Genomic DNA, 115,343 nt, shown 5'->3' with positions numbered 1-115,343 from the left:
CGGCCGCGAGGAAGATCTGGTACGTGGGGTAGCTCGGGTTTCCAAACATCAGGCCAACACTCCCTTGACGAACTGGTCGAGGCCGGCCGACCTCGAGCCCTTTGCTAGTACGAGGTCATTGGGGCCCAGCACCGCGCCGATGGTCGCGACGGCGGACTCCACGTCCGGGAACAGCTCGAGCCTGTCCTCCGAGAAGCCCATGGTGAGCGCGGCCTCGCGCATCTGTCGGGCGTCGTCCGTCCCCACGAGCACCAGAAGGTCGATCGGCTTCGCGGCGGCGTACGCGCCGATGTAGCCGTGCAGGCGCGCGGACTCGCTGCCAAGCTCGCCCACCTCGCCCAGGACGGCGACCCTCCTGCCGGCGCACTCCATGGAGCACAGCACGTCGAGCGCCGCGGCGATGGAGCTGGGACTCGCGTTGTACGAGTCGTCGATCATGCTGGGCTTGCCCGCGGTTCGGATGACCTCGAGCCTCATGCCGGTGCGCGGCATGTGCTCCATCGCGTCGGCCGCTGCGTCGCGGTCCACGCCCAGGCGGTCGCAGACGGCCATCGCGAGCAGGAAGTCCTGCACGACGGCCCTTCCGGGGACGTCCAGCGTCACTTCCCTCGACCATCCGTCGGCAAAGCCGAGCGAGAAGGACGGGCGCCCCTCCCCGTCAAGGCGAACGCCGGAAGCGCGGACGTCGTCCTTCTCGCCCGTGCCCACGTAGACGCACGCGACGCCGGCGGGAGCGGCGTACTCGCGCTCGATGAGCGGCGCGTAGTCGTTGTCGGACGTCATGGCGAGCATGGGGCTCACGCCGGACTGCGGCTCGGCGGTCGGGCGCATGCCGGAAACGATCTCCGCCTTCGCGCGGGCGATGTTCTCGCGCGAGCCCAGAAGCCCGATGTGGCTCGTGCCGACGTTCGTGATGAGCGACACGGTGGGGAGCGCGGCGGCCGCGAGCCTCGTGAGCTCGCCCTTGTGGTTCATGCCCATCTCGCACACCAACACCTCGTCCGCGCTGTCGGCGGAAAGGATGGTGAGGGGGAGCCCGATGAGGTTGTTGAAGTTGCCGGCGGTTGCGTGCACGCGGTAGCGTGTGGCGAGCGACGCCCTCAGCATGTCCTTCGTGGTGGTCTTGCCGACCGAGCCCGTGACGCCCACGACGACCCACTGCGGGTTCATGCGCCTCCAGGCCCCGGCCAGGCGCAGCATGAACTCCTCCGGGTCGTCGTCCTTGGCCCTCAGCACGGAGCAGCCGCGCTCGCGCGCGAGGGCGAGCAGCTCCTCGTCGGGCTCGCGCGTCATCACGACGGCGGCGGCGCCCGCCTCCACCGCGGCGGGGGCGAACCTGTTGCCGTCGACCCGCTCGCCCGCGAAGCACACGAAGCACATGCCGGCACCCACTGCGCGGGAGTCGGTCTGGACGCCCTCGACGACGCCGCCGGGAACCTCGAGCGCCACGTCCGCGCCGGTCGCGCGAACCATTTCGGAAACGGAGATCTTCACCATCGAACCACCTGTCACCTTCCCCGGCGCGGCTAGCCCGCGTCAGGCGTCACGCCCATGTCGGATAGGGCCTCACTCATGATTGTAGAGAAGAGCGGCGCCGCGGAGGACGTGGCCAGATACGGGGTGCCGTTCAGGCCAACGTACACGAGCACCTTCGGGTCGCTCGCGTTCGCGAACCCTATGAGCGAGCTCACGTACTTGAACGCCACGTACTTGCCCGAATCGTCCGCCTGCTCGCCCGTGCCGGTCTTGCCCGCCACGTCGTAGCCCTTGACCTGCGCCGCCTGCGCCGTGCCATCCTTCACGACCGTGCGCATCATGTCCGTCACCTCGTCCGCTGTCTTCTTGGACACGGAGCGGCCCTCGGTCTTCCACGCGACCTTCTTGCCGCCCCTGCTCACCAGGAAGTGCGGCGTCACGACCTTGCCGTCGTTCGCGATGGACCCGATGGCCTTCACCATCTGGTCCAGCGGTATGGCGAGGGACTGGCCAAACGACATGGAGCCCAGGCTGGCGCCGTCGTACTGGTTCAGCTGCTTGACGATGCCCTTCACCTCGCCCGGGTAGTCGATGCCGGTCTTCGAGCCGATCTTGAACTTCGCGATGCCGTTCGCGAACTTCTCCTCGCCTATCACGTCCTGCGCCACGAGCGCCATGCCGGCGTTCGAGGAGCGCCTCAGGATCTCCCTCAGCGACATGTTCATGGTCGCCGTGCGACCGTCGTCGTCACCCACGAGGTCGTCGCCCACCCTGACCTTGCCCGGCACCGAGAACGTCGAGCTCGGCGTGACGAGCCCGTTGTCAATGCCGATGGCCGCGGTCAGCACCTTGAAGATGGAGCCCGGCTCGTAGGAGGACGAGACCGGCTTCAGGTTCAGCGCGCCCTCCTTTATCTGCGAGGTGTCCGTGATGTTGAAGAGCGGGGTCGAGCACGCGGCGATAATCTCGCCGGACTTGGGGTCGGTCACCATGACCGATCCGGAGTCCGCCTTGTAGTCCTTCACGCCCTGGACGATGGTGTCCTCCGCAATCTTCTGGACGTCTATGTCGAGCGATATGACGATGTCCTTGCCGTTTCGGGCCTTCTTCACGACCTGGGAGTTGCCGCCGGCTATGGGCGTGCCTCCCGAGCCGGTCTCTACCATCATCTTCCCGTCCGTGCCCTCGAGCACGTCGTTGTAGTACAGCTCCAGGCCGCTCAGGCCGTTGCCGTCCGTGCCGACGATGCCGAGCACCTGCCCGCCCGTGGCGCCGTAGGGATAGACGCGCTTCACGTCGTCCAGGTAGTAGATGCCGCGGATCTTCTTCTTTTCGAGCCTCTTCTGCACGCTCTTGGCAACGTCGTCGTCCACCTGCCGCTTGATGTAGGTGAACGAGTTGTCGCCCATCAGCTTGTCGACGTAGTCCGTGTCCTCGCCGCCCAGCTCGTCCGCGAGCACGGACGCGGCCTCGGCGGGGTCGTTCACCTCCTGCGGGTTGCAGTAGATGGTCTTGCAGTCCTCGCTCGTAGCCAGGACGTTCCCGTTGCGGTCGTATATGGTGCCGCGCTTCGCGTGGATGGTTATCTCGTTCGTGCGCTGCGCCGTCGCCTTCGCGGACAGGTACTTCGCGTCCACCACCTGGAGGTAGATGAGCCTTCCCACCACGAGGAGCAGTATGGCGCCCAGGACGACGGACACTATCCTCACCATCTGGTCGTACGAGCTGTGCTGCGGGGCGCGTCCGCCGCGCACGGGGACGCCGCGACGCGAACGGGGAGCCTCGTCGTACGAGGCTCCCTTCACGTCGTACCGGCCTCTGCGGCCGTCTCTATTTCCATTCTGGTATCTCACGGATATGCAGTTTACGCCACGGAGTGCGAAAGCTAGCGCACATCCGAGGACTGCGCATCTTTTGCAGATGCCTGCTGCGCGTCGTCGGACGTCGCCTTCGCGGATGCGTCGGCGCCCTTGGCGGAGGCGTCCATCGACTCGGTGTCGGTCGACGGGACCATGCCGTAGTTCTGCGTCGCGATGGCGTTGATGCGCGAGCTGCTGCTGAGCACGGAGCGCTCGATCTTGAGGTCGCTGTTTGCGGACGCGGACGTCGAGATCTTCTCCTCCAGGGCGTTTGCCTGGGTGAGGTTGGAGACCGTGGCCGCGGTGAGCGCGACGCGGCAGATGCCGATGGCCGCGAACGCCAGCGCGCATGCTACGAAGAGCTTGAAGCGGGTCCAGAACGCGGCCGACACGCCGCTCCTGACGCGGGCGTCCAGGCCACCGCCGCGAACGACCTCGAACGGCGCGTGGCGCTCTACCTCGCGAGGCCGCTCGTATGCGTTTCCGTAGTAGCTGTATGCCTCGGAGCCCATCATGCCCATTTCCGTCCCCTTAGATGACCAAGGCCACCGCTCGCGGTGGCACTTGGCTGTTGTGCGTTGGTAGTTCGTTTAAGCTGCGTTCTGGTGCGAAATGCTTCGTTTGTGGTGCTATGGCAAACGGCCGCGGCCGTATGCGTCTATCTCATGCGCCCTCGCCGGTGGTGTCCAGACGGACGGCCACCCTCATGAGCGCGCTGCGAGCGCGGGGGTTCCGGCTCACCTCCCCCTCGCTTGCGACGAGGGGCTTCTTCGTGCTGACCCTGACTATCGGCACGTGCCCGCACACGCACACCGGAAGGTCCGGCGGGCATATGCAGCCCTGCGACATCTCCGCGAAGACGTGCTTCACGATCCTGTCCTCGAGCGAGTGGTACGAGATCACGCAGATCCTGCCGCCCGGGTTCGCCCACCTGATGGCGGCGCGAAGCCCCTGGTCCAGCACGTCGAGCTCGTGGTTCACCTCGATGCGCAGCGCCTGGAACGTCTTGCGGGCGGGATGCCCCCCGTGTCGGCGTCCCGCGGCGGGGATGCCGGCCTTGATGACGTCGACCAGCTGGAGCGTCGTCTCGATGGGCTCGCTCTTGCGCCTCAGGACGATCTGGCGGGCGATTCTGGACGCGTACTTCTCGTCCCCATAGACGCGGAAGATCCGGGCGAGGTCGGCTTCGTTGTAGGTGTTGATGACCTCTGCTGCGGTTAGGGTGTTGTTACCCGGATCCATGCGCATGTCAAGCGGGGCGTCCTCGTGGTACGAGAAGCCCCTCTCGGGGATGTCGAGCTGCGGGGAGGAGACTCCGATGTCGAACAGGAAGCAGTCGACGCCGGGCACCTCCGCCTTGACCAGAAGCTCGTCCAGGGAGCCGAAGTTCCCCTTCAGGAAGCGGTGCTCCGCCCCGGGGACCTCGTCCCCAAAGCGCCGCGCCGCGGCCTCGAGCGCCATGTCGTCCTGGTCGATCCCGATGGAGAGACCGCCGGGCTGGATGCGCCTGGCAAGCTCCACCGAGTGTCCGGCCCCTCCCAGGGTGCAGTCGCATACGACCTCGCCCGGCTTGGGGTCGAGCTGGGACAGGACCTCGTCCAGCATGACGGGAATGTGCCGATATTCATGTGTCAAGAGGTCCACCCCCTAGTCGTACATCAGGCTGTCGAGCTCGTCGATGCTCTCGTCGAGCTCCGCGATGGTCTTGTCGTAGTCCTCGGCGTCCCAGATCTCGAAGTGGTCCGTGTTGCCGACGACCGCCACCTCGCGCTTGATGTCGCACGAGGCCAGGGCCTCCGCGCCGAGCTTCCCCAGTGCCAGGCGCCCCGCGGAGTCCAGCTCGAGCGTCATCGTCTTCGCGTTCAGCAGAAAGCGCAGGCGCTCGTCCTTCTTGCTGCGAGGGTTGTAGCCGTTGGGAAAGTAGCTCTCGACCCATGCCTGGTGACCCTCGGGAGTGAAGCCAAGGATCTTGCCCCCGATGGGGATGAGGCAGACCTTCTCCCCAAACTCCTTGCGAAACGGTGCTGGAAGGGTAATGCGCTGCTTGGCATCCAGGTTGTGCTTGTAGGTGCCAGTCAGGTACATTCGCCCTCCCCTCTTGTTCCGCCGGGGCGTCCCCCTCGAAGGCGTGACAACTACTATAGCCCAAATGCCCCACCCCGCAACACTCGTCGACACCTTAAAACACCTGAGGTCAAAAATCGGGTCCGGGCGGCAATCTGACGGTCTTCGACCTCCCCCACATGTTGTGAGAACGGTCGTTCTGCAACACAAACGCCGAGGATGCGACTCCCCGGCGTTTTTTGCGGAATGTGATGGAATTGTGTTTTGGGGCCCTGACCTGCGCAAACGGGCGAGAAAAACGCGTTTTCCCAGTTGGGCGCGCCTGCGGCGCGACCCCGGCGGACGCCTGCGACCCCGCGAGCTGGTGGGAGGCCGTCCCACTGTGGGTGGGAGGCGTGGTGGGAGGTCGTCCCACAAGATGTGGAGCCAGGCACGGCGGCACGCTCTTCTCGCCTTGGTGGGAGGCCGTCCCACCGCGCGGCGCCGTCGCAGCCCCTACGAGCCCATGCGGGCGCGCGGGTGGGCCTCCAGATAGACCATGCGCACGTGCGTCAGGTCGATGTGGGTGTAGAGCTGCGTCGTCGAGATGCTCGCGTGCCCCAGGAGCTCCTGCACGGTCCTGAGGTCCATGCCGCCCTCCAGCATGTGCGTAGCATAGGTGTGTCGCAGGGTGTGGGGGTGCAGGCCCTCGATCCCCACGAGCCTTCCGTAGCGCTCCACCATGCGATGCACGGCCTGGCGCGTGATGCGGGTGCCGCGCTCGCTCAGGAACACGGCGTCGCCCGCCGCGCCGGAGGCCGAAAGGACGCCGCGCCACCTCTCCAGGTACGTGGCGAGCGCGCGCTTCGCCGTGCCCAAAAGCGGCACGAGGCGCTCCTTCGAGCCCTTGCCCATCACGCGCAGGACCTCCTCGTCCAGCATGACGTCGCGCACGTCGAGCCCGCACAGCTCTGACACGCGCAGGCCGCAGCCGTACAGCACCTCCAGCATCGCCTTGTCGCGATGGAACGCCGCCTGCGGGCGCGCGTCCAGACGTCCGCTTCTCAGCACGCGCGGCCTGGGTTCAAGCTCCGGGCGGAACGGCTCGTCCATGAGCGCGAACGCCTGCTCGTGCGTCAGCACCTCCGGCAGGCGCTCCGGGCGCCTGGGCAGCGGCAGGTTCGCGCTCGGGTGGTTGCGCGTGATCTGCTCGCCCACCATGAACTTGTGGAAGCCCTTGATGGCCGAGGCCGCCCTCTGGACGGAGGACGCGGCGAGGCCCGCATCGGTCAGCCCAGCCAGGTGGGCCTCGATGTCGGACCTCGTCACGTCCTCGGGGGACGCGATGCCGCGCTCCCCCAGAAATGCTATGTACCTCTTCAGGTCCCTGCCGTACGACTGGACGGTGTTCGCCGAGCTGCCCCGCTCCACGGCGAGGTAGCCCAGGTAGTCGTCAAGCGCGTCGGCAAGGTCCAACGGTTCCTCCCCGCTAGTCCACGGAGGACGTCACGTCGTGACGGTCGATCCCCTCGTGGGACGCGATGGAGGCGCGCACGAACTCGCGGAACAGGGGCGCCGGCTTCGTCGGGCGGCTCTTGAACTCCGGGTGGGCCTGGCTCGCGACGAACCACGGGTGCACGGACTCAGGCAGCTCCACCATCTCGACCAGGCGGTCGTCCGGCGACAGGCCCGAGATCACGAGGCCCGCGTCCTGCAGCTGCTGGCGGAACGCGTTGTTCACCTCGTAGCGGTGACGGTGGCGCTCGTACACGAGCTCGTCGCCGTACGCCTCGTACGCGAGCGAGTCACGCGCGACCTTGCACGGGTAGGCGCCCAGGCGCATGGTGCCGCCCTTGTCCGTCACGTCCTCCTGGTCCGGCATGAGGGCGATCACGGGGTACGGGGAGTCCGGCGCGAACTCGGCGGAGTTTGCGCCCGGCATGCCGGCGACGTTGCGCGCGAACTCGCTCACGGCAACCTGCAGGCCCAGGCAGATGCCCAGGTACGGGATCTTGTGCTCGCGGGCGTACTGCGCCGCGAGGATCTTGCCCTCCACGCCGCGCTGGCCAAAGCCACCGGGCACGAGGATGCCGTCGTAGCCGGCAAGGGTCGCGTCCACGTTCTCTTCGGTCAGCTCGCCGCCGGCGATGAGGTCGATCTTGAGCTTGTGGCCAAAGTGGACGCCGGAGTGGTGCAGCGCCTCGATGACGGAGAGGTAGGCGTCCGGGAGCTCGGTGTACTTGCCCACGACGCAGATCCTCGTGGTGTCCTCGAGCTTGTTGCACGCGTGCATGCGCGAGGTGAACGTGTCCCACTCGGTCATGTCGCCGTCGCGGACCTCGAGGCCCAGCTTCTCGAGGGCCTTCACGTCGAAGCCCTGCTCGGAGAGGTGGCGCGGCACGTCGTAGATGGACGGGCAGTCGGAGTTCTCGAACACGCAGTCCTCGTCCACGTCGCAGAAGTGGGCGATCTTCGCGCGGATGGGCGCCTCGACCTCGTGGTCGGAGCGGCACACGATGAAGTCGGGCTGCAGGCCCAGCGAGCGCATCTCCTTCACGGAGTGCTGCGTCGGCTTCGTCTTCACCTCGTGGGCCGCGGCGATGTACGGCACGAGGCTCACGTGGATCACCAGCGTGTTGCCCGCGCCCTTCTCCTTGCGGAACTCGCGGATGGCCTCGACGAACGGCTGCCCCTCGATGTCGCCGATGGTGCCACCGAGCTCCGTGATCACGATGTCGGCGCCGGTCTGCTCCTCGATGCGAAGGAAGCGCTCCTTGATGGCGTTCGTGACGTGCGGAATGACCTGCACGGTGCCGCCCAGGAAGTCCCCGGCGCGCTCGCGGCTGATGAGCGACTGGTAGATGGCGCCGGTGGTGAAGTTGGAGCCGCGCGTGAGGTTCTCGTCGATGAAGCGCTCGTAGTGGCCCAGGTCGAGGTCGGTCTCCTTGCCGTCCTCGGTCACGAAGACCTCGCCGTGCTGGAACGGGCTCATCGTGCCCGGGTCGACGTTCAGGTAGGGGTCGGCCTTCTGCATCATGACCTTGTAGCCACGCGCCTTGAGTAGCCTGCCGAGGGACGCGGCCGTGATGCCCTTTCCTAGTGAGGACACGACGCCGCCGGTTACGAAGATGTGCTTGGTCATGCTCAGACCTTCCCGTAAAAGTTTTCCTCTTTACGGGATTTCATCTTACAGCGAGTTCGTTACCGCTGGGGCTACGTTCGTTACAAATTCATGAACCCACGCAACCCCCACGTGCGCGAGGCCACCCGCACGGGAGCCTTCGCCCCCTCGGGCGCGCCGGGCGAGAAGGGCTAGGCCCCCCGGCCGCGGACCTCCTCGGCCTCGGCGAGCATCTGCCGCGCGTGGTCGAGCGACGCCTCGCTCTGGTCGCCGGAGAGCATGCGCGCGACCTCGCGCACGCGGTCCTCGCCCTCCACCTGGGACAGCGTCGTCCTCGGCACGTCCGTGCCCACCTTCGTCACCACGTAGTGGGCGTCCGCCATCACGGCGACCTGTGCCAGGTGCGTCACCACGATCACCTGGTGCGTCCGCGCGAGCCTCGCGAGCACCTGGGCCAGCGCCACGGCGGTGGCCCCGCCCACGCCGGCGTCCACCTCGTCGAACACGAGGGTCTCCGTCGAGTCCGCGTTGCCGAGCACCACCTTGCACGCCAGCATCACGCGGGATATCTCGCCGCCGGAGGCGATCTTGCGCAGCGGGCGCGCCGTGAGTCCCGCCGCCGGGCGGTACATGAGCTCCACCTTGCTCGGCCCCTGCGAGGACCACTGCGCGCGCGGGAGCCTCTCGCTTGCGACCTCGAGCTCGGCCGTGCCCATCTCCAGGAACGCCATCTGCTCCGTCACGGCCGCGGCCAGCCCGGGCGCGGCCTTCGCGCGCACCTGGTCCAGGGCGTCGGCCGCGGCGGCAAGGTCCTTCTCGGCCGCGTCGAGCGCCTCCTGGGCGCGCGCCACGCGCTCTCCCCCGTCGCGAGCGGCCTCGACCAGCTCGGCCGCCTTCTCGCGGCGCTCGAGCACGTCCTCCATGCGCGGCCCGTACGAGCGCAGCAGCCCCTGCAGCTGCGCCATGCGCTCCTGCAGGCGGTCGAGCGCCTCCGGGTCGAAGTCCACGCCGTCCTGGTACTCGCGCAGGCCGGCGGTCACGTCCTCGATGTCGATGAGCGAGCTCTCGAGCGTGTCCGCAAAGCTCCCCAGCGCGGGGTCGAACCTCGCGGCGTCTCGCAGGGTCCCCACTATTTCGGACAGCGCGTCCTCCACGCCGCCGTCCCCAACGATGCCCTCGCGCGCCTCGCCCGCCGCGCGCAGCAGCGCCTCGGCGTGCTCCGCCTTCGGCAGCGTCTCCTCAAGCTCCTCGTACTCGCCGGCCTTCGGCGCCACCTCGTCAATCTTGCGCAGGACGAAGGCGGCCTCCTCCACGCGGCCGTCCTCGGCGCGGCTCATCTCGCGTACGCGCTCCAGCTCGTCCGCGGCGTCCCGCGCGGCGCGCAGCGCACGCTGGTAGCGGCCCAGGGCGTCCGCGGCCGCGTCGCCGGCCCATGCGTCCAGAAGGTCCACGTGGGTCGCCACCTGCAGCAGCCTCTGGTGCTCGTGCTGGCCGCAGATGTCGATCGTCGCGCCCACGCCGCCCGCGAGCTCGCGCACGGACGCCATGCGGCCGTCCACCTCCACGCGACCGCGCCCCGTGGACTCCACCCTGCGACGCACCACGGTCCCGTCGGGGTCCCCGCCGCGCACGAACAGGCGGCCCTCTACCTCGAGACCGTCGGCCCCCTCGCGTATGGCCCCGGCGTCCGCGCGCTCCCCCATCAGCAGCTTGAGGGAGGACAGCAGCGCCGACTTGCCCGTGCCGGTCTCGCCGGTGAGCACGGTCAGCCCCGCGGCGGGCCTGATGGTCGCGTCCTCTATGAGCGCGACGTTCCTTACGCGAAGCTCGTCGATCATGTGCTAGTCCTTGTCCCTTCCGTAGAACACGCGCGAGACCGACTGGTAGAAGCTCTTCGAGCTGCGGTCCAGCAGGATGAGGTCGCCCGGGCCGCGGCGCACCGTCGCCCTCACGGGGCGCGCGCCCTCGGCCACGATCGGCTGGCCGTCCGCGAAGAACAGCCTCTCCGGGTCGCGCTCCGGGTTAATCTTCAGCTCGACCACGTCGGTGGACGACGTCAGGAACGCCCGCGCCAGGATCGTGTGCGGCGCCACCGGCACGCACACCATGCCCTTGAACTCCGGCGTAACGATCGGGCCGCCCGCAGCGAGCGCGTATCCCGTCGAGCCCGTCGCCGTCGCCACCACGAACCCGTCCCCGCGCAGCGTGTCCACGTGGTGCCCAGAGACCGCCACGTCGAACACGATCATGTCGCCCCGCACCCCGTGCGTGAGCGAGAGGTCGTTCAGCGCGAAGCGCCGCTTCGAGAAGATCGCGCCGTCCGGTGCCTTGAAGTCAACCGATATGTCCAAGGTCGCCCTGTGCGACGCGTGCATGCGATGCTCGAGCGCGTCGCCCACCGTCTCTATCACGTCGTCGGGGCCGGCGCAGGTCAAAAAGCCCAGGTGCCCGTACGATATGCCAACGAGGGGGATCTCGGAGTATCCCACGATCTTCGCGGCGCGCAGGAGCGTTCCGTCGCCGCCAAACGATACGGCCAGCCCCACGCCCGTCGTGTCGACCACCTTGTCTGGATACAGCTTCTTGTCGTGCGCCCACTGGACCTCGACGCCCTGCCCGTCAAGCCACTCCGCAAGCGAGCGAGCGCCCGCCACGGCATCCTTGCGAGCATAGTTCGGAATCAGAAGGACCTTCACCGACACCACTTCCAAGCCTTGCGGTCAGACACGTCTAGCAAAAAGTGTAGCACCCGCGCGCGAAACGTCTAACGTCGCGCGGACGCGCTAGCCCACGCGGGCGACCGCGCCGTCGCTCACGACGGCCTCGAGGTCCAAGCCGCAGGTCAGACGCCCCGTTGCGGTGCGGCCAAGCAGCAGGAACTCCCTGTTTCCCTTGTGGCCCCTGATGGGGCTCGGACACGCCGCGACGGGCCTGAGCCCCTCCTCGCAGAACGCTTGCGCCACGTCCGAGAGCGCCCTCAGGTGCACGGTGGGATCGCTCACGATGCCGCCGTCCCCCACCTCGTCTCGCTCCGCCTCGAACTGCGGCTTCACGAGCGTGAGGAACGCGGAGTCCTCCTCGCGCAACATCTCGACGACGGCGGGCAGCACCGTCCGGACGGACGTGAACGAGACGTCGCACACCGCAAGGTCGATGCCGTGCCGGTTCTCGTCGTCCGGCAGGTCCACCATGTTCGTCCGCTCGCGCAGCGTCACGCGCGGGTCCGTGCGCAGGCCCCAGTCGAACTGGGCGTACCCCACGTCCACGGCAAGGACGGACGCCGCGCCGCGCTTCAACAGGCAGTCCGTGAACCCCCCGGTGGAGCAGCCCACGTCCAGGCACGCCATTCCCCTCGGGTCGACCCCAAACGCGTCGAGCGCGCGCTCCAGCTTCAGCCCGCCCCTGCCTACGTAGGGAATCCGTCCCCTCACGTGCAGCTCTATCCCGGGCCTCACCTGCTCGCCCGGAAACTCCATCCTGCGGTCCGACGTGCTGACGTCGCCCGCGAGCACGGCGCGCATCGCCTCGTCCCTGGACGAGAAGAGCCCCTGCTCCACGAGCTCGGCGTCGAGCCTCCGCCTGCGGGCCACCTACGCGCCCTCGCCCTGCTGGCCGTCGGCGCCTTGCTCATGCGCGGCCTCGTCCTTCTCGCCCTGCCCGGCGTCCTTGTCGTTGGCCTCGGCGCGAAGCTTCGCCTCCTCCTCGGGGGTGAAGTTCGTCCTGTCGACCATGTCGACCGCCTTCGAGCCCAGGGCTATGGCCTCGTCGAACAGGTCGAGCGAGCGCTCGAGCGAGGTCTCCTTGTCGCGGACCTGGCTCACGATCTCGTCCAGCCTGTCGGTTATCTGGTCGAACGTCTTGTACGGGGCGGTGTCGGGCTTCGCCATCGCTACTCCTCGCCAAGCCCCTCGTCGGCAGCGTCGCCGGCGTCAGCGGCCTCGCCGTCGGCGTCGTCGGGCTCGTCCTCGGCGTCCTGCTCGGCGGCGCGCTCCGCCTCAAGCCTCTTCGCCTCGGCCAGGACGTCCTCGCCCTTGTCCATCTTTGAGGCGACGCGCCCGAGCACACCGTTGATGAACTTGGGCGACTCGTCGGAGCCGAACGCCTTCGCAAGCTCCACGGACTCGTCGATCGTGACGGCGATGGCCACCTCGTCCACCTCGAGCATCTCGTACAGCGCAAGGCGCAGGAGGTTGCGGTCCACGGACGGCATCCTCGAGACGCTCCAGTTGGAGGACGTCGCGGATATCACGGCGTCCAGCTCGTGGCGCATGTCGTCGGCACCGCGGGCGAGCATCTCGCCAAACGGGTCGAGGGGGCCTTGCGACAGGGCGTAGTCGCCCTCGAGCACCTCGTACACGGTGCGGTCGGTCGCCTCCGCCTGGAACAGAAGCTGCAGGGCCTGGGCGCGGGCGAGGGTGCGCCCGCCAAAGTGATGATGCTTGTTCGACACGGTAGTGGTTACTCCTTGGGAAAAACGAGGCTGTCGATGCACACGTCCACGGCGCCCACCTCGACGCCGATCTGCTCGCCGATCGCCTCCGCGACGGCGTCGCGCACGGCAGCGGCGAGCTTGGTGAACGGATATCCATAGAAGACCGCCAGGTGCACGGTCACCCTCAGGCTGCCGTCCACGACCTCGGACTCGACCGCCGCCTCCGGGGCGACGCTGCGGCTTGTGAAGACGGACACGAGGCTCGACGCGATGTCGTTGCCGCCCACGCGGGCGACGCCCTCGACCTTCTCGCACGCGGTGGTGACAATGGTCGAGACGACTCCCCTCGAGATGCCGATTCCGGCGACATAGAGCTCAGATTCGCTCATTTCCCATCCTTTCGCAGGTGCCGTGAGTGCCGGCACGATACACGACGTCCTTGCACAAGTATAGCCGCAACGGCCTGGGCGGGCGCGCGTTCGCATGCGGTAAAAAAGGCCCGCGACGCGCCTGTGCGCTGCCGCGGGCCAACGATCCGTCTGTGCGGGGCTAGACGCGCTGGACGAACTTGCCGTCGCGCGTGTCGACCTTGATGCGCTCGCCCTGGTTCAGGTACATGGGAACCTGGATGACGGCACCGGTCTCGATGGTGGCGGGCTTGGTGCCGCCCTGGACGGTGTCGCCCTTGAAGCCGGGGTCGGTCTCGGTGATCTCGACCTCGATGAAGGTGGGCGGCTGCACCGCGTACAGCACGTCGTTCGCGTACTGCAGCAGGCAGATGTCGTTCTCCTTCAGGAACTTGTCGTTGTCGCCGATGAGCTCGGCGTCGACGGGGATCTGCTCGAAGGTCTCGGTGTCCATGAACCAGTACGCGTTGCCGTCGTTGTAGAGGTACTGCATCTCGCGGGTGCGCATGTTCACGCTCTCGAACTTGGCAGACTGCTGGAAGTTCTCCTCGTTCACGCGGCCGGTGCGGATGTCGCGGTACTTGGTGCGGACGTAGGTGTTGCCCTTGCCCGGCTTGACGTGCTGCGCCTCGAGAATGACGCAGTCCTTGCCCTTGATGTTGACGCCCAGACCAACCTTGAGGTCGGTAATGCCCAGAGTTGCCACTGTTGCCTACTTTCTACGAACATATGCGCCCGCCATGCGAACGCAGGAATCACAACGGTACCCAACTATACCGCACGATTCGTCCCCACGCACGCATGGCGTCGCACTCCATAGAGACAACAGTTGCACCTGCGCGACCTCCCGCGGCGACCGCAGTCCTTGGTGGCGCGCTGCCGCGTGTGCTCCCCCGCGCAGTCCGCCGAGAGGGGCGTAGCGCGCCTCCGCGCCTACTTTCCCCGCTTGAATACCCCTCCGATCACGGACGGGATGCTCTTGACGCCCATCTTCGCGACCTGGAGGGCGTTCGGGGACCTGAGAAGCCTGTCCGCAGGGACGTGCTCGCGCACGGCGCGGAGCGTCGCCCTGTTGTCGCGGGTCGAGAACGTGAAGTGCCCGGCCTCCTTCGTGAAGATGGCGAAGCGCACGATGTTCCTCTTGCCGATGACCTCGGCCGAGACGTAGTCGACCTCCTCCCAGGGAATCTGGACGAAGTCCTCCTTGTTCTTCTCGTTGTAGAACTCGAAGGCCTTGTCGCCCACCATCACGTCGCCGTAGGTGGTGAAGCCCTGCAGGAACGTCGCCCTCGCCGTGTACTCGACGTTTGTGTTCATGGAGATAGCCATAGAATCAGACCCTTCGTGGCGGGAGGCGTCGCCTCCCCGGGCTACGGAAGAGGCCGCACCCCCGTGTGGCCAGCTGAGAACAGCTTAGGGGATGCGGCCCGAAGAGCAAAGTCTGCTTGCGACTGATCGCGAAGGAAACCCTTAGAGCAGGCCGATGACGCGGCCGAGGATGCCGACTGCGAACAGGCACAGGATGATGACGATCGGGGAGACCTTCTTCTTCAGGAGCTTGCAGATGAGCAGGGTCAGGCCGACGGCAGCAAGGCCCGGGATGAGCGAGTCGAGGTTCTGCTGGAGCGTGGTGACCTTGGTCGGGGTGAGAGAGAGCCCCTGGTTGAAGTACTGGTCGAACGCAGCCTGGATGCCCTTGTAGCCCGCGGGAAGCTTGTCCCAGTGGATGTAGGCCTTGGAGTCGAGCGCGACGTTGGAGACCACCGGCGCGAAGCTGATGGAGACCCAGCGCTGGACCAGCGCGCCGATGATGAACATGCCGAGGATGGAAGCGCCCTCGGTGACCCTACCGAGCAGGCCGCCGGACAGGTCCTTGGAGATGTCGGTTCCGACCTTGTAGCCGAACTCCTGCGAGTACCACAGGAAGGCAAGGCGGATGACGTTCCAGGCGATGAAGAACAGGAGCGGGCCGACGATGCTGCCGCCAAGGGCGAGCGATGCGCCGAGCGCGCCGAGAATCGGTCGAACCGTGAACCAGAACACGGGGTCGCCGACGCCTGCCAGAGGACCCATCATGCCGACCTTGACGCCCTGGATGGCCTGGTCATCGATCGGGGCGCCGTTGGCGCGCTCCTCCTCCATGGCGAGGGTGACGCCGATGACGGGAGCCGAGACGTACGGGTGGGTGTTGTAGAACTCCAGGTGACGCTTCAGGGCCGCAATCTGGTCTTCCTTCTTGGGATAGAGCTTCTTGATGGCCGGGATCATTGCGTAGCACCAGCCACCGTTCTGCATACGCTCGTAGTTCCAGGAGCCCTGCAGGTACTGGTGACGGTTGCAGACCGCGCGACGGTCGGCTACGGAGAGGCGAACCTCGCCGGGCTTGGCCTCAGTGTTCTTGATGTCTTCTGCCATTGTGTTCACTCCCCTTCCTACTCGTAGTCGTCCAGGATGTCACCGAGCGGGTCGCCGGATCCACCAGCCGCGCCGGCGCCCTGCTTAGCGAGCTCCTTGAGGCCGAGGTAGATGATGGCGAAGCAACCGCCGACGAGACCGAGGGCGATGAGCGTGAGTTCCTTCAGGGTAGCCATAACGAAGCCGAGGACGAAGAACGGCCAGGTCTCCTTGGTGGCCATCATGTTGATGACCATGGCGTAGCCGACGGAGGCGACCATGCCGCCGCCGACCGTCATGCCGCCGGAGAGCCATGCGGGCATGGCCTCGAGGACGGAGGTGACTGCCTGGGCGGGGATGAAGCAGAGGGCCGCAGCCGGGATGGCGATACGGGCGCCCTGCATGCAGATGGCGCCGATCTGGAGACGGTCGATTGCCGCGAAGTCGGCCTTCTCGGCAGCCGCGTCCATCGCGTGAACGATGGGGATGGCGAGCGTACGGCAGATCATGGTCAGGAACAGGCCTGCGACGGACAGGGCGGTTGCAGCACCGATTGCGGTGTTGATGGCCGCGGTGACGTTGGTGGTGCCGCCGTTGAGGGCGAGCATCAGGATGATGCCGGACGCAACGGACGCGAGTGCCGCGTCAGGGGCGACGGCTGCACCGATGTTAGCCCAGCCAAGGGCCATGAGCTGAAGGCTGCCGCCGAGGATGATGCCCTCGGTGGGGTGTCCGCACACGATGCCGATAAGGGTGCAGGCAACAATCGGCTGGTGGAACTCCCACTCGTCCAGGATGCCTTCCATGCCTGCCAGGAACGCCACGACGATGACAAGCACGATCGAAATAGGATTCATGAACTTCCTCCTTCTTCCTATCGAGGCCGTTAGGCCATGTTCTTCTCTTTGAGAAGAGCCCAGATGTCATCGACCTTGTCGCTCGGAACCTTCTGTACGGTGAAGTGCGTGCCGTTGTCACGGATCTTCTTCAGGCACTCCACGTCGGCCGCGTCACAGGCGATGGCCTGGTTGATGACGGTCTTGCCGGCAGAGCCTGCCATGGAGCCGATGCAGACCTCCGGGAACTTCACGCCCTGCTCCTCAGCCTCGAGCAGGTCCTGCGGGGTCTCGAACAGGACCATGGCCTTGGTCGCGCCGAAGCGGGGGTCCTTGTCGACCTGGACGAGCTTGCTGATGGGAATGACGTGGACGTGCACTCCTGGAGGCGCGGCCTGCGTGATCATGCTCTTGCGCAGCTCGTCGTGGGCGACGCCGTCCGAGACCACGAGGATGCGGTCCGGCTGGACCTGCTTCGTCCAGGCGGTCGCCACCTGGCCGTGCAGCAGACGGGTGTCGATGCGCACGTAGGCATACTTGATGTGACCATCGCCCAGCACGGTTCCCTCGGGAATCGCACCGGCCGCAACCGGGGCAGCCGCAGCAGCTGCGGGAGCCTCTGTGGCCGGCTGCAGCTCCTCCGGCTTCACCTTGACGCCGTCGCGCGCCTCGGTGAAAATCTCCTGCATCACAGCGACTGCGGTGTCGGCACCCATGCGGGAGCCGTACGCAGAGACGAGCATCGGCAGATTCAGGCCTGTAATGGCGACCCAATCGTCGTGCCCCTCTTCGCTGATGAGACGGGAGACCTGGTTGAAGGGAGTACCTCCCCACAGGTCGACCAGGAACAAGACGTGCTCCTGGTCGTCGAAAGTGGCGATCGCGTCAAGCAGCTTCTGGTGCATGTCGTCAGGGCCCATGTCAGGCGTCAGGACCACGGCCGCAACGTTTTCCTGCGGACCGAAGATCATGCTGCCCGATTCCATGATGCCCTCGGCGAACTTGCCGTGGCTGGCTAGGACAATACTGACCATCCAACTTCCTCCTTTTCGTCCACCCTGCTTCCTACAGAACCGATGTGAACGCGTGCAAGGCTTCACGTCTTCCTTACCATTTGCACACGATAGCTCCACATCGTTGATAAGTGTACACCTTGTGAATTGAAAACGCTTCCAGAAAAGGAAATTCTGGGTCACATTTTTTGCAACGTTTTGTGAAGAACGGTGTCTGCGATTGCCCGCCCATTTATAAAAGTAGCCCGGCCGGCGACGTCGTCGCCGGCCGGGCCGCCTGCTTCCCCGATGATCTCGGACAGATACGCGAGAAGGACGCGTCCTAGCAGTCGATGACCCTCAGGTCATGCGAGGAGCGCCCGAACGGCTTGTAGCCGTCCTCCGTGATGACGCCAGTGTCCTCGACGCGGATGCCGAACTTGCCGGGCAGGTAGATGCCGGGCTCGTCGGTCACGACGGAGCCGAGTGGGCACGGCTTGTCGTAGCCGCGGCTGAAGTTCGGGCGCTCGTGAATCTGCAGGCCGACGCCGTGGCCGAGGCCGTGCTTGAAGTAGTCGCCGTAGCCCGCGTCGCTGATGACCTTGACGGCGAGGTCCTGGATCTCCTTGCCGCGGATGCCGGGCTTGATCGCGGCGGCGCACGTCTCGTTCGTGAGGCGCACGATGTCGTACACCTTCTTCTGCTCCTCGCTCGGCTCGCCGAGGACGACGGTCCTCGTCATGTCCGCGTGGTAGTCGTGGTAGCCGGCGCCGTAGTCCATCACGATCATGTCGCCCTTCTGGACCTTGCGCTCCCCCGGCTGCGCGTGCGGGTTCGCGCCGTTCGGGCCGGACGCGATGATGCTGTCGAACGAGATGGCATCCGCGCCGTGGGTCAGCATGTATGTCTCGAGCTCGACCCTGATCTGCTGCTCGGTCATGCCAGGCTTGATGTACTCGCAGATGTGGTCGTAGGCGTCGTCCGTGATCTCCTGGGCGCGGCGAAGGAGCGCAAGCTCCTCCTCGTCCTTCACGACGCGAAGCCTCTCGGCGATGTCGTCATGCATGCGGGGGTTCAGGCAGTCGACGGATGCCTTGTTGCACTCGTTGCGGAACGCATCGAAGAACGCGAGGTCCATGGAGTCCTCGACGGCGACGACGCGGCTCTTCGTCTCGAGCACGCGCTGGGCGGCCCACCATGCGGGGCTCACGATGTCCATGTCCATCTTCCAGGGCGTGTCCCCGCCCAGGCGCTCGACGAACGTGTTGTAGTAGCGCGAGTCGGTGTGGAGCCACTGCCCGTCTGCCGTGACGAACGCGGTGTGCGCGACCTCGTCGTCGAACGTGCGCTCGGCCCCGGTCAGCCACCTCAGGTCGGGGTTGTTGCGAAGGATCACGGCATCGTAGCCGCGCTCCGCCATCATCTCTCGAAGACGCGCGACGCGTCCGGCGCATGCCTTGGCATCTGCCATGGGTAAGCCTCTTTCTCTTGTTGACCCTCAGTTCGCGCGCGAGGCCCTTCTCGCCCGCGCGCCCTACCGATGCTACTCCTTGGCGGGGGCGTGGGCGTCGCACCAGGCGGAAATGTTGTCCATCAACACGTCGTCCTCCACGACCGTCATCCGCAGGCGGCCGATGCCGTGGGGCAGGCACAGGTGGAAGCGGTTGGAGCGCGCGAAGCGGTCGCGCTTCATGGCGTCCGCGAGCGCCTTGGGGTCGACGTCGCCCGCGAACTCGCCGAGGTCGAACGTGTCGAGCAGCTCGTCCTGCATGAGGACGTCGTCCACGTCCATGAGCTCGAGGCTGCACGCGAGCCTCGCGGAGAAGCGCATGCCCTCCGCCAGGAGCGTCGACGCGGGGACGCATGCCCCGGCGACAGCCTCGAGGGAACGCGCGAACGTCTGGCCGTAGGCGAGCGAGTTCCTGATCGAGATCGACGTGGACGAGACGAGATGGCCCCGGGACTTGAGGGCGTCGACCGCGGCGGCGATCACGTCCGCGGGGTCGCCCGCCATCACGGTGTCCGCCTTGTTCCACAGCGCCTCGAACGCGTCCTCGTTCTCCGCGACGGCGGAGGCAACCATGAGGGCGCGCCCGAGCCTCGACGTCTCCGCATCCGCGGCGAGCTCCATGACGCCCGGGTCGCACAGCAGGTACTTCACGTATGTCGAGACGCCCGCGATGCGCGTGACGCCCGCGACGTCCAGGTCGCGCGGGGTCGTGGCGACCTCAACCATGCCGTCCAGGTCGCGCACCACGCACGCGAGGGGCACGCGCCCGCACCACATGGCCGTCGCGTGCGCGAGCATGGACAGCGTGTCGACGTCGCCGACGCCCAGCACCAGGTCGTCACAGGTGATGCCCGCGTTCGCGAACCCCTCGAGCGCTCGCGTGACCTCGCCCATCGTGCGCGCGGCGGGACCCGCCGGCGCCTCCATGCGGACGACCTCGAAGCCGCCGTCCGTCAGCTGGCGGCGGATGCGCTCCTCGAGCTCGGCGTCAGTACCCTCGCCCACGACGTATGCGCACAGGCGCGGCCTCCCGACGTTGCTCGCAAGGATCTTCCCCATCGTCTCCACGACGTCCGTGCCGTAGCGCACGTCGCACGAGCCGCCCGGGGCAGAGACCCAGTGGCGCGCGACGTCCTCGTATCTATCGGTCATAGTAGGCCCTTCTCCCATAGCAGCTGACCGGCCTCTGACGTCACCTGCTCAAACGACTTGTTCCTGATGTCGATCCTCAGGTCGGCCTCCCGCTCGTACAGGGGGCGCCGTACGCGGTACAGCCGGCGGGCGCAGTCCTCGTCCTTGAAGTCCGGCCTGATCTCCGGGTGCTGAATCTGCCTGAGGGAGTCCTCCACGTCCCCGTCCAGGAAGACGACGGTCCCCATGGCGTGCATGAGCTCGCAGCTGCGCGCGCCCTCCACGATGCCGCCGCCGCAGCTCACGAGAAGCGACTTCCTCCGGGCGAGCCCCTCGAGCGCCTGCGCCTCGAGCTCGCGGAAGCGCGCCTCGCCGGCGTCGCGGAAGATCTGGCACACCGTCTTTCCGGCCATGCGCTCGACCATGCGGTCCGTGTCCACGAAGTCCCGGTTGAAGAGCGCGCCGAGGTTGCGCGCGAGCGTGGACTTGCCGGCCCCTAGGAAGCCGACGAAGAATATGTGGTCGCAGCCCTCGTGGACCACGTAGCCGTTTTCCGAGTGTTTCATGCAGAGTTCCAACGCGCGAATCGATTTGACACATCGATTCTAGCATCTTGCGCGTGCGCCTCGGCGCGGGGGAAGGCCTAGTCCTTCGGCTTGAACGGGTCCTCGTGGAGCACGAGCCGCTCCCCCACGCGGAACAGGTGGGTGTACCACATGTCGCTGCGCGACAGCGGGCGCACGAGTATGGTGCGCACGCCGGCCAGGTTGCCGGCGGCGAGGTCCGTGAACACCTGGTCGCCCACGAGCACCGCCTGCTCGGCCGGGACGCCCGCGCGCGCGAGCGCCGCCCACACGGCGAACGGGGCCGGCTTCATGGCGTGGTGCACGCAGCCCATGCCCAGGCGCGCGGCGGACGCCTCGACGTCGCGACCGTGGAAGTTGTTCGATATCATGCACAGCGCCATGCCGGCATCGCGCGCACTTCTCGCCCAGGCGCAAATCCTCTGCGGGGGCTCCCACGTGTCGCGCGGGAAGCAGGTGTTGTCGCGGTCCAGCAGCACGCAGCGAATCCCCCACGAGCGCAGAAGCTCGAGGGGGATCTTGTCGACGCTGTCGAACTCGCGGTCTGGCCTTAGGATGGACATGCTAGCCCGCCTGGTCTGCCTTGGCCTTCTCGATGGCCTTCTGGTGGTCCTCGTAGGTGGTCGAGAACGTGTGGTTGGAGTAGTCGCCCTTCTCGATGATGAGGAAGTACAGGTAGTCCGTCTTGTCGGGCGAAAGCGCCGCCTTGATGGAGGCCAGGCTCGGCGTGCAGATGGGCGTGGGCGGAAGCCCCTTGTTGAGGTAGGTGTTGTACGGGCTCTGGGTCTTGAGGTCGTCCGCGGTCACCTCGCCGCCCGTGACGTAGCTCATGGTCGCGTCGCTCTGCAGCGGCATGCCGGCCTTCAGGCGATTGTAGAACACGCTCGCGACCTTGCCGCGGTCGTCCTCGCTTATGGCCTCGCGCTCGATGATGGACGCGAGCTTGATGATGTCGTAGTCGGACATCGTCACGCCGTACTGGCTCTTGATCGTGGCCTCGGCGCCCGCGAAGTCAAGCGACGCCACCTCGGACTGGTACTTGTCGAGCATCGCGGTGATCACGGTGTCGGCGGTCACGTCCTTCTCGCTGCCGAAGTCGTACTTCGTGGGGAACAGGAAGCCCTCGAGGGAGTCGTTCTGCGCGTTGGCGAGAAAGGCGTATCGCGCGGAGTAGTTCGACGCCTTTGCCTGCGCCAGGAAGTCCTTGTCAGGGATGCCGAGCGACTCGCTCACGACCTTTGCGGTCTTCTTCACGGTGAGTCCCTCCGCGACGGTCACGGTGCCCTTGTTCGAGTTGGGGCCCGTGACGAGCCTGCTCACCACCTCGGCCACGTCGCCTCCGGTCACGAAGACGTACGTGCCGCTCTTGAGCTTGGAGTCCGCCTCCTGGCGCTTCACCTCGGTCGCGAACGCCTCCTTGTCGGAAATCACGCCCGCGTCGTACAGCTTCTGCGCGATGACGGACCCGCCGGAGCCCTCGGGGATGTTCACGGTGACGGTCTTGCCGGCCTCGACGGTCTTGCCGGACTGGGCTCCGCCCAGAAGGCGCGGGACCACGACGAGGCCGATGGCGGCCACGACGGCGACCGCGGCGAGCACGAACGGCAGGAACCTCAGCCTGCCGCGCCTGCCCTGCGGCTCGGGCCGCCTGTGGCTGTGGCCGGAGCGTGCGCGCTGCGTCGTGCGCGCCGTGCGCGAGGACATGTGGCCGGAGCCGTTCGCGGACTGCATCCGCATGGCGCCGGTGCGCGATATGGGTTGGCGCCCGCCTGGGGCGGTAGCCTGGCGCGCGACCGGCCTCCCGCCCTGCGCAGACCTCTTTGCGTCGCGCCTTGCCTGCGGGCGCGCGGCGGCGCGCGTGCCCTGCCCGCCCTTGCGGGGGCCTTGCGCCGCGCGAGTGCCGTCGGCGTTCCCACGCGCGAAGTGGGCGCCCCTCCTGCCGGAGCCTTCGGACATCTGCGCTACCCCCTCTGGGCGTCAAGCCACGTCTGGAGGAAGAGCGACGCCGCGACCATGTCCACACGGCCGCGCATGCTCTTCTCGTTGTATCCCTCTTCCCTCAGGATACGCTTGGCCTCCTGCGACGACAGCCGCTCGTCCTCGAACTCCAGAGGAAGCCCGCAGGCCTCGGCGATCTGCCGCGCCTGCGCCATGACGCGCTCGGCCTGGGGGCCGTCCTCGCCGGAAAGCGTCTTCGGCCTGCCGCACACCAGCGCGTCAGGCTCGTAGTCCTCCAGCACGTAGCGGAAGCTCCGGGCGCCGCCCAGCACCTCCGCCGCAGGAAGGACCTTCACGGGAACGGCGATGGTGCCGGAGGCATCGCTTGCCGCGATGCCTATCCGGACCTCGCCGATGTCAAGCGCGAGCGCCCTCACAGGCGGACCTATGCGCCCAGGAGCTTCTTGGCGGCGTCGAGCGCGGCGTCGATGCCCGCCGCGTCCTTGCCGCCGGCCTGTGCCATGTTCGGCCTGCCGCCGCCCTTGCCGCCAACGAGGCCGGAGATCTGCTTGACCACGTTTCCGGCCGAGAAGCCCGCGGACACGGCGCCGTCGGTCGCCGCGGCCAGAAGGCCCACCTTGCCGTCGGCCTCGGACGCGAGCACGCAGGCGCAGTCGGCCCCGATCTTGTCGCGAACGGTGTCCCAGACGTTCCTGAGCTCCTTGCCGGAGATGCCGCTCAGGTGCGCGACGACGAGCTTGTACGCGCCCATGTCGACCGCGGAGCCCACGGCGTCCGCGACCTGGTTGGAGGAGCCGCCCACGAGCGCGGCCTTCAGCTTCTTCTCGGCCTCGGCCTTCTCGTCCTTAAGCTGCTCCACGCGCGCCATCACGTCCGCGGGGCGGCACTTCAGGGCGGCCGCGACCTCGTCCATCTCGGCCAGGCGCTCGTCCACGTACTCGAGGGCGCCCGCGGAGGTCACGGCCTCGATGCGGCGCGCGTTCGAACCGACGGAGCTCTCGCTCACGATCTTGAAGAAGCCGAGCTCGGCCGTGTTGCGGGCGTGCGTGCCTCCACAGAGCTCGCGCGAGAAGGGCTTGTCCTCGGTCCCGACGGACACCACGCGCACGACGTCTCCGTACTTCTCGCCAAACAGCGCGACGGCGCCGGCGGCCTTGGCCTCCTCGATGCCCATCACGTTGGTGACGATAGGCTTCGCCGCGAAGATCTGGGCGTTGACCTCGCCCTCGATGCGGGCGAGCTCGTCGGTCGTCACGGCCTCGAAGTGCGTGAAGTCGAAGCGCAGCCTATCCGGCGCCACGAGGGAGCCCGCCTGGTTGACGTGCTCGCCCAGGACCTCCTTCAGCGCGGCGTCCAGAAGGTGCGTCGCGGTGTGGTTGCGGCGAATGAGCTCGCGACGGCCGTGGTCGACGGAAGTGCTCACCGTGGCGCCCACGCTGACCTCGCCCTCCTCGACCTCGCACTCGTGGGAGGTGAAGCCGCCCTCGCGGTGCAACGTGTCCTCGACCCTCAGCTCGAGGCCGTCCGCGAAGATCCTGCCGGTGTCGCCGATCTGGCCGCCCATCTCGCCGTAGAACGAGGTGCGGTCGAGCACGACCTCGACCTTCTCGCCCTTCTTGGCGGAGGACACCTCCTCGCCGTCCCTCACGAGGGCGACGACGGTGCAGCCGTCCAGGTCATCGTGGTCGTAGCCGTCGAAGACGGTCTCGTCGAGCCTGTCGGAGAGCGCGGCCCACACGTTGTTGGCCTTGCCCCACGCGTCGCGGTTCGCCGTGGCGCGCGCACGCTCCTTCTGGGCGTCCATCGCGCGGTCGAAAGCGTCCATGTCCACGTCGTGGCCGGCGGTCTCGGAGATCTCGCGCGTGAGGTCGATGGGGAATCCGTAGGTGTCGTGCAGCTTGAACGCGACCTCGCCGGAAAGGACGTCGCCCTCGCCCAGCTTGTCGAGCTCCGCCTGGAGCATGGACTCGCCAGCGTTCAGCGTGGCGCCGAAGCGCTCCTCCTCCGCAGAGATGATGCCGTCCACGAGGGCCTTGTTCTGCACGAGCTCGTTGTAGTGCTCGCCCATGATGCGCTCGACCTCGTGCGCGTACTCGGTCAGGAACGCGCCCTGGATGCCGAGCAGGCGTCCGTGGTAGACGGCGCGGCGCAGCAGACGGCGAAGCACATAGCCGCGGCCCTCGTTCGAGGGCAGGATGCCGTCCGCGATCATGAACGTCACGGCGCGGGAGTGGTCGGCGAGGATGCGGAGGCTCTTGTCGCAGGGGTTCGTGGAGCTCGCGCCATACTTCTTGCCAGAGAGCCTCTCGCCGAGCTCGATGAGCGAGCTCATGACGTCGCCCTCGTAGTTGGAGCCCTTGTGCTGCATGATGGCGGCCATGCGCTCCAGGCCCATGCCGGTGTCGATGTTGCGGTGCGGGAGGTCCGGCATGGAGCCGTCCTCCTGACGGTCGTACTGCGTGAAGACGAGGTTCCAGAACTCGAGGTAGCGGTCGCCGTCGTCACCGGGCTTCTCGCCCTCGAACTCCGGGCCCTGATCGAAGTAGATCTCGGAGCACGGGCCGCACGGGCCGGTCGGTCCCGCCGCCCAGAAGTTGTCCTCCTCGCCCAGGCGCGAGATGTGGTCGTACTCGACGCCCTGCGCGTGCCAAAGCTCGATGGCCTCGTCGTCGTCCTCGAAGACCGTCATGTACAGGCGGTCCTTCGGGAGCCCCAGGTGCTCGGGGCTCGTGATGAACTCCCACGCCCACGCGATCGCGTCGGCCTTCGTGTAGCCGCCGAAGCTGAAGTTGCCCAGCATCTCGAAGAACGAGAGGTGGCGCGCATCGCCGATGTTGTCGATGTCGTTCGTGCGCAGGCACTTCTGGCAGGAGGTCGCGCCGATCTCCTTCATGGTCTTCGTGCCCTGGTAGTACTCCTTGAACTGGTTCATGCCGGCGTTCGCAAGGAGGAGCGACGGGTCCTCGGGAATGAGGGAGGAGGACGGGTAGAGCTTGCAGCCCTTGCCCTCGAAGAACTTGAGGAAGTCCTCGCGGATTTCCGCGGTAGTCATGTTCTTATAGTCAGCAGTGCTCATGGTTCTCCTTGTTGACGGCCTCGCGGCATGGCGAGACCTCGTTGGCAATTTTCCGCTAGCGCATAATACTACGATTCGATGGAGACGTTGCGGACGCCAATCCCCATCTACTTGTGCAAATCCTTATCATGCCCAGACTCTTGGTCGCGCGTCCGGCCGCCCCGGCACGCCCGCGCCCGCTCGACGGCGTCCGAGAGCGCGTCCGCGAGGACGTGCGCATGCGCCTTCGGCGGCTCGTCCGCCACGGGCGCCTCGGTCTGGGCGCCGTCCACCAGCCGCGACCCCATGAAGAACCGGTCGTCGTCCAGGGCGTCGAACGCGGGCTCCACACCACCGTGGGCGTCGTGGAACGGCGTCCCCTGGAACAGCGCCCCGTCGTAGGACACGAGCTGCCTTCCGCTGCGGCTCTCGAAGTAGTACACGAACACGCTCTTGATGGCCGCGGTCAGCGGCACGGCAAGGAGCATGCCGAGCACTCCCCCGAGGCTGTTCCCGATGAAGAGGCCGACGAGCGAGAGCGCGGGGTGGATCTTCACGGCGGACCTCATCACCAGGGGCGACACGACGTTGTCCGTCAAGTTCTGGATCACGACGGACCCCAAGAGCGCCACGATGGCGAGCATCGGGCTCTCGAACAGCGCCAGCAGCACGGCGAACGCGACGGCGACCCACTCGCCGATGACGGGGACGAAGTGCAGCACGCCCACCAGGATCGCGGCGAGCCCCGCATACGGATGCCCCACGAGCGCGAGGAACACCCACGAGAGCAGCCCGTCGAACACGGACGTGATGACGGTGCCGCGCATGTAGCCGCCCATGGAGCGGCTCATGACGGCGAGAAGGACCGACAGCCCGCGCTCGTGGCGCGGCCCGGCGATCGTGATGAACTCCCGCGCGATGACGGGATAGTCCTTCGCGAACCAGTACGCGAGGACGAGCCCGAGGCACAGCGTCGCGAAGCCGTTCACGAACGACACGGCACTGCTCATGAGGCCCGACGAGAGCCTCTCGGCCAGCTCGGAGGACGTCTTGATGCCGATGCCCGAAATCGCGTTCACGGCCTGGTTCACGCTTTGCTGCACGTCGGCGTTTTCCGCGTTGCCGTAGCGCCGCCAGAAGCCGTCGACGGAGGTCCTGACCTTGATGACGTACGTCGGGACCTTGCGCAGCACCTCGGCGAGCTGCTCCACGAACGGGGGCATGAGCAGCAGGAGCACACCCACGATCACCGCGACGAGCACGAGCAGCGCCACGAGCGCCCCGATGGTGCGGTTCACGCCGTGGTCCTCGAGGAAGTTCGTGAGCGGGCTGCACACGAAGCCCATCACGACGCCGGCGAGCAGGAGCTCCACCGCGGGCCAGATAAAGCCCATGGCCCAGACGCAGATGCCGAACACGACGGCGACGCCGATGAACGCCCACGCCCGTATGCCGAGGCTCCTGAAGATTCCCAGGGCGTCCCTCTGGCCCGCGCCCGTGTCCCTCTCGTCCAAAACGTTCCCTCGCAACGCGTCCTCCATGCACGGCGCCCGCTAGCGCATAAGGCCCTCGGGGTCGATCTTCTCCTGGACCTTCTTCAGCGTGCGCCTCAGCAGCCTCGACACCTGCACCTGCGAGATGCCGAGCCTCTTCGCGATCTCGACCTGCGTGAGGCCGTCGATGAAGCGCATGCGGATGATCTCCTGCTCGCGGGGCGAGAAGTCCTTGATCGTGTCCTCGATGACCATGCGGTCGTCCGAGGCGGCGAGGTCCTCGTCCTCCGTCGCGTAGTGGTCGATCACGGACGGCGCGTCATCGTCGTCGCCCTGGCCCGTGCCCTCCAGCGGCACGGAGCTGTACGCGCTCGAGGACTCCATGGCCTCGAGCACCTCGTCGACGGACGTTCCGAGCTCCTTCGCGATCTCCTCGACGGACGGCGAGCGCTGCAGCTCCTTCGTGAGCTCGTCCGTCACCTGGTTCACCTTGGATGACAGCTCCTGCAGGCGACGCGGCACGCGCACGGACCAGCCCTTGTCGCGGAAGTGACGCTTGATCTCGCCCATGATGGTGGGCGTGGCGAACGTCGTGAACTCGAGCCCGCGCGACAGGTCGAAGCGGTCGATGGCCTTGATGAGGCCGATCGTGCCCACCTGCACGAGGTCGTCGAGGGGCTCGCCCCTGTTCTTGAACTTGGAGGCCAGGAAGCGCACGAGGTTGAGGTGGCTCATGATGAGCTGCTCGCGGGCCTCCTCGTCCCCCTCCTCCTTGTAGCGCCTGAACAGCTCCCTCGTGCGGTCCTTGTCCCACGCGAGCTTGCCCTTCGGCATCCTGGACGAGATGCGCCTGCGCGGCGCGACCTCCGTCCCACGCTCGCTGCTATTGGGCATCGGTCCCGCCAATCCCCTTCACGAGGACGAGCTCGCCGGCGTCCGTGACCTCGCAGCTGTCGCACACGGCGTCCAGCAGGAGCTCGACGAGGGAAAGGTCCTCGCCATCCTGCGACTGCTCCGGCTCCTGGTCGCCAAGCGAGAAGGACATGGACACGCCGTCCGCGGCGATGGCGAAGCTCACGTCGCACGTCGCCGGCCGCGTGGCGCAGCTGTAGACGAAGCCCTCCTCCGCGGCCATGCGCAGGTCCTCGACCTCGTCCACGTTCATGTCGCACAGCACGGCGAGGTTCGCCGCCGTCATGCGGACCACCCTCGCGAACTCCGGCTCCGCCGGCACGCTCAGGCGGACGCTCTTCTCCTCTGTCATGCTCTCCCCTACTCGGACGCGTTCGCGTCGCGCTCGTCCTTCTCGTCCTTTTCGTCCGTCGCCTTCGCAGCGGCCCCTCCGACCTCGCCGTACGTGACGTAGCCGGTGCCGCCGTGGGACTGCTCCTCCGGGGCCGTCTCGGGCGCGGGCGGCTCGTCGGCCTTGGGCGCCTCGATGGCGGCCGCACCGTCGCCCCTCTTCAGGTGGTGGGCGCCTGGCGCCTGCGGCACGCCGGTGATCTTGGATACGATCCCGCTCGCCGCGTCTGCGGCGGCGCTCGTCACCTGGTTCACGACGTCGGTCACGCCGGCCGCCGTCCCGGAGACCGTCGAGACGTCGCCCAGGATGCCGTTCACCTTGCGCAGGCCCTCGTTCGCCTCGTCCAGCGCGACAGAGGCCTTCGCCACGATGGGGTCCACCTGCTTCAGGCTGGGCTGGAGGTCGTCCATGGCGCCGTCCAGCTTCGCGATCACGGGCTGGACCTGCTCTATGGTCTCGTTCGCCGCACGCGTGACGTCGTCCACGGCGCCGCGTGCGCGGCGTATGGTGAGCGCAAGCTCCACGACCGCCCAGATGCCCGCGACGACCAGCACGATGAGCAGGATGCTCAGGGGTGACATCTCCATTGCCTTGCCCTTCTCCCTAGGCCACGGGACCCGTCCGGCGGACCCCCATGGTACGTGTTACGTAACGCATTCTACCCATTCGCGCTGGGTTTTCCACCGTCCGTTCCCCCGGCGTCCTCCAGGTCCTGGCGGTCGCGGGCGGAGGCCTCGAGGCGCCAGGACTCCCAGCCGCGCGGGCTTGGATGGAAGAACGCGCCGCGCTCGAGGCCGTCCGGCAGGTAGCGCTGAGGCACCCAGCCGAGCGGGTAGTCGTGCGGGTACAGGTACGTTCCGTAGTCCTCGGACCCGGGCCGGTGGCGGTCGCGCAGGTAGCTGGGCACGTCGCGGCGCGGGCCGTTTCGCACCTCGTCCAGGGCGGCGTCGATGCCGGCCTCCGCGGCGTTCGACTTGGGCGCGAGCGCCACGTAGAGCGCGGCCTGCGCCAGGTTGATGCGGCACTCCGGGTAGCCGATGACCTCCGCGGACCGAAACGCGGCCTCCGCGACCAGAAGCGCCTGCGGGTCCGCGTTGCCCACGTCCTCCGACGCCTGGATCATGATCCTGCGCGCTATGAACTTGGGGTCCTCGCCCGCGTCGATCATGCGCGCGAGCCAGTAGAGCGTGGCGTCCGGGTCGCTGCCGCGCATGGACTTGATGAACGCCGAGATGACGTCGTAGTGCATGTCGCCGGCCTTGTCGTACGGCTGGCCGTGGCGCGGGTTCGCCTCGAGCACGTGCCTTGCGCCTATGGTGACGGGGTGCTCCGCGCTCGCGGCGGTTGGGTCGCCGGCGGGAAGCGCCATCTGGCTCGCGAGCTCGAGCGACGTGAGCGCGGCGCGGGCGTCGCCGCCCGCCATGGTCACGATCTCGCGCATGGCGTCGTCCTCCAGCTCGAACGCGCCCGCGAGCCCCTGGGCGTCCGTCAGCGCGCGGCGCACGATCTTCTCGATGGACGCGTCGTCCAGGTGCTCGAGCTCCACCACGCGCGAGCGGCTGATGAGTGCGGAGTTCACCTCGAAGTACGGGTTCTCCGTCGTGGCGCCCACCAGCACGACCACCCTGTCCTCCACCGCGTGCAGCAGGGCGTCCTGCTGTGTGCGGTTGAAGCGGTGGATCTCGTCCACGAAGAGTATGGTGCGCCGGCCACCGGTGAGCAGGCGCTGCTCCGCGGCCTCGATCTCGCGGCGCAGGTCCTTCACCGTGCCCGTGATGGCGGACACCTCGACGAACTCCGCGTGCGTCGTGTTCGCGATGATGCGCGCGAGCGTGGTCTTGCCCGTGCCGGCCGGCCCGTACAGGATGACGGAGGACAGCGTGTCGTGCTCGATGGCACGGCGCAGCCAAGAGTCTGGCCCCACGGCCTGCTCCTGGCCCACGTACTCCCCGAGCGTGCGTGGGCGCATGCGGGCGGCGAGCGGCGCGTTCTGCCGGCGCACCCTGCGCTCCGACTGAGAGAACAGCGTGTCCATGGCCGCCCCTACGCCCTGGCGCCGTCGAAGTAGCTGCGGCTGGGGAAGATCTCGCGCGCCTTGGGGAACAGCGCCTCGCACGTGGCGACGAAGTAGTCGTCCGTCATGGCGCTGATGAAGTCGACGACGCACTGGTCCGGGTCCGCCTCCCAGTCGTAGCGGCGCCCATAAAAGGACAGCCTGCGACCGAGCGGCAGGATGTGGTGGGCGAAGATCGCGGCGGACTCGTCCCCGGCCTCGAGCGCGTTCAGCTCGTGCTCGTACAGTGCCGAGAAGAGCTCGCGCACCGGGCCCGCGAAGTCACCGTTTACCTCGGCGGAGCCATAGATCCTCTGGTAGTTCTCGCGCTTGGCGCGCGAGAGCTCCGCGAAGCCCTCCTCGCTCATGGCGATGTACGGCTTGCCGATGCTGTTCTCCACCACGTCCGTCACGAACGCGGAGAGCGCCCACGCGTTGTAGGCGCCGCCGAGCCCGTCCTCGAAGTCCTTCTCGCCCACGAGGCCGGCGCGGATGGCGTCCTGGCGGTCCTTCCCCACGTAGGCGATGATGTCAGATATGCGCATGACGCAGCCCTCGAGCGTCATGGGGCGCAGGCGGGCGATGGTCGCGTCGCCGGACTCCCAGCAGCCGTCGACCACGCGGTCGAACGTGTCGAAGTCGTTCAGGCCGCTCGTCTCGAAGCGCTGGCGCTCGAACTCGCCGTTGTGGCAGATGACGCCGTCGAGCGTCTGGAGCGAGACGTTGCGGCCCTCCAGCACGTCGAGCACGCGCACGCTCTGCACGTTGTGGCGGAACCACCTGCCCGTGCGCTCGTGGAAGACGTCGTGCAGGAAGCGCTCGCCCGCGTGGCCGAACGGCGTGTGGCCGAGGTCGTGCCCGAGCGAGATGGCCTCGATGAGGTCGAGGTTGAGCCCGAGCGCGCGGCCGATGTCGCGCGCGACGCGGCTGACGAGCTGCTCGTGGAGGCCGCGGCGGGTGAGGTCGTCGTTCTGGCGGAACGAGAACACCTGCGTCTTGCCGTTGAGGCGGTTGTACGCGGGCGTGTGCACGATCTTCTCCGCGTCGCGCACGAAGGCCGGGCGCACGCAGGTGTCGAGGTCGCGCTGGGTGACGTCGCGCCTGATGACGGCCGAGTTCTTGCAGGCGAACGGGCTGAGCCCGCCTGCGGCCGCGAGCGCGCGGACCTGGTCTGCCACCTGGGCCGAGACCTGCATGGGCATGTCCGGCGCCATGCGGTTGACCCTTGCGTCTGGCGTTTCCTGTGTTGGCATGGGGTACCTCTCTTGTTCTTTGGCTCCGGATACCCTACCCCAAACGGTGGACGAGAATGCGCGCCATGCGCCATATGTGGCGTTACCGTGCATCCTGGGGCTCGCTGCCGCGCGACTGCGCCAGGAAGCACGCCTCCGTCGCAGGGAGCACTGTGAGGCCGAGCCTGCGCTGCAGCCGCACGGACGCCACGTTGTCTGGCCACACCTCGCACCACGGCGTCTGGCCGCGGTCGAGCACCTGGCAGATCTTCGCGGACTCGAGCGCGAGGGCCCAGCCGTGGCGGCGGAAGTCCTCGAACACCTCGAGCATGCCCATGGAGCCCTCGGTCTGCTCGCCCACGAAGCCCACGAGCTCGTCGCCCGCGAACGCGCCGAGCACGTCGCCCGCGCGCAGGAGCTCGAGCGTCTGCGCGTCCGTCTGGTACTCCGGGTGCGTCATCCGCTGGCGCACGGCCGAAAGGTCGGCCTCGCCAAGCGGGCGCACGGGATGGGCCGCGTCTGGCCTGGGGCGCGCCTTCTTGCGGTAGATGGCCAGGTGCACGGGTTCCTTTGCGGGAAGGCCGAGCCAGCGGCCGAGGTCGTCGGCAAGCGAGGGCTCCAGGCAGAGCGTGACGGAGTCGCGCATGAGCGCGCACGCGACGTCCCTAGCAAGCTCCGGGTCCGTGGCCCACACCATCTGCATGCCGCCGGGCTCGCGGAGCGCCACGCAGCCGGGCCGTGCGCAGATGACGGTGCCGATGCCGCGGCGCAGGCACTCTGCCAGCGGAAACGTCCGGCGCGGCGCCTTTGCCAGCAGCGCCTTTGCCCGCGCACGCAGCTCCTGCTGCGGCGTGGACGCCTGCTCCATCACGAGGCCGAGCCTGCGTGCGACCTGCCGCGACCCCGCGGGGCCCGGGTGCTCGAAGCCGTCTGCCATGAGGGCAGCGTCGTGGTCTAGCAGGCCGGCGCCGTCCACCACGCGCATGCCGCCGAAGCGCGACGCCTGCTCGCGGATGAGCCGCGGCACAACCTCGAAGCAGCTCATGCGGTGCGACGGCCACGCGTCCTCGTCGTGCCACAGCGGTGTCGCCACCCACGTGGGCACGTCCTCCCAAAGCCGCGCCACCTGCTCCAGATACGAGCGCACGTCCCGCGTGACCAGGCGCTCGCGGCACGGCTCGTAGCGGTAGTTCGCGCCGAGCGCCACGACGATGACCGCCGGGTCTATGGTGGGCGCAAGGCCGTACAGGGTGCCCGGCTGGAACACCTGGCCGCCCACGCCCTGGTTCACGACGTCGAGCCCAAGCTCGGCCGCAAGCAGCGTGGGCCACGCGAGCGCGGGGTCGTCCACCACGAAGCCCTGCGCGATGGAATCGCCCAGCACCAAGAGGTCGCGGCGCTTCTTGACCGGCTCGACGAAGCTCCCGTTGCCTACGACGGAGCGCAGCGTGCAGCCGCGCAGGCATGGCAGCCACACGCGCACGTGGTGCGTGTCGCCCATGCCGGGCAGCTGCATGATGCCCTCCGCCGGCGCGGCAGAGGGGTCGTCCAGCGTGAACGTCACCTGGGCGTCGCCGGTCGCGGGCACGCGCACGCCAAGCGGGCGGCCGTCCACCTCGCAGGAGAGGCCGTCGTGCATGCGCGCCTCCCCGCGTGCGTCCACGTACCTCAGGACCTCACGCGTGCCCACGGGCTCGCCGTCAAGGCGCACCTCCACCGCGACCTCGGACGAGTCCGTCGTGAACTCCAGGCATACGCCGGCGGTCGCGCGGCCCATCTGCCGGTAGAGGCCGGGATGCCATGCCTGGCAGCTGCCCATGGCGCGCATCTGGTCGGCCGAGAAGCGCCACGGGCGTATCCAGCCCTCGAGCTCGGGCTCGTGGCGCACGGCCCCATGCAGAAGGTCGGCGGCGTCCACGCGCACGAGCGCGAAGCCCGGCACCTCTCCCCTTGTCATGTCGCTCAGCCTCATCCACCAGCTCCGTCTTGCCTTGCCGCGAGGGCGCACCCGCGCGCCTGTGCCCCTATTCTTGCAGATACCTTTTCGCGACGCCATACGCCTCCACGAGCCTCGGCAGGCTCCAGCTGGCGTTCGCCGGGCTCGTGGACGGAAGCCTCGTGGCGGGAATGCCCAGCTCGGGCTCTATGTAGCGACGATACAGCCTGTGCGAGGCCGCGCCGGTGCAGAAGATCGCCCGTATGGGCGCGTGGTCCAGCACGCGGGCGCGAAGGTCGTTTGGGACGGCGTCGCGTATCGATGCGTCGCTCGCGCCCACGATGGTGCAGCTCCTGAGCACGTCGTCCAGGGCGAAGTGGTGGAGAAGCGCGAGGGCGCGGCACTCCTCGCGGCACGTGGGCGGCTCTTCTCCGCAGATCGCGGCCATCACGCGCCAGAAGCGGTTCTGCGGGTTGCCGTAGTGGTAGCCCACCTCGCGCGACTTCGGGCTCGGCATCGTGCCGAGCATCAGCACGCGGCTGTGCGCGTCGAACACCGGCTCCAGCGGGGAGTCCACGTGCGTCGCGGGCCCCTTGGGCGCCGCCACGCGCTACTCCCCCTCGCGCACGGGCTCGTACGTCTGCTGGCCGTCGTCCAGCCTGAGCATCAGCAGGTTGCCGAAGCCCGCGCCGCCCGCCGCGCCGCAGTCGATGTCCCAGCGGTCCGCGACGCCGCCGGTCTGGGCGCTCGCGCCCACCATCACCATGCGGCAGAGGCCGTTCTCGTCAAGCGGCAGGCGGTCCGGCAGGTCGGCCATGCCCTGCAGGTACGGCGTGGGCGTGTGGCCCGCGATCACGATGGGCCCGCGCCCGTCCGAATCCAGGAGGCCCGTTGGCTGGCCCCAGAACTCCTCGCGAATCCACACCAGGTCCTCGGGGCGCTGCGTCTCGAGCATCGCGCGCAGGTCGTCGTCGCTCCACCCCATCGCGTACGCGCCGTCGTCCGCGGCCTGGGTCGCCTCGTCCTTCTCGCCCGCGCGCTCGAACGGCACGCCCGGCCGGATGCCTGCGTGCACCATCGCGTACGGGCGGCCGGACACGAATGCGTACGCGTACAGCGGCAGGTTCGCCACCCAGTCCAGAAGCTCCACGCGCTCGCCCTCCGGCAGGGCGGAAAGGCCGTCCATCGTGGTGCCGGCGCCGTTCATCTCCCAGTTCACCTGGTTCATGCCCTCGTCCGGAGCCTCCAGGTACGTGAGCATCAGGTCCTCGTGGTTGCCCATCAGCACGGTCGAGCCCGGCAGCTCGCGGCAGATGCGCAGCACCCCCACGGGGTCCGGCCCGCGGTCGATCATGTCGCCCAGCATGAATATGCGGTCGTCGTCCGCCGGCGAGACGCGCTCCAGCAGCCGCTCGAGCGTCGCCCTGTGTCCATGCACGTCCGAAAACGCATACGTCGCCATGCGTGCCCCCAAAGTCAGCCGCGGCCACCTGCCCATGCCAGCCGCCGCCAGGATCTCGTGCCCAGTAATTACAGAGTCTAGCGCCTTGCGCGCCCGCGCGCACGCCGGCGCGCCTCGTGCAGCTTCCACGGCGCCGTCGAGCCCACGTCCACGTAGCGCCCGCGCTCGCGCGGCGGCTGCGACTCGCTCAGGCGGATCTGCCGCACGAGCTCGGCCATCGTCGCATCGAAGCTCGCCTTGCGCAGCCGGCACTCCCACACCACCAGCACGGTCCAGCCGTCGCTCACCAGGATGCGCGCGTCGCGCTCGTCGCGGTTCACGTTGCGCTCGAACTTCGCCGACCAGAACGCCACGTTCGACTTCGGCAGCGGCAGCGAGCAGTGCGGGCAGCGGTGCCAGAAGCACCCGTTCACGAAGATGGCGACCCTACGGCCCGGAAAGCAGATGTCCGGCTTGCCCGCCGCCTTCTTCCAGTGCAGCCTGTAGCCAGAGAGCCCCGCCTCGCGCAAGGCCTTTCTCACCTTGAGCTCCGGCTTCGTGTTCTTGCTCTTGTTTGCCTGCATCACGTGATGCGTGGCCTCGCTCACCATGCGACCGCTATGCCTCCGGCTCCGGCGCGGACGGTCCCACGGGGTCGTCGGGGTCCGCGTGCTGGCCGCTGAAGTTGAGGTTGCGCGTCAGCTCCTCCGCCTCGCGCTCGTCAAACCCGGGCGAGAAGAACGCGTCCTCCGCCCCCGCGACCTCTGCCAGCGCCGCATCGTAGCGCTCCCAGAAGCCGTCCGTCGACACGCTTCCGTCGAACGGGTTCTTCCACGCGCGGTGCGCGCGGTTGTCGAAGTCCGACGTGCGCTCCGCGCGGTCGCGGTGGGCCATCGCGCTGTACAGCGAGTAGCGCTTGTGCCCCAGCCTGCGCTCCAGCGGCGCCAGCACCCGCGTCTTGCCCTGACCCGGCGCGTAGAACAGGCGCTGCATGAGCCTGAACGACTTGACGGCGTGCGTGTAGCAGTCCTGGTCGAGCGTGCGGCTGTACGTCCAGAGGTTCATGTAGAAGTACAGCTTGTCGATGACGGCCAGCGTCGCGTCGTCCGCGCGCAGCACCTCGCGGTACGGCTTGAACGTGCGGACGGTCAGGCCGGTCTTCGCGTACAGCACCATCTCGTCCAGGTCGCGCTCGATCTCCGCGTGCACCTCGTCGCCGTCGGACCTGTCAAGGCCGCTCACGCCCGCGTCGCACAGCGCGTACTGGTACGCGTACACCAGCGGGTGCATGGACCGGTCCAGCAGGTAGTGGCACAGGAAGCCCGCCGCGTACGCGTCGCCCACCGGGCGCTCGTCGCGGGTGAGCATGGTCAGCGCGTCGCGCAGGGCGCTCAGGAGCCTGGCCGGCTTCGCGTGGTGCATGAGCCCGCCCACGCGGTTCTCTCTTCCCACAAGCGGGTCCGCCACGAGATAGAACAGCGGGTCGGGACCCTGGTTTCCCAACAGGAAGGCCTGACGCTGCTGTTGCGTGACAAACCCCCGGCTCGCCGAGACGTCGTCATAGGCATCCTTGCCAAAGAAGTCATGCGTCAAAATTGCAGGCATCCGTCATCTCCTTATGGAACGGGGCTCGCACCGTGCTCGCCCCATACGGCCTAGTGGATAAGTATCGCAGATGCGCCGGTCCCCCACCTTGAAAAACGCAACATCGCGACGCCTCGCACGCACCACGCACACAGCGCGCACACCTTTGCGCCCGGCGACGCCGTCCGGACGCGCGCCGCAGACGCGCCACGACGTTCGTGCCCCATGCGCCGCCTGACGTACCGCTTACGGCAGCCTTTCGAAAACATTTCATAAGTTCTTCTAGAATTGCCTCGTCTATGCAAGGGGCCGGGTCCACAGAAGGGATCGCCAACATGGCAAAGCAGAAGTTCACAAGGGCCGAGAAGAGCTGGATTATGTACGACGTGGGCAACTCCGCCCTCGTCCTTCTGGCCACGAGCATCATCCCCATCTACTTCAAGTCGCTCGCGGACGGGCCAGCCCTCGTGGCGTGGAGCTACGGCGAGACCGTCGCCTCGCTCGTCATCGCGCTGCTCATGCCGATCCTCGGCAGCATCGCCGACATGCAGGGCATGAAGAAGAAGTTCGTCGTGGGAACCGTCGGCACCGGCGTCGTCGCCACGGTGGCGATGGGCTTTCCGACCGGCGCGATGGCGTTTCTCGTCATCTACGTGATCTCGTCCATCATGCTGAACACGTCCATCGTGTTCTACGACGCGCTCTTGGTGGACGCCACGACGGACGAGCGCATGGACGAGGTGTCGAGCCAGGGCTACGCCTGGGGCTACATCGGCAGCTGCGTGCCGTTCATAGCGTGCCTCGCCATCGTCCTTACCAGGCCGTTTGGCATGAGCTTCCAGAACGCCATGCAGATCGCCTTCGTGATCACGGCCGCGTGGTGGGTGGCGTTCACCATCCCCATGCTGAGGGACGTCGAGCAGACGCACTACAAGCCGCGCGAGGACCACGCGATCTCGAAGGCGTTCCACGGCATCGGCGCCACGCTCAGGAAGATCTGGGCCGACAAGACCCTGCGCTACTTCATCATCGCGTACTTCTTCTACATCGACGGCGTCCACACCATCATCAAGCTCTCGACCAGCTACGGCTCCGACCTGGGCATCGACGGCACCCAGCTTGTCCTCGCCCTTCTCGTCACGCAGTTCGTGGCCTTCCCGTCCGCCATCGCGTACGGCAAGCTCGGCCGCAAGTTCGGCACGAAGACCATGCTGCTCGTGGGCATAGCGGGCTACACGTTCATCACGCTGTTCGCGGCGTTCTTCCTCAGGAGCGCCATCGAGTTCTGGTTCCTGGCCATCATGGTCGGACTGTTCCAGGGCGGCATCCAGGCGCTGAGCCGCTCCGAGTTCGGCAAGCTCTGCCCGAAGGAGCACGCGAACGAGTACTTTGGCTTCTTCGACATCTTTGGCAAGTACGCGGCCATCATGGGCACGTTCATCGTTGGCACGATGACGGCGCTCACCGGCTCCGGCTCGCTCGGCGTGTTCTCGATCGTCATACTCTTCGTGATCGGCTTCATCATGATGCGCAAGGTCCCGGATCGCCCCGCCACGCAAGGCGAGGAGTAGCGCGTACTATCGCGGAAGAGCGTCCTCGGGAATCTCGAGCGCTCCGCCCGACCTCGCAATGGCCTCCATGACCTTCGCCACGGAGTCGTCTGCGGCGTCGCCAATGTGGTAGCGCGCCGCACTCCGCGCGACCGTGCTAGCGTTCGAGACCGCAAACGCGTGCGCGACCTCGCCCATCAGCGCCACGTCGTTCTCCGAGTCGCCAAAGAACGCGACCTCGTCGCGGGTGATGCCCAGACGCTCCAGCAGCGGCGCGAGCGCGGTGGCCTTGTTCCACCCACGCGGCAGCACGTCGAAGAACTGCGGGGACGGCCGCACGAAGTCGAACTCCGGGAAGCGCTCCCTCAGATCGTTGCGGATGGCCCCCATGGGCTCGGCGCTCTCTCCCATGTAGGCAAACCCCGCCGTCACGATCTTCGCGTCGGGCACCCGGCCAAGCCTCCTTCCCTCGGAGACCGTAAGCCCCGTCCTTCGCCCATACGCCTCCACGTCGCGCTCCGTCGTGCCGGAAAGTATGACGTCCGCGGACGGACGGCCGCCCTTCTCGCCCGTCGGCACATACACCACAAGCGCAAAGTCCGGGTTGTCCAGGCAGTACGCCTCCAGCCGCTTCAGCGCGGGTAGGTCGAGCGGACGCTCCAGCACAAGCTCGCCGTCCACGTACACCTGCTTGCCGTTCGCAAGGATGCCCGTGGCAAAGCAGCTCTCGTCGCCGCCAAAGAACGGGTACAGGTCGACCGCCTCGCGCCCGGTCGCGGGGCCAAACTGGATGCCCGCGTCCCGCAGCTCGTGAATCGCCCTCACCGACCGCTCGGACACGCGGTCGCGCCCAAACGGCTTCAGGGTCCCGTCCATGTCGCAAAGCACAAGCTTGATCATGACAATCCATTCCACGCGTCGTCGCCGCATCCGTCGGCGCCAAGGCCGCGGCCTTGCCAAACGTCACCGCCCGGCAAGTCGATGGTAGCAACGCGCGCGACGCGCGGCGCAAGTTCACGCGGATAGCATCCGCGGGCAGCGCAAAAAGCACGATTGACCCACGTCCCCCAAGTGCTACTTTCAAAGGCAGCACAGGCGATCGGGAGGGGCGGCACCCATGCGTGACACAGACGCTCACACGGCAGGCGCGCGGCAGGACTCACGCGTCCAGGCGCTGCTCGAGGCCGCCCGTGCCGCCATCTGCGCACAGCCTTCGCGCGGGCAAGAGGCGCGGGCCGACGTCCGTGCGCTCGCGCCTTTCGCAGAGGCCGTCTCCGCGACGGAGGCCGTCGACCTGCTCGAGCGCGCATCGGCGTTTGGCCAGGTCGACGTGGTCGACGCCGTATGGGATGCGTTCGATGGCGACTTCGCCTACACCGGCTGGGCGCTCGCCCTCGCGCTGCGCTGCGCCTGCGAGGACGTGGCGCGCGACCTTCTCGCCCGTGGCGTCGACCTCCTGGGAGACTTCCGCAAGCCGCGCAGGCTGCGCGCTCTCATGCCGCACGAGGGCACGTTCACGCGCTTCGACCTCACGCGCGAAAGCCCGACGCTCTTCCTCAACAACATGGACCACACCGTCTCGACGGAGGTGTTCGAGCCGTTCACCGGCGTGGAGCAGCTTGCGGGATGCCCGTACGCGCGTAAGACCAGCGTGGCGGACGCGTGCGCGTGCGTCCTTCGCCTCGCGCGGGACGGGCTGTTCGACGCGACGGTGTTCGACGACCTGTTCCGCGCCGCCGTCGTCAGGGCGTGGCACGCGCTGCGCCACCCCACGAGCCGCGACCCCAAGACGGCCGAGGCCTGCTTCGACCTCGGTCGCCGCATGCTCGCCCTCCACCGCGAGCGCGGCATGGGAGACGCGAACGTCGAGCTCGTGCTCGGCAACCTCGTCGTGCCGCGCGCGGACCGCTCCGTCGTCGGGTTCGTCTGCAAGAACGCGCCGGACGTCTTCCTCGGCCGCATGATGGCCCTCGACTGGCTGCGCGCGGACGTCGACCTCCTGCGCGCCATGGTCCCGCTGCTCAGCCCCGGCACCCCCGCGCAGAACGCGGAGCTCCTGCGCATCATGGCGGGCGCCGGCCACATGCAAGAGGTCCAGACCGTGGCCGCATGGCCCCACGCGCTCGATCCGGCAAGCGCCGACGCCGCGATCCAGGCCGCGTCCGCCGCCGGCCACGCGGAGGCCGCGACGTGGCTCCTGGCCCGCAAGCAGGGCGTGCCCGCGCACGCCGCCACGGGCGAGAAGAACGCACGCCCCGCGCCCGCGCCCGCCATCGATGCCACGACCGCCGCCTTGCCGCACCGCGCCTGCGTCCCCGCCGCGCCCGCGGCGCCTGCCAGCGCAAACGCTCCCGCAGCCCCCACTGACCCCGCGCCCACCTCCCCCGCGCCCGACGCCACAGACACCCGCCACACCGAGCGCGAGGAGCTCGCCAGCCGCGTCGTCGACCTCGCGCGCGGGCTCATCGTCGCGGAGAACCCGTTTCTCGCCTCGTCGTTTGCCCTGCTAGACCTCGAGCCCGCGCACGGTGGCGCCACGTTTTCCACAGACGGGCGCACCGTGAGCTTCGACGTCGACCGCGCGCTCGCCGCGTTCACCGCCACGCGCGAGGCCCCGATCCACGACCTCATGCACGTGCTGGTCCACTGCCTCATGCTCCACCCCTTCGTCGGAGCGACCGTCGACCGCGCCGCCTGGGACCTTGCGGCGGACATCGTGGCCGAGGCCCTCGCCGCGGAGGTCGTCGGCCCGCGCGACGACGACCGCGGCCGTCACACAGAGGCCGCGCTCGACCTCATCGAGTCCACGCTCGGCGCGCGCGTCACCACGGAGCGTCTGTACCACGCCCTGCGCCGCGGCGCGTTCCAGAACGCGCGCGCGGACTGGCAGCGACTCTTTTTCGTGGACGACCACGCGCCGTGGTACCACGAGGAGTCCCCGCAGCGCCCCGCGCGTCCCGGTGCGGCCGAGAAGGACGCGGACGCCTCGGGCGAGGGCACCGGCCAGGGGTCTTCTCAGGCGGGCCCGCAGGCCGGGGACTCCCCCAAAGCCGCAGACGGCGATTCCGGCCAGGGCACCGAACCGGCAGAGCCGCAGTTCGCGGACGCCGACGATGCCAGCCCCAACGACCGCGCGCCGCAGCCGGCGGGCTCCGACTACCGCGACGGCATGTCCGACGGCGCGGAGGGTCCAGCCGCCAGCGCGGACGGCTCCCGGCAGGTCATGGCCCCCGCCGACGCCGACGGCGCGGACCACGTGCCCCCGCGCGGCCCTCAGGTATCGGGCCCGCGGCAGGAAGACGCCCAACGTCCCGCGCGCCCCTCCGCGCAGGAAGCGCGCTCCTCTCGTCCAGACCTCCGCCAGGCGGAGGAGGCATGGCGTCGCGAGGCGAAGTCCGTCCGCGTCAACCTCCAGACGCTCTCGCGCAAGAGGGGCTCCAAGCTGGGGCGTTTCGTGGGCGAGCTCGAGGTCAGCACGCACGAGCAGGTCGACTACCGCGACTTCCTGCGGCAGTTCGCCGTGCAGAGCGAGGAGATGCGCCTTTCCGACGACGAGTTCGACTACGTGTTCTACACGTACGGGCTGTCGCTGTACGGCGACATGCCGCTCATCGAGCCGCTGGAGTACCGCGACGAGAAGCGCATCCGCGACTTCGTGATCGTGATCGACACGTCGAGCTCCGTCACGCAGGACGTGGTGCAGCAGTTCGTGAACACCACGTTCGACGTGCTCACGAGCGAGTCCAGCTTCTTCCAGAAGGTGAACGTCCACATCATCCAGGCCGACCAGCGCGTCCAGAGCGACACGAAGATCACGTCGCTCGCGGAGCTCGACCGCTGGCGGCGCAACATCAAGCTGTTCGGCTTCGGCGGCACGGACTTCCGCCCCGCGTTCACGTACGTGAACGAGCTCCTTGCCAACGGCGAGTTCGACGACCTGTCCGGACTCATCTACTTCACGGACGGCTGGGGCATCTACCCCGACCGCATGCCACCGTACAAGACGACGTTCGTGTTCTACGACGAGGACCACCGGCCAGAGCTCGTGCCCGCGTGGGCCCTGCAGATCACGCTGCACCCGGGCGAGTTCGAATCCATGTCCGTGTACTAGCGCCGCGCGCCGCCGCCGCGCCATGCGCTACCATCGACGTAGCCAACCCAAGGGAGCGCGCATGAACATCCAGCAGGCAACCAGGCAGATCGAGGGCGCGGTCCGCGCGTACCTCAGCAAGGACGAGCACGGCATCTACCGCATTCCCACGCAGATGCAGCGCCCCATCATCATGATGGGTCCCCCGGGCATCGGCAAGACGGCCATCGTCAGCCAGATCGCGGACCGCCTCGGCGTCAACTTCGTCAGCTACTCCATCACGCACCACACGCGCCAGAGCGCGCTCGGCCTGCCGTACATCGCACAGAGCGAGTACGGCGGCCGCACGTACAAGGTCAGCCGCTACACCATGAGCGAGATCATCGCCGCCGCGTACGACGCGGTCGAGAAGAGCGGCATCCCGGAGGGCATCCTCTTCTTGGACGAGGTCAACTGCGCATCCGAGACCCTCATGCCCGCGATGCTGCAGTTCCTGCAGTACAAGACGTTCGGCCAGCACCGCCTGCCCGCGGGCTGGGTCATCGTCACGGCCGGAAACCCGCCGGAGTACAACCGCGCCGCGCGCGAGTTCGACCCCGCCATGATGGACCGCCTGAAGCGCATCGACGTCGAGCCCGACCTCGACGTGTGGATGGACTACGCCGTCAGCCACGGCGTGCACCCCGCCATCACCACCTACCTCGCCAACAAGCCAAAGAGCTTCTACCGCGTGCGCGCAGGCGTCAACAGCGCGCGCATGGTCACGGCACGCGGCTGGGAGGACCTCTCGCACATGATCGTCGCGTACCGCCACGAGGGCCTGGCCGTCGACCAGGACCTCGTGGCCCAGTACCTGCAAGATCGTGAGGTCTCGGAGGACTTCGGCCTCTACCTCGAGCTCTTCAGCAAGTACGAGGACGACTACAAGGTGGACCAGATCCTCGAGGGCGCCGCGGGCGAGAAGATCCTGGCCCGTGCCTCCGGCGCGCCCTTCGACGAGCGCATCGCCCTGGTGAACCTCCTTCTGGACGCGCTGCTCCAGCGCGTCCACGACGCCCAGGCGCGCGGGGGCGCGCTCGAGCGGGCCGGCCGCGAGGTGGACGATGCCGCGGACGAGCTCATCGGCCCCCAGACGGCCGCCCAGGCCGCGGCGGAGCGCATCTGCGCGAAGGCGGCCCAGGCCGCTTCGGACGCGCGCGCCAAGGGCACGGCGGACACGTCGCGCCAGCTCGTGCTCGCGGAGTGCGCGGAGGCCCTGGACGACGTGAGGGCGGAGGTCGGCCGCTGGGCCCTGGGCACGGCCGCCGGCGCCCCCGCCACGGCGCTCGACGCCGCGCGCTCCGTGCTCGCCGCGCGCCGCCGCGCCCTCGACGCCGACCTCGCGGGGGCCTCGTCCCAGCTCGACCACGCGCTCGACTTCCTGGACGCCGCGTTCGGCGCGGACGCGCAGGAGACCGTCGTGTTCGCGACGCACCTCGCCGTCGACCCGGCGTTCATGGCGTTCGCGTCCGCGCACGCGTCCACCAAGCTCGCGGAGCACGGCCGCGCGCTCATGTTCCACGAGCGCGGGCTCGACCTCCTGAAGCAGGCAGACAGGCTCGAGCGCGGCTAGGCCAGGCGCCACCGCCACCGCGCCCCGCGTCAGTCCACGCTCTTCAGCGACTCCACCATGTCCACCGCGTCGAGCCTGCGCCGCATCAGCAGAAGGACCGCCAGCGTGAACGCCATGGTCAGCGCAAACGCGAGCACAAAGCTCAGCGGGTGTATCTCGCGGCCAAACATCACGTAGTCCACCTCGGCCGTCGTGATCACGAAGCCCTCGAGCCACGTGCCCAGCGCCATGCCCACGGCGTCGCCCAGAAGCGACAGCAGCACGATCTCGCGGAAGACGTACGCGTGCACCTCGCGCCGCGTGAACCCCAGCACCTTGAGGCTCGCGATCTCGCGCACGCGCTCGGACACGTTGATGTTCGTCAGGTTGTACAGCACGATGAACGCAAGCGCCCCCGCGCTCACGATGAGCACCACCACGACCATGTTCACCACGGAGAGCATGTGGCGGTACGTCTCGATCGTCTCGCTCGAAAACGCCACGGTCGCGACGCCGTCCATGTCGTGCAGCTCGTCCGCCAGGCGCTCTTGCGCGGACGTTCCTCCGCGCACGTGCGCGAGCACGGTCGAGAAGGACGGGTCCCCCTCCTCCACGCGGCGCCAGGCGCTGCGGCCCACGTACACGACGTTGCCCACGTAGTTCTCGACGATGCCGTCGACCGTGAGCTCCACGCCCCCGCCCTTCGCGTTGCCCGCGTCGTCCTGGCCAAACAGCACGATCCTCTGTCCTGCGCGGATGCCGTACAGGCTCGCGAGCTTCTCCGTCACCAGCACGCTGTCGTCGCCAAACGCCACGGCCTCGCCCGTCTCGCGGTCGCGCATGCCCACGCAGCGCGAAAGCCCGGCGGCCGAGCGCGGCACCATGACGCTCACGCGCGTCTTCTCCGTGGCGGAGGCGGAGCCGCCCTTCCCGCGCGCCAGCATCGTGCGTCGCTCCACGCGCTCCACCCGGCGCGCGCCCGCGTCCCGAAGGCGCGCCGCCACGGCGTCCACGTCCTTCTCGGCGGCGTCCGCGTCCATGCCCACCGTGGTGTCGTAGCGGATTATGGGGCCGAACTGCCGGTCGATGATGTCCCATATGGAGTCGTGCAGGCCAAAGCCCACCAGCAGCAGCGCGGAGCAGCCGGCGATGCCCACCACCGTCATGAGCAGGCGGCGCTTGTAGCGGAACAGGTTCCTGAACGTGACCTTCCACGAGAAGGACAGCCGCCGCCACAGCGGGCCCACGCGCTCCAGGAGGATGCGCCTGCCCGCCTTGGGCGCGCGCGGCAGCATGAGGGCGGCCGGCGTCTCGCGCAGGGTGGACGCCACCGCGATCCACGTGGCCGCAAGCGTCACGCCCACGCCGAGGCCGCCGGACGAAAGCGCGATGCCGCTGCTCACGGGAAGCGGCAGGCCCAGGCTCGGCACCGCGTAGATGATGCCGTACGCGCCCGTCACGATGAGCGGCAGCGCCTGCGAGAGCACCGCGATGCCCAGGACGGCGCCCGCGCCGGCCGCGAGCAGCGCGTACGCAAGGTACATCGCCGCGATGCGGGCGCGGCCGTAGCCCAGCGCCTTGTGCGTGCCGATCTTCTGGCGGTCGTCCTCGACCATGCGGGTCATCGTCGTGAGCGCCACTAGGGCCGCGACCAAGAAGAACATGGCGGGAAACACCGCGGCTATGTGGTCCATGCGCTCCGTGTCAGCCTGGTAGGTGGCCGCGCCCTCGCTCTGCGTGCGGTCGAGCACGTAGACCTCCGGCCCCTGCATGGCGTCCACCTTGGCCTGGGCCTCGTCTATCTGGCGCTGCGCCGCGGCCAGGCCATCCTGCGCCTGCGCCGCCGCGGCAGGGGCGATCTCTGCGGGGGCGACCGCGTCGGGGGCGGCCACTGCCTGTCGCTGCGCCTCCAGCTCGCGCGCCTTCGCGTCCACCTGCGCCTGCGCGTCAGCCTTTAGGTCCTGGAAGCGCTCCCTCGCCGCCGCGACGGCGGTACGGCGCACGCGCCCTGCCACGGCGTCCACGCGGCGCTCGTACGCGGAAGAGCCGCTCTCAAGCCCGCGCGCGCCCTCAACGGCAAGGTACGCCGTCGTGTACGGCACGTCCTTGGAAAACGTGGCGTCCGTCACGTACACGTACTGCCCGATGGTGCCGTCGCCCAGGGTCGTCGTGCCAAACGAGCCGGTGTACGGGTAGTCAGGCGAGCTCACGGTGCCCACGACGGTGAGCGTGCGCCGCACGAGCACGGAGTCCACGTCGCCTGCGGAGGACGTCACGCGCACGACGTCGCCCACCCTCAGCGGCGCCGTCGTCGAGTCCGCGGAGGCGACGCACTCCCCCGCCGCCCTCGGCCAGCGGCCGCTTGCCAGGCGCGCGCGGTTGAGGTAGTCGTCCTTCGACGACGTGACGGCAAAGGGCCCGCTCGCGCGGCTTGCGCGCGCCGCGTCGGCGTCCACGGACGAGACGCGCACGGCCACGCTCTTGCCGGCCGCCTCGGCCATCACGTCCACCGTGCGCGCGGGCATGGCCGCCTCCACGCCGTCCACCTTGCGCAGGCGCGCCACGGCCGCGTCGTCGAGCCCCTGCGAGGACACCACCTTGAGGTCCCACAGCGCGCAGCCGTCGTACCAGCGGTCCGCGGCAATGCGCATGTCAGGCCCGCACATCCGCAAGCCCGCATAGAAGCCGCAGCCCAGGGCCACGATGCCCAGTATCGCCAGGAAGCGCCCGAGCGAGCCGCGCACGCCGCGGGCGATCTCCACCATGTATGCGGAGCGTCCCATGGCGGCCTACCACTCCACCGTCTGGGCGTCCGCGGGATGCGCGTTGGTCTCGACGGAGGCGGCACGCCCTTCTCGCACGTGGATGACGCGGTCCGCTATCTGCGTGAACGCGAGGTTGTGCGTCACGATGACCACGGTGCGGCCCGTGTCGCGACACGTGTCCTGCAGAAGCCCCAGGACCTGCTTGCCCGTGCGGTAGTCGAGGGCGCCCGTGGGCTCGTCGCACAAGAGCAGCTTCGGGTTCTTCGCGAGGGCGCGTGCGATGGCGACGCGCTGCTGCTCGCCGCCGGAGAGCTGCGCGGGGAAGTTGTCCGCGCGCTCCGCGAGCCCCACCTGCGCAAGCACGTCCGCCGCCGGCAGCGGGTCGCGGCAGATCTGGCTCGCCAGCTCCACGTTCTCCAGCGCGGTGAGGTTCTGGACCAGGTTGTAGAACTGGAACACGAAGCCCACGTCGTGGCGGCGGTACCGCGTCAGCTCGCGCTCGCCCATCGCGCTCACGAGCCGCCCGTCCAGGCGGATGGTGCCGGACGTGCATGAGTCCATGCCGCCCAGCAGGTTGAGCACCGTGGTCTTGCCGGCGCCCGACGGCCCGACGATGACGGCAAGCTCCCCGCGCTCGATGGAGAAGTCCATGCCGTCAAGCGCGCGGACCTCCACCTCGCCGGTGCGATAGATCTTGCGGACGTCCTCGAACTCCACAAACGACATGCGAAGCACCCCTGCTCACCATTCTGTCACGGCGAGAGGGGCGTTTCAAACCGCCTGCGGCAGACGGATGCGGTGCGCTAGCGCCGGACCTGGCGCGCTCCCGCGCGGCCGGCCGCGGCGGCCCTGCGGGCCTTGCGGGCGTCGCGGCGCTGCGAGAGCCCCATGTAGAACAGGGCGACGCCCACGAGCAGCCCCACGGAGAGCACCATCATGCCCGCGATCGAGGGGAAGGTGTCGGAAAGGTACACCACGAAGCTCGCCGCGACGACGGCTGCGCCCGCAAGCAGCGGCACGGCGGCGTGCCCCCTCGCGGGCTCGAGGGGAGCCTCCGCCCCCAGCTCCGCGCGAAGCCCGCCGTCCGAGCCGTCCGCGCGCAGGAACGCGGGCTCTTCTCCCCACTGCGCGGCCTGGGCCACGTCATCCAGCAGCGCCGCGACGCCGCCTTCGTGCACGCCCGGCACCAGCGTGCGCGCGCACGAGCGCGCCGCCTGCGACGAGTCGCGGGTGGCGACGGACCTTGGCACGGCCGAGAGGAGCTCCGCGTCCGCGCTGGCGCCGCCCAGCACCAGCACCTCGCCCAGCGCCACGCCGAGCCGGCGCATGAGCGCGCGGGCGCCCTCGAGCCGCGACGCCGTGCGCTCGCCGAGCGGCATGCCGTCCGCGACGACGAGCGCGCCGTCCCGGAGCACGGCGTTCTGCAGGCAGGACTCGTCGCCGCGCAGCAGCGTGAGCGCCTGGGTGCGGTCGCGCGCCGTCATGGGGGCAAGCAGGATCCCCGCGTGCAGGACCTTGTGCAGGTGCTCGAGCACGGCCTGGTCAAGCGGCCTGCCGTCGCGGGTCCCCAGGGCGCGGTCCATGTCCACGAGTACGAGTCTGATCAAGCCGAAGTCCCTCCCCTTGTGCGTGCGCGGCGGCGCCGCCCATCGTCGCTTGTTATGCCCCGTGCGTAAGACATCTTCCACCAAAAGCGGCCCGCGGCCGCCCATCTGCAGAAAAGCGGCATTAACGTGGCGGTGGCGTGAACGCGCCTACGTGCGCGGCGCCGGAACGCCTACCCTGCGTCCTCGATCGCCGCGACGGAATCGAACGGGATCTTCTCGCCCACCACGCACAGGAGGGCATCCGCCGTAAGCACCCGGCTGACGCAGCCCACGGTCCTGACGTAGCGGCCGTCCACGTAGTGCGTCACGGCCACCAGCTGGCCGGGCGCGAGCTCGCGGATCTGGCGGGACAGCCGCTCGCGCTGCTCGTCGGAAAGGTCCACTCGCGGCACGTTCAGCAGCTCCTCCTCGCGCTCCCGCAGCATCTGGCGGTAGCCCGGCAGCGGATCGAACGGTATGAAGATCTTCGCGCGCTCGCTCATGGGCATGTGCGGGCGGCGCACCACGTGCCCGCCCGGGACGGGCGCCCTGCTAGCCACTGCGGTGTCCCCCTATCTGCCCGTTGCGCTCGCGCTGGGTGGCCTCGGGCAGAAGGTCCATGCCCTTCAGGAGCGCGTTCTTGCCGAACTTGCGCTTGACCTCGCTTATGGCCTGCTGGCGGCGGCGCTCGCGCTCGAGCTGGGCGCCGTCCTGAAACAGCCCCATCTGCTCGCCGGTGCCCTCCGGCGTCACGCCCGTGAGCGTCATCGTCAGGCGGTGTATGGGGCGCCCGTGGTCCGCCATCTGCTCAAACAGCGCGGTCGCGGCGCGCATCACCTCCGTGCGCGAGCTCGTGGGCACGGCGAGGCGGGCGCTTCCGCCCTCGGCGAACTCGCCCCAGCGCACGCGCGCGCCGTGCTCCCCCGCGCGGCCGTCCGCCCCCTGGGCCGCCGCCTGCCGGCGGAGCTCGTCCTTCTCGGCCGCGGAGAGGCGGTAGCCTATGGCGATGCTCACGCCCCGCGCCACCAGGCCCTTCTCCACCAGCTGCAGCGCAAGGTCGTCCGCCATCTCCTTCGCCACCAGAAGGCCGCCCGCGAAGTCCTTGTCCTGGCCCAGCACCTGCCCGGACGAGAGCGACTTGTCCTTTGACCGGTACGCCTTGATGTCCGCGATGGTCACGGGCTCGCGGCCCCACGCGTGGTCTATCAGGATCTCGGCGTCCACGCCGAACGCGCGGTACAGCGGCTCCTGCGGGTGCACGGCGAGCTGGCCCATCGTGTGGATGCCAAGCCCGGCAAGGCGGCGCGCCGTGCCGGGGCCAACGCGCCAGAAGTCCGTTATGGGGCGGTGCGTCCACAGCGTGTCGCGGTACGTCTGCTCGTCCAGCACGCCAAAGAAGTCCGGGCTGTGCTTCGCCGTGATGTCGAGCGCCACCTTCGCCAGGTACATGTTCGTGCCCAGGCCGCACGTCGCGGGGATGCCCGTGGTGCGCACCACGTCCCGGCGTATGCGCTCGCCCAGCTCGCGCGCAGAGCACCCGTACAGGTCCAGGTAGCCGGTCACGTCCAGGAACGCCTCGTCGATGGAGTACACGTGCATGTCCTCCGGCGCCACGTAGCGCAGGTAGACGGAGTAGATGTCCGCCGAGCGCTCCATGTACAGGTGCATGCGCGGCGGCGCGATGATGAAGTCCAGCCCCTCCGGCACCTCGAACAGCCGGCAGCGGTTGCGCACGCCCTTCGCCTTGAGCGAGGGCGACACGGCCAGGCATATTGTCTTCTTGGTGCGCGACGCGTCGGCCACCACCAGGTCCGTCGTCATGGGGTCGAGCCCGCGCTCCACGCACTCGACGGAGGCATAGAAGCTCTTGAGGTCGATCACCAGGTACTGGCGTGGGCGAGAAGGACGCGCCGGCGCGGCGGCGCCGGCGTCGTGCGCAGCCACGCTAGCCCTGGTAGACGATCTTGCGCTTCACGTCCTCGACGGCGTCATCGCCCAGGAAGTGGCGCACGAGCTCGAGGCCCAGCTCCACGGCCGTGCCCAGCCCCTTGCTCGTCATGATGTTGCCGTCCGTGACGACGGCGTCCTGGAGCACTCGCGCCCCGTGCTCGGCAAGCACGTGCTGGAAGTTGGGGTTGCTCGTGGCGTCCCTGCCCTCGAGCAGGCCGAGCTCCGCCAGGATGGACGGCGCCGCGCAGATGGCGGCGACCGCGCGGCCGGACGTGGCGAACGCGCGCACCGCGTCGCATAGCGGCTCGCACGCGCGCAGGTTCTTCGTGCCGGGCATGCCGCCGGGCAGCACCAGCATGTCGTACGCGGCAAAGTCGAAGTCCTCGTCCGCGATGGTGCGGTCGCACACGACCGTGACCTCGTGGCTGGACGTGACGGCGAGGTTGTCCGTTATGGACACCTTGTCGCACGGGACGCCCGCCCTGTACAGAAGGTCCGTGAGCACGAGCGCCTCGCACTCCTCGAGGCCGTTTGCGAAGAAGACCGCCACGCGCTTCTCGGTCTGTCCCTTGAACATGACTTCCTCCAGATTCCGGGCCCAAGGCGCAGGCCCCGCGGCACGACGGCCGCCTCGGCTGACGCATACGAGCATACCGCAAGCGCCGGACGCGAATGCGCCCGGCACGCTCGCGACGCCGTCACTCCGGCGGCGCTACTCGCTCCGGAGCGACTCCACCGGGTCGTTCCGGCTCGCCTTCGTGGACGGGATGAGCCCACCCAAGAACGTGAGCAGCACGCTGATGCCTATGAGTGCGAGCGCGCTTTCCCACGGTAACATCATGATGTCGGGGATGCCCTTCCACGCGAGCACCGCGTGGTTCACGGGTACCTGCGCCACGAGCACCACCGCGATGGCGAGCACGCCCGCGATGAGGCCCTCGATCACGGTCTCGGCGTTGAAGACGTTCGCGACGTTCAGCTTCGAGGCGCCCATGGCGCGCAGGACGCCGATCTCCTTCTTGCGCTCGAGCACCGAGATGTACGTGATGATGCCGATCATGATGGAGCTCACCACGAGCGAGATGGACACGAACGCGATGAGCACCATCGAGATCATGTTCACGATGTCCGTGACGGAGCTCATGAGCGAGCCCGCGACGTCGGAGTACTGGATCTTCTGGCCGTCCTGTCCCTTGGCGGCCTTCGAGCGGTTGTACTCGTCTATCACCTTGAGCAGCGACTCCTTGGCCGCGAAGTCCTTAGGGTAGATGCTCACGGACTCCGGGCTCGACGCATCCGCGAAACCGAGCTTCCGCATGTTCGAGTCGTACGTGAGCTTGTCCGCGCTCGCGTAGTTGTCAAGGAGCGAGCGCAGGTCGTCCGCCGTCATGTTCAGGTGGATGGCGCTCGCGAACGCCTCCGGGTCTACGGAGAACCCGTTCTGCAGCGCGCCGGAGAGCGCGGCCATCCTGCCGGCGACCTGTTGCGACACGGCGGCGGAGAGCTGCGTGCCCAGGCTTTGGGTCGCCGCGCTCACCTGGGCGGACATCTGGCTCGCAAGCTGCGTGGCCATGACCTGCGCCGCCTGCTGCACCAGGGCGTCCACCTGGCCTTTGACGTAGTCGCCCACGTAGCCCATGTACTGCTGGTACAGCGCGCTCGCGCTTGCGAACGCGTCGTCCCCGAGGTCCGCCTTCAGCTGCGAAAGCACGGCCTGGGCCTCTGGCGTCTGGGAGTACGCGTCCCACGAGGAGTCCGCGCCCTCGCCCAAGCCCTGCCGCCAGGCGAGGTAGCCCGTGACGAGCGCAGTCGAGGCCTTGTCGACCGCCTGGCCCTGATCTTCGGTCAGCGCAAGCCCGTTCTTCTCGGCATACGCCGAGAAGGGCTCGATTCCCCTCAGGATGCCCTGCACGGTGTCCGCGCTCAGCACGTTGTCCAGGGCGGACGTGTCGAGGGTCATGGCCGAGGGGTCGAAGCCCGCCTGGTCGAGCGAGATGCCCGAAAGGTCGAGCGCCGAGGAGTCGAGGCCGCCGGCCGCCGCGCTCACGGCGGAGGTGTCGATGGTGAACGCGCGCTTGAGCGCGTCCTGGTCCACGGTGAACATCTTGCGCATGTCGAAGCTGGTCTGCGACTGCTGCAGCTCCAGGAACGTCTTGCCCGTGAACACGTCCACATCGCGCCTGGCCTGCTGCTCGCGCACGATCTGCGAGCTGGCGGCGCGACGCATGAGCTCCTGCGTGAGCGCGGGCGTGTACGCGACGCCCTCCTTCACGAGGCCGGACTGCGCGTCGCCCTTTGGCCTGATGACGCCCACGATCTTGAGCCTGATGCCGTTTTGCACCTGCTGCCTCATGTACGCCTCGTCCCCGGACATGTCCGTCCACGTGCCCTGGGCGTCGTTTCTCTGATAGAGGTTCGCGGACGGCACCACGGAGAACGTCATGCCCAGCGCGTCGTCGTACGTGAAGTCGCGGCGGTCCTTGCGCGAGACCTCCACCTTCTGGCCGCCGAGCGCCGCGTCCGTCATCCTCTGCATGCTCTTGGGGTCGTAGAACCCTATGCCATACAGCGTGTAGTCGCTCACCTCGCCCTTGCGGTTCAGCACGAGCACGGCCTCGTCCGCCGCCTTCGGCCACTTGCCCCTCACGAGGCTCATGTTGCTGCGCAGGAGGCGCTCGTCGCTCACGAGCTGCGTGAACGTGCCGGAGGAGGAGCTTCCGCCCGTGAGCGCCGACCCCATGACGCCGCCCTGCAGCGTGGCGGCGACGCTGGAGGGGTTAAGCCGCGTGACGCCCTTCGACGTGTCGGCCATGTATATCTGCGGCGTCACGTCGTAGTCGTACTCCACGGCGTTCGCGTAGCGTCCCACCTTCTTGCGGTGCGCGTCCAGGTACGTCTTGAACGAGCCGAGGTCGTTGCTCTTGACCTGCGCGAACATGTCCGTGACGATGGCGCGCTGCGGGATGTCGTCGCTGCCCTTCGCGCGCTTCGCTCCAGAGCGCGCGCCTGTGGTGCCACCGAGGCCAGAGTCGCCCATGCCGTAGCCCATGAGCTTCGAGAAGTCGAAGCTGCTCTTCGTGATGGTGAGCGGGTAGCTGCTGAGCGCGCCCTCCTCCGTCCGCGCGATGTAGTGGTTCACGCCGTTGGAGAGCGCCAGGATCGCCGCGATGCCGATGATGCCGATCGACCCGGCGAACGCGGTCATGAACGTGCGGCCCTTCTTCGTCATGAGGTTGTTGAACGAAAGCGAGAGCGCCGTGAGGAAGCCCATCGACGCCCGGCCGCCCTTGTCCTTCTCGGCCGTGCGCCCCGTGGGAAGCGGCGCCTGGGCGGCGTCGCCCGCGGGCGAGAGGGACGCGGCCACGGGCTCGTCGGCGCGGATCGGGTCGCTGTCGTCCACGATGCGGCCGTCGCGCACGCGGACGATGCGCGTGGCGTAGCGCTCCGCGAGCTCCGGGTTGTGCGTGACCATGACCACGAGGCGGTCGCGCGCGACGTCGCGCAGGATGTTCATCACCTGGATGCCGGTGTCGGTGTCGAGGGCGCCCGTCGGCTCGTCCGCGAGCACGATGTCCGGGTCGTTCACGAGGGCGCGCGCGATGGCGACGCGCTGCATCTGCCCGCCGGAGAGCTGCGCCGGGCGCTTGCGCACGTGGTCGGCGAGGCCGACGGCCGCCAGGGCCTCCGTCGCGCGGCGCCGGCGCTCGGCGCGGCCCACCCCCGCGAGCGTGAGCGCGAGCTCCACGTTGGAGAGCACGCTCTGGTGCGGGATGAGGTTGTAGCTCTGGAAGACGAAGCCCACGCGGTGGTTGCGGTACGTGTCCCAGTCCTTGGACGAGTAGTCCCTCGTCGAGACGCCGTTGATCACGATCTCGCCGGAGTCCGCGCGGTCGAGGCCGCCCAGGATGTTGAGCATGGTCGTCTTTCCGGAGCCCGAGGGCCCCAGGATCGCGACGAACTCGCTGTCGCGAAACGCCACGGACACGTCGTCCAGGGCGACCTGCGTGAAGTCGTCCGTCCTGTATGCCTTGCGGATGTGCTTGAGCTGGAGCATGCGGTTCCCTTCAGGAAGTTGTCAGGGGCTAGCATACCCGCGCCCACGCCCGACGGCTTCCGCGGAGCCGCGCGGCGCCGCAAGGCTCCACCCCGCGCACACAGCCCCAAGGTACGGGTCGCGGCGGGCGTGGCTACACGCGCTCCGCCATGTCCAGCACGAGGCGCTCCGTCCCCTCCCAGCCGATGCACGCGTCCGTTATCGACTTTCCGTACACGCCGCCGCCGACGGGCTGGTTGCCGTCCACCAGGTACGACTCCACCATGAAGCCGCGGAAGATGCTCGCGATGTCGGGCGAGCGGCGCACGGAGTCGAGCACCTCGTTCACGATGCGTGGCTGCTCCAGCGGGCGCTTGCCGGAGTTGTCGTGGTTGCAGTCGATCACGACGGCCGGGTTCTCGTACTTGCCGTGCGTGTAGGCGATGGCGAGGCGCTCCAGGTACTCGTAGTGGTAGTTGGGGTAGTTGATGCCGTCGAGCCCCACGTAGCCGCGCAGCAGCGCGTGCGCGAGGGGGTTGCCCGTCGTGTGGACCTCCCAGTTGCGGAAGATGAAGTCCTGGGGCGCCTGCGCCGCGTAGATGGAGTTGAGCATGACGGAGGTGGAGCCGCCCGTGGGGTTCTTCATGCCCACCGGCACGGGGATGCCGCCGGCCACCAGGCGGTGCTCCTGGTTCTCGACGGAGCGCGCGCCCACGGCGACGTAGCTCAGCACGTCCACCAGGTACTGGTAGTTGGAGGGGTACAGCATCTCGTCCGCCGTGAACATGCCCGTCTCCTCCACCACGCGCAGGTGCATGCGGCGGATGGCCCTCACGCCCTCCAGGAGGTCGGGCGCGCCCTCCGGGTCGGGGTTGTGCAGCAGCCCCTTGTAGCCCGTGCCGTTCGTGCGCGGCTTGTTCGTGTACACGCGCGGGATCATCAGGACCTTGTCCGCGACGCGCTCCTGCAACGCCGCGAGGCGCGTGACGTAGTCGAGCACGGAGTCCTCGCGGTCGGCCGAGCACGGCCCTATTATGAGCAGGATCCTCTTGTCCTCGCCGCGAATGACGGCGGCGACCTGGGCGTCGAACGCCTCCTTGCGCCTGGCCATCTCCAGCGAGAGCGGCATGGCCTCGCGTATCTCCATGGGAATGGGAAGGCGGCGCTTGAACTGCATGGACATGTTCTTCTCCTCCTGGGAGCGTAGGTGATGAGCGATGCGACGCGGCGACGCGGCGCAGTCTGCGCATTCTCGCACGGGATGCTTTCTTGCGCTTGTCGGCAAGGTTAACATTTGGAGCCTTTTTTCGCGCGCGGGCTGGGCGGGCCCATGACGGGTACCATACAAGGGTCATGACACACGCGACCCGATGGAGGCACACATGCCCTGCACCACCCTGCTCATCGGCAAGAAGGCGAGCTACGACGGCTCGACCATAATCGCACGCAACGAGGACTCACCCGGCGGCGTGTTCACCCCGAAGAAGTTCGTCGTCGTCAAGCCCGAGGACCAGCCGCGCCACTACCGCTCCGTGCTGAGCCACGTAGAGATCGAGCTTCCCGACGACCCCATGCGCTACACCTCCGTACCCGACGCCACCCCGAAGGACGGCATCTGGGCGGAGGCCGGCGTGAACACGGCGAACGTCGCCATGAGCGCGACGGAGACCCTCACGTCCAACGAGCGCGTGCTCGGCGCGGACCCGCTCGTCGAGCTCGTGAAGGCGAAGGGCACCCCCGGCGAGGACGGCTACGAGCCCGAGGTCGCGGGCGGCATCGGCGAGGAGGACATGGTCACCATCGTCCTGCCCTACGCCCGCTCCGCGCGCGAGGGCGTGGAGCTCCTGGGCTCCTACCTGGAGCGCTACGGCACGTACGAGATGAACGGCATCGCGTTTTCCGACGCGGACGAGATCTGGTGGATGGAGACCGTCGGCGGCCACCACTGGATCGCGAAGCGCGTGCCGGACGACTGCTACGTCACCATGCCCAACCAGCTCGGCATCGACGACTTCGACCTCACGGACGCGCTGGGCGAGAAGGTCGACCACATGTGCTCCGCGGACCTCGCGGAGTGGATGGACGCCAACCACCTCGACCTCTCGCTCGACGTGGTCGAGCTCGTGGACGGCGACGACGACGGGCAGGCGGACGACCCCTGGCCTGACGCCGATCACCGCTTCTTCAACCCGCGCGACGCCTTCGGCAGCCACAGCGACTCGGACCACGTGTACAACACGCCGCGCGCCTGGGCCATGCACCGCTTCCTGAACCCGGGCCTCGGCTGGGACGACCCCAGCGCGGGCTGGAACCCGGAGGACGACGACATCCCCTGGTGCATGACGCCGCAGCGCAAGCTCACGATCGAGGACGTGAAGTACGCGCTGTCGCTGCACTACCAGGGCACGCCGTACGACCCGTACGGCGACCGCGGCAATGCGTCCACGCGCGGCGCGTACCGCCCCATCGGCATCAACCGCAACGGCCAGCTCGCCGTCATCCAGATCCGCCCGTACGCGCCGGAGTCCTGCCGCGCGATCCAGTGGATGGCCTACGGCAGCAACGCGTTCAACGCGCTCGTGCCGTTCTTCGCGAACGTGGACGCCACGCCCGAGTACCTGGCGAACACGACCCCGCACGTCACGACGGAGAGCTTCTACTGGGCAAACCGCATCATCGCGGCCATGGCCGACGCGCACTTCAACAGCTGCTCGCGCCACATCGAGCACTACAACGAGGCCGTCACGTCCAAGGGCCACGCCCTCGTCGCCCAGTACGACCGCAAGGTCGCCGAGGGCGGCGCGCCCCTCGCCTACCGCGAGGCGACGCCCGTCCTCGAGGAGGCGAACGCCAGGATCGCGGACATGCTGCGCGAGCAGACGGACAAGACCCTGGACGACGTCCTTCTCACCGCGAGCCTCGGCATGAGAAACGCGTTCGCCCTGAGCGACCACTAGCGCCCATGGCGGCCATCGCACATACACAAGGTGCCGCGGGCGCCCCGGACGAGCGCGAGCTCGCCTACCGGGCGCTCGTGCGCGCCACGCGAGGCCTCGGACTTCCCCAGGAGTTCGCCTACGTCATGTCCGGCGAGCTCAAGTCCGCCAAGGCCATGCGCCAGATGACTACGTACCTCATGAGCGCCCGTCCCGGCAGCGTCGAGGAGGTCGTCGACGAGATGCTCGCCATCGTCCAGAACAGAAATACCTGGATCGAGCACCAGATGAGGGAGCAGAGCAACGCCCGCATCACCGCATGGTACAACCGACCGGACCGCCCGCGCGAGGACTTCGACGACCCGGAGGACATCCTGTGACGCCGCCACGCAACGTCGCCACGCAACCAAGGGAGAAGAACATGGCATCTCGGGACGCAGCGGCGCTCGGAAGGGCGCCACGCCAGTACAGCACGGGCGAGGAGATCGCGAACGCCGTGAGCCACGGCGTCGGCGCCCTCCTCTCGATAGCGGCGCTCGTTCTTCTCGTCGTCCGCGCGGCCATGTCGGGCGCAGGCGCCGCCCACGTGGTCCCCGCCGTCCTCATGGGCGTCTCGCTCGTGCTCGAGTTCCTGTTCTCGACCCTGTACCACGCGCTTCGCCCCAGGGCGGCGAAGGCCGTGTTCAGGGTCCTGGACCACAGCGCCATCTACCTGCTCATCGCCGGCAGCTACGCGCCGTTCGCGTTCATCACCCTCGCGGGCGAGGGCGGCTTCCAGCTCGGCGTCGCCGTCTGGGTCATAGCGGCGGTCGGCATCGTTGCGGAGTGCTTCCTGCGCGAGCGCCAGCCGAAGTGGGTCTCCGCCCTCGTATACCTCGCCATGGGGTGGCTCGTCATCTTCCACGTGGCTGACATCGTGCGCCTTCTTCCGTCCGCCGCGTTCGCCCTCCTCCTCGCGGGCGGCCTGTGCTACACCGTCGGCTGCGTGTTCTACGTGGTCAAGCGGGTGCCGTACTTCCATTTCGTGTGGCACCTCTTCGTGCTCGCAGGCGCCACCTGCATCACGCTCTCCGCGCTGCTGTTCGTCGTGTAGCGGCCCCGCCAGTCGCGCCCGCGCCCGCCCGCCGTGCCCCAAACAGCAAATCGCGATTTGCTGTTTGGGGCATTTGTGTATCTACCTGCGAAAACGCAAAATCGGGGCCGACAACAAATCGCGATTTGCTGTCGGCCCCGCCTGTCTCGTCAGATTCTCGCGCCCGGCTTATGCCAGCTTGATGCCCATGAGCCAGCCCCAGCGCGGGGTGACCGTCGTGCCGTAGTAGCTGATCCACTCGTTCACGTTGATGGTCCTGATGTAGCCCACGTTGTCCATCATCACGCCGCCGCCCACGTAGATGCCTATGTGGCCGTAGATCCTGCCTGCGGCCGTGTGCGCGTGCGACGACACGGCCACGATCATGCCGGGCTTAAGGTCGCCGCGGTTCGAGCTCGTGCACCACGCGTTGTACATGTCGCACGCGTTGCCGCTCGCGTATCCGTAGCCCGCGTTGCTGAACACCTGCGAGACCCACATGGCGCACAGGCCCAGTCCCGGAGAGGGCGTCGTGTGGCACGCGCTCACCACGGCCTGCTGCGACCCCGTCGTCGCGCCGCCGCCAGAGATCGCCCCCGTCACGTTCGCGGCGCCCGCGCCGGAGTTCGAGGAGTTCCTCGCGGCGGCAGCCGCCGCGGCCTTCTTCGCCGCGGCCGCCTGCTCCGCCTTCTCCTTCGCCATCGCGGCCAGCTCGGAGTCGCGCTGGTCCATCAGCTTCTTCTGCTGGTCGGAAAGCCCGGCGAGCACGCTCTGCGTCTCCGCCTGCTTCGACTCCATCTCCTTCAGCTGCTTCTGCTGGGTCGCGGAGAGGCTCTCCAGCTGCGCCTTCTGCTCCTGCAGCGTGTCGCGCTGGCTCACGAGCTCCGCCTTCAGGTCCTTGACCTCCTGGATCATCCTGCTGTCGGACTCGCTGATCTTGTCCATGTAGTACACGTTGGACTCGAGCTCCTCGAAGGACGCGGACGAGAAGAGCACGTCCAGGAAGCCGGCCGACCCCGCCTGGTAGCTCTCGGAAACGCGCTTTGCCAGGCGCTTCTTCTTCTCGGAGAGCTCGTCCTCCTTCTCGCTGATGTCCTTCTCGACGTCGGTGATCTTCCCCTGCGTCTGCTCGATCTGGTCGAGGGTGTCCGACTGCTTCTTCGAGAGCTTCTCGTACTCGGCGGCGATGTCGTCAAGCTCGCCCTGCACCTTCGCGAGCTGCTTCTTCGTCTCCTCGATCTGTGCGTTCGTCGAGTCGACGTCCTTCTGGTCCACGGCAAGGGCGACGCGTGGCAGCACGGTGGCAAGACCGGCACCCGCAAATATCCTCAGCGCGTCCCTGCGAGAGATGTTGTTGAGTTCCAAGGGGTCCCCTGTTCGTTTGATCTGCATTCGGGCTCTAAACCCACACGTGAGATAGGATACTACCCTCCCCGCCCCTCCACCTCGTCCCTTTCCGCAAGTTTCACATCAGCCCAAAGCGCCGGTATTCCCCACACATGCATAAACGCCCCCACGAAGATGCAGTGCCCATCGCACCGCAGACCCGATTGTGGCCGCTCGTGGGCTCGTGTCCCCAGTTCGCGGAAACCAATTCGTAATCTTATTGAAATATTTTCCTTACAAATATAGACTGCCGCCCGGTGCCCGACAGCACGCCGGCATGACGGTCGCGGCACGAAAGCACCCGTCCAAACGCTACGCCGCGGCAGCCGGCCGCCTGCGGAAAGAAGGGAGTCGCCTCGCCATGAGCGACCAGAACCACGGCCAGGAGGCCGCGCCAGACCCCAACCTACCGAACGCCCCCGCGGACGCCGGGGACAGGGCCCGGGGCAAGAGGAAGCACCAGATGATCTCCTCGTACACCATCCTCCTCATCATCACCGTCGTCATCGGCGTCGCCACCATGCTCATCGCGCGCGTCACGCCCGAGGTCACGGCGGTCAAGGTATCGGACATCATCTCCAGCCCCGTAAAGGGCGTGCTCGACGGCATCGAGATCTCGCTCTTCCTCCTCATCTTCGGCGGCTGCATGGGCGTCGTGAACAAGGTGGGCGCCATCGAGACCGGCATCCGCGCGCTCGTGCGGCGCCTCGAGGGCCGCGAGCTCGTCCTCGTCCCCGTCATCATGGCCATCTTCGCCGTCCTCGGCTCCGCGTACGGCTTCTGCGAGGAGACCATCCCGTTCTACGCCCTGCTCGGCTCCGTCATGTACCTCGCGGGGTACGACACCATGGTCTCTTCCGCCACCGTCCTCTTCGGCGCCGGCGTCGGCTGCCTCGGCTCCACCGTCAACCCGTTCGCCAACGGCGTCGCCATCGCGAGCCTCCACGACAAGGGAATCGAGTGCAACCAGGTAACGATCATCGCACTCGGTGCGCTCCTCTGCGTGATGGCGTACTGCGTCTCCCTGTTCTTCATCCTGCGCTACGCCCGCCGCGTCCAGCGCGACAAGGGCTCGTCCATCCTCTCGCTCCAGGAGCGCGAGGCCTGCGACGAGGCCTTCGGCGGAAAGGACAGCTCCCAGGTCCTCACGAGGGAGAACTCCACCCTCACCGGCACCCAGAAGGTCACGCTCGTCCTCTTCGCCCTCACGTTCGTCGTGATGATCGCCGGCTTCGTCCCCTGGGGCGACTTCGGCGTCAACGTGTTCGACGCGGGCGCGTCCTCGCACGACCAGACCCAGCAGCTCGACGCAGATGCCATCAAGGACGACTGGAACGACACGAGCGCCGACAAGTACGGCACCATGACCTCCATCTCCAAGGGCGCCAGGGCCACGACCACCTCCACCGTCGAGGACTCGCAAAGCTGGACGGGCTGGCTCACCGGCGCCTCCATCGGCGACTGGTACTTCAACGAGGCCAGCACCTGGTTCTTCGTGATGGCCATCGTCATCGCCCTCGTCGCGCGCCTGTCCGAGGCCGACACCGTCGACGCGTTCATCGGCGGCGCGGGAGAGATGGTCGGCGTGGCGCTCGTCGTCGGCCTCTCGCGCGCCATCGAGCTCCTCATGAACATGTCGGGCCTGGACCAGCTCATCCTCACGTCCGCGTCCCACAGCCTGCAGGGGCTTTCCGCCATGGTCTTCACGCCGCTCTGCTACCTCGTCTACCTGGGGCTCTCCATCATCATCACCTCGACGTCCGCGCTCGCGTCCGTCTCCATGCCCATCATGGGGCCGCTCGCCCAGGTGCTGCACTTCTCGCCCGACGTCGTCGTGATGATCTTCGTTGCGGCAAACGGCCTCGCGAACCTGTTCTCGCCCACCGCCATCTTCCTGCCCGGCCTCATGCTCGCGCACGTGGGATACGGCACGTACCTCCGCTGGGCGTGGAAGCCCATCGTCGTGATCGGCGTGCTCTCCGTCGCGATCCTCACGGCCGCGATGATGATCTTGTAGCGGCCCGCGGCGCCGGCTGCTAGACCGCGCCCAGAAGCGCGCCGGCGCCGCCCTCTCCCAGCACGAGCGCCACCCAGCACGATGCCGCCAGCGCCGGGCCCCACGGAAACGCGTCCTCACGCGTCCCGCGGGGCCCGCCTCGCGTCTGTGCGCCGCGTCGACGGGCGCGCCGCGTCCACACAAGCCCAAACGCCAGCCCCAGCACGCTCGCAAGCGCGAGCATGAGCGCCATCTGCGCGGGCCCCAGGTACAGCGCCGCCACCGCGGCGAGCTTCACGTCCCCGCCGCCGACGCAGCCCGGCCCCAGCGCTCGGGCCGCCGCAAGCGAGAAGAGCATGGCCGCCGCCAGCACTCCCGCCGCGCAAAGCACCCGTCCCATGATCGGGAGAGCCACCTCGGCGGGGACGGCCCCACCGGCTGCCCCCTCCCACACCATGCATGCCACCCGCGTGGCGGCAGCCACGGCAAGCACGCCGTTCGGGATCCTCATCTGCACCAGGTCGAACGCGGAGAGCGCCACGAGGCAGCCGCACAGCGCCATCGTCCCCACGGCCTCTGGCGCCCCGGCGCGGCGTGCGACGCCGCACGTGCCCGGCGCGCCGCCGCCCGCAAGCACCCATGCCTGCGCCCCCAGCGCAAGGGCCCCCGCAAGCGCCATGCCCACGCGCAGTGCGCGTCCCGGGCGCGCACGGCCCGCGTCCGCGCTGCGCCCGCGCCCGTCCCACGCGGCGTCAAGCGCCCACGTCCCCACAAGCGCGCCGCCCGCCGCACCCGCAAGCGCCCACGCCCCGCACGCGCCCAGTCCCAAACGCACCATCGGCTCTCCTCCCTCCCCCGGGTGCACCGATTCTACGCGCCCGGGCGCGTCGTGCGGACCACGCAAAACGGTTAAATTCCCGCTACGCGCGCCCGCGCGCAAGACAGGCGCGATACAATCGCACAAACCGCGTCGCAGCTGCAGCTAGACGCAAGAAACAGGGGGATGGGGATGGATTTGGAACAGCCAGAGGACCGTCAGCAGGACCTTGCGCGCAAGCTCGGCGACCTCCGCGCGTACCTGCGCGAGCTCGGCAGCGTCGCCGTCGCGTACTCCGGCGGGGTCGACTCGACGTTCCTCGCGACGGTCGCGCACGACGTGCTCGGCGACCGCATGCTCGCGCTCACGGCGCACATCCGCGGCATGGGCCAGGCGGACTTCCTCGAGGCGCAGGAGCTCTGCCGCACGCGCGGCATCCCGCACGCGGCAATCGACTTCGACGAGCTCAAGGTGCCCGGCTTCGCGGACAACCACCCCAACCGCTGCTACACGTGTAAGCACGCGCTCTTCTCGGAGCTCAAGCTCGTCGCGGCGGCCCACGACCTGCGCTTCGTGGCAGAGGGCTCCAACGAGGACGACCTCGGCGACTACCGGCCGGGGCTGCGCGCCCTCGGCGAGCTCGGCATAAAGAGCCCGCTGCGCCACGCCCACCTCGCCAAGGCGGAGATCCGCGAGCTCTCGCGCCAGATGGGCCTCCCCACCTGGGACAAGCCCAGCGCCGCATGCCTGTCCTCCCGCTTCGCGTACGGCGAGAAGATCACCGCCCAGAAGCTGGAGCGCACGGCCAAGGCGGAGGCGTTTCTCCACTCCCTGGGCTTTGGCCAGCTCCGCGTGCGCGTGCACGGCGCGGACGGCCAGCTCGCGCGAATCGAGGTGCCCGCGGCGGACATCGCGCGCCTGTGCGCGGACCCCGTGCGCACCCAGGTAGCGGCACGCCTTCGCGAGCTGGGCTTCCTTTACGTCAGCTGCGACCTCGCGGGCTTTCGCTCCGGCTCCATGAACGAGGCCCTCGGCGCGCCGGATGCCGGGACGGCAGGGGCCTAGCGGCCCTCACGCCAAGCGTCCCTTACGCCAAGCGTCCCTCACGCCTCGCGCAGCCACAGCAGGCGCGCCTGGCCCGCCGCCAGCCTTCCCGTCGGGAAGTCGATCGCGGCGACGGTGCCCTTGCCGAACGGCACGTCCTCGCCGCACAGGCGCTCCACCATGTTCCGCATGAACGGCACGTGCCCCACGGCGACCACCGTGCTGCCGTCCACGCACGAAAGCTCGCTCAGGAAGCCGTCCTCATCCTGCTCGTACAGGCTGTCGTGCGGCACTATGTCCATGGGGTCCACGCCCAGCGCGTCCGCCGCCACCTCGGCCGTGCGCTCCGCGCGCGCCGCCGGGCTCGACCACAGCTCCAGCTCGCCCACCGGCTCGAGCGTCGCGAATATGCGCGGGTAGGCCTCCTCCAGCGCCGCCACGCCGTCCGGCGTCAGCTCGCGGGCAAGGTCGCCCTCGGGTCCCTTCGGCTCCGCCTTGCCATGCCTCACCAGCACCAACAGGTCGACCATGGTTTTCTCCCGCTCTCGTCGTGCCGGAAGCCCCGGCGCCGCCACGTGCCGCGGCGGCTACTTGTTCTCTATCTTTCCCACGTTCTTGATGAGGATGGACACGAAGCCCTCCGAGTCCGTCGTGAACTCGATGTAGTTCGAGTCCGCGGCGTACTGCGAGGGAAACGTGATCTCTATGCCGGTATCGGTCTTTATCTTGTGGTTCTTCGCCAGCCGGTTCGCGACGCCGCGCTTCACGGGCACCTCCTCCGGCAGCTCCTTCTCGCGCGTCACGCGCTCGTAGCGCTCCTGGAGCTCCGGCTCGTCCTCGAACACGCGCCGGCCCACCTCCTCGGGAGCAAACGCCTCGTCCACCTCCGCGCTCGACTGCACCACGGCCTTCGCGTGGGCCACGGCCTCCGTCACGTTCACGCCGGCCTCCTCGGCCACGTCCGCCACGATCTTCTCGACCGCCTCCACCACCTCGCGGCTCGAGGCCTGCACGGAGCACTGCAGCAGCCCCTCCGGGATGATCTGACGCTCCTGCGTGCCCACGGTGCGCACCTTGTCGTGGAAGTCGATTGAGAAGTCGCCCAGGTCAACCAGCACGTAGCTGTCCACCTTCTGCGTGGGGCTCGGCAGCGTGGAGTCCTGCCGAAGGATCTGGTTCAGCGGCGCGCCCGTCGCGTCCGCACCCAGGTCGTGGACGAACGCCTGCTTCCTGGGCAGCAGCACCGCCGCAAAGTAGCGCCGGCTCAGGTCCTCGACGTCCGCCTGCTCGGCCGCATCGGCAAACGCCTGCGCCACCTCGCCGTCGCCGGCCGCGTCCGCCCGGGCCTTCATGTCCTGCGTGTCCGTGAAGTCGCACACCAAGAGGTCGCACTCCTCCAGGTCGTCGCAGCGCCTGAGCTCCTCCCACAGGTACTGCGCCACCTGCTGCGAGATCTCCGTGAAGCCGATCTGCCCCTGCGCGTAGCCGTGCAGCGCGTCCGCGAACCCGCTCTCCGCAGAGAACTCGCCGTGCCTGTTCTCCGCGCTCGAGCTGATCTTGCGCATGTGGCGCTGCACGTACGACTTCACGGCGCGCGTATCCAGGTCAAGCTCGCGCTGCGAGAAGGACGTGCTGCCCGACTCGAAGTCGAAGGCGTGCAGGATGGCGTGGGCTATGTGCATCATGTTCTATCACCGTCTGGGTAGTGTCAGGGCCTGCCGCTTCGCGCGGCTTGTGTGCCGAGACAGCATACCACCGCGGGCGAGAAGGACGCGGCGACGGTGGTCGCGACCCGCCGGCACGGGTGGCGGCGACTTTGGCCCCAGCGACGCCCGTAGCCGCGGCGCGCGGCTACAGGCGTCTGCCGTACAGGTAGATCACGCCTGCGTTCGGGTCCCCGTACACACCGCGCTTCTCCTGGATTAGCTTGAGGCCCGCACGCTCAGAGAACTGGCAGTCCGAGTTCTTCGTGAGCATCGTGAAGAACCCGCGGGCTCCGTGCTCGCAGAAGCGCATGACCGCCTCCTCCAGCATGGCAGACCCGATTCCCTGGCCGCGCGCAGAGGGATCCACGACGCAGAGGTTGAGCTCCGCGTCGGCGTTGCTGTACCCACGGGAAATGAACACGTCAGCCGTGGTGTACATGCGCAGGCGGCTGAACAGCAGCTCCTCCACGGACGGACCGCCGATCTTCGCTCGCTTGCGCGCCGGCACCATGAGCTCCTTGAAGCGCTGGTCCCACTGCTCGTTCACGATGATGGCGCCGTTCTTCGTGAAGCCTCCGAAGCAGGCTCCGACGACCTTGATGCCCTGCTGGGCCACAAACGAGAACTGCGATCGCTTGAGCGAGCCCGCCGTCAGGACCCTTCCGAACGTTATGCGGTCGTACACGCCCTCGACGTCAGACGCCCACGTGCGCGCGCAGACCTTTGCGACCGCGTCGAAATCCGCCTCGGTAAACGGCCGATAGGTGATTTCGGGCCTCTCGTTCGTATCGATATCCATAGCCTCGCAGCTTCTCTCATGTCATCTATTGCATGGAAAATTCGTCCTGCAGAGTGGAACCGAACTTCCCTAACATATTGACGCATATTAATTCAGAGCGGTACGACTAACTGCCCGAGCGGTACGAACTTTTCCGCAGGCAGAATGGCCCCACAAAGGTCGATAGGTTACCATCAACTGCCAGCTCTATCAATGTTCTAATGACTGCCCATGTGGTGAACAGATAGCTGAATCCATGCGCTCACCCTCGGGTTGGCAAAGGGGAGCCCTTCGGCAACTCGACCAAGGCGAGCGCCCGCGTTCGTGGCACATGGTCACGCACCTGCAGTCAGTTTACGGATCCGTGCAAACTCGGGGCTCGTGTGTGCGGGGGGCCGGGAGCGTGGGTACACACCCGGCCTCAGTTCCCGGGATCCTGCAAGGTCGTGGCGGGTGTGTGCGGGGGCGCCGGCGCCGCGGGTACGCACCCGGCCCCAGTTTGCGCGAACCCGCAATCTCGCCCCCGGTGTGTTGCAGAAAGCGGGGCCCCGTGCCACGAAGTCGCGGGTGTGCTTCGCGAGATGCGAGAATCCCCCGGGTGTGCTACGCCCGCGTTTGGTTCGATTCCACATGATCGCAGGTAGGATGCACGAGCCATAACTCGTTTAACCATCACGGCGTCACACACCGCGGGGTTCCTGCCACGGCGGCCCCCGGGGCGCAACACACCCGGCCCGAGCTTGCACGATTCCGCAAGGTCGCCCCTGGTGTGTGCGGGAACGCCAGTGCCGCGGGTACGCACCGTGTGTGAGTTCGCACGATTCCGCAAGGTCGGCCCGGGTGTGTGCGGCGGCGCTCGGGCTGCGGGCACGCACCCGCCCCGAACCCGCGACGTTCCATGCGCGCGGGAGCGGGCGCGGTGGACGGCACCCACGGGAGCCGCACGCACGCAAAAAGGAGGACGGCCTTGCGGCCGTCCTCCCGAGGGGTAACTACTCTTGCTGGTACTTTGGACTCTCCCCCTTGGCTCGGGCACGCCCCGCTAGGCAATGCCTTCGTGCTAGGGAACCTGCGGTGACTCGCAACGCCTCATCGGGTGGCGTTCTGGTCTCTTTCGCGAACGACCGGTTCTGCCGTCTGTCTCTGTTAGGACTGTGCGAATCCGATCCGCTGACGTTGGCTGATGGTGCCGGCCGCTAGGCTAAGACGGGACGCGCGATGCCGTTCGCGAAGGACCCGGTAAAACACTCTTCGCTGTTCACTGGCATCACCTCCTCGTCCGGCCGCCGATAGGTTTCCGCGCGGCTTTTTCTTTTCACTGCAAGTATTACCCAACCGCGGGGAAATGCATACGGATAGATGGTCCTTTGCGTGAACGGCACAAGTTCGCCCGCAAGCGGCAAGATCGCGCGCCCACGCGAGCGCCGGTGCCCACAAGCGCCCGGCACGGTCCCTTCGCAATGTGCTTCATGCGCCCATGGTGTAGGCTAGGGGCGGCCGCATCACACTCGGCGCACCAGGCGCACCCCAAGACGAAGGACGCACCCATGCAGACGGGCTTTGACAACCAGAAGTACATCGACACGCAGGCGGCACGCATCCGCGAGCGCATCGCGCAGTTCGGCGGCAAGCTCTACCTGGAGTTCGGCGGCAAGCTGTTCGACGACTACCACGCGAGCCGCGTTCTCCCCGGATTCGAGCCGGACTCGAAGGCGCGCATGCTCAGGCAGCTGGCAGACGACGCGGAGGTCGTGTTCGCCCTGAACGCGAACGACATCGAGCAGGGCAAGCGCCGGGGCGACATAGGCATCAGCTACGGTGACGACGTCCTGCGCCTGATGGACGTGTTCCGCGGCATGGGCCTCGCCATCGGCGGCGTCGTGATCACGCGCTACTCCGGACAGCCCAAGGCGGAGGCCTACCAGGCGCGACTTGAGCAGATGGGCATCGCGGTGTACCGCCACTACTCCATCGCGGGCTACCCCACGAACGTGAACCTCATCGTTTCCGGCGACGGCTTCGGCAAGAACGAGTACGTCAAGACCACCAAGCCCCTCGTGGTCGTCACGGCGCCTGGCCCCGGCTCCGGCAAGCTCGCCGTATGCCTCTCGCAGCTGTACAACGAGCACGAGCGCGGCGTCGACGCCGGCTACGCCAAGTTCGAGACGTTCCCCGTGTGGAACCTGCCCCTGAAGCACCCCGTGAACGTGGCGTACGAGGCCGCGACCGCGGACCTGGACGACAGCAACATCATCGACCCGTACCACCTGGACGCCTACGGCAAGGTGACCGTCAACTACAACCGCGACGTCGAGACCTTCCCCGTGCTCAAGGCGATCATGGAGAAGATCATGGGCAAGAGCCCGTACCTCTCCCCCACCGACATGGGCGTCAACATGGTGGGTAACTGCATCTGCGACGACGACGTGTGCCAAGAGGCGGCGCGAAACGAGATCGTGCGTCGCTACTTCTGGGAGGCCGAGCGCCTGGAGCGCACGGGCCAGGGCGAGGCGGAGCTCGCGCGCATCGCCCTTCTCATGAAGGAGGTCGGCGTGGACGAGAATTACAACCCCGCGCACGCGGCGGCGCTCGTGAAGGAGGAGGTCACCGGGCTCCCCGCCGGCGCGATGGTGCTGCCCGACGGCTCCGTAATCACCGGCAAGACGTCCCGGCTGCTGGGCGCGGCGTCCTCGCTTCTGCTGAACGCGCTCAAACGCGTGGCCGGCGTGCCGGACGAGGTCTCCGTCGTCTCGGACGAGGCCCTGGCACCCATCGGCCGCCTGAAGACCGAGCACCTGCTCAGCCGGAACCACCGCCTGCACTCGGACGAGACGCTCATAGCGCTTTCCATCAGCTCCGCGACGAACCCGCTGGCAGAGCAGGTAATCGCGGCCACGAGCGCGCTCAAGGGCTGCACGGCGTACTTCTCGGTCATCATCTCGCGCACCGACGAGTCCGTGTACAAGAAGCTTGGCATCAACGTGTGCTGCGAGCCCAAGTTCGAGCGCGGCACCTACTACCACGGCTAGGCGCCCTGCACCACGACGACGCAGGTGCGACGCGGCAGTCATACCGCCCGCCCTCAGGCGAGAAGAGCCCGGGTCCCACGCGCAACGTCACGCGGGACCCGGGCCTCTCTTTGGCCTGGGGCTGGGGCAAGCCCGGATCTGGCCCCAGGCTAGACTCGGGCGAGGCTAGTCCTGGCTCTTCTCGCCTGCGTCGCCCTTCTGCCTGCGGCTGCGCACCACGAGGTACGCGACGCCCGCGACGACGAGCACTCCCACGACGACGGCCGCGGGGCTCACGCCCTGCCGCGCGCCGGACGCGGCGAAGTCGCCGTCAAGCTGCTTTGAGTAGACGGCCGCCGTGAGGTAGCGGTAGTCGTCCTGCTGGTGCGCCTTGTTGGTGAGCGTGTTCGCGAAGAGCGCGATGCTGCGCCCGTCCCTCTGGTAGTCGACGGCCTGGATCTTGCCCTGGTACTCCTTTATGTAGTCGCTGGGCATGAAGCCTTCCACCAGGGGGTCGTCCGTAGTCTTGACCAGGACCTTCGAGCCCTTGGGCGCCTTCTTGATGTAGCCGCCGCCGTAGCCGTACATGAGGTAGTCGCCCTCGTTCTTGTACGTCGCGGTGATGATGTCGTCCTTCGGGAACTCGACGGTTCCAAGGGCGTCGTAGCCCAGCCAGTCGCCGTCGCTCGGCGTGAACGACATGTTGCCCGCGAGCTTGTAGTCCTTCACGAACTGCAGCGCGTCGGCCGTGTAGGCAACGTACGGCGTGCCGGACTTCACCTTCGCGGCCACGGCCTTCGCGTTCACCGGGTACTGGCTGCCCACGATGATGGTCGCCTCGTCCAGGTCGTCCGTGAGCTCGAAGCCCATCTGCTTCGCGAGCGCGAAGTCGTCCCAGTTGCCGTTGGTGTTCGCGCGGTTCTCGTAGTCGGCCATGCCGACCTTGTTGCCCGCCGCGTCCTTCTGGAACTTCTCGTACGCCTTTGGCACGTACGCCTTGATCGTGCCGCTGATGCGTTGCGCCTTGGGCGCGGACTTCACCTTCTTCACGTCCAACACGTGGTCCCTTGCGGCACCCTCGAGGTCGGCCGCGGCCACCACGTAGTCGCCCTCGTCCTTGCCCTCGCTCACGAGCCCGACGGACTTGCCGTCCTCAAGCAGGTCGTTCACGGCCCTCACGGCGTCGAGGCCGTTGTTGTCGATCACGGCGTACTCGCCCTTGCCCTCGACGTCGCTCTTCTGTGCGGGCGCCTTCCTCACGTCCCTCAGCGCGTCTGCCCCAAACGCCCCGGCGGTGCGGACGGTGTCCATGTCGAACCCACGGAACTCCGAGAAGTTCGTGACGGGCTCGCTGTAGAGCGAGTACTGGGTCCAGTCGTCGATCACGAGGTTGGGGTACAGGGCGCAGTTGGCCATGTTGCGCTTCGCCTGGTGCATGTCCACCACCATGGTGCCGGCCGGGTACGTCTTGTCGCCCACCTTCACGTCCTTGGTGGTCTCCCTCACCTGGACGCCGTTGTGGATGAGGAAGTCGACGGTCTCGGCCGCCGCGGAGCGGTTGTTCTGCTGGTCTGCGTCCATGGGGATGACGTAGTACTCCGGGAAGAAGTTGCCGTTGGTCCTGCCGAAGCTGTCCTTGGCGTCACGGGGGCGGAACGTGTCGGCCTCCGCGCCCTTCTCGTCCCTCTGGTTCACGTAGTACGGGCGGATGGAGTCCGCGTCAATGTTCTGGACGCCGCGGCGGAAGCGCTCGAGCTGGTTGTTGAACATGCGGTCCTTGTTCTGGACGACGAAGTCCGCGTTGCCGATGAAGCCATAGCGCAGCGCCTCCACGGCGTCGGCCGTGCCGTACGGCGCCTCGACCGTGTACGCGTTCGTGCCGTGCATCATGGCGTACTGCGGCGTGTAGCTGGTGGACATGTCGTCGAACGGCGCCTCCCAGAAGCGCGTGCCGTCGTCCTGCAGCTTGAGGTAGTCGCGCATGGGCATCTGCACGGAGTTGATGGTGGGGTTGTTTGCGATGGCGGTGCCCATGAACGCCTCGCCCTGCGCGAGCGCCGTGTCTATGAACAGGTCATACTCGTTGTTGGGGTCGTGCGTGGGCGAGCAGGGCTCCACCTGGAACTGCTGGTAGTAGCCGTGGACCTCGTGGAGCGATATCGGGTCCCACTGCGTGATGAGGCCGCTCATGGCCTGGGTCTCGGGCTGGGTCTGGTACGTGTTGTCGCGGTTGAGGTCGAAGCCGTTGCCGTTGGTGCGGACGTTCACGGCGCGGGCGTCCACGTTCTCGCTCGGGACTAGGATGTAGAACACGTCGTCCAGCGACTTCGCCGGGTCGAACGTCCTCGTGTCGGAGTCGTAGTACCTTGCGAACTCCTCCTCGCTCAGGTCGGAGGACGCGTTGTCCGTTTTGGGGCCGTCGTAGTTGGTGCCGTGTCCCTTGCCGCCGTCGCCGCGGATGTAGCCGATGCCCGTGACATCGTCCTTCACCAGGTCGCTCCACACGGTGCGGTCGTGGTCCATCTCGGTCTTCAGCTCCGCCTTGCCCTCGCCGGTGAGGCTGGTGGCGCGCCGGTACTCGATGGGCTTGTTCGCCGCGAGGTCGCGGGCGAACTCCATCACGGCGTCGACGGCCACGATCTCGTCGGCGTGCACGTTGCTGTAGACGACGGGCACCTTGTAGTCGAGCTTCCCTGCCGCAAGGTCCGCCTGCACTGATGCCGGGTCCTTCTCCATGCGCTCCTTGAGGGCCTGGTAGTCGTCGAGGTCGGACTTCTGCTTCGCCACGAACAGCGCGCGCATGGGACGGCCCTGCGCAGACGTGCCAAACGTGCGGACCTCGGCATAGAGGCCGTTTGCCTTGGCCTGCCTCGCGAGCTCGGGCAGCTGGGCGTCGACGTCCCTCTGCGTGTGGAATGCGTCGTACGGCCTGAGGTCGACCTTCGCGGACGCGGCCTTCGTGCCGTCCACGTCGCACGCGAGGGTGTACGTTCCCACGTAGTCGTACATGGACGAGCGCACGAACTCGCGCGAGCGCACGTCGATGCCGTCGATTCCCTCGTAGAGCTCGCGGTTCTTGAACGAGGCCACGACAGACGGCGTGCCGTCGACCTCCTTGGCGGTCAGCCTCACGTCATAGAAGAAGTCGCGCGACTTCAGGACCTTCTCGTCGGCGGTGTTGCCGTTTCCGCTCTCCGCGGCGCCGTCCTGGGTGGCGACGGTCTTCCAGTCTCCCAGCTTTCCGCCAAGCCACTGCTTGGGGTAGGTCTTCTTGCTGAACTGCCCCTTCGGGCGGCTGAGCGTGAGCGTGACCTTGCCCTCCTTGATGAGGGACTCGAGCTCGTCCACGCTCTTGCCCTCCACGGGTGCGGTCATCCTGAACTCGCGGCCCTCGATCATGGAGATCATCGGCGTGGAGCTGCCGTCGTACGCGGCGTCCGTGCGCTCGAGCGTGGCCTTGCCCGTGGAACGGCTGGCAGACTGCGACTGTGCGGACGTCGCCGCCATCGCCGTCGTGGGTGCCACGGCCTGCCCCAGGCTCACGGTGAGCATGAGGCCCGCGACGATCGCGCCGCCCGCCTTGCGAATGGAAACCATGCTTCCTCCCTCTTGGATTGCGCCCATGCGAGAAGTGCAGCCTACGTATGCAGCGCTTCTCGCCGCTATTGACGCAACACAGGGTACTTTGCTACCTAATCTTATGTTTCTAACTTATTTCGTTTCTAGGTAAACGTAGGTGTTTGTTCGGCACATGGCAGTCTGAAAATGTTGATACCGCATGCATATCGTGCATGGAATAACCCATAGTCGCACGATTGGGGGACAACGGCGCCCGCATGCCGCGCGGAAGTTGTTTCCCGCTTGCGAAAATATGCGCACCCGTGGCAAAAGGCTTGTGCGTAAGCGGTACGCGTGGCACACAATGGTACTGTAACGTCATATAAAGATGGTGCCAAGGCGGCACGGGGGAGGCAATTGGGATGAGCAAGGCGGCCACGTACGGCGTGTCCGAGGACGGAAGGGCAATCTACAGGAACGCGTGGCTCAGGCGCAGCTTCTACCTGGACGACGCGCAGCAGCGTACGTGCACGATGTACCGTTCGCGCTTCGTGCTGGGCGTGGCGGCGGGCGCGCTCGCGTGGGTCCTCACGAAGAGCTACGTCGCCCTTGTGGCCATACCGTCCGCGATCATCCTGGTGATGAGCTATCTCTTCTACTACCGCTTCCTGACAAGCCTGGAGCTTGCGCCCGACGACGGCGCCACGCTCCCCCGCAGGCGCATGAGCCTTGCGCAGGGGCTGGTGTACGGGCTTGGCGGCATCGCCTGCGGCTGCCTCATGGTCGCGAACGCGCAGGCGCAGGGCTTTGCGGGCCCCACCCTCATGGCGAACTACGTCGCGGCCGCCGCGGTGGCGCTCTTTGGCGTCTGGCAGCTGCTGAGGGGCCTGGTCGAGCGCGGGTAGCGCTTCCTAGACGGGACGCGTCACAAGAGACAATTGGCATCGTCTTGCGCCGCGCATGCAGCGCGGCGAACGGGAGAGGGGACGGAATGGAGAAGGAAATCGAGAACGTCACGATGATGACCTACGTGCGGGAGACTCCCGGACAGGTCGAGAAGAACGTCGGCCGTAGGAAGGAGCTCGTGGCGCCGCTGGTGGACGAGCTCGAACGGGGAGGCTACGGTTCCGTGCTCGTGATCGCCTGCGGCTCGAGTGCGAACGCAAGCAGGTGCGCCGCGCCGTTCATGCGGAAGTACCTGGGAATCCCGGTAGTGGTCACGACGCCCGGCGCGTTTCTGACCTCCGACTTCCTTCCCGGGAACGACACGCTCTGCTTCGTAGTTTCGCAGTCCGGCTGCTCAACGAACTCCCTGGCCGCGCTCGACAGGCTGCGCTCCGCAGGCAGGAGGGCCATCGGCATCACAGGCAACCTCGACTCCGACTTCCGTGACCATGCGGACCTCGTCGTGGACTATGGCGTGGGCGTCGAGTACGTGGGCTACGTAACCAAGGGTGTGACGACGCTCGCCCTGTTCCTCATGCTCTTCTCGCTCGAGGCCTCCCACGACACGGGACGGCTCTCCGACGAGGGATATGGCAATGTCGTGAGCGAGCTCGAGCTCGTTCCCGAACGCCATAGGGCGGTCCAGGAAGCGACGGAGGACTTCTTCTCCGCGCACCTGAAGGACATGCTCTCCATCGAGACGAACTACGTCATCGGCTTCGATCAGGCGTACGGCATCGCCTGCGAGGGTGCCCTGAAGTTTGGCGAGACCATGAAGGTCCCCTCGTTCGCCTTCGAGGCCGAGGAGTTCAACCACGGCCCGAACCTGCAGCTTAACCCCAGCCGCACCGTCTTCGTGGTGGACGACATGAACCTTGGCTCCAAGCGCGCGCACGAGCTGTACGACGCCTGCCGGTGCATCACGGACCACACGTACCTCGTGACGTGCGGCGACGCGGGCGAGAAGGACGACCACACGTTCGCAGCGAGCGTAGGCGAGGTCGCGGAGCCGACGCTCTCCCCGCTCTACCTGCTGCCGTTCTTCCAGATAATCGCCCACCACGCGACGGACGCCCTCGGCAGGTGGGACGACTTCCCTCTGATGAGGGACTACAAGCGCTGTGCACCGAGCAAGACCGAGAAGATCAGGGACGTCATGCCCCTGCTGTAGATATGCCCCTGCCGAAGGGAATGAGGGCAGCTGCACGAATAAGGACTAAGGCCCGCAGGCAGTCCCGGATGGGACGTAGCCTGCGGGCCCTCTCTTGCATTTCGGCTCGTGCGACTAGATTCCGTCCGAGAAGTCCTCGTCCTCCTCGGCAGGCTGCGCGAGCTCGAACTCCACGACGGACGACTTCATGGAATCCTTCGCGAGCTGGGCAAGCTCGTCGAGGCCGGACACGGCGTCGCGCTGCGTCGCGCACTCGACGAGGCCACCCAGGTTCACGCCCGCGACGACGCGCACGTCGCCCAGGGGGATCCCGAGCGTCGCCGCCGTCTTGAACGGCGTGCCTCCCACGAGGTCGCAGAGGACGAGTACCCCGTCGACATCCTCCCTCAAGCGAAGCGATTCCAAAGCCGAGGCCATGCCCTTCTCGAGCTCCTCCGTGCCAGAGAGCGAGGTGAAGTCCAGTGCCGCGTAGGCGTCCTGGGGACCGGCGATGAGCTCGAGCGCGGACGTGATTCCCGAGGCGAAGTTGCCGTGACCCGTGACGATGATTCCGACCATATGACCCTCCCATGCGGGGTGGCGGCCTCAGGGCCGTCCCCGAACCGTGGTCGGGGCCCCGCGCACGGGGCCCCGCCACATCAGACGTTACATGTGACCTGCGGTCTTGCCACAGTTGCTACATCCAGTTGAGGAGCGACATCAGAAGGCCGAACAGGATGACGCAGCCGATGACGGCGATGGTGTTGACGTGCTTCTTCTTGAAGAGCCAGTAGATGAGGAACACGACGGCAAGGGGCAGGACGTTGGGAAGGAGCTGGTCGAACACCGACTGCACCGTGGTGGAGCCGACGCCGAAGACGAGCTTCTTCTGGAACGCTATGGAGACGTAGCTGGGTATGAGCGCGCCGATGACCGTGGTGCCGAGGATTCCCGCGGCGCCGGTGAGGTATCTCGTGGCCGTGCCGACCTTCTCGACCGCCTTCGAGCCGAGGCTGTAGCCGAGATGTGCAAACCAGATGCGCGAGAAGCCGACGACGAGGTATATGCCGATGAAGACGAGCGGGCCCAGGATGGAGCCGGACTTTGCGAGCGAGCAGGCGATGCCGGCCGTGATGGGCAGCACGGTGAACCAGAAGATGGAGTCACCGATGCCAGCCATGGGTCCGAAGAGGCCGTTGCGGACACCCTGGATGAGCTTGCGGTCCGCGCCCTTCTCCTCCATCGCGAGGACCATGCCCTGGAGCAGCGTCGCCATGTGCGGCTCGGTGTTCATGAACTCCATGTTGTAGGTCATGAACTCCTTGAGGTCCTCTTTCGAGTCGCCGTAAATCTTCTTGAAGCCCGGAATCATGTTCATGGTCCAGCCAGGCGCCTGCATGCGCTCGAACGAGAACGCGATCTGCTCGGTGAGCGAGTTGATGCCGAGCCTCGTGATGTCGGACTTGCTGAGCTTCTGAAGGGGCTCGCCCTTCTTGTTGGTGGGATTAGATGCCATCAGAGTCGCCTCCGTCGTCGATTGCCTCAGCCTTCTGCTCGTCAAAGCGCTTCTGGTACATGTAGTCGATCGCGGCGAGGGACGCGCCGATGATGGCGACGGGCAGCACGTTGGGCATCTTGAGGAACGTGGCCATGACGAAGCCGATGAAGAGGTACGGGTAGGTCTCGGGCTTCAGCGTGGTGAGCAGCAGCATGGCGAGGCCGACGGCGGGAAGGATGCCTCCCGCGACCTCGAGGCCGTGCGTGACCCAGGTCGGGAACGAGTTCACGAACGCCTGGATGGGCGCCTGCAGCGCATAGGAGCACAGGAAGATGATGAAGCCGCAGAACACCGCCTCGAAGATGGTGACGCCCCAGACGAGACTATTGAAGTGCCTCACGTCAGCCTCAGCCGCGTACTTGTCGAGCTTGTGGGGGACGAAGGAGTAGACCGTCTTGAAGAGGATGCCGATGCCTTGGGCGAGGAGCGCGAAGGGATACGAGAGCCCGAGCGCCGTCTCGGCACTCTGACCGGTGGTGTAGGCGAGAACGACGGTCATGATGCCGGCGAACAGCGGGTCGGGAGGCACGGTCCCGCCGACGTTCGTCATGCCGAGGTATGCGAGCTCGGTGACGGCGCCGCACGTGACCCCCAGCTCCACGTTGCCCAGGATGATGCCGGTGAAGAACGCGGCGACCATGGGCCTGAACCAGTAGAACGCCTCGGTCTGCTGATCGAATTGGCATATTGTGCCAACTATGAACAGCAGAAGGCCTTGCACAAGGGTAAGTTGCATGCTTCCTCCCTATGTCAAGCTCTTCTCCCCAGGGGAGAAGGGCGCCAACAAACGATGGATGCTCTTGCGTGCTATGAGGTTGTGTGGGCTTGATGCCCGCCCGACTGTCTAGAGACCGAGGTCCTCGACCTTGCGTCCCGTGGGCATGAGCTGGATGTAGACCTTGGTGCCGTGGCCCTGTATGGCCTTGAGGTCGGCGAGGTCCTGATCGTCCACGTAGACGTGCTGGTCGTGGAAGACGCGCTTGTCCCCTGAGGCATGCATGTTGCCGATGTTGACCTCCTTTATGGGGACGCCACCCTCCACGAGCTTTCGCATGTCCGCCGGGGTCTTTGCGACGATGAAGATGTGCTGGCGGGCGCTGGCCTTGCCGATCACGTCGATCGTCTTCTGAATGGTGAAGAACCTAATGCCCACGCGCGCGGAGTCCGCCGTGAGCTTCATGAGCGACTGCTGCATGGGGTCTGCAGCGGCGTCGTCGTTCGCGACGACGATGAGGTTGCAGTTGGGTATGGACCCAACCCAAGCCGCGCCGACCTGTCCGTGCACGAGCCTGTTGTCAATCCTTGCGAACACGATGTCTGGTGTTGCCAACGAATGTCGCCTGCCTCCCGTGGGGCGCTGGCGTCCGGCCGGCGTCGCTTTTCAATGGTGAAATCAAAGCCATCGTTCTTATACGCCCGACAATATCGGAAAAAGCAGATACAAACGCGAATGATGCGTTTTTCTCTGCAAACGTTATAGTGGTCTTACGGGATTGCGTAAACGATTTCCACGTGTTAAGCACAGATTGCCACTCCGCTACCCTTGGTTGACGCATATCCAATCCGGGCAGTCGCGCCGGCATCGCTTGGCGCGGAGAGATCGGCAGACCGAGGCCGTGCGACGGGAAGGGGGTGCACCGTGGACGACGGGACGCAGGCAAGGGAGACCGCGCGGGGCTCGAGCGAGAACGCAGCGCCGCGCAGGAGGCTCTTCGTGGCGTTGCTGCCGGACGAGGGCGTGCGCGACGAGCTCGTGGGCGTGCAGCAGATGGTGCTCCCCCACCTTGACCACGCGCGGGCGACGTCGCGCGGGAACCTCCACCTGACGCTCGCCTTCCTTGGGGAGCTCGACCGCGAGCGCGAGAAGCGTGCGCTCCAGGCGATGCGACGGGCGGCCGAGGACGCCCGGACGGGAGTGTTCGCCGTCGAGCTGGGGCCTGTGGGATGCTTCCAGAAGCGTCGCGGGTCGATTCTGTGGCAGGGCCTTCGCGAGGATGGCGCGGAAGGACGGGAGCATGAGGGGTCGCGGAACGGAACGCGACGGCTCGCGGAACTGAGGGCGACCCTTGGCATACGGCTGCTGGAATGCGGCGCGATCACGGAGCCGCTCCCCACGTTCGTTCCGCACATGACGCTGGCGCGCGGCTGCCGTCTACGCAAGGAGGAGCGCGAGGCCGGAATGGACGCGTTTCTCGCCCAGGCGAACGAGCAGCTTGCGGCACGTAGCCTGAGAGCGGGGCGGCCGTGGACCACGAAGATGCGCGTCGGTGCGGTGTCGCTGATGTGGAGCCACCATCCGGATGGCGGCGCGCTCACGTACACGGAACTTGCGCGCGTGAGCCTGTGACCGGGGATGACGCGGACCTAGGGGCGGGCGTGGGCCGCTAGCCAGGCGCACGCCATGGGGGCGGCCGTCAGAAACCAGCTTGCGTAGCGGGACGGATGCGCCTGCAGGTCCGCGAGCGCCTCCTTGGCGTCGACCCATGCGATTGCCTCGACCTCCTTGGGATCGGGAGCGAGGGGCCCGTTATACGGCGCCACGAAGACGTGATCGTACTCGAACTCCGTAAGCCCGTTGCCGTAGGGGCTTCGGTACACGAACGACCCCACCTCGTCGTACCCTAGGCTTGCCGCCACGGCCGCGGGCACCCCCAGCTCCTGGGTGAGCCTGCGCGGAACGGCATCCGCAAGCGCCTCCCCCACCCGCGGGTGCGAGCAGACGGAGTTGGCCAGAAGCCCGCCGGAATGGTACTTGCCCTGGGCACGACGCTGCAGCAGGAGCTGGAGCGTGCCAGCGCTCCCCCGATACAGGAAGAGCGAGAACGCCCTGTGCAGGCGCGCCTGCTGGTGGCACGCGAGCTTTCCCATGCTGCCCTGGGGACGGTCCATGAGGTCGACCAGGATCAGCTGGTCTTCCTGGTGCTGGGACAGCATGTCTGCCAGGCTTGCCATGCGCTGCAACTCCCTACAAATCAGTTAGCAAAGCTTTCTATCTTCTTGTACGCCGACGGAGCAATGCATCATGATGACCCACGTCCAACAACAGGATGAGATGACCCTCCTCGAACTTAAACGCTATTCTCACGTCCATGTTCACGCTGCACTCAAACTCATGTGAAGCACGTATATGCTTGACGCGCAAGGAAGGGTGCCACGGATCAATAGCAAGCTGCCGAATCTTGTTTTCGACCTGCGCCTGCTCCTTCTTCCCAAGCTTCGCATACGCCTTCTTAAACGAAGGCGCAAGCACGAGCTTATATGGCATCAGCCGGCCCGATGCAAATCTGCAATCGCATCATCCGCATCTTCAAAAACTGGAAGGTCCCCGCTGGATAGCCCCTCCTCTGCCTCACTGGCAAGACGCTCCAGTTCTTCAATCTTCTTCTTGGGATAGATCACTACCGGGACAAAGCGGATCTCCCCATCCTCGATGTAGACATCGAAAGTGTCACCAGAGACAAGGCCGAGCTGATTGACTAGCTTCTTCGGTATCGTAACCTGACCTTTGTCCTTAAGCGTCGTGAGCATCCCGGCCTCCAAGAGTATGAATTTCTGACTTTCCGACATTCTATCCTATGGGAAACCGGGATGCTCCTTCACCTCTGGCGAACGGCAGTCTACCCCTACGCGAAGCCCAGCAGGGCGCCGACCACGTGCACCAGAAGCGCCACGAGGTAGGCGATGCCGCACTGGAACACCACGATGCCCAGCGCCCAGCGGCCGCCAAGCTCGTGCCTGATGGCCGCGATCGCCGCGACGCACGGGGTGTACAGCAGGCAGAACACCAAAAGCGACACGACGGAGAGCGGCGTGAGCGTGGCGAGCAGCTGCGCCGTGGAGCCAAACAGGACGGAAAGCGTCGCGACCACGATCTCCTTTGCCATGAAGCCCGCGATGAGCGCCGTGGTGATGCGCCAGTCGCCAAAGCCCAGGGGCGAGAAGACCGGGGAGATCCAGGCCGCGATGGCCGCCAGGATCGAATCGCGCGCGTCCTTGGCGACCGCGAGGGTCGGCGTGAAGTACTGCAGGAACCACACGACGACGGCGGCCGCGAACACCACGGTGAATGCCCGGTGCAGGAAGTCCTTGGTCTTCTCCCACATGAGCATGAGCACGGACTTCGCGCTGGGAAGGCGATAGTTGGGAAGCTCCATCACAAACGGGACGGCCTCGGCGCGGTCGACGGTCTTGTGCGTGACGAGCGCCACGAGCACGCCGACGACGATGCCCGTGAGGTACAGGCAGAGCATCACGAGGCCGCCCTTGCCCGGGAAGAACGCCGCGCTGAAGTAGCCGTAGATCGTGAGCTTGGTGGTGCAGCTCATGAACGGCGTGAGCGCGATGGTGAGCTTGCGGTCGCGCTCGGACGGCAGCGTGCGGGCGGACATGACGGCGGGCACCGTGCAGCCGAAGCCCACGAGCATGGGCACGATGGAGCGGCCGGACAGGCCGATCTTGCGCAGCAGCTTGTCCATGAAGAACGCGACGCGCGCCATGTAGCCCGTGTCCTCCAGAAGCGACAGGAAGAAGAACATGGTCACGATGATCGGCGCGATGGGCAGCACCGTGCCGACAGCGTTGAAGATGCCGCCGATCACGAGGGAGTGCAGCACCGGGTTCACGCCGGCCGCCGTGAGGCCCGCGTCCGCCGCGGCCGTGAGCGCGTCGACGCCCGCCGCGACGAGGTTCTGCAGCGCGAGCCCGATGACGTTGAACGTGAGGAAGAACACGGCGCCCATGATGAGCACGAACATGGGGATGGCCGTGTACTTGCCGGTCAGGACGCGGTCGATCCTGCGGCTGCGCTCCTGCTCGCGCGAGGCATGCGGCTTCACGACCGCGGCGGACACGATCTTCTCGATGAACGAGAAGCGCATGTCCGCGATGGCGGCGGCGCGGTCGAGGCCGCGCTCCTCCTCCATCTGGTGCACGATGTGCTCCACGGCGTCAAGCTCGTTCTTCTCTAGCGCGAGGGCCTCCGTCACGTGGGCGTCGCCCTCCACCAGCTTCGACGCGGCGAAGCGCACGGGAATGTTCGCGCGCTTCGCGTGGTCCTCTATCAGGTGCATGATGGCGTGCAGGCAGCGGTGCACGGCGCCGCCGTGGTCGCTGGGGTCGCAGAAGTCCTGCCGGCCGGGAAGCTCCTGGTAGCGCGCCACGTGTATGGCGTGGCTCACGAGCTCGTCCACGCCCTCGCCCTTGACGGCCGATATCGGCACCACGGGGATGCCCAGCATGTCCTCCATCAGGTTCACGTCGATCGTGCCGCCGTTGCCCTGGACCTCGTCCATCATGTTGAGCGCGAGCACCATGGGCTTGTCCAGCTCCATCAGCTGCATCGTCAGGTACAGGTTGCGCTCTATGTTCGTGGCGTCCACGATGTTGATGATGGCGTTTGGCTGCTCCTCCAGTATGTACTGGCGGCTCACGAGCTCCTCCGGGCTGTACGGAGAGAGCGAGTAGATGCCCGGCAGGTCCGTCACGTCTGTGTCGGGGTGTCCCTTGATGGCGCCGCTCTTGCGGTCCACTGTGACGCCCGGGAAGTTGCCCACGTGCTGGTTCGAGCCCGTGAGCTGGTTGAACAGGGTGGTCTTGCCGCAGTTCTGGTTGCCCGCGAGCGCGAAGCGAAGCACTTCTCCCTCAGGCACCGGATGCGAGTGGTCGCTCGTGCGCACGTCCACCTTGTCGGGCAGGCCGTCCTCGCCAAGGCCCGGGTGCCCAATGCTCCTGTGGCGCCCGCGCGCGGCGCCGGCCGGCACGGGGCACGCCTCCGTCGTGACGCGAATCTTGCGCGCATCCGCAATGCGCAGCGTCAGCTGGTAGCCATGGATGCTGAACTCCATGGGATCGCCCATGGGCGCGTACTTCTCGAGCGTGATCTGCGCGCCGGGTATGACGCCCATGTCCAGGAAGTGCTGGCGGAGCGCACCCTCCCCTCCCACGACGGATATGGTGACGGTCTGGCCGATCTCCACGGACGCGAGCGTGCCCTCCTCGCGCAGGGCCTCGCCGTCCGCGCGCGTTGTCGAAGATCTGCCATCTGACATGTCGATGCCTGACATGATTTGCCTTTCGATAGTTAACTTAGTCTTACAAATCATACAACATTCGTCCATGCCCGCGTGAGGCGCGCAGATGATGCGCGGGCATTGATGCGGGAGGCGGCGCAGTCTGGAAGATCGACACCCACAATCGAGCGTGTCAAGTACTATCGTGCGAGGTAACAGGCTCAATCCGCCAACGGCAAATTTGAAGTCCTCGCCCATAGCTCCTCCATCGAACTTCACAATAGAAACAAAATGCAACCTTAAGAGGGGTGGAGCCATGACGCAGCTAGCACGCAAGGTCGTAATCATCGGAGCCGGTAACGTGGGCAGCCACGTCGCCATGAACCTCATGGTCAGCCAGTACGCGGACGAGATCGTGTTCCTGGACATCAACGAGGACGCTGCAAACGCACAGGTGGAAGACCTGAAGGACATGCTCACAGCCACCAGGCGCCACGTGCACATCCGCGTGGGCACCTACGACGACTGCGCGGACGCGAGCTTCATCGTGATGACAGCCGGCCGCAGCCGTCGACCCGGCGAGACGCGCCTCCAGATGCTCGCGAGCACGTTCTCGATCCTGGGCAGCATCGTCGACCCCATCGCGAAGTCCGGTTTCTCCGGCTTCCTCATCTGCGTGTCCAACCCCGCGGACGTCGTGGCAGAGTACTTCTATCGCAAGCTCGACCTCCCGCGCTCGAGGGTGTTCAGCACCGGGACGTCGCTCGACACCGTCCGCCTCAGGCGCCACATCGCGAGCATCGTGGACGTGGACCGCGACCAGGTCGAGGCGTTCTGCATGGGCGAGCACGGCGACTCCTCGTTCATCCCACGCACGCACGTCTCCATCGGCGGCATCGGCATCGAGGAGTACCTGCGCAGCCACCCGCAGCTCGCAGACAAGCTCGACTACGCCACGCTCACGGACACCGTCCACACCTCTGGCGGGCGCATCGTCGCCGGCAAGGGCTCCACGGAGTTCGGCATCGGTTCCGTCGTCGCCGTGCTCATCGCATCCATCCTCCACAACGAGCGCCTCGTGACGCCGCTCTCCGTCCACCTCGAGGGCGAGTACGGCGAGAAGGACGTTTCGGTGGGAGTGCCATGCATCCTCGGACGCAACGGCATCCAGGAGATCCTCCCGCTCGAACTCTCGCAGGACGAGAGGGACGCCATGCACTCATCCTGCAACGTCATCCGCGAGGCGTTCGCGAGCATCGAGTAGCTCCGGCCCGCACGCGGCGCGCGGCGCCGGCCGCAGCGCCCCGCGCCACCCGCAGCGCCAAGCCAATCGCACCACCTTCTGACAGATGTCACACCTGTCAGAAGGTGGTGCCTTTTGATGCGTACGAGTCCCTCACTTTCTGACAGAAGCCGAACCTGTCAGATAGTGGTGCCTCTTGGCTGAAAAAAGCCTCCCTAACACGTGCAATTCGCCTCACTACCCGACAGAAGTCACACCTGTCAGGTAGTGGTGGACTTTTTCGCGAAAAAACCACTTCGGCATGCGCAAACCATCCCACTACCTGACAGAAGGCGAACCTGTCAGAAAGTGAGGCCTTTTCCCGCGCACTAACCCCTCACTAATTGACAGAAATCACACCTGTCAGGTAGTGAGGTGCCTCGTCACGCGCGCGCTGCACGTCCTCCCCCCGCCGCGCGCGCAAAACCCTCCCATCGTCTAGAATTCTTCCAGCTATCTGCACGGCGCCGCCCGCCGACCGGCGGCCGCACCCATCCCCATCGCACCCATGCACGCGAGGAGTCGCCTTGGCCCAGCCCACGTCCGCAAAGCACGCACGCAAGACCGATTCCGCAGCCGGCGCAACGGCCGCCAAGCCAGCCAAGAGCCGCAGGAAGGCGATCCCCCTCCTTGCCCTCGGCATCGCGACTGCCCTCGTCGCGGGCCAGGTCGCGGGCACAAGCTACTATGGCTCGCACTTCGTCCCCGGTACCACCGTGAACGGCGCGGACGTGTCCAACATGACGGAGGCCGAGCTCGCTCGCCAGGTCGCGACGAGCGCCGCCTCCTGGAAGACGACCGTCGCCGGCCAGGGCCTCACCTTCGCCATCGGCGCCACTGACATCGACCTGGACGTCAGCCCCGCAGACTACGCCCGCGACGCGAAGGCCCAGACCGACGCCGCCTCGTGGGCGCTCGACCTCACGCACCCCAGGCACATCACGGTGTCCAAGACCGTCGCCTACAACAGGAAGAAGCTCGACGCCCTGGTCGACGCCGCCGTCCAGGCTCACAACCAGAGCGCCACGCCGCCCAAGAACGCCTGGTGCACCCTGAACCAGAAGACGTCCACGTTCGAGGTCACGCAGGAGGCGCTCGGCACGGCGCTCGACGCCAACGTCGTCAAGGCGCAGGTCGAGAAGGACGTCGCGCGCCTCCACACCAAGGTCTCCCTCAAACGCGACGCGCTCCTCCGCCCGCAGCTCACGAGCAAGGACGCCGGCCTTCTGAAGGCCGTGGACACGGCGAACGCGTACGCCGGCCATGCCATCACGCTCACGAAGGAAGGAAAGCCCCTCGCGAAGCTCGACAAGAAGACGGTCGCCACCTGGGTGCGCGTGGGCGACGACCTTTCCGTGGGCCTCGACCGTGACGCCATCGCCCAGTGGGCGCGCGACTCCCTCGCGAAGAAGGTCGCGAAGTCCGACGAGGAGCACGACTACGCCATCGACGCCGCCTCGCTCGCGGCGTCCGTCGCCAACGCCGCGCAGGGCGAGAAGGACGGCTCCCTCGAGGTTCCGCTCGCCGTCACCGCCACCCGTCCCGCGCAGACGCCCGGCCACGAGGGCCGCGGCCGCCACATAGACCTGAACCTCTCCACCCAGTACGCGCGCTTCTACGACGAGGACGGCTCGGTCATCTGGCGCTCGTACTTCGTGAGCGGCAACACGTCCGAGGGGCGGGCCACCCCCACGGGAACGTTCAAGGTCAACGCGAAGCGCACGAACGAGACGCTCGTCGGCACGGACGAGGACGGCGACGGCGAGCCCGACTACAAGAGCCACGTCGCGTACTGGATGCCGTTCGTCGGCAACGCAGTGGGCCTGCACGATGCCAGCTGGCGCTCCGCCTTCGGCGGATCAATCTACTCCTATGCGGGAAGCCACGGCTGCGTGAACCTCCCCCCGAGGGCGGCGCGCGAGCTCTACGGCCTCGTCAAGGTAGGCGACACCGTCTACGTCCACTCGTAGCCGCCCGTGCGCGCCGCACGCAGCGGGGCGAGCCCCGTCGCACCCGGCGAGGCCCGCCCCGTCCCTACAGCTCGGCCTGCGTCAGCACCCTGAAGCCGGCCTCCTCCAGCTTGAACACGGCCTTCGACGCCTCCGCCGGCACGCGGATCTTCAGGATGTCCACGGCGCGGTCGCCGGACGTGCTGAAGCAGTAGCCGTACTCCACGGGGATGTCCAGGTCGTCCAGCACGCCCAGCAGCTCCGCCAGGCCGCCGGGCCTGTTGGGCACCTCGATGGCGGCCACCTTCGTGACCATGGCGCGATAGCCCTTCTCGTCCAGATAGTCGCGGGCGCGCAGCGCGTCGTCGCACACGATGCGCACGACGCCGTACTCCGGCGTGTCGGCTATGGTGAGGGCCTTCATGTCGATGCCCGCCGCAGCGATGTCGCGGCAGAGCTTCGCGAGCCTGCCCTCGGAGTTCTCCAGGAAGACGGTGAGCTGGTCGATCATTTCAGGTTCTCCTCCCTCAGGTCCACGATGCGCTTCGCCTTGCCCTCGGAGCGCGATATCGACATGGGCTCCACAAGGCGCACGCGGATGCCAACGGACAGCGCCGTCTTGAGCGCGCCCTGGATCTGGCGCTGCAGCTCCTCGATGGCGCCGGTCGAGTCGATGTCAAAGTCCGGGTTCGCCTCGACCTTCAGGGTCGCGACGTCCAGGTAGTTCTTCGTGGTGAGCTCGATCTGGTACCAAGAGGATACCTGCTCGAACGTCTTCATCACGTTCTCTATCTGGCTGGGGAACACGTTTACGCCGCGAATGATGAGCATGTCGTCCGTGCGGCCCTGCAGGCGGTCGATGCGGCGGTGCGTGCAGCCGCACGGGCACTCGCCCGGCAGGATCCGCGTGATGTCGCGCGTGCGGTAGCGCACGACGGGGCTCGCCTCGCGGTCGAGCGTCGTCACCACGAGCTCCCCCCACTCGCCGTCAGGCAGCACCTCGCCGGTCGCGGGGTCGATGACCTCGCAATAGAAGTGGTCCTCCGCGATGTGGAGGCCGTCCTGCTCAAGGCACTCAACGGCAAGGCCGGGGCCACCGGTCTCCGTCAGGCCGTAGATGTCCAGCACCTTGTAGTCCAGCTTGCGCTCGAGCTCGTGACGGAAGTTGTCGCTGAACGCCTCCGCGCCGTGGATGCCCACCTTCAGGCTGAACTCCTTGGAAGGGTCGATCCCCATGGCAAGCGCCGTGTCCGCGATGTGCATAGCGTAGCTGGGCGTGCACTCCAGCACCGTGGTGCCCATCTCGCGCAGCACGCGGATCTGGCGCTCCGTGTTGCCGGCGCTAATGGGGATGACGGTCGCACCGGAGCGAAGCGACCCGTAGTGCGCGCCCAGGCCGCCCGTGAACAGGCCGTAGCCGTAGCAGATCTGGCACACGTCGTCCGCCCCCACCCCTGCAAAGCGGAACGCGCGAGAAAAGCATTCGGCCCACGCCCTGAGGTCCGCCTCGGTGTACGCCGCCACCGTGGCGACGCCCGTCGTGCCGGACGACATGTGGATCTCCTTCACGTCGCCCCTCGGCACGCCCACCATGTCGTACGGGTAGTTGTCGCGAAGGTCCTGCTTCGTCACGAACGGCGCGCGCCTGAGGTCGTCCAGGTCGCGGATGGCATACGGGTCGAACCCCGCCTCGTCGAAGCTCCTGTGATAGAAGGGAATGTCCTCGTAGCAGTGGATCGCGGTCTTGCGGATGCCCTCCACCTGGGCCGACGCGATCCGATCGCGCGACATCGTGAGGACGTCTTCCTGTGTGCTCATGAACAACCCCTTGCGGCGCTTCGCGCCATCGATGCCAAGCCAACAGGAACATAGTATCTGCAACCGGTTTCCATGCCGTTACCAATGCCCGGACGCACAAATCACCCCGCGGGCGGCAGGCGCGCGGGGCGAGAAGGTCGTTCGTCTTTGGTTGTGCGGGCGGGCGGGACGCGCGTCCTTCTCGCTGGCGTCACGCCATGGCAGGACCGCGCGCTACGCGAGGACGAGGCCGATCACGTACGCGCAGCAGCCGCCGAGGAGGATCGTCACGGGCAACGTCACGAACCACGCGCCGATGATCTTGCGGGCGACGCCCCAGCGTACGGAGCTGCGACGGCGGGCGGAGCCGGCGCCCATGATGGACGTGGTGATGACCTGCGTCGTGGAGACGGGCGCGCCGAGCGCGGTCATGGTCTCGATCGCGATGGCGGAGGACGTCTCGGCCACGAAGCCGATGACGGGGTTCAGCTTCGTCACGCCGTCGCCCACGGTGCGCATGATGCGGCCGCCGCCGATGGAGGTGCCAAGGGCCATGGTGCACGCGCACATTATCTTGACCCACACGGGGATGCCGGCCGCGGGGTCCGCGAGCCCGGCCGTCACGAGCGCCAGGGTGATGATGCCCATGGTCTTCTGCGCGTCGTTGTTGCCGTGGCTGTACGCCATGAACGCCGCGGAGAGGATCTGCATCCTGTGGAACAGCCAGTTGGCCTTCATGGGGTGCCAGTTGGCGAACAGCTCGAACACGAGCTTCATGATCACGTAGCCCAAGGCCATGCCGATGAGCGGGGACGTGAACAGCGGGATGACGACCTTGTCGAGCACGCCCTCCCACTTGACGTGGCGCACGGAGTGCGTGAACACGATCGTCGCGCCGATGAGGCTGCCGATGAGCGCGTGCGAGGACGAGCTGGGGATGGAGCGCCACCACGTGAAGAGGTCCCACAGGATGGCGCCCAGAAGCGCCGCGAGGATCACGTAGAGCTCGAGCTTGATGTCCACGATGCCCGCCGCGATGGTCATGGCGACCTTCTCGCTCATGAACGCGCCGATGAAGTTCATGGTCGCGGACATGAGGATGGCGACGCGCAGGGGAAGCGCCTTGGTGTACACCGTCGTCGCGATGGCGTTCGCGGTGTCGTGGAAGCCGTTGATGAACTCGAAGACCAAGGCGGCCCCGAGCACGCAGACGAGAAGGGCGCTAACCATTTTTCACGATGACATTCTGAATCTCGTTGGCCACGTTCTTGCAGGCGTCCAGCGTGTTCTCCATCTTGTCCAGCAGACTCTTCCACTTGAGGATGTCCACGGTGTGGAGGTCGGAGCGGAAGATGGCCGCGAGCCCGTCACGGTAGACGACGTCTCCCCTGTCCTCGGCGTCGTTGGCGGCCTTCGTCTCCTCCAGGAGGGACTCATCCTTCTTGAAGTCCGGGAACTTCGCGAACGCGTGGTCGAGGTCGAGCGTCGCCTCGAGGATGAGCTTCGCCATCTCGATCGCCTCGGGGCGCATCTCGTCGATGTCGTAGAGCTTGAAGCGGGCGGAGACGTTCTCGAGCCCGTCGACGATGTCGTCCATCTTGAGCGCGAGCGCGCTGATGTCCTCGCGGTCGAACGGGGTGATGAACGAGGAGTTCAGGGTGGTGATGATCTTGCTGACCATCTCGTCTCCCCTGGTCTCGAACTCCTTGATCTCAGGGATGCGGTACGAGAGCTTGTCGTAGTTCTCGACGATCTCCAGGAAGAGCTCGGAGGCCTCGGAGGTCATCTTGCTGAACTCCTGGAACATGAGGAAGAACGCGTCTTCCTTGCGACTTACACGGCTCATGCTGTCAGTAGCCTTTCACGACGCCACGCGGCAGCGCTACGAGTACTCGCACCAACGGGCGAAACCAGATTGCAAGCTGCATGTTAGCAGAACGTAATGAAATATAACTGCCACTGACCTAAAAATGCAGCACAGGCATGCTGTGCGTGAGACTTGCGGCTGCCTTGCGCGCGGTGCGCGCAAGGTCCTAAGGCGGGGGCGCCTCAGCGCTCCGGCGCATCGACCGGCTCCGCACCCTGTTCCTGAGCTGCGGTTTCCCTCATGCGTGCACGGTCGTGCGGCATCCCCGCGGGCTGCACCGGAAACTCCCCGGCACCCGGCGGCAAGCACGGGCCCTCGCGCTTCTCGCCCAGCGCGTCCATCACGAAACCGCCATGATGCGGCTGCGGGAGCGCCCTGGTGCGGCGGACGGCGCGCCACAGCGACGGAAGGTACAGCACACAGAGGACCGCGTACAGCACGATGGAGCTCATGGCCTCCTCGCGGCCGGACGAGACGTAGTTGGTGCTGAGGCTCTCCCCGAAGAGCGCGTACGGTATGACCATGATCGAGAAATCGTCCAGCGCGTGGAACAGGATGGCGCCCGTAAGGTTGTCGTCCTCCACGACGGCGGCGGAGAGCACGGCGCCGTAGATGCCGGTCTGCGCCACCTTGAGCGCGGCCTGGGCAAGCTCGAGCGGGCTTGCGTAGTCGAGCCCCACCCAGTCGATGTGCAGCGCCCCGAAGTAGACGGACGAGACGGCGATGCACGCCCACAGCGCGCCGCGGCTGCGCCCGAAGCGCGACAGCAGGCCGCCAAGCAGCACGCCGCGCACGTAGCATTCCTCGAAGACGCCTATGCACAGGCAGAACGCCACGTAGTACGCCACGTTCTGCGCCCAATGGGGCGAGAGGTGCGCGGCGTTGGACGCGTAGCCCGCCACCTGCGTGCCGGTGAGCGCGAGGCTGATGGCGAGGATGGGCCACGCGAGGCGCCAGACGCTCCTGAAGGACGCGCGCGAAGGGACGAGCATGCGCCGGCCGCCCAGAAGGCAGACGGCCACGGCCATGTACAGGGCGGACGTGACCTCGAGCGAGAGGTTCTCGTCGAGACGCAGCCACGATATGGGCTGGTAGACGAGCCACTGGAACACGGGCGCAAACGCGACGACCAGGATGGCCGCCATGAGCCTGCCGCGCCGGCGCCCGCCGCGGGCCGCCACGCTACGCCCTCCCGGCCGAGCCGAGCTCGGCGAGCATGGCCGCAACCCGCGCGCGGGCGCGCCTCACGTCCGCGCGGGCGTCCTCGATGCGGGACTGCACGAAGAGGTCCGTTATGGAGTTGTCGAACACGATGTCGAACAGCTCGAGCATGTCGCTTCGCCTGAGGTCGACGCCCGTGACGCCGGAGCAGTCGCGCAGCTCGCGGGCGAACGCCTCAAGGTCGCGCTGGGCGCGCCCCACCGCCTCGGAGGCGCCGTCCAGGCGCGAGCGCTTCACGAGGCTCGTGAGGAGGCCCCCGCCCAGGATGTCGAGCAGGCCCCAGTTACGCGCGCCGTCAAGCTGCTCCGCCGCCTCGTCCAAGCTCTGGAGGGCGCGCGTGCCTGCGGCGCGGGCCCGCTCTAGTCTTGCGTCCGATGTCATGGTGCACCTCCGAATGCGGGGCGGCGGCGGGGCGGCGCTTCTCGCCCGGGCGTCCCGCAGATAACTGTCAGATAACTGTCTAGGTGAAGCCTACCCGTAATGCGGCACAAAGACGCGCGCAAGGACGCCGTTTGTTTGTGAACGAGTGCACAATCTGGTGCGCGCCGTGGCCTCGACGTGCCAAAATCTAGGGTGGTCGGGGCTGTGGGCACCCTTTGCGCGGCACCGCCGACAAATGGTAGTTGGGAGCGCCTCCCAACGAGGCTAAGGGGGAATCCATGCTGAGGATCGGACTGCTTACGAGCGGCGGCGACTGCCAGGCGCTGAACGCGACCATGCGCGCCATAGTGAAGACGGTGTATAACAACACGAAGGAGGGTGTGGAGGTCTACGGCTTCGAGGACGGCTACCAGGGCCTCATCTACGGTCGCTACCGCAAGATGGACTGGAGCGACTTCAGCGGCATCCTTACGATGGGCGGAACGATCCTGGGAACGAGCCGAACTCCGTTCAAGCGCATCGACACGCCCGAGGCCGACGGGGTCCAGAAGGTCCCCGCGATGAAGAAGAACTACAAGGCCCTCAAGCTTGACTGCCTGTTCGTGCTGGGCGGCAACGGCTCCACAAAGACGGCGAACCGCCTGCGCGAGGAGGGGCTGAACGTTATCTGCCTGCCGAAGACGATTGACAACGACACGTTTGGCACGGACATCACGTTTGGCTTCACGAGCGCCATCGACGTGGCGACGCGCTGCATCGACGACATCCACACGACGGCGAGCTCGCACGGTCGCGTGTTCGTGATCGAGATCATGGGCCACAAGGTGGGCTGGATCCCCCTGTACGCCGGCGTCGCGGGCGGCGCGGACGTGATCCTCATCCCCGAGATCCCCTACAAGATGGACAACGTGGTCGATGCGATCGAGAGGCGTGAGAAGAACGGCGGCCGGTTCTCGATCATCGTGTGCGCGGAGGGGGCCATCTCGCAGGAGGAGGCCGCCATGCGCAAGAAGGACTACAAGGCGAAGGTCGCAAAGCGCGTGAAGCCGTCCGTCGCGTACGACATCGCGGAGGAGGTCGCGGGCCGCACCGGCAAGGAGGTGCGCGTGGCCGTACCCGGACACACCCAGCGCGGCGGCCAGCCGGACGCCCAGGACCGCATACTCGCGACGCAGTGCGGCGTCGAGGCGGCACGCGGCTTCCTCGAGGGGAAGTTTGGCTACATGATCGCCAAGGTGGGAGGCAAAATGTGCCGCGTGCCGCTCGAGGACGTGGCGGGCAAGCTGAAGTACGTCGACCCGAAGAGCGACCTCGTGCGCGAGGCGCGCATGCTTGGCATCAGCTTCGGCGACGAGTAACGAGGATCCCGGCGCTCCCCGCGCCGGACACGCAACCCCCAGGACCCCTTGCGCATTGCCTTGTCCGGGCACGCAAGGGGTCCCTCATGTGGCTGCGCAGCACGTTGCGGCCAAAATTTGTTGTGCAACAAATTGGACGATGCGCGACTCACAATTGGGATAGCTGTAAACGGGCCCTGCACCGAGGGCATATGCAACTATCACAAGGAAGTGACTCCCTTTGCACTTAGCATCCGGAAGGTCAGCCAAAATCGCGGTCGTCATCGGCCTCGCGCTCGTGGGAACGCCCGTCGCGGCGTATGCGACCGAGCCCGCGGCGACGCAGCCGCCATCAACCACCGCCGCCGTCACGACATCGGGGCAGGCGGAGGCCGAGCAATCGAGCGCGCAGGCGGAGGCCGCGTTCGGCGGCGAGTCGCAGGAAGCGGCGTCCACGGACGCGGCCGTCGGCGCGGACGTAACCGAACAGGGCAGCGCGGACGCGACGACGGACCCCTCCCCCACCGGCGACGCAACATCGTGCGACGCCTCGCAGTCGGAGTCGTCGCCCAGCGTCTCGGCGGACGTCGACGTGTACGGCAAGGGCAGCCAGACCGCGTCTGACGGCCAGGTGGCGGGAAGCGCCGGATCTGGCGAGAAGATCGACTCCCTCACGCTTCACGTCACCTCCCCCGACGGGACGTCCTATTCCGACTCGGACGTGGAGTACCGCGCACACGTGGAGGGTACCGGCTGGGACGCACGATGGACCTCCGGCGGCAACGCGGTGGGCACCGCAGGCTCCGGCAAGCGCATCGAGGCGCTCCAGGTCAGGCTTCGCGAGGGGTCGGACCTCGCGAGGGACTGGCAGCTGTGGGCGCGCGCGTACGTGCAGGACCACGGATGGCTCGCATGGACGAGCACCGGCCTGGTGGGTTCCACGGGCCAGGGACTGCGCCTCGAGGCACTTGAGCTGCGTCTGCTGCGAATTGGCGCCCCAGACCCCACCGATGCCTCCTACGGCGACTTCGCCTCCACCGACAGCGAGTCGTTCATTGACGGCACGCAGACGCGCGTCCAGGCGCACGTGCAGGACATCGGCTGGCAGGGTTGGGTGACCGACGGCAAGACGGCCGGCACCACCGGAAGGAGCAAGCGCATCGAGGCCATCCGCGTGAAGGTCGCTAACGCCTACGCCGACGGGGATGTCGAGGTCAGGGCCCACGTGCAGGACATCGGCTGGCAGGGCTGGGCCACGAGCGCGGGCTATGCCGGGACCACGGGCAGAGGCAAGCGCATCGAGGCCGTCGAGGTCCGCCTTACGGGAGAGCTCGCGCGTCTGTACGACGTGTGGTACCGGGCGCACGTGCAGACCATTGGCTGGATGGCCTGGACGAAGGACGGGGCCTCCGCAGGAACGACGGGTGCGAGCGGGCGCATGGAGGCCATCCAGGTGCTGCTGGTGCACAAGGGGGAATCCGCACCAAGCGCGGACGGCCAGGCAACGGAGATATCGTTCTTCTCGACGCCCGACGTGATCTACACGGCGCATTCGAAGGACGTGGGCTGGCAGGGTGCCAGAAAGGACGGCGCGACGGCGGGCACCACGGGACAGTCACGGCGCCTGGAGGCGATGACCATCAAGCTGACGGGCAGAGAGGACGCGCTTTCCGGCGGCATCAGCTACCGCTCGCACGTGCAGGGCACCGGCTGGCAGGACTGGGTGTCCGACGGCTCGGTTGCCGGCACCACGGGACAGTCCAAGAGGCTCGAGGCGTTCCAGGTAAGGCTGACGGGCGCGATCTCGAAGTTCTTCGACGTCATGTACCAGGCGCACGTGCAGAACGTGGGCTGGCAGTCATGGGTATCGAACGGCCAGGTGGCGGGTACCGTGGGACGCGCGCTCGCAGCCGAGGCCTTCAAGGTGAAGCTCGTCCTGAAGGGCGCGTCGTCCGTAGTTGCGTCCGGCCTTGACTACTGCTGGCTGAAGTCCTCCCAGTACTGGTCCGGCACCGTGAAGGTGCTCCTGATGAACAAGCACTACAGCAAGGGGCGCTTCGACGCGAGCCACGGCGGCCAGCACGTCATCAGGCAGATCGTCATACACCACAACGAGGGCAACCTGACGACGGAGGGCTGCTGGAACACCTGGCAGACCCGCGAGGCATCGGCGCACTACCAGGTGGAGTCCAGCGGCACGGTCGGTCAGCTGGTCTATGACAGCGACACCGCCTGGCAGGCGGGCAACTGGGTAAAGAACCTCGACAGCATCGGCATCGAGCACGCGGACGCCCCCGGCTCCACGCCCGCCCACCGCTACCTGACCGAGGCGGCCATCAACGCCGGCTCGAAGCTGGTGGCGCTGCTGTGCCTGCAGTACAACCTCGGCATCCCGCAGTGGGGCGTCAACGTGATCGGCCACAACGAGGTCACGAGCACCGACTGCCCCGCGTCCTTGGGCAAGGGTGGGTCGCAGCACAACGAGTACCTCTCTAAGGCGCGGTCCTGGTACGAGAAGATCCACGCCGCCATGTTTGGCAAATAGCGTCCGTCAGGCCGTCGCCAGCTGGGCGGCGGCCTTCTTTCTGCTGCGTGGCCGCGCGAAATCGAGGCCGCGTGCAGGCGAAGGCAAGTTGAGGACTTTGTAAACCGTCGCGCACAGCGGGCCCACATTGGGTAACATAGCCGCCAGAGCTCGGCGGGCAGACGCCCGCGAAGGCCCCGTTGGAAGGAGAGGGACATGACATGTACGTGCTGTAGCCGCGCCAGCCGCCGCGACGCCGCATGTCGCGACGACGTCCTTCTCGCCCGGCGCGCCTAGCGCGCAACTTCCAACGTAAGGAGCACAAGCATGTGCGAACTGTTTGCCCTCAACGCGGAGGGTCCCATCAACACCAACGCCTACCTGCGCGAGTTCTTCTCGCACAGCGTGAACCACCCCCACGGCTGGGGCATATCCTGGCGCGACGGCGACCCGTTCGACGACGCGTCCGTCACCCTCGTGCGCGAGGGCAGGCGCGCCATAGACTCGGACCTCAACTGGAAGATCCTGGGCTCCCCCATCGAGAAGAGCCACGTCCTCGCCCACATACGCTATGCCACGGGCACCGACATGGCCGAGCGCAACTGCCACCCGTTCAGGACGGTCGACATGACCGGTCGCCAGTGGACGCTCATCCACAACGGCATCCTGTTCAACGAGGGGCTGACCTTCCCCTACGAGGACCGCACCGAGGGTGAGACCGACAGCGAGCGCATGGCGGCGTTCCTGACGGACGTGATGGACGAGGCGTACCTGCGTGGCGCGAAGCCCACGTTCGACGTGCGCTTTGGGGCGCTCACCGGCGCCGTGACGCAGCTGGCGAACCGCAACCGCGTGAACATCATCCTGGACGACGGCGAGTACACCTACGTGCATACGAACACGTCGAAGTGCACGCTGTTCTATCGCTCGTTCACGGACGAGAAGGGCGGGCAGGCCATAGTCGTGAGCACGACGTGCCTTGGGGGCTCCGCCGAGGCGCGGGAGTGGAAGCCCGTGCCTGCGAACCGCCTGATCGCGCTTCGCGACGGGCGCCTGGTGAGGACGTCCGCGCCGCACGGATACCGCTTCTGCGAGACGATCCTGGAGCTGCAGCGCAAGATGGGCGTGCGCCCGGAGGACTACGTGGCGTAAGGCCACGCGGCCAGCCACGGGGCGACGGGGGCGCGTCCTTCTCGCCGCGCGTCCGCCTTGCCGGCACCGGTAAGGTCGACATAGCGAACGTCGGCATAGCGAACGGGGCCTGGTCCGGAGGAATCCGAACCAGGCCCCGCGCACATGCGGAAGGTGCGTGATCTTGGGCAGCGCAGACGTTACTCGAAGAGGTTGGCGTCGCCGTCCTTGATGCCGAGGAGGGCACCGAGCGCCTCGTTCTCGTCCGCGCCGTCGCAGGTGATCTCGACCTTGGTGCCGGTGCCGAGGCCGGCGGCGAGGATCATCATGATGGACTTGGCGTTGACGGGAGCGGAGCCCTTGTCAAGGTCCTTGATGGTGACGGCGCACTGGTACTGCTTCGCGACCTGCACGAACTGGGAAGCGGGGCGAGCGTGGAGACCGGTGGGGCTGACGATGGAAACTTGCTTGGAAACCATAACGCACTCCTTTAGATTAAACAGGGGAAGGGCAAGGCGCCCTGTCCAATTGATGCCTTGCTTGATGATTATAGTAACAAAGAAAACATGTGGGATGGTCATTGGATGCCAAAATGTGTCGGTATGCGCATGCAAGCCTCCCATTGCACGGGTTAGACCTAGAATTTAGCCCTAGAATATTCTGAATCGCCACCACAGACCGGCGCGTCGCGAGGGAGCGCGCCGGCCCACCCAAGGAGAGACCCCATGGCAAAGCCGCACGACCACACCGACACGCAGTCCGCAGAGGGCGGGGCCCCGAAGGACGAGGGGCTCGAGTATCCCGGCGCGGTGCCCGTGGCGGCAGACGAGCTTGACGTGATAACCGGCAAGGACCTGGACAGGCAGCGCGCGAAGTCGCGCAAAGGGAAGGGTGCCGGCGCGACGGACGCGGACTCGGAGAACCCCCTCAAGGGCGGCTTTGGCGCCATCAGGCAGGTGCGCGCCGCGGCGAAGCGCCGCGCGGAGGCCCACGACAAGGTGAAGTCGCTCAAGGCTGAGCTCGAGGAGAGCCAGAAGGTCCTGGACCACCGCACGAAGATCGAGGCGGACTACGAGAAGATCGTGGCCACCCAGAACGACGCGCTCATGGTGCAGGGTCAGGCGTCCGCACGTGCCCAGGCCGTGATGGACCAGCAGTCGGCCGAGAAGGCCGAGCTCGAGGGGCGGCTCGCCCAGATGAAGACCGAGCACGAGGAGCAGCTGAGGCCGTACCGCGAGCTGATGGAGTCCACGAAGGGGCGCGCGGACGACGCCGCGAAGACGCTCGCCGACGCGAAGCGCCAGGCGAAGGCGGCGGACCAGCAGCTGGGAGAGGCGACGAAGCGGCGCGAGCAGAGCGTGGCCTCGGCAAACCGCTCCGTCGACAACTCGCAGGAGCGCCTACGCAAGGCGGAGGGCGAGCTCGACGCGCTGAAGGCGGACTCGAACGCCTCCCCCGCCGTGGTGCAGAAGAAGCAGAGCGACATCGTGGCCGAGCGCGCGCACCTGGACGCGGCGCGCGCGGACCTCGACCGCGTCACGAACGAGTGCAAGCAGCTGGTAGACGGCGCGCAGGCCAACCTTGCCGCGCAGAGGCGCGCGCTCGAGAGTGCGGAGACGGCGGCCGACGCCGCGAAGCGCGAGGCGGACGAGCACCGCGAGGAGTACGAGCGCCTGTACAACGCCGCCCTCGCGGGCGAGAAGGAGCTTTCCGACGAGATCGCGAAGCGCGACCGCGCCATCACGACCGCCGGCAAGGAGCGGCAGGACGCGGACGCGCGCCAGGCCGAGGCGAAGAAGCTGCTGGACGAGGCGACGGAGATACACGCGACGCCCGAGGTGAGCGCGGAGCTCGCGCGCACGATCGCCCAGGGTCGCAAGGAGCTCGAGGAGCGCATGAAGTCCGCCCAGAAGCTCGCCCACGAGGAGAAGCACCTGCGCGAGGCAACGAGGAAGCAGCGCTTCCTGTTCATAGGGGCCATCGTGCTGGCAGTGGTCCTCGTGGCGCTTGTGGCGACGTTCGTGATGCGGACGCTCTAGGCAGGCGCGCGGCCCGCCCGGGGCCGGCATGTTTGCGCAAGGATACGAGCCGCGGCTCCCCATCCTAGGTGACGGGGAGCCGCGGCTCTTTGCGTGGCCCGGCGAGTTCGAGGCGCCGGGGTCGCGACGACGGCGCTACACCATGAGCATGGCGTCGCCGAAGCTGAAGAAGCGGTACTTCTCGGCGATTGCCGCCTGATAGGCGGCCATGATCTGCTCGCGCGTGGCGAACGCGGAGACGAGCATCATGAGGGTCGAGCGCGGCACGTGGAAGTTCGTGACCATGGCGTCGACCACGTGGTAGGTGGAGCCTGGCATGAGGTAGAGGTTCGTGGTGGCGTCGCGGCGCTCGACGATGTCTCCCTTGCCGAGGGTCTTCGCGGAGTCCGGCGCGTCCTCGAAGCGGCGCGCGACGCACGGGGGCTCCCATGCGGGCGCTTCCGCGTCGAACGCGCTCTCGAGCGAGCGGACGGACGTGGTGCCGATGGCGATGACGCGATGGCCCGCGGCCTTCGTGGCGTGCACGGCGTCCACGACGTCCTGGCTCACGTGGTAGCGCTCCGTGTGCATGACGTGCTTCGTGGGGTCGTCCTCCTCCACCAGGCGGAACGTGTCGATCCCGACCTCGAGCTCCACGGTCTTCCACTGCACGCCCATGCCCTCGATCCTGCGGATGAGCTCCGGCGTGAAGTGCAGGCCGGCCGTGGGGGCCGCCGCGGAGTGCTCCTCGTGCATGGCGTAGACCGTCTGGTACTTCTCCGGGTCGCCGTCGTACTGCGTGATGTAGGGAGGCAGGGGCACGTGGCCGGCCTTGTGGATGGCCTCGTCCAGCGTGAGGCCCTCGGCCGGCTCGAAGCGCACCAGACGGCCGCCGCGGCTTTCGTCCACGTAGTCCACGACCTCGCCCGTGAGGACGACGGGCCAGCTCATGGGCGCGTGGATGCCGCCCTCGCGGTACTCGATTACGGCGCCCTGCTTCAGGCGCTTGCCGGGCTTCACCAGGCACTCCCACACGTGGCCCATCACGTCCAGGTCCTCGCGGCGCTTCAGCAGGAGCGTCTCGCTCACGCCGCCCGTGCCGCGCTTGTGCCCCATCAGGCGCGCCGGCATGACGCGCGTCTTGTTCGCGACGACGAGGTCGCCCGGCTCCAGGTAGTCCACGATGTCGTAGAAGTGCCCGTGCTCGACGGACCCGTCGTCGCGGTGCAGCACGAGCAGCCTGCACGAGTCGCGCGGCTCCGCCGGCTCCTGCGCGATGAGCTCCTCGGGAAGGTCGTAGTCAAAGTCGTCTGTGCGCATGCGTAACCCCGCATCCCTCGCGCGCGGCCTTCGGGGTCGCGCGCATCGCGTGTTCCAACAGCCGCCCATGATAGCGCGACGGACGGCCAGCCCGCGCGGCGCGCACGAACGTTCAGCACAAAAAGCGGAGAAGGGCGGGCGCCCGCGGCGGCACCACGCCCTAGCCGGGCAGGTACTCCGGGCGGGGAGGCAGCTCGCGGCCCTCGCGCCGGGCCGCCTTCGCGGCCTTGCGCCAGTCGCGTGCCTCGTGGCGCTCGAGGGCGGCCTCCGCCGCCGAGAAGCGGCAGCCGCAGTAGTTCTGCCGGTACATGCCGAGCGCGCGGGAGTCTTCCACGGACTCCGGGTAGTGCGGGCGGAAGTCGCGCCACACGGGCGTGAGGCCATGCGCGGCCGCAAGCGACACGAGCTCGTCGTGGCAGGCGTCGAACAGCTGGTACGGCGAGACGGCAAGCGTCGTCGACACGAAGCGGAAACCCCGCTCGCGCGCCACGCGGCAGCTTTCCGCCAGCCTCACGGCATAGCACGCCCTGCACCTGCGCTCGCGGTCGAGGCCCTTGGGGGCAACGCCCCTCTCCCACGCGTCGCGGTCGTCCGCCGCGACGATCACGTCCACGCGCGCGACGTCGCGCGCCCACGCCACGAGCACCGCAAGGCGCCGGTCGTGCTCGCGGATGGGCTGGATGTTGGGGTTCGTCCAGCATATGGTGGGCTCGAAGCCCTCTCGCCTGAGGTACTTGACGGGCTCGAGCGAGCACGGACCGCAGCATGCGTGCAGAAGGAGCGGCGTGCGCGCGGACGCCGCGCCCGATGCCGCCTGAGAGTGTCCGTCCATCCGCATGCCCCCCGAACTCGCCCGACGCTAGTAAGATGAGAGCATACGCCAACGACGGGAGGTAGCATGGACATCAAGGTTGTGCTCGACAAGAACGGCATGGTTCCGGACCGCTACGCGAAGCACGCGGACGCCGCGCACCTGCACGCGCAGAAGCCGGCGACGTCGTTTCCCTTCGAGGTGGAGGGCATACCGCAGGGCGCGCGCTCGCTTGCGCTCGCGTTCACGGACTACGACTCCATCCCCGTGTGCGGGTTCACGTGGATCCACTGGGTCGCGGCGGGGATCGACGCCTCGCTCGCGCGCGACGGGCGGCTCGCCTTCCCGGAGGACGCGTCGAACCTGGGGTCGTTTGGCATGGTGCAGGGCAAGAACTCGTCCGCGAGCAGGCTCGTGGGAAGCTCCGACCCGCTGCTGACCTGCCGCTACAACGGCCCGCAGCCGCCCGACCGGGACCACGTGTACACGCTCCGGGTATTCGCGCTGGACGTCATGCCAGACCTTCGCGAGGGCTTCTGGGCAAACGAGCTCGTGCATGCCATGCGCGGGCACGTGATCGATTGGGCCGAGGCGAACCTGCCCGCACGGGCGTAGCGCACGGGTAAGGCGCACGCACGGAAGCGTCCGGGCGAGAAGGGCGGCCCTTCTCGCCCGGCTTTTTTAATGTGCGCTGCGACGGCGTGCGCCGCCTGCCGACGTTGGCGCCGACCCTACCTGCGGGACTTTGCGGAGCCGGCGTGGCCGCCCTTGTCGGCGTCGCCCCAGCCCTCCGAGCCGCTCCTGCGGTACGGGTCGACCGGCGCCTGCGGCGCACCCGTGGGACGCGGTGCGTTCTGCGCGGCCACGACCTGGTCGAACATGCTCGACGTCTGGCCGAAGTCGCTTGGCAGCACCACGGTGGAGGGCCCCTTCGCGGCGTACTGGTTCATCATGTCGATCCACTGGGTGAACTCGAACAGGCGGTTGGCCTCGCCCTCGTTCATCTCGGCGCCCTTGATGGTGTCGATGGACTCCTTGATGCCGCGGGCGATGGCGATGCGCTGGTCCGCGATGCCCTTGCCCTCGGCCGCCATGGCCTCCGCCTTTGCCTGCGCCGCGATGACCGTCTTCGCGCGGGCCGCCTCGGCGTCGTTCTTTGCGGACTCGAGGTTGTTCTTGGACGCGATGATGTGGTTCATGGACTCCTGGACCTCGCCGGGGAGCTTAATCCTGGTGATGAGCGTGGTCACGAGCACGTAGCCGTAGTCACGCATCTTGGCGGCGACGACCTCGTCGATCGCGTGGGCGATGGCGTCCTTCTCGCTGAAGACCTCGTCGAGCGTGCGCGCGGGGATCTGCGAGCGCAGGGCGTCCGCGAGGTAGTCCTGCATCTGGCCGACCGGGTCCTGCAGGGTGTAGAAGCTCTTGTACACGCCGGACTCCTGGCGGGCGTCCATGTCGTGCGAGTCGACGTGGTACTGGATGGAGACGTCGAGCTCTATCGTGACGTTGTCGCTGGTCTTGGCGTCGAACGTCATGTGCTCGTCCTCGGTCATGAGGCTGACGTCATGCGTGACGTCGATGAACGGCGCCTTGACGTGGAAGCCGGGACCCGCGAATCCGTGGAAGCGTCCCAGACGCTCGATGATGGCCACGTGCTGCTGCCTGACGACGTACCCCGTGGAGAGCACGATGGCCACGACGATGACCACCAGAACGGCGGTGCTGATGAAACCCATGTCGGTTCCTTTCACTCGTGCCGGCGACCACCGCCGACAGGTGAGTGAGGAATACCCCAAACGCGAATTTTATATACAACTTCGAGGGCACGCTGCGAGCACGCCGCGCGGCTTTTCTCGCCCGCGCGAAAGGCAGCCGCTAGTAAAGGCCGTCGAGCGCGACCTGACGCACCTCGACCTTGCCCTGGGCGTCGTGGGCAAGGTAGTTGACGTGCGTGAACCCGCAGTCCATGGCCGTCCGGACCGCGACGTCGAAGCCGCCGTCGAGGAGCTCCTTCTGGTGCGCGTCCGCGTTGATGAAGATCTGGCCGCCAAAGTCGTGGAGCGCACGCAGCAGCTCGCGGCGCGGGTAGAGCTCTGCCTTTCGGCCGCGGTTGACGGCGCCGCAGTTAATCTCGAACGGGACGCCCTCCCCCACCAGGTACTCCATGGCCTCGAGCGCGGGCTTCGTGTAGCGGGGGTCGGACTCATCCAGGAAGTGCGCCTCGTCGTTGAAGCGCGTCACCAGGTCGAAGTGGCCGACCCACGTGCACCGAAGGCGGTCGTACACCCTGGCCTCAAGCTCGTAGTACGCGCGGGCGAGGGCATAGTAGTCGTCGGCGAAGAACTCGTGGCACAGGCGGCGCATGCTCTGCACGCTGGCGTCGACGGAGAGGGGGACCTCGGAGTCGACGTCCAGGAAGTGCGTGGAGCCGATGACGTACTCCGCGCCCAGGCAGCACGCGGGGTCGTAGACGTTGTCGAGCTCGACGCCGAGCAGGATGTCGATGCGGTCCGCATACGCGGACTGGAGGCGCCGGATTTCCGCCACGTAGGCGGGCCAGTCCATGTGGATGTCAGGGTCCATGTGACCGGAGAAGCCCAGGTGCTCGAAGCCCTTGGCGATGGCCTCGAGCACGACGTCCTCCGGCGTGTCCGACCCGTCGCACATCACGGTATGGGTGTGGTAGTTGCACCTGAGCATGGAGCCTCCCTGCGGGTTGTCTGGGCCGAGCGCCCGCGTGGAGCCATGGCGCCGCGTGGGCTTGTGGCCATGCTAGCAAAGTCTGCCCATGGGAGAAGTGCGGCGGCCTTGCGCGTAACGTGGTGCGAACACTGGCAAGTGGAAGCCGGCTACCACCCCTTTGGGAGCCGCTACTCCTCCGTGAGCAGGTCGATCCCCACGGGAGAGTCCCGCACGAACGACGCCGCCGGCGTGACCCTGATGATGTGCACCATGCCGAGGTCGCCGGTGCACCCCGCCAGGTGGAACGCGCCTCCCAGGAGCGCGAACAGAGGGGCGTGCCACACGCATCCCGCCAGCGCGAACAGCGCCGTGACCACGACGGAAGGCGCCAGCAGCACCGCCATGAATCGGCCGCGTGGGAGAACCGCGCCGTTTGCCGAGGTATAGAGCATGAAGTCCTTGAAGCCAAAGCTCACGCGCACGTCGCCCGCGCCCAGAAGCACGAAGGCCGCGGCATGAACCAGCTCGTGCACGGGAAGTGCGACGAGGGACGCCGCCGCCAGACCCAGCACCCAGCCCAGGCTCACGGGCTCCAGAACGCGCCGGCCTGACGCAAGCGACACGAGCCACAGCACGAGGGCGACACCTGCGCCCGCGGCCAGGATCGCCCAAGACGCACGGACCATGGAGCGCTGCATGCCCGCGTCCTCCAGCACGTTGACCGTGCCGATCACGCGCATGGGCGAGCGCCCCCATGGTGCGGCAGGGCCGTTCCCGTGCGATGGGCGCCCCTCTCGCGGTGGCCAGACGGGGCCGCCGACCACGAGCTTGCCCACAAATTGAGCGCGAGCGCCGCGACGAAGAAGCACAGCGCGTACGGAAGCAGGTACAGGGGGTCGCCCAGGGCGTCGTACCACCACTCGATCGGCGTGCCGTACGCCGGGCCGCTCACGAAGCCGTAGTTCGAGCCCAAAAGAGCGTTGAACCACCTGAAGAACAGCACGTAGGCCGCCACGAACGCCAGGCTCACTCGCATGTCCCGAAGGCGAAAGCGGCCGCGACCCTCGCGCACGGCGCACCACGAGACGGCAAATATGAGCGCGTGCTCCATGAACCCGCAGGCCACCGGCCACGTGTAGGGCGGGCACGCCAGCCAGCCGGGAAAGAGCATCGCCGCCATGCCGCCCATGAGGCCCAGCGTCAGCAGCAGCTCGCGGCAGGCGTGGCTTGGCCTTATGGAGTACGCCAGGCACAGGTACTCGGCAAAGTTGCAGAAGTGCAGCGGCCACCATGCCTTCGTGAAGGTGTGCGAGAAGATCATGAGCGCGTCCTCGCTGGCCAGAAGCGACAGCATCACCACCGATGCCGCAAGGAGCACGAGCCTTGGCCGGCGCGCACGCGCGTGCGCGCGCTCCACCAGGGCGACGACCCCGGCGCACGCGGCGAGCCACACCAGGTGCGCTGGCCCAAACAGCGAGAACCCGCCAGAGCGCAGCAGAAGCGGCTGTGCCGTGAACACGCCGTACGTCATGGCTGGCCTCCCTCCCGACGGACGCCCCTCCCCAAGGCGGCCGCCCTTCTCGCCCATGCGCCGCGGGCGCGACGCGCGCCCTGCTCACTAGCATACCCACCCGCGCCGCCACGAGACCTGCGCTGCCGCGAGCCTTGTGCGATAATCGAGCAGTTACGAGTGCCGTCGCACGCGGGCGGCAACAACGCGATAGGACAGAGGTTCAACCCCATGGCAACAGAGCTCGACAGCGCGACCCAGGCCGCGCGCCCAACCTTCCCCAAGCGTGCCATCATCACGGGCGGCATGCCATACGGAAACAAGAACCTGCACTTTGGCCACATCGGCGGCGTGTTCGTTCCCGCCGACTTCTTCGCGCGCTTCCTGCGCGACCGCATCGGCGCCCAGAACGTCGTCTTCGTCAGCGGCACGGACTGCTTTGGCTCCCCCATCATGGAGGGCTACCGCAAGAAGGTCGAGGGCGAGGGCTACACGGGCACGATCGAGGACTACGTGCGCCACAACCACGACCTGCAGAAAGAGGCGCTCGACGCCTACCAGATCTCGCTCGACATCTTCGCGGGGTCCGGCCTCGAGCCCGCGAAGCCCTTCCACGCGGCGCTGTCCGACAAGCTGATCCGCCGCCTGCACGAGAGGGGCGTCCTCGTCAAGCGCACCACACGCCAGTTCTATGACGTGAAGGCCCAGACGTTCCTCAACGGCCGCCAGGTGCAGGGCCACTGCCCCGTGCGTGGCTGCAAGAGCGAGAAGGCGTACGCGGACGAGTGCGACCTCGGCCACCAGTTTGACCCCGAGGAGCTCATCAACCCCGTGAGCCAGCTCACCGGCACCACGCCCGAGCTGCGTCCCGTGGACAACTGGTACTTCGACCTGCCCCGCTTCCACCAGGTCCTCGACGACCTCATGGACGAGTGGGACGCGGACCCGCAGGTGCGCGCCATCGTCACGAAGACGGTGCGCGAGTCCCTCGCGGACCCGGTCATCTACATCCAGAGCAAGTTCCGCGAGCAGTTCGACGCCGTGGAGTCCAAGCTTCCCAAGCACACGGTCCGCGAGGCCGAGAAGGGCCAGACGTCGTTCTCGGTGGGCTTTGCCAACTGGGAGGACCGCGACAGCGCGCGCGAGGTGCTGGAGTCGTCCGGCGTCCGCTTCCGCACGGGCAAGACGCTCCTGCCGTTCCGCATCACCGGCAACATCGAGTGGGGCGTCGCCGCGCCCGACCTCGAGGGGACGCACGACCTCACGGTGTGGTGCTGGCCGGAGAGCCTGTGGGCGCCCATCAGCTTCACGCAGACCGCGCTCGACGCGGACGCGAAGCAGGGCGGCGGCCGCTACTCCACGGACGACTGGCGCGACTGGTGGTGCTCCAAGGACGCGAAGGTGTACCAGTTCATCGGCCAGGACAACATCTACTTCTACTGCGTGGTGCAGCCCGCGCTGTGGGAGGCGCTCGACTGGGGCCTGACGCAGGACATCCCCGTCGCGAACTACCACATCCTGTTCATGAACAAGAAGGCGTCCAGCTCGGGCGCGATCAAGCCGCCGATGGCCGCGGAGCTCCTGGACTACTACACCCCGGAGCAGCTGCGCGCCCACTGGCTGAGCCTTGGCCTCGACCAGAAGGCCGTGTCCTTCTCGCCAAAGCCGTTTGACACGTCCGTCAGCCACAAGGACAAGAAGACCGGCGAGGAGGTCCTGGTAAAGGACGACCCGCGCGTCGTGGACCCCGCCCTCAAGGAGAGCGCCTTCCTCACGAACATCTTCAACCGCCTCGCGCGCAGCTGCTTCTATGGCGCGGCAAACGTGTGCGACTCGCACCTGCCCTCCGTCGCCCCGCACGCCGAGGTGGTCGAGGACTGCGTCAAGGCGACCCTCGAGTTCGAGAAGTGCGCGCACGCCTTCGACGCGCACGGTGCGCTCGCCGTGGCGGAGGACTTCTGCCGCGCCGCGAACAGGCGCTGGGGCGACGCCTCCAAGGCCGCGAACGGCGACGACGCCGCGTACGAGCAGGCGCTGGCCGACGCGTTCGCGGAGCTGCGCTGCGTGACGCTGCTGATGCACCCGGCCGTGCCCGCGGGCTGCGAGCAGATCTGCGACCACATGGGCTTTGCGCACGAGCTGTTCTTCAGCTGGGAGAACGCGTTCGCGACGCCCGGCCAGCTTGCGCAGAAGCTGGGCGAGGAGCCCGGCGAGCACGCCATCGTCGCGCTGCCGCCGCGCTTCGACTTCTTCCAGAAGCATCCCTCGCAGGTGAAGAAGGGCAAGTAGCCCCTTAGGCCACCCCACAAGAGCCAGACGCATAAGGGCGCCCGCCGGACCTCGATCCGACGGGCGCTCCCCTTAAGGGAGAAGCGCCTGAGTCGCCAGGCGCCCCTCCCCCGTTTGCGGCGGGCCATGCCTTGCCGCGGCCCGCCGACCCGCTTGCTAGTCCCTCGTGCGACGAGTCGCGAGTCCCGCGCCGACGATGGCGAGGGCGGCCGCAAAGAGCGCCGTCTCCGTCGCGGCGTCGTTCGCGTCGCCAGTGCGAGGCAGCGCGTCCGACGCGGCCGCGCGCGCAACTGCCTGGCGGGCAGCCACGTCGCCCGCCTGTGCCGGGTTCGTCACGCCGTATGTCGCGGGCAGCGCGTGACCGGGCGTCGTAACGTCGCCCGCGGGAGCCGCCTCCTCCTTCGCATTGGCAGTGAACGCCTTAACCATGGCGTTGCCAAACTCAAAGATCTGGCCTCCGTCGTAGTTGTCCGCAAGCTCCTGCGGCGTCATCCACCTGTAGCCGTCCTCCGTCAGGATCCGCACGTATGTCGTGCCTGGGTCGGCATTCGCATGCGAGAAGAGATAGCCCATGTTGTCGTCGGTCTGGGCGTCCTTCGCCATACCCGTCTCCAGCGCGATGTACGAGACGCGGCCTCCGCCGTCGTTCGCGTCGGCAGACGTGATGTTCTCCACGACGGCGAACTTCTGCCCCTTCGCAAGGCGGATGGTCTTGGGAAGCCTAACGGTATGGAAGCCAGAGACCAGCTGGTCGCTCGTGAAGTCCGCAACGCACCTGCCGCTCGTGGGGTCGTTGTCCCTGAGGTCGTCGTCGGTCACCAGGAACACGCGAACGTGGACGGTGGAGTCCGCCACGAACGTGTGCACTGAGACTGCCGTTAGGTCCTCCTCGCCCCTCGCGGTAAAGACGTTGGCGACCTCGGTCCCGGTATCCTTCGTACGAAGCACGAACGGTATCTGCGACTCGTTGATGAGGTGGTCGTAGCTGTAGTTGTTGTCGTAGTCGAAGCCGTCGGAGGCAAGGTCCACCTCGAAGTACGACGGGGTGACGATGGAGTGATCATAGTAGCTGAGCCAGAAGTAGCCGGTGTGGTTGCCCTCTGCGTCCGTGATGCCCCAGTTCGCCGCCTTGCCGGCCTTCGAGGGATCGGCGTCGGGGAAGTTCTTCTTCAGCCAGTCGTAGGAGCCCCAGCTGTTCTTCACGAGCCAGGCACCGTCCTTCAGGTTCGACACGTCGTTCTTCTCGGCCTTGAACTTGTTGTGGTCGAAGTTGTCGTCCCAGCCGACGATGCAGACCGCATGCGTGTCCGTGATGTCGTCCACCGCGTCGCAGTACTGCGCCCAGTACGTGGAGTTGAAGTAGCCGGACTCCGACGGCTTGCCAGGAAGCGCGGTGTCGGCCTGGTAGCCGATGGAGACGGCGCCGTACTTGACGAGCGCCTCCTTGATGAGTTTGATGGCGTTCTGGTTAAGGCCCTGGTAGACCATGTGCTCCTGCTTGTCCAGCTGGAGGATGGCAGGGTCAGGCAGGTAGTTCACGCCCTGGACGTGCGCAATCGCCGTCTTGGTGCCCTCGGTGAGACCCCAGACGAACTTGCCGAGCTTCCTGAAGTTCTCGTACGTCTTCGGCACGCCGAGCGGCCAGTAGGGGTCGTCCGCCTCGTTGGCCACGGCCTGCCACGCGGTGTACATCGTCTCGGCCATGGCGCCCCAGCCACCACAGCTCAGGCGGTCGGAATCCGTGTCACCGGGAAGCGTGTCCTTGATGTAGTCACCATCCGGCTGGAGGGAGTAGCACAGCCATGCGAGCTCGAGCTCGGAGAGGTCGACCTTGTCGTCTATGTTGGTGAGGTTCGGCGTCTGGTGGAGTGCCGGGTCGTAGGCCATGCCCTTCTCGCCCGCCATCGCCTTGAGAATCGCGCTCTCGAGCGCGGACGTCGCGCCAAACGCCCAGCAGCTGCCAAAGGGAGACTGGTTCTTGACGGAGGTCGCCTGGCCGATGTTGTTGAGGTAGTACGACTTGATCTTGTCGACGTCGATGCCTATGTTGAGGTCGTCGGGTCCCTTGTCGTGACCGTTGGTGACCAGCTGCGTGCCGCCCGTCACCTGGAGTCCGCCGTTGTAACCGCTCGAGAAGTCACCGTTGAAGTCGAACACGCGGTACGTCTTTATCCAGCTCTTGTAGGCCGCCCAATCCGTGTCGTCAGTCTTGCCGTCACCGTTGAAGTCCAGGATGATCGTGGTGCCGGACTTGTCGAAGCGAATCGCCTTCGAGAGGGCCTTCATCGCCGCGTCGCGCACGGCGGCATTCTGGGCGTCCGTCGTGGCGGCCTGCGCGGTCCCGGCGCCCGTCTGCCTCTCGTCGGTTGCGTCGGTTACGGCGACGTCCTTGGTGCCCGCAGCTCCATCCTGTGCGGCGAGCGCAGGGTCGGCCTGTGGCGCGGCTGCGTCCGCCTGCCCAGGTTCGGCCTCCTCGGCCGGCGTTTTCACCTGGGACGCAGGCGTTCCCTCGGCCGAGGGCGAGTCAGCCAGCGAGCCAACTGTCTCCGCAGGCGCAGCGGCCTCGACGGTGGGGGCGACGGCCGCCTTTGATGGATCTTCCGGCTGGGAGGGAGCCTGGACTGCCACGTCCGTCTGTCCCGCCGCCTGGAGCGACGCGTCTGGCGCTGCCACCTGCTCCGCAACCGCGTCCCGAGGCTCATCTATGCTGCCAGAATCGGCCGCATACGCCTGTACTGGCGATACAAGTGCCGCCGCAACGGCAATGCCGGCAAGGGCGCAGAGCGTCCTGCACTTCGAGAAGCGGCGCACCGCTGCGCGCGCATCCAACACCAAAAGACCGAGCTTCCTCTCCCTTGACTCAGGCATCATGCTGCCCCTCTCCCATGTCTATGCAGGACATGACAAGATTGATTCGCCAACGAGTCACAGCTTAGTATTTCAGCTTTATTACAGACGGCTATCCCTATCATCATTTGTTAAATGGTATGTTGCTGTCGCCAAACGGAATGTATTTCAAAACGAACGAATAAGCTGCTGCTTCAACTGTCATTAGCGTTACTTATGAAGCGAAACTCCGCCACAGCGGTTTCATTTCTCGTATTTTCGCGACACGTATTCGTCATTGCGCTGCATGGTTTCGTATATGAATAGTTTATTCATGCAAATACATGATCGATAAATAGACGAGAAGCACCGGAGGCATCGGCCGCCCTTCCCCGCCTGCCGCGGGCCACGCCTTTGTCGCAGCCCGCGCAACCGAGACCCGTCCCGACCGCCATGACGCGCGGTGCCGCATGGGCTACCATCGTGTAAACCTACGAAGGAGGCCACCATGCCCGAGCGTCCGCAGCTCCACTTCCCCAGCCCCTACCTCCTGCCGACGGCGCACCTTGCCGCGGCGCGTCTTGTGCCCATGGCAGACGGTGCCCAGATAGCCACGTTCGCGTACGTGCCGGACGCGTTTGCCCGCACGGCGGACGCAGACATCGCCGACGCCGCCGCCCAGATGCCAGACCCCTTGCTCATGCTCCACGGCAACGGAGAGGAGCACGGGATCTTTGGCCAGGTGATCGACGCCGTCTGCGCGTCGGGCCGGCCGGTCGTCGCCGTCGACTCGCGCGCGCAGGGCAAGTCCACGCGCGGCACGACGGAGCTTACCTACGAGCTCCTGGCCGACGACGCCCTGGCGGCGCTCGCGGCACTCGGCTTTGGCAAGGCGCACCTGCTCGGATTCTCGGACGGCGCGATCGAGGCGCTCGTCATCGCGCGCGACCACCCGGAGCTCGCACTCTCGCTCCTCTGCATCGGCGCCAACCTTACGCCCGACGGCGTGGACGACTCGTTCCAGATGGAGCAGGCCGCACAGGGCCTGCTTGCATGGGCCGACTTCTGGGAGAAGGGCGACGGCTCCCATCGCGACGTCGACCCCAGCCTCGTGAGCCCCACGCCCCAGGAGGCGCGCACCACGGCCGAGCTGCTGCACATGATGGTGGTCTATCCCCAGATCGACCCGGCGGGCCTCTCGCAGATAGCGTGTCCCACGACGGTCATGGCGGGCGAGTTCGACGAGATCAAGCGCGAGGAGACGGACCTCATCCACGCCTCCATCCCCGGATCCAGGCTCGTGATCGTGCCGGGTGCGGGGCACGTCCTTCCCAAGGAGGCGCCGGAGGACGTCGCACGCGAGGCGCTCGCCACCATGGCGATGGCGTAGACCCCAAAATGGCGCGGCCGGAAGCCCGACCGCGCCATCAGACGTGCCTCTAGGAGGACCGTCCGTCCCTCTCCCTGCGATGCCTGCGCCGCACGCGCACGCGGTGCGACTTGCGCTTGCGGCGAGCGAACACCCACGTGCGCTGGAAGTAGTAGTTCACGAAGAACAGCAGCATGTCGCACACGATCTTCGAGGCGCTCTCGTTGAAGCCCAGGATCACGTGGCCGATGTAGACGCCCACGCTGGAAAGGAACAGCACGAAGGCCGCGAGCGCGATGAACCTGGGAAGGCTCTCGCGCATGGGGCGGACCTCGACCTGGCCAAGGCGCACCTCGTCGTCCGGGCCCTCCACAATGTCGTCGAAGTCGATGCCGGCCTCGTCGTCCTCGTCCAGCTCCACGTCCTCGACCTCGTCGGAGCCGGCGAGCTGCGCCGCGTGCGCCTCCTCGATCTTGGCGTGGTCGGCCTTGTCGTCGTTGAAGACGCGCTTCATGTTGATGGCGTAGTTCAGCGCCACGGAGCACACGCGCGCAATAAGCGTCGCCGTGAAGATGCGCAGGAAGTCAGCCGAGACAAACACCCCGCGCAGCCAGCCAAACAGCAGGAACGCCAGCACCTGGTCGAGCGCAGTGCTGATGAGGGACGACCCCACGAAACGCGTGAAGCGCTCGCCGAGCATGCCGCGAAGCCTCTGCGTCAGGCCCTTCTCGCCCGCGGCGTCCCTGCCCGCACCCTGGCCGCCTGCGTTTTGGCCGCCGATGTTCTGGTCTTGGCTCATGGGCGCACCGCCCAGAAGTCGCTGCCAGCGGCAGAGAACTCCACCGCGTGTCCGCGGGCGGAGAAGAACTCCCCCACGGCCTGGCGGCCGGCCTCGTCCGCGGGCGTGCCGTCGTCCGCGCGCAGCGAGAAGGACTGGCCGCCGCACGCGTCGTGCATGTGGACGCGAAGCGCGCTGCCCCGCCGCTCCAGCATCTGGTTGACGGCGATGACGTCGCCTATGGGGATGATGTTCCTGTGCAAGATGCTCCCATCCGGTCGTTTACGACAGGATAGCATCTGCCGCGGGGCGCGCCCGGCGCCCGCGGTCGAAAGCAGACACTTGTTCACGCTATCTGCGCAGGCCATCCGCATGGCACCGCGTAGGGCGCGCCGCCTACCCGTCCTCGCCGGGGAACGTGACCGTGATCGTGGTGCCGCGACCGAGTTCGCTCTCGAGGTCTATCGTGGCGCCGTGCAGCGCCGCCGCATGCTTCACGATGGCGAGGCCCAGGCCCGTGCCGCCGCTTGCGCGCGAGCGGCTCTTGTCCACGCGATAGAAGCGCTCGAACACCTTTGGCTGGTCCTCCGGCGCGATGCCGACGCCGGTGTCCGTCACCCTGAGGGTGGGCATGCCGTTGACGGGCAGCACGAACACGTGCACGGACCCGCCCGTGCGGTTGTAGCGGATGGCGTTGTCGCACAGGTTCTTTACGAGCTCGTCCAGAAGGCGGGGGTAGCCGCTGACGCGGACGTTCGCGCCTTGCACGTGTAGCGTGACGTTTGCCTTGCGCGCCCTGTCCTTGAGCCGGTCCACGACGTCCTGCGCGACGGACAGCAGATCCACGTCCTGCGGCTCTCCAAACAGCGCCTGGTCGCCCACGCGCTCCGACTCGTCCATCTTCGAGAGCATGAGGATGTCCGAGACGAGGCTCGAGAGCCTCTGGGCGTCGTCGTAGATCCTGCCCGCGAAGTCGCGCACGTCCTCGGGACGCACGAAGCCGTCGCGCAGGAGCTCGGAGGCGCCGGATATCGACGCGATGGGCGTCTTGAGCTCGTGGGTGACGTTCGCCGTGAACTCCTGGCGCATGACGTCGGCGTCCACGATCCTGTCCATGCGGGCCTTCAGCTCCACCTGCTGCTCGTTGAGGCGCCTGACCAGCGGGTCGAGCTCCTCGTACGGCGAGACCGCGTTTCCGGAGGCGGTGTCGATGGCGAGTATGGGCTGGACGAAGCGCCGTGCGAGCGAGCGCGACACGACCCACGACACGCCCACCACCACGACGACCGTGCCGATGACGAACCACAGGTCGTTTGCGATGACGCGCATGATGCCGTCGCGGTCCTCCGAGAGCCTGAGCACGCTGCCGGAGTCCAGGCGCTGTGCCTGGTAGATGCTCACGTAGCCCACGGTCGCGCTGTCGCGCTCCGAGCTGCCGCTGCCGTCCCTGAGCGCCGCGGCGACCTCCGGCCGCGAGCGGTGGTTGGGAAGCGACGACGCCGAGACGAGCGAGTCGTACAGCACCGTGCCGTCCTTCGCGACGAGCGTCGCGCGCACCTCGCCCAGGTCCAGGCCGCGCAGCACGGCGGACTCGCTGCGGCCGGAGCGCGCCGTCTCGTTTAAGGTCGAGCTCACGGCCTCGCACTCGCGCCGGAGGCCCGCCGAGGCGTCCTCCACGACGGAGCGCTGGTAGATGTAGGCGGACGCAAGCGAGACGAGCAGGCATGCCGCCACGCACACCCCCGCGAGCGCAAGGAAGATGCGACGCGAGAGCGAGGCGCCGCCATGGGCGCCGTCGCCCTCGGCCGAGGTCCGTGTCAGCCTGAATCCCACCATGCCTACCGCCAATCCAGACGCGGCCCCCGCGCGAACGGGAGCCGCGTTCCCTTGCTTTCTATCCGCGCGCGCGATATCCCACGCCGCGCACGGTCTCTATCAGGTCCGCGTGGTCGCCCAGCTTGGCGCGCAGCTGCTGCACGTGCACGTCGACCGTGCGCGACCCACCGTCGAAGTCCCAACCCCACACCCGCTGGAGCAGCTCCTCGCGGCTGAATACCTCGCCGGGATAGCGCATCAGGAACTCCAGGAGGTCGAACTCCCTCTGGGTGAGCGTCATCTCGGCACCCTCGAGCGTCACCTCGCGGCGCTTCGGCCACAGCGTGAGCGGACCGAGCGAGAGGACCTCGTTCTTCTCGCCCATAGCGCTCCTTCCCGCGCGGCGGAGAAGGGCACGCACGCGGCTGACCATCTCCATCATGCCGAAGGGCTTGGCAAGGTAGTCGTCCGCGCCGTTGTCGAGCGCCCGCACGGTGTCGAGCTCCGTGTCCTTTGCCGTGAGCATCATGACTGGCACGTTCTCGAGGCCCGGCGTTCGGCGGATGCGCCTGAGGATCTGCAGGCCGTCCGTGTCCGGGAGCATGATGTCCAGCAGCACCGCCTCGGGCACGCGCTTCGCGCACGCAACGCGGAACTCCGCGTCGTCCGAGAAGCCCTCCGCCTCGATGCCCGCCTGCTTCAGCGCGTAGATCGTGAGCTCGCGGATGTTGGTGTCGTCTTCGACGTAGTAGACCACGTTCTGTCATTCCCCCATCGTGCGTCCGCGGTACGAGCCCGTAGCGCGGAAGATGGACCAGTCCGAAACGCTCTGCGCGTGGTCGCCCATGCGCTCGTAGTACTTCGCGACGGAAAGGATCTCCGGTGCGACGCTCGCAGGCTCCTCGCCGGCCTTCAGGAGCGCGACGACGCGCGTGCGGACCTGCTCGTACAGCTTGTCCATCGTGTCGTCCTCCACGAAGACGTTCTCCGCGACGGAGACGTCGCCGCTGCCGAACGACTCGACGGCCTGCATGACCATTTTAGCCGCGTTGTCGGCCATGGCCACCAGCAGGTCGGCGACCTCCTTCGGCGAACCCAGGTCCACCTCCATGGAGAGGAGCGCGGTCTCGTAGGCCATCTCGTCGATGCGGGCGAGGTCCGAGATCGCCCTGAACGACGCCGTGACCAGGCGGAGGTCGCTCGCCATGGGCTGCTGCAGGAGCATGAGGCTCATACAGGTGTCCTCGACGTTGCGGTGCAGGCGCTCGAAGGCGTCGTGGCCGTCCGCGACCTCCTGCGCCGCGGCCTTGTTGCCCTGGCCGATGGCAAGGGCGGTGTTGCGGATGTCCTCAACGACGGCCTGCCCGATGACGGAGACATGGCCGTCCAGCTGGTCGATCTGCTTGATGTAGGCGCTTCTGGTGGTAACCATTATCCAAACCTTCCCGTGAGGTAGTCCTCGGTCCTCTTGTCCTTTGGCGTGACGAACAGCTCAGGCGTCGGGGCGGCCTCGACGAGCTCGCCCAGGTAGAAGAACGCGCACTTGCTCGAGATTCGCGTGGCCTGCTCCATGTTGTGCGTGACGATGATGACGGTGTGGTCCTTGGCGACCTTGACCGCGAGCTCCTCCACGAGCCCCGTCGAGATGGGGTCGAGCGCGGAGGTGGGCTCGTCCATGAGCAGCACCTCCGGGTTCACGGCGAGGGCGCGCGCGATGCACAGGCGCTGCGCCTGGCCACCGGAGAGCGACAGGCCCGAGTGGTCGAGCTTGTCCTTCACCTCGTCCCAGAGGCCGACGCCGGTGAGGGTGGTCTCGACGATCCGGTCAAGCTCCGCCTTGCTGTGGTGCCCGTAGTGCCTAGGTCCGTACGTCACGTTGTCGTAGATGGACAGCGGGAACGGGTTGGGCTTCTGGAACACCATGCCCACGCGACGCCTCAGCTCGTACACGTCGTACTTCTCGTATACGTCGGTCTTTCCCAGGAGCACCTTGCCCTCCACGCGGCAGCCGTCGATGCGGTCGTTCATGCGGTTGAGGCAGCGCAGGAGCGTCGACTTGCCGCAG

The 115,343-nt window shown here is 67.3% G+C and carries 101 protein-coding genes (2 of these 101 running past the window's edge); 21 read left to right on the top strand and 80 right to left on the bottom strand.

Translation table 11 applies throughout. The annotated features are described in order from the left end of the window. The 37 genes from mraY to HF885_RS02680 form a co-directional block, all read right to left on the bottom strand. Window positions 1-49 carry the 5' portion of a phospho-N-acetylmuramoyl-pentapeptide-transferase gene (mraY, locus tag HF885_RS02855; protein WP_170103457.1) on the bottom strand. 983 nt of this gene lie to the left of the window's left edge, so 49 of the gene's 1,032 nt are visible here — the first part of the coding sequence; the start codon lies at window positions 47-49; its stop codon lies beyond the left edge, outside the window. Beyond that, window positions 49-1,497, bottom strand: coding sequence for a UDP-N-acetylmuramoyl-tripeptide--D-alanyl-D-alanine ligase (locus tag HF885_RS02850; RefSeq protein WP_170103456.1), 1,449 nt, complete (start codon window positions 1,495-1,497; stop codon window positions 49-51). The genes mraY and HF885_RS02850 overlap by 1 nt, the downstream gene beginning before the upstream one ends. A gap of 29 nt (window positions 1,498-1,526) precedes the next feature. Beyond that, window positions 1,527-3,281, bottom strand: a complete 1,755-nt coding sequence (locus tag HF885_RS02845) for a penicillin-binding protein 2 (RefSeq protein WP_328804315.1) — start codon at window positions 3,279-3,281, stop codon at window positions 1,527-1,529. 80 nt (window positions 3,282-3,361) lie between these two features. Then, on the bottom strand, window positions 3,362-3,856 hold the full coding sequence (locus tag HF885_RS10440; protein ID WP_235927266.1) for a cell division protein FtsL: 495 nt from the start codon (window positions 3,854-3,856) through the stop codon (window positions 3,362-3,364). A gap of 142 nt (window positions 3,857-3,998) precedes the next feature. Continuing rightward, entirely contained in the window at window positions 3,999-4,970 is a 972-nt protein-coding gene (rsmH, locus tag HF885_RS02840; RefSeq protein WP_170103599.1) for a 16S rRNA (cytosine(1402)-N(4))-methyltransferase RsmH, read from the bottom strand. A gap of 12 nt (window positions 4,971-4,982) precedes the next feature. Continuing rightward, on the bottom strand, window positions 4,983-5,420 hold the full coding sequence (locus HF885_RS02835) for a division/cell wall cluster transcriptional repressor MraZ (protein ID WP_090844091.1): 438 nt from the start codon (window positions 5,418-5,420) through the stop codon (window positions 4,983-4,985). Window positions 5,421-5,894: 474 nt separating this feature from the next. Further along, window positions 5,895-6,854, bottom strand: coding sequence for a site-specific tyrosine recombinase (locus HF885_RS02830; protein ID WP_170103454.1), 960 nt, complete (start codon window positions 6,852-6,854; stop codon window positions 5,895-5,897). 13 nt (window positions 6,855-6,867) lie between these two features. After that, on the bottom strand, window positions 6,868-8,520 hold the full coding sequence (locus tag HF885_RS02825) for a CTP synthase (RefSeq protein WP_170103453.1): 1,653 nt from the start codon (window positions 8,518-8,520) through the stop codon (window positions 6,868-6,870). 170 nt (window positions 8,521-8,690) lie between these two features. Continuing rightward, entirely contained in the window at window positions 8,691-10,337 is a 1,647-nt protein-coding gene (gene recN / locus HF885_RS02820) for a DNA repair protein RecN (protein WP_170103452.1), read from the bottom strand. 3 nt (window positions 10,338-10,340) lie between these two features. Beyond that, window positions 10,341-11,195, bottom strand: coding sequence for an NAD(+)/NADH kinase (locus HF885_RS02815; RefSeq protein ID WP_170103598.1), 855 nt, complete (start codon window positions 11,193-11,195; stop codon window positions 10,341-10,343). A gap of 87 nt (window positions 11,196-11,282) precedes the next feature. Continuing rightward, window positions 11,283-12,089: a TlyA family RNA methyltransferase gene (locus HF885_RS02810; RefSeq protein ID WP_170103451.1), complete on the bottom strand. Its 807-nt coding sequence runs from the start codon at window positions 12,087-12,089 to the stop codon at window positions 11,283-11,285. Continuing rightward, on the bottom strand, window positions 12,090-12,386 hold the full coding sequence (locus tag HF885_RS02805; protein ID WP_170103450.1) for an exodeoxyribonuclease VII small subunit: 297 nt from the start codon (window positions 12,384-12,386) through the stop codon (window positions 12,090-12,092). A 2-nt stretch (window positions 12,387-12,388) separates the two neighbouring features. After that, window positions 12,389-12,949 carry a transcription antitermination factor NusB gene (nusB, locus tag HF885_RS02800; RefSeq protein ID WP_170103449.1) on the bottom strand — a complete coding sequence of 187 codons (561 nt, stop codon included), beginning with the start codon at window positions 12,947-12,949 and terminating at the stop codon, window positions 12,389-12,391. A gap of 8 nt (window positions 12,950-12,957) precedes the next feature. Beyond that, complete coding sequence (locus HF885_RS02795) at window positions 12,958-13,320, bottom strand: Asp23/Gls24 family envelope stress response protein (RefSeq protein WP_170103448.1); 363 nt, start codon at window positions 13,318-13,320, stop codon at window positions 12,958-12,960. Between the two features lie 160 nt (window positions 13,321-13,480). Further along, window positions 13,481-14,044 (bottom strand): elongation factor P, encoded by a 564-nt coding sequence (gene efp, locus HF885_RS02790; RefSeq protein ID WP_090844117.1) that lies wholly within the window; start codon window positions 14,042-14,044, stop codon window positions 13,481-13,483. A gap of 227 nt (window positions 14,045-14,271) precedes the next feature. Next, window positions 14,272-14,667: a DUF956 family protein gene (locus HF885_RS02785; RefSeq protein WP_170103447.1), complete on the bottom strand. Its 396-nt coding sequence runs from the start codon at window positions 14,665-14,667 to the stop codon at window positions 14,272-14,274. Between the two features lie 141 nt (window positions 14,668-14,808). After that, window positions 14,809-15,753 carry a PTS system mannose/fructose/sorbose family transporter subunit IID gene (locus HF885_RS02780; RefSeq protein ID WP_170103446.1) on the bottom strand — a complete coding sequence of 315 codons (945 nt, stop codon included), beginning with the start codon at window positions 15,751-15,753 and terminating at the stop codon, window positions 14,809-14,811. A gap of 17 nt (window positions 15,754-15,770) precedes the next feature. Continuing rightward, window positions 15,771-16,589, bottom strand: coding sequence for a mannose/fructose/sorbose family PTS transporter subunit IIC (locus HF885_RS02775; protein ID WP_170103445.1), 819 nt, complete (start codon window positions 16,587-16,589; stop codon window positions 15,771-15,773). A gap of 29 nt (window positions 16,590-16,618) precedes the next feature. Beyond that, on the bottom strand, window positions 16,619-17,602 hold the full coding sequence (locus HF885_RS02770) for a PTS sugar transporter subunit IIB (RefSeq protein WP_170103444.1): 984 nt from the start codon (window positions 17,600-17,602) through the stop codon (window positions 16,619-16,621). A gap of 301 nt (window positions 17,603-17,903) precedes the next feature. After that, window positions 17,904-19,031: a M24 family metallopeptidase gene (locus HF885_RS02765; protein WP_170103443.1), complete on the bottom strand. Its 1,128-nt coding sequence runs from the start codon at window positions 19,029-19,031 to the stop codon at window positions 17,904-17,906. Window positions 19,032-19,103: 72 nt separating this feature from the next. Further along, entirely contained in the window at window positions 19,104-20,222 is a 1,119-nt protein-coding gene (locus tag HF885_RS02760; protein ID WP_235927265.1) for a 3-dehydroquinate synthase, read from the bottom strand. Beyond that, window positions 20,219-20,767, bottom strand: coding sequence for a shikimate kinase (locus HF885_RS02755; RefSeq protein WP_170103441.1), 549 nt, complete (start codon window positions 20,765-20,767; stop codon window positions 20,219-20,221). The genes HF885_RS02760 and HF885_RS02755 overlap by 4 nt, the downstream gene beginning before the upstream one ends. Window positions 20,768-20,844: 77 nt before the next feature. Continuing rightward, a complete protein-coding gene (locus HF885_RS02750; protein ID WP_170103440.1) occupies window positions 20,845-21,348 on the bottom strand; it encodes a YqeG family HAD IIIA-type phosphatase in 504 nt (167 codons plus the stop codon). Between the two features lies 1 nt (window position 21,349). After that, the gene (gene mltG / locus HF885_RS02745; protein WP_235927264.1) at window positions 21,350-22,741 is read right to left on the bottom strand and encodes an endolytic transglycosylase MltG; all 1,392 of its coding nucleotides are present in this window, start codon (window positions 22,739-22,741) and stop codon (window positions 21,350-21,352) included. Between the two features lie 5 nt (window positions 22,742-22,746). After that, on the bottom strand, window positions 22,747-23,160 hold the full coding sequence (gene ruvX / locus HF885_RS02740) for a Holliday junction resolvase RuvX (protein WP_170103439.1): 414 nt from the start codon (window positions 23,158-23,160) through the stop codon (window positions 22,747-22,749). Window positions 23,161-23,168: 8 nt separating this feature from the next. Next, a complete protein-coding gene (gene alaS / locus HF885_RS02735; RefSeq protein ID WP_170103438.1) occupies window positions 23,169-25,820 on the bottom strand; it encodes an alanine--tRNA ligase in 2,652 nt (883 codons plus the stop codon). A gap of 107 nt (window positions 25,821-25,927) precedes the next feature. Continuing rightward, window positions 25,928-27,313 carry an AI-2E family transporter gene (locus HF885_RS02730; protein ID WP_235927263.1) on the bottom strand — a complete coding sequence of 462 codons (1,386 nt, stop codon included), beginning with the start codon at window positions 27,311-27,313 and terminating at the stop codon, window positions 25,928-25,930. A 39-nt stretch (window positions 27,314-27,352) separates the two neighbouring features. Continuing rightward, window positions 27,353-28,186, bottom strand: a complete 834-nt coding sequence (locus tag HF885_RS02725) for an RNA polymerase sigma factor SigF (protein ID WP_170103436.1) — start codon at window positions 28,184-28,186, stop codon at window positions 27,353-27,355. Further along, a complete protein-coding gene (locus tag HF885_RS02720; protein ID WP_170103435.1) occupies window positions 28,176-28,556 on the bottom strand; it encodes an ATP-binding protein in 381 nt (126 codons plus the stop codon). The genes HF885_RS02725 and HF885_RS02720 overlap by 11 nt, the downstream gene beginning before the upstream one ends. 8 nt (window positions 28,557-28,564) lie before the next feature. Beyond that, a complete protein-coding gene (locus tag HF885_RS02715; protein ID WP_170103434.1) occupies window positions 28,565-29,182 on the bottom strand; it encodes a DUF948 domain-containing protein in 618 nt (205 codons plus the stop codon). A gap of 71 nt (window positions 29,183-29,253) precedes the next feature. Then, complete coding sequence (locus HF885_RS02710; protein ID WP_170103433.1) at window positions 29,254-30,630, bottom strand: replication-associated recombination protein A; 1,377 nt, start codon at window positions 30,628-30,630, stop codon at window positions 29,254-29,256. An 8-nt stretch (window positions 30,631-30,638) separates the two neighbouring features. Next, window positions 30,639-31,901: a deoxyguanosinetriphosphate triphosphohydrolase family protein gene (locus tag HF885_RS02705; RefSeq protein WP_170103432.1), complete on the bottom strand. Its 1,263-nt coding sequence runs from the start codon at window positions 31,899-31,901 to the stop codon at window positions 30,639-30,641. Between the two features lie 82 nt (window positions 31,902-31,983). Then, window positions 31,984-33,852: a GDSL-type esterase/lipase family protein gene (locus HF885_RS02700; RefSeq protein ID WP_235927262.1), complete on the bottom strand. Its 1,869-nt coding sequence runs from the start codon at window positions 33,850-33,852 to the stop codon at window positions 31,984-31,986. Window positions 33,853-33,904: 52 nt separating this feature from the next. Then, the gene (locus HF885_RS02695; RefSeq protein WP_328804314.1) at window positions 33,905-34,423 is read right to left on the bottom strand and encodes a DNA-deoxyinosine glycosylase; all 519 of its coding nucleotides are present in this window, start codon (window positions 34,421-34,423) and stop codon (window positions 33,905-33,907) included. A gap of 3 nt (window positions 34,424-34,426) precedes the next feature. Continuing rightward, window positions 34,427-35,278, bottom strand: coding sequence for a metallophosphoesterase (locus HF885_RS02690; protein WP_170103431.1), 852 nt, complete (start codon window positions 35,276-35,278; stop codon window positions 34,427-34,429). Between the two features lie 77 nt (window positions 35,279-35,355). Continuing rightward, window positions 35,356-35,868: a very short patch repair endonuclease gene (locus tag HF885_RS02685; RefSeq protein ID WP_170103430.1), complete on the bottom strand. Its 513-nt coding sequence runs from the start codon at window positions 35,866-35,868 to the stop codon at window positions 35,356-35,358. 7 nt (window positions 35,869-35,875) lie between these two features. Beyond that, window positions 35,876-36,862: a hypothetical protein gene (locus HF885_RS02680; protein ID WP_170103429.1), complete on the bottom strand. Its 987-nt coding sequence runs from the start codon at window positions 36,860-36,862 to the stop codon at window positions 35,876-35,878. Between the two features lie 314 nt (window positions 36,863-37,176). On the opposite strand from HF885_RS02680, the gene HF885_RS02675 reads away from it, so the two are divergent. Beyond that, window positions 37,177-38,412: an MFS transporter gene (locus HF885_RS02675; RefSeq protein WP_170103428.1), complete on the top strand. Its 1,236-nt coding sequence runs from the start codon at window positions 37,177-37,179 to the stop codon at window positions 38,410-38,412. Between the two features lie 6 nt (window positions 38,413-38,418). Here the strand turns inward: HF885_RS02675 and HF885_RS02670 are convergent, their stop codons facing one another. Continuing rightward, a complete protein-coding gene (locus HF885_RS02670) occupies window positions 38,419-39,291 on the bottom strand; it encodes an HAD family hydrolase (RefSeq protein WP_170103427.1) in 873 nt (290 codons plus the stop codon). Between the two features lie 217 nt (window positions 39,292-39,508). Here HF885_RS02670 and HF885_RS02665 point away from each other — a divergent pair, with 217 nt between their 5' ends. Next, window positions 39,509-42,502: a VWA-like domain-containing protein gene (locus tag HF885_RS02665; protein ID WP_170103426.1), complete on the top strand. Its 2,994-nt coding sequence runs from the start codon at window positions 39,509-39,511 to the stop codon at window positions 42,500-42,502. 61 nt (window positions 42,503-42,563) lie between these two features. Next, entirely contained in the window at window positions 42,564-44,093 is a 1,530-nt protein-coding gene (locus HF885_RS10530) for an ATP-binding protein (RefSeq protein ID WP_170103425.1), read from the top strand. Between the two features lie 29 nt (window positions 44,094-44,122). Here the strand turns inward: HF885_RS10530 and HF885_RS02655 are convergent, their stop codons facing one another. The 8 genes from HF885_RS02655 to HF885_RS02620 form a co-directional block, all read right to left on the bottom strand. Further along, the gene (locus tag HF885_RS02655; protein ID WP_170103424.1) at window positions 44,123-46,855 is read right to left on the bottom strand and encodes an ABC transporter permease; all 2,733 of its coding nucleotides are present in this window, start codon (window positions 46,853-46,855) and stop codon (window positions 44,123-44,125) included. A 6-nt stretch (window positions 46,856-46,861) separates the two neighbouring features. Beyond that, window positions 46,862-47,563 (bottom strand): ABC transporter ATP-binding protein, encoded by a 702-nt coding sequence (locus tag HF885_RS02650; RefSeq protein WP_170103423.1) that lies wholly within the window; start codon window positions 47,561-47,563, stop codon window positions 46,862-46,864. A gap of 77 nt (window positions 47,564-47,640) precedes the next feature. After that, entirely contained in the window at window positions 47,641-48,444 is an 804-nt protein-coding gene (locus tag HF885_RS02645; protein WP_170103422.1) for an HAD family hydrolase, read from the bottom strand. A gap of 170 nt (window positions 48,445-48,614) precedes the next feature. Beyond that, window positions 48,615-48,983 carry a YolD-like family protein gene (locus tag HF885_RS02640; RefSeq protein ID WP_170103421.1) on the bottom strand — a complete coding sequence of 123 codons (369 nt, stop codon included), beginning with the start codon at window positions 48,981-48,983 and terminating at the stop codon, window positions 48,615-48,617. Continuing rightward, window positions 48,976-50,367 carry a DNA repair protein gene (locus HF885_RS02635; RefSeq protein ID WP_328804313.1) on the bottom strand — a complete coding sequence of 464 codons (1,392 nt, stop codon included), beginning with the start codon at window positions 50,365-50,367 and terminating at the stop codon, window positions 48,976-48,978. Before HF885_RS02635 ends, HF885_RS02640 begins: the two co-directional genes overlap by 8 nt. 1 nt (window position 50,368) lies before the next feature. Then, window positions 50,369-50,950: a DJ-1 family glyoxalase III gene (locus HF885_RS02630; protein ID WP_170103420.1), complete on the bottom strand. Its 582-nt coding sequence runs from the start codon at window positions 50,948-50,950 to the stop codon at window positions 50,369-50,371. 135 nt (window positions 50,951-51,085) lie between these two features. Continuing rightward, a complete protein-coding gene (locus HF885_RS02625; RefSeq protein WP_170103419.1) occupies window positions 51,086-54,427 on the bottom strand; it encodes an ABC transporter ATP-binding protein/permease in 3,342 nt (1,113 codons plus the stop codon). A gap of 133 nt (window positions 54,428-54,560) precedes the next feature. Further along, entirely contained in the window at window positions 54,561-55,700 is a 1,140-nt protein-coding gene (locus HF885_RS02620) for a 3-deoxy-7-phosphoheptulonate synthase (protein WP_268935547.1), read from the bottom strand. Window positions 55,701-55,788: 88 nt separating this feature from the next. On the opposite strand from HF885_RS02620, the gene HF885_RS02615 reads away from it, so the two are divergent. The 3 genes from HF885_RS02615 to trhA are packed head-to-tail and all read left to right on the top strand — an operon-like array spanning window position 55,789 to window position 58,435. Next, entirely contained in the window at window positions 55,789-57,363 is a 1,575-nt protein-coding gene (locus HF885_RS02615; protein WP_170103417.1) for a C69 family dipeptidase, read from the top strand. Window positions 57,364-57,368: 5 nt separating this feature from the next. Beyond that, entirely contained in the window at window positions 57,369-57,722 is a 354-nt protein-coding gene (locus HF885_RS02610) for a hypothetical protein (RefSeq protein WP_170103416.1), read from the top strand. 41 nt (window positions 57,723-57,763) lie between these two features. Continuing rightward, on the top strand, window positions 57,764-58,435 hold the full coding sequence (trhA, locus tag HF885_RS02605; protein WP_170103415.1) for a PAQR family membrane homeostasis protein TrhA: 672 nt from the start codon (window positions 57,764-57,766) through the stop codon (window positions 58,433-58,435). A 168-nt stretch (window positions 58,436-58,603) separates the two neighbouring features. Here trhA and HF885_RS02600 read toward each other — a convergent pair whose 3' ends face one another. Then, on the bottom strand, window positions 58,604-59,779 hold the full coding sequence (locus HF885_RS02600) for a coiled-coil domain-containing protein (protein WP_206109738.1): 1,176 nt from the start codon (window positions 59,777-59,779) through the stop codon (window positions 58,604-58,606). A gap of 298 nt (window positions 59,780-60,077) precedes the next feature. On the opposite strand from HF885_RS02600, the gene HF885_RS02595 reads away from it, so the two are divergent. Next, a complete protein-coding gene (locus HF885_RS02595; protein ID WP_268935546.1) occupies window positions 60,078-61,817 on the top strand; it encodes a YfcC family protein in 1,740 nt (579 codons plus the stop codon). 19 nt (window positions 61,818-61,836) lie between these two features. Here the strand turns inward: HF885_RS02595 and HF885_RS02590 are convergent, their stop codons facing one another. Next, complete coding sequence (locus HF885_RS02590; protein WP_170103413.1) at window positions 61,837-62,634, bottom strand: A24 family peptidase; 798 nt, start codon at window positions 62,632-62,634, stop codon at window positions 61,837-61,839. Between the two features lie 171 nt (window positions 62,635-62,805). Here HF885_RS02590 and larE point away from each other — a divergent pair, with 171 nt between their 5' ends. After that, complete coding sequence (larE, locus tag HF885_RS02585; RefSeq protein ID WP_170103412.1) at window positions 62,806-63,678, top strand: ATP-dependent sacrificial sulfur transferase LarE; 873 nt, start codon at window positions 62,806-62,808, stop codon at window positions 63,676-63,678. Between the two features lie 38 nt (window positions 63,679-63,716). Here larE and HF885_RS02580 read toward each other — a convergent pair whose 3' ends face one another. The 3 genes from HF885_RS02580 to HF885_RS02570 form a co-directional block, all read right to left on the bottom strand. Then, window positions 63,717-64,187 carry a SixA phosphatase family protein gene (locus HF885_RS02580; protein ID WP_170103411.1) on the bottom strand — a complete coding sequence of 157 codons (471 nt, stop codon included), beginning with the start codon at window positions 64,185-64,187 and terminating at the stop codon, window positions 63,717-63,719. A 57-nt stretch (window positions 64,188-64,244) separates the two neighbouring features. After that, entirely contained in the window at window positions 64,245-65,342 is a 1,098-nt protein-coding gene (locus tag HF885_RS02575) for a nucleoid-associated protein (RefSeq protein WP_170103410.1), read from the bottom strand. A gap of 166 nt (window positions 65,343-65,508) precedes the next feature. Further along, window positions 65,509-66,162: a GNAT family N-acetyltransferase gene (locus HF885_RS02570; RefSeq protein ID WP_170103409.1), complete on the bottom strand. Its 654-nt coding sequence runs from the start codon at window positions 66,160-66,162 to the stop codon at window positions 65,509-65,511. A 1,526-nt stretch (window positions 66,163-67,688) separates the two neighbouring features. Between HF885_RS02570 and HF885_RS02565 the strand changes: the two genes are divergently transcribed. Continuing rightward, window positions 67,689-69,170 (top strand): DUF1846 domain-containing protein, encoded by a 1,482-nt coding sequence (locus HF885_RS02565; protein ID WP_170103408.1) that lies wholly within the window; start codon window positions 67,689-67,691, stop codon window positions 69,168-69,170. A gap of 165 nt (window positions 69,171-69,335) precedes the next feature. Here HF885_RS02565 and HF885_RS02560 read toward each other — a convergent pair whose 3' ends face one another. Next, window positions 69,336-72,746, bottom strand: coding sequence for a M14 family metallopeptidase (locus HF885_RS02560; RefSeq protein ID WP_170103407.1), 3,411 nt, complete (start codon window positions 72,744-72,746; stop codon window positions 69,336-69,338). Window positions 72,747-73,129: 383 nt separating this feature from the next. Between HF885_RS02560 and HF885_RS02555 the strand changes: the two genes are divergently transcribed. Together HF885_RS02555 and HF885_RS02550 are read left to right on the top strand one after the other, a co-directional pair. Next, window positions 73,130-73,612, top strand: a complete 483-nt coding sequence (locus HF885_RS02555) for a hypothetical protein (protein WP_170103406.1) — start codon at window positions 73,130-73,132, stop codon at window positions 73,610-73,612. Window positions 73,613-73,698: 86 nt separating this feature from the next. Beyond that, on the top strand, window positions 73,699-74,823 hold the full coding sequence (locus HF885_RS02550; protein WP_170103405.1) for an SIS domain-containing protein: 1,125 nt from the start codon (window positions 73,699-73,701) through the stop codon (window positions 74,821-74,823). A gap of 114 nt (window positions 74,824-74,937) precedes the next feature. Here HF885_RS02550 and HF885_RS02545 read toward each other — a convergent pair whose 3' ends face one another. The 4 genes from HF885_RS02545 to agaB all read right to left on the bottom strand — a co-directional run bounded on the left by HF885_RS02545 (window position 74,938) and on the right by agaB (window position 77,690). After that, window positions 74,938-75,381, bottom strand: a complete 444-nt coding sequence (locus HF885_RS02545; RefSeq protein WP_170103404.1) for a PTS fructose transporter subunit IIA — start codon at window positions 75,379-75,381, stop codon at window positions 74,938-74,940. A 118-nt stretch (window positions 75,382-75,499) separates the two neighbouring features. Beyond that, a complete protein-coding gene (locus tag HF885_RS02540; protein ID WP_170103403.1) occupies window positions 75,500-76,318 on the bottom strand; it encodes a PTS system mannose/fructose/sorbose family transporter subunit IID in 819 nt (272 codons plus the stop codon). After that, window positions 76,308-77,096 (bottom strand): PTS mannose/fructose/sorbose/N-acetylgalactosamine transporter subunit IIC, encoded by a 789-nt coding sequence (locus HF885_RS02535; RefSeq protein WP_170103402.1) that lies wholly within the window; start codon window positions 77,094-77,096, stop codon window positions 76,308-76,310. The genes HF885_RS02540 and HF885_RS02535 overlap by 11 nt, the downstream gene beginning before the upstream one ends. Before the next feature lie 108 nt (window positions 77,097-77,204). Beyond that, window positions 77,205-77,690 carry a PTS galactosamine transporter subunit IIB gene (agaB, locus tag HF885_RS02530; protein ID WP_170103401.1) on the bottom strand — a complete coding sequence of 162 codons (486 nt, stop codon included), beginning with the start codon at window positions 77,688-77,690 and terminating at the stop codon, window positions 77,205-77,207. 309 nt (window positions 77,691-77,999) lie between these two features. Here agaB and thpR point away from each other — a divergent pair, with 309 nt between their 5' ends. Next, a complete protein-coding gene (gene thpR / locus HF885_RS02525; RefSeq protein WP_170103400.1) occupies window positions 78,000-78,707 on the top strand; it encodes an RNA 2',3'-cyclic phosphodiesterase in 708 nt (235 codons plus the stop codon). A gap of 17 nt (window positions 78,708-78,724) precedes the next feature. Here the strand turns inward: thpR and idi are convergent, their stop codons facing one another. From idi to feoB, 4 genes are all read right to left on the bottom strand, one after another. Beyond that, window positions 78,725-79,312 carry an isopentenyl-diphosphate Delta-isomerase gene (gene idi / locus HF885_RS02520; protein WP_170103399.1) on the bottom strand — a complete coding sequence of 196 codons (588 nt, stop codon included), beginning with the start codon at window positions 79,310-79,312 and terminating at the stop codon, window positions 78,725-78,727. Window positions 79,313-79,349: 37 nt separating this feature from the next. Then, window positions 79,350-79,625: a type II toxin-antitoxin system YafQ family toxin gene (locus HF885_RS02515; RefSeq protein ID WP_170103398.1), complete on the bottom strand. Its 276-nt coding sequence runs from the start codon at window positions 79,623-79,625 to the stop codon at window positions 79,350-79,352. Then, window positions 79,625-79,888, bottom strand: coding sequence for an AbrB/MazE/SpoVT family DNA-binding domain-containing protein (locus HF885_RS02510; protein WP_170103397.1), 264 nt, complete (start codon window positions 79,886-79,888; stop codon window positions 79,625-79,627). The genes HF885_RS02515 and HF885_RS02510 overlap by 1 nt, the downstream gene beginning before the upstream one ends. Before the next feature lie 95 nt (window positions 79,889-79,983). Continuing rightward, complete coding sequence (gene feoB / locus HF885_RS02505; RefSeq protein WP_235927260.1) at window positions 79,984-82,422, bottom strand: ferrous iron transport protein B; 2,439 nt, start codon at window positions 82,420-82,422, stop codon at window positions 79,984-79,986. Between the two features lie 262 nt (window positions 82,423-82,684). On the opposite strand from feoB, the gene HF885_RS02500 reads away from it, so the two are divergent. Further along, entirely contained in the window at window positions 82,685-83,632 is a 948-nt protein-coding gene (locus tag HF885_RS02500; RefSeq protein ID WP_170103396.1) for an L-lactate dehydrogenase, read from the top strand. A 545-nt stretch (window positions 83,633-84,177) separates the two neighbouring features. Continuing rightward, window positions 84,178-85,620 (top strand): L,D-transpeptidase, encoded by a 1,443-nt coding sequence (locus HF885_RS02495; RefSeq protein WP_170103395.1) that lies wholly within the window; start codon window positions 84,178-84,180, stop codon window positions 85,618-85,620. 64 nt (window positions 85,621-85,684) lie between these two features. On the opposite strand, the gene HF885_RS02490 is transcribed toward HF885_RS02495, so the two are convergent. The 6 genes from HF885_RS02490 to HF885_RS02465 all read right to left on the bottom strand — a co-directional run bounded on the left by HF885_RS02490 (window position 85,685) and on the right by HF885_RS02465 (window position 90,865). Next, window positions 85,685-86,110, bottom strand: coding sequence for an amino acid-binding protein (locus HF885_RS02490; RefSeq protein ID WP_170103394.1), 426 nt, complete (start codon window positions 86,108-86,110; stop codon window positions 85,685-85,687). Beyond that, window positions 86,107-87,417, bottom strand: a complete 1,311-nt coding sequence (locus HF885_RS02485) for a phenylacetate--CoA ligase family protein (RefSeq protein ID WP_170103393.1) — start codon at window positions 87,415-87,417, stop codon at window positions 86,107-86,109. Before HF885_RS02485 ends, HF885_RS02490 begins: the two co-directional genes overlap by 4 nt. 213 nt (window positions 87,418-87,630) lie before the next feature. Next, window positions 87,631-88,626 (bottom strand): inorganic phosphate transporter, encoded by a 996-nt coding sequence (locus HF885_RS02480; RefSeq protein ID WP_170103392.1) that lies wholly within the window; start codon window positions 88,624-88,626, stop codon window positions 87,631-87,633. Then, entirely contained in the window at window positions 88,619-89,242 is a 624-nt protein-coding gene (locus HF885_RS02475; RefSeq protein ID WP_170103391.1) for a DUF47 domain-containing protein, read from the bottom strand. Before HF885_RS02475 ends, HF885_RS02480 begins: the two co-directional genes overlap by 8 nt. 203 nt (window positions 89,243-89,445) lie before the next feature. Next, a complete protein-coding gene (locus HF885_RS02470; protein WP_170103390.1) occupies window positions 89,446-90,444 on the bottom strand; it encodes a CPBP family intramembrane glutamic endopeptidase in 999 nt (332 codons plus the stop codon). A 1-nt stretch (window position 90,445) separates the two neighbouring features. Continuing rightward, window positions 90,446-90,865 carry a hypothetical protein gene (locus HF885_RS02465; protein WP_170103389.1) on the bottom strand — a complete coding sequence of 140 codons (420 nt, stop codon included), beginning with the start codon at window positions 90,863-90,865 and terminating at the stop codon, window positions 90,446-90,448. Between the two features lie 278 nt (window positions 90,866-91,143). Between HF885_RS02465 and HF885_RS02460 the strand changes: the two genes are divergently transcribed. From HF885_RS02460 to HF885_RS02450, 3 genes are all read left to right on the top strand, one after another. After that, entirely contained in the window at window positions 91,144-92,223 is a 1,080-nt protein-coding gene (locus HF885_RS02460; protein WP_170103388.1) for a 6-phosphofructokinase, read from the top strand. A gap of 220 nt (window positions 92,224-92,443) precedes the next feature. Next, window positions 92,444-94,747, top strand: a complete 2,304-nt coding sequence (locus tag HF885_RS02455) for an N-acetylmuramoyl-L-alanine amidase (protein ID WP_170103387.1) — start codon at window positions 92,444-92,446, stop codon at window positions 94,745-94,747. A 306-nt stretch (window positions 94,748-95,053) separates the two neighbouring features. Then, a complete protein-coding gene (locus HF885_RS02450; RefSeq protein WP_170103386.1) occupies window positions 95,054-95,878 on the top strand; it encodes a class II glutamine amidotransferase in 825 nt (274 codons plus the stop codon). 179 nt (window positions 95,879-96,057) lie between these two features. On the opposite strand, the gene HF885_RS02445 is transcribed toward HF885_RS02450, so the two are convergent. After that, window positions 96,058-96,336 (bottom strand): HPr family phosphocarrier protein, encoded by a 279-nt coding sequence (locus tag HF885_RS02445; protein ID WP_090844290.1) that lies wholly within the window; start codon window positions 96,334-96,336, stop codon window positions 96,058-96,060. 246 nt (window positions 96,337-96,582) lie between these two features. Here HF885_RS02445 and HF885_RS02440 point away from each other — a divergent pair, with 246 nt between their 5' ends. Beyond that, the gene (locus HF885_RS02440) at window positions 96,583-97,896 is read left to right on the top strand and encodes a hypothetical protein (RefSeq protein ID WP_170103385.1); all 1,314 of its coding nucleotides are present in this window, start codon (window positions 96,583-96,585) and stop codon (window positions 97,894-97,896) included. Window positions 97,897-98,031: 135 nt separating this feature from the next. Here HF885_RS02440 and queA read toward each other — a convergent pair whose 3' ends face one another. Further along, complete coding sequence (queA, locus tag HF885_RS02435) at window positions 98,032-99,195, bottom strand: tRNA preQ1(34) S-adenosylmethionine ribosyltransferase-isomerase QueA (protein WP_170103384.1); 1,164 nt, start codon at window positions 99,193-99,195, stop codon at window positions 98,032-98,034. A 160-nt stretch (window positions 99,196-99,355) separates the two neighbouring features. After that, window positions 99,356-100,027, bottom strand: a complete 672-nt coding sequence (locus HF885_RS02430; RefSeq protein WP_170103383.1) for an epoxyqueuosine reductase QueH — start codon at window positions 100,025-100,027, stop codon at window positions 99,356-99,358. A 66-nt stretch (window positions 100,028-100,093) separates the two neighbouring features. Between HF885_RS02430 and HF885_RS02425 the strand changes: the two genes are divergently transcribed. Continuing rightward, the gene (locus tag HF885_RS02425; protein ID WP_170103382.1) at window positions 100,094-100,621 is read left to right on the top strand and encodes a YbhB/YbcL family Raf kinase inhibitor-like protein; all 528 of its coding nucleotides are present in this window, start codon (window positions 100,094-100,096) and stop codon (window positions 100,619-100,621) included. Between the two features lie 116 nt (window positions 100,622-100,737). On the opposite strand, the gene HF885_RS02420 is transcribed toward HF885_RS02425, so the two are convergent. The 4 genes from HF885_RS02420 to HF885_RS02405 form a co-directional block, all read right to left on the bottom strand. Further along, window positions 100,738-101,745 (bottom strand): SPFH domain-containing protein, encoded by a 1,008-nt coding sequence (locus HF885_RS02420; RefSeq protein ID WP_170103381.1) that lies wholly within the window; start codon window positions 101,743-101,745, stop codon window positions 100,738-100,740. A 139-nt stretch (window positions 101,746-101,884) separates the two neighbouring features. Further along, window positions 101,885-102,709 (bottom strand): histidinol-phosphatase HisJ family protein, encoded by an 825-nt coding sequence (locus tag HF885_RS02415; protein ID WP_170103380.1) that lies wholly within the window; start codon window positions 102,707-102,709, stop codon window positions 101,885-101,887. 170 nt (window positions 102,710-102,879) lie between these two features. Continuing rightward, entirely contained in the window at window positions 102,880-103,431 is a 552-nt protein-coding gene (locus HF885_RS02410) for a DUF3267 domain-containing protein (RefSeq protein ID WP_170103379.1), read from the bottom strand. After that, on the bottom strand, window positions 103,422-104,222 hold the full coding sequence (locus tag HF885_RS02405) for a YwaF family protein (RefSeq protein ID WP_170103378.1): 801 nt from the start codon (window positions 104,220-104,222) through the stop codon (window positions 103,422-103,424). The genes HF885_RS02410 and HF885_RS02405 overlap by 10 nt, the downstream gene beginning before the upstream one ends. Before the next feature lie 210 nt (window positions 104,223-104,432). Between HF885_RS02405 and HF885_RS02400 the strand changes: the two genes are divergently transcribed. Further along, the gene (locus tag HF885_RS02400; protein WP_170103377.1) at window positions 104,433-106,490 is read left to right on the top strand and encodes a class I tRNA ligase family protein; all 2,058 of its coding nucleotides are present in this window, start codon (window positions 104,433-104,435) and stop codon (window positions 106,488-106,490) included. A gap of 156 nt (window positions 106,491-106,646) precedes the next feature. Here HF885_RS02400 and HF885_RS02395 read toward each other — a convergent pair whose 3' ends face one another. Then, entirely contained in the window at window positions 106,647-109,358 is a 2,712-nt protein-coding gene (locus HF885_RS02395) for a lectin like domain-containing protein (RefSeq protein WP_206109737.1), read from the bottom strand. 466 nt (window positions 109,359-109,824) lie between these two features. Between HF885_RS02395 and HF885_RS02390 the strand changes: the two genes are divergently transcribed. Further along, the gene (locus HF885_RS02390) at window positions 109,825-110,706 is read left to right on the top strand and encodes an alpha/beta fold hydrolase (protein ID WP_170103375.1); all 882 of its coding nucleotides are present in this window, start codon (window positions 109,825-109,827) and stop codon (window positions 110,704-110,706) included. A 49-nt stretch (window positions 110,707-110,755) separates the two neighbouring features. On the opposite strand, the gene HF885_RS02385 is transcribed toward HF885_RS02390, so the two are convergent. From HF885_RS02385 to pstB, 6 genes are all read right to left on the bottom strand, one after another. Then, window positions 110,756-111,484, bottom strand: coding sequence for a hypothetical protein (locus HF885_RS02385; RefSeq protein ID WP_170103374.1), 729 nt, complete (start codon window positions 111,482-111,484; stop codon window positions 110,756-110,758). After that, window positions 111,481-111,726, bottom strand: a complete 246-nt coding sequence (locus tag HF885_RS02380) for an RDAC family protein (RefSeq protein ID WP_170103373.1) — start codon at window positions 111,724-111,726, stop codon at window positions 111,481-111,483. The genes HF885_RS02385 and HF885_RS02380 overlap by 4 nt, the downstream gene beginning before the upstream one ends. Before the next feature lie 133 nt (window positions 111,727-111,859). Then, window positions 111,860-113,299, bottom strand: coding sequence for a sensor histidine kinase (locus tag HF885_RS02375; protein WP_170103372.1), 1,440 nt, complete (start codon window positions 113,297-113,299; stop codon window positions 111,860-111,862). 58 nt (window positions 113,300-113,357) lie between these two features. After that, the gene (locus HF885_RS02370) at window positions 113,358-114,035 is read right to left on the bottom strand and encodes a response regulator transcription factor (RefSeq protein ID WP_170103371.1); all 678 of its coding nucleotides are present in this window, start codon (window positions 114,033-114,035) and stop codon (window positions 113,358-113,360) included. A 6-nt stretch (window positions 114,036-114,041) separates the two neighbouring features. Beyond that, window positions 114,042-114,710 (bottom strand): phosphate signaling complex protein PhoU, encoded by a 669-nt coding sequence (gene phoU, locus HF885_RS02365; RefSeq protein WP_170103370.1) that lies wholly within the window; start codon window positions 114,708-114,710, stop codon window positions 114,042-114,044. Further along, window positions 114,710-115,343, bottom strand: the 3' portion of a protein-coding gene (gene pstB, locus HF885_RS02360; protein WP_170103369.1) for a phosphate ABC transporter ATP-binding protein PstB. It continues 119 nt past the right edge of the window; 634 of the gene's 753 nt are visible here — the last part of the coding sequence; its start codon lies beyond the right edge, outside the window — the gene reads right to left on this strand; its stop codon occupies window positions 114,710-114,712. The genes phoU and pstB overlap by 1 nt, the downstream gene beginning before the upstream one ends.

It is taken from the genome of Parafannyhessea umbonata, assembly GCF_012844235.1.
GTDB lineage: Bacteria > Actinomycetota > Coriobacteriia > Coriobacteriales > Atopobiaceae > Parafannyhessea.
This window is presented reverse-complemented; position numbering and strand designations above follow the sequence as displayed.

What these genes read in the sequence shown, in the direction of transcription:
- HF885_RS10530 (WP_170103425.1), top strand. Translation starts at nt 42,564, where the DNA reads ATGAACATCCAGCAGGCAACCAGGCAGATCGAGGGCGCGGTCCGCGCG.
- alaS (WP_170103438.1), bottom strand. Translation starts at nt 25,820, where the DNA reads ATGAGCACTGCTGACTATAAGAACATGACTACCGCGGAAATCCGCGAG.
- phoU (WP_170103370.1), bottom strand. Translation starts at nt 114,710, where the DNA reads ATGGTTACCACCAGAAGCGCCTACATCAAGCAGATCGACCAGCTGGAC.
- HF885_RS02650 (WP_170103423.1), bottom strand. Translation starts at nt 47,563, where the DNA reads ATGTCGTTTGTGGAGTTCGAGGACGTCCGCAAGATCTATCGCACCGGC.
- HF885_RS02750 (WP_170103440.1), bottom strand. Translation starts at nt 21,348, where the DNA reads ATGTCCATCCTAAGGCCAGACCGCGAGTTCGACAGCGTCGACAAGATC.
- HF885_RS02775 (WP_170103445.1), bottom strand. Translation starts at nt 16,589, where the DNA reads ATGAATCCTATTTCGATCGTGCTTGTCATCGTCGTGGCGTTCCTGGCA.
- HF885_RS02390 (WP_170103375.1), top strand. Translation starts at nt 109,825, where the DNA reads ATGCCCGAGCGTCCGCAGCTCCACTTCCCCAGCCCCTACCTCCTGCCG.
- HF885_RS02450 (WP_170103386.1), top strand. Translation starts at nt 95,054, where the DNA reads ATGTGCGAACTGTTTGCCCTCAACGCGGAGGGTCCCATCAACACCAAC.
- HF885_RS02475 (WP_170103391.1), bottom strand. Translation starts at nt 89,242, where the DNA reads ATGAGCCGTGTAAGTCGCAAGGAAGACGCGTTCTTCCTCATGTTCCAG.
- HF885_RS02395 (WP_206109737.1), bottom strand. Translation starts at nt 109,358, where the DNA reads ATGCCTGAGTCAAGGGAGAGGAAGCTCGGTCTTTTGGTGTTGGATGCG.
- HF885_RS02765 (WP_170103443.1), bottom strand. Translation starts at nt 19,031, where the DNA reads ATGGCAGATGCCAAGGCATGCGCCGGACGCGTCGCGCGTCTTCGAGAG.
- HF885_RS02715 (WP_170103434.1), bottom strand. Translation starts at nt 29,182, where the DNA reads ATGGAGATGTCACCCCTGAGCATCCTGCTCATCGTGCTGGTCGTCGCG.
- HF885_RS02795 (WP_170103448.1), bottom strand. Translation starts at nt 13,320, where the DNA reads ATGAGCGAATCTGAGCTCTATGTCGCCGGAATCGGCATCTCGAGGGGA.
- HF885_RS02710 (WP_170103433.1), bottom strand. Translation starts at nt 30,630, where the DNA reads ATGGACACGCTGTTCTCTCAGTCGGAGCGCAGGGTGCGCCGGCAGAAC.
- HF885_RS02500 (WP_170103396.1), top strand. Translation starts at nt 82,685, where the DNA reads ATGACGCAGCTAGCACGCAAGGTCGTAATCATCGGAGCCGGTAACGTG.
- HF885_RS02665 (WP_170103426.1), top strand. Translation starts at nt 39,509, where the DNA reads ATGCGTGACACAGACGCTCACACGGCAGGCGCGCGGCAGGACTCACGC.
- HF885_RS02405 (WP_170103378.1), bottom strand. Translation starts at nt 104,222, where the DNA reads ATGACGTACGGCGTGTTCACGGCACAGCCGCTTCTGCTGCGCTCTGGC.
- HF885_RS02490 (WP_170103394.1), bottom strand. Translation starts at nt 86,110, where the DNA reads ATGATCGACCAGCTCACCGTCTTCCTGGAGAACTCCGAGGGCAGGCTC.
- HF885_RS02705 (WP_170103432.1), bottom strand. Translation starts at nt 31,901, where the DNA reads ATGCCAACACAGGAAACGCCAGACGCAAGGGTCAACCGCATGGCGCCG.
- mltG (WP_235927264.1), bottom strand. Translation starts at nt 22,741, where the DNA reads ATGTCCGAAGGCTCCGGCAGGAGGGGCGCCCACTTCGCGCGTGGGAAC.
- HF885_RS02615 (WP_170103417.1), top strand. Translation starts at nt 55,789, where the DNA reads ATGCCCTGCACCACCCTGCTCATCGGCAAGAAGGCGAGCTACGACGGC.
- HF885_RS02540 (WP_170103403.1), bottom strand. Translation starts at nt 76,318, where the DNA reads ATGGCATCTAATCCCACCAACAAGAAGGGCGAGCCCCTTCAGAAGCTC.
- HF885_RS02630 (WP_170103420.1), bottom strand. Translation starts at nt 50,950, where the DNA reads ATGTTCAAGGGACAGACCGAGAAGCGCGTGGCGGTCTTCTTCGCAAAC.
- HF885_RS02680 (WP_170103429.1), bottom strand. Translation starts at nt 36,862, where the DNA reads ATGCCTGCAATTTTGACGCATGACTTCTTTGGCAAGGATGCCTATGAC.
- HF885_RS02690 (WP_170103431.1), bottom strand. Translation starts at nt 35,278, where the DNA reads ATGGCGACGTATGCGTTTTCGGACGTGCATGGACACAGGGCGACGCTC.
- HF885_RS02550 (WP_170103405.1), top strand. Translation starts at nt 73,699, where the DNA reads ATGGAGAAGGAAATCGAGAACGTCACGATGATGACCTACGTGCGGGAG.
- HF885_RS02460 (WP_170103388.1), top strand. Translation starts at nt 91,144, where the DNA reads ATGCTGAGGATCGGACTGCTTACGAGCGGCGGCGACTGCCAGGCGCTG.
- feoB (WP_235927260.1), bottom strand. Translation starts at nt 82,422, where the DNA reads ATGTCAGGCATCGACATGTCAGATGGCAGATCTTCGACAACGCGCGCG.
- HF885_RS02440 (WP_170103385.1), top strand. Translation starts at nt 96,583, where the DNA reads ATGGCAAAGCCGCACGACCACACCGACACGCAGTCCGCAGAGGGCGGG.
- HF885_RS02805 (WP_170103450.1), bottom strand. Translation starts at nt 12,386, where the DNA reads ATGGCGAAGCCCGACACCGCCCCGTACAAGACGTTCGACCAGATAACC.
- HF885_RS02720 (WP_170103435.1), bottom strand. Translation starts at nt 28,556, where the DNA reads ATGACAGAGGAGAAGAGCGTCCGCCTGAGCGTGCCGGCGGAGCCGGAG.
- HF885_RS02410 (WP_170103379.1), bottom strand. Translation starts at nt 103,431, where the DNA reads ATGCGCGTGATCGGCACGGTCAACGTGCTGGAGGACGCGGGCATGCAG.
- HF885_RS02655 (WP_170103424.1), bottom strand. Translation starts at nt 46,855, where the DNA reads ATGGGACGCTCCGCATACATGGTGGAGATCGCCCGCGGCGTGCGCGGC.
- HF885_RS02430 (WP_170103383.1), bottom strand. Translation starts at nt 100,027, where the DNA reads ATGGACGGACACTCTCAGGCGGCATCGGGCGCGGCGTCCGCGCGCACG.
- HF885_RS02685 (WP_170103430.1), bottom strand. Translation starts at nt 35,868, where the DNA reads ATGGTGAGCGAGGCCACGCATCACGTGATGCAGGCAAACAAGAGCAAG.
- HF885_RS02480 (WP_170103392.1), bottom strand. Translation starts at nt 88,626, where the DNA reads ATGGTTAGCGCCCTTCTCGTCTGCGTGCTCGGGGCCGCCTTGGTCTTC.
- HF885_RS02700 (WP_235927262.1), bottom strand. Translation starts at nt 33,852, where the DNA reads ATGAGGCTGAGCGACATGACAAGGGGAGAGGTGCCGGGCTTCGCGCTC.
- HF885_RS02770 (WP_170103444.1), bottom strand. Translation starts at nt 17,602, where the DNA reads ATGGTCAGTATTGTCCTAGCCAGCCACGGCAAGTTCGCCGAGGGCATC.
- HF885_RS02420 (WP_170103381.1), bottom strand. Translation starts at nt 101,745, where the DNA reads ATGGGTTTCATCAGCACCGCCGTTCTGGTGGTCATCGTCGTGGCCATC.
- HF885_RS02780 (WP_170103446.1), bottom strand. Translation starts at nt 15,753, where the DNA reads ATGGCAGAAGACATCAAGAACACTGAGGCCAAGCCCGGCGAGGTTCGC.
- HF885_RS02465 (WP_170103389.1), bottom strand. Translation starts at nt 90,865, where the DNA reads ATGACATCGGACGCAAGACTAGAGCGGGCCCGCGCCGCAGGCACGCGC.
- HF885_RS02620 (WP_268935547.1), bottom strand. Translation starts at nt 55,700, where the DNA reads ATGTTAACCTTGCCGACAAGCGCAAGAAAGCATCCCGTGCGAGAATGC.
- HF885_RS02625 (WP_170103419.1), bottom strand. Translation starts at nt 54,427, where the DNA reads ATGCTCCAGCTCAAGCACATCCGCAAGGCATACAGGACGGACGACTTC.
- HF885_RS02570 (WP_170103409.1), bottom strand. Translation starts at nt 66,162, where the DNA reads ATGGATATCGATACGAACGAGAGGCCCGAAATCACCTATCGGCCGTTT.
- idi (WP_170103399.1), bottom strand. Translation starts at nt 79,312, where the DNA reads ATGGCAAGCCTGGCAGACATGCTGTCCCAGCACCAGGAAGACCAGCTG.
- recN (WP_170103452.1), bottom strand. Translation starts at nt 10,337, where the DNA reads ATGATCGACGAGCTTCGCGTAAGGAACGTCGCGCTCATAGAGGACGCG.
- HF885_RS02835 (WP_090844091.1), bottom strand. Translation starts at nt 5,420, where the DNA reads ATGTACCTGACTGGCACCTACAAGCACAACCTGGATGCCAAGCAGCGC.
- HF885_RS02610 (WP_170103416.1), top strand. Translation starts at nt 57,369, where the DNA reads ATGGCGGCCATCGCACATACACAAGGTGCCGCGGGCGCCCCGGACGAG.
- HF885_RS02670 (WP_170103427.1), bottom strand. Translation starts at nt 39,291, where the DNA reads ATGATCAAGCTTGTGCTTTGCGACATGGACGGGACCCTGAAGCCGTTT.
- HF885_RS02515 (WP_170103398.1), bottom strand. Translation starts at nt 79,625, where the DNA reads ATGCCATATAAGCTCGTGCTTGCGCCTTCGTTTAAGAAGGCGTATGCG.
- HF885_RS02825 (WP_170103453.1), bottom strand. Translation starts at nt 8,520, where the DNA reads ATGACCAAGCACATCTTCGTAACCGGCGGCGTCGTGTCCTCACTAGGA.
- larE (WP_170103412.1), top strand. Translation starts at nt 62,806, where the DNA reads ATGGATTTGGAACAGCCAGAGGACCGTCAGCAGGACCTTGCGCGCAAG.
- HF885_RS02595 (WP_268935546.1), top strand. Translation starts at nt 60,078, where the DNA reads ATGACGGTCGCGGCACGAAAGCACCCGTCCAAACGCTACGCCGCGGCA.
- queA (WP_170103384.1), bottom strand. Translation starts at nt 99,195, where the DNA reads ATGCGCACAGACGACTTTGACTACGACCTTCCCGAGGAGCTCATCGCG.
- HF885_RS02535 (WP_170103402.1), bottom strand. Translation starts at nt 77,096, where the DNA reads ATGCAACTTACCCTTGTGCAAGGCCTTCTGCTGTTCATAGTTGGCACA.
- HF885_RS02675 (WP_170103428.1), top strand. Translation starts at nt 37,177, where the DNA reads ATGGCAAAGCAGAAGTTCACAAGGGCCGAGAAGAGCTGGATTATGTAC.
- HF885_RS02485 (WP_170103393.1), bottom strand. Translation starts at nt 87,417, where the DNA reads ATGAGCACACAGGAAGACGTCCTCACGATGTCGCGCGATCGGATCGCG.
- HF885_RS02760 (WP_235927265.1), bottom strand. Translation starts at nt 20,222, where the DNA reads ATGACCGATAGATACGAGGACGTCGCGCGCCACTGGGTCTCTGCCCCG.
- HF885_RS02400 (WP_170103377.1), top strand. Translation starts at nt 104,433, where the DNA reads ATGGCAACAGAGCTCGACAGCGCGACCCAGGCCGCGCGCCCAACCTTC.
- HF885_RS02590 (WP_170103413.1), bottom strand. Translation starts at nt 62,634, where the DNA reads ATGGTGCGTTTGGGACTGGGCGCGTGCGGGGCGTGGGCGCTTGCGGGT.
- trhA (WP_170103415.1), top strand. Translation starts at nt 57,764, where the DNA reads ATGGCATCTCGGGACGCAGCGGCGCTCGGAAGGGCGCCACGCCAGTAC.
- HF885_RS02785 (WP_170103447.1), bottom strand. Translation starts at nt 14,667, where the DNA reads ATGGCTATCTCCATGAACACAAACGTCGAGTACACGGCGAGGGCGACG.
- HF885_RS02545 (WP_170103404.1), bottom strand. Translation starts at nt 75,381, where the DNA reads ATGGTCGGAATCATCGTCACGGGTCACGGCAACTTCGCCTCGGGAATC.
- HF885_RS02565 (WP_170103408.1), top strand. Translation starts at nt 67,689, where the DNA reads ATGCAGACGGGCTTTGACAACCAGAAGTACATCGACACGCAGGCGGCA.
- HF885_RS02385 (WP_170103374.1), bottom strand. Translation starts at nt 111,484, where the DNA reads ATGAGCCAAGACCAGAACATCGGCGGCCAAAACGCAGGCGGCCAGGGT.
- HF885_RS02850 (WP_170103456.1), bottom strand. Translation starts at nt 1,497, where the DNA reads ATGGTGAAGATCTCCGTTTCCGAAATGGTTCGCGCGACCGGCGCGGAC.
- HF885_RS02580 (WP_170103411.1), bottom strand. Translation starts at nt 64,187, where the DNA reads ATGGTCGACCTGTTGGTGCTGGTGAGGCATGGCAAGGCGGAGCCGAAG.
- HF885_RS02560 (WP_170103407.1), bottom strand. Translation starts at nt 72,746, where the DNA reads ATGGTTTCCATTCGCAAGGCGGGCGGCGCGATCGTCGCGGGCCTCATG.
- HF885_RS02510 (WP_170103397.1), bottom strand. Translation starts at nt 79,888, where the DNA reads ATGCTCACGACGCTTAAGGACAAAGGTCAGGTTACGATACCGAAGAAG.
- HF885_RS10440 (WP_235927266.1), bottom strand. Translation starts at nt 3,856, where the DNA reads ATGGGCATGATGGGCTCCGAGGCATACAGCTACTACGGAAACGCATAC.
- HF885_RS02555 (WP_170103406.1), top strand. Translation starts at nt 73,130, where the DNA reads ATGAGCAAGGCGGCCACGTACGGCGTGTCCGAGGACGGAAGGGCAATC.
- HF885_RS02415 (WP_170103380.1), bottom strand. Translation starts at nt 102,709, where the DNA reads ATGCTCAGGTGCAACTACCACACCCATACCGTGATGTGCGACGGGTCG.
- HF885_RS02725 (WP_170103436.1), bottom strand. Translation starts at nt 28,186, where the DNA reads ATGCCCAATAGCAGCGAGCGTGGGACGGAGGTCGCGCCGCGCAGGCGC.
- HF885_RS02425 (WP_170103382.1), top strand. Translation starts at nt 100,094, where the DNA reads ATGGACATCAAGGTTGTGCTCGACAAGAACGGCATGGTTCCGGACCGC.
- HF885_RS02445 (WP_090844290.1), bottom strand. Translation starts at nt 96,336, where the DNA reads ATGGTTTCCAAGCAAGTTTCCATCGTCAGCCCCACCGGTCTCCACGCT.
- HF885_RS02755 (WP_170103441.1), bottom strand. Translation starts at nt 20,767, where the DNA reads ATGAAACACTCGGAAAACGGCTACGTGGTCCACGAGGGCTGCGACCAC.
- HF885_RS02575 (WP_170103410.1), bottom strand. Translation starts at nt 65,342, where the DNA reads ATGATGCACATAGCCCACGCCATCCTGCACGCCTTCGACTTCGAGTCG.
- HF885_RS02375 (WP_170103372.1), bottom strand. Translation starts at nt 113,299, where the DNA reads ATGGTGGGATTCAGGCTGACACGGACCTCGGCCGAGGGCGACGGCGCC.